Here is a 114807-nt window from a genome sequence, read left to right on the forward strand (position 1 = left end):
CCGTACGCCAGCGGATGGAGGACGCCCGCCTGCGTCACCACGACTGGATCCGCGCCCACGGCACCGACCTGCCCGAGATCGCCGACTGGGCCTGGGACGGCTGACCCCGCGCCCCTGCGGCCTCACCACCTGCCTCCTCCGGTCCGCGGCGCGCCGCCCCGTCGCCGCCTGCCCGCGCGCGGGGCTGCGGCGAGGCGGTCCCTTCACCGTCACCTGCCGTGATCCCGTACCGTCCCCCGCGTGCCCCGATACGGTGGCATGAGCGGGACGGTCGGCCCGCGGCACGGCAGGACGGACCAGGAGGAACGGCGTGGAGAGCTCCGTGGAGGGGCGGGAGGCTCGGGTGCGGCTTCCGCAGCTGCGCCTCGACGAATTGCTGGAGGAGCTGCAGGCACGTCTCGACGCGGCCCGCGGCACGCGCGACCGTGTGCACAGCCTGCTGGAGGCGGTGCTGTCGGTCGGCCGTGAGCTCGACCTCGAACAGGCGCTGTACAGCATCGTGCAGGCCGCGGCCGTCCTGGTCGACGCACAGTATGCCGCGCTCGGCGTCATCGGGCCGGACGGCAAGCGGCTGTCGGACTTCCTGACCGTCGGTCTCACCGAGGAGCAGATCAAGCGGATCGGCAACTATCCCGAAGGCCACGGCATCCTGGGCGAGCTGATCCGGCACCCCGAGCCCCTGCGGCTGGTGAAGCTCTCCGAGCACACGGCCTCGTACGGCTTCCCGCCCAACCACCCGCCGATGAACACCTTCCTCGGTGTTCCCATCCGCGTGCGCGATCAGATCTTCGGCAATCTGTACCTGACCGAGAAGCGGGGCGGGGCGAAGTTCGACGAGGACGACGAGTCGGTGCTCTCCACCCTCGCCGTCGCGGCGGGCGTCGCGATCGACAACGCCCGGCTGTACGAGGAGTCCCGGCGGCGCGAGCGCTGGCTGCAGGCGAGCGCGGAGATCACCCACGCGATCATGTCCGGCAGCGAGCGCGACGGTGTCCTCCGGCTGATCGCCGAGCGCGCCATGGAGATCACCGGCGCCGCCCTCGCGGTGGTGGCCGTGCCCATGGAGGGCACCGCCTCCCTCACGGTGGAACTGGCCCTCGGCGAGGAAGCCGAGGCCCACCGCGGCTTGGTGCTGCCGGTCGAGAAGACCCTCGTCGGGCAGGCCTTCTCGGAAGCCGCCACGGTCACCAGCCCCGACGTCTCGCAGGACGAGCGCGTGTCCTCGGGGCCACCGCGCTTCACGGGCCTCGGCCCCGCCGTGGCCGCTCCCATCGGCAGCGGCGACGGCGTGCGCGGTGTCGTACTGCTGGTGCGGCAGGCCGGCCAGACCGTGTTCTTCGAACGCGAGACGGAACCCCTCAAGGCCTTCGCCGCCCAGGCCGCGGTCGCCATGGAACTCGCCGAGCGCCGCCAAGCGGCCGAGCAGATCGCCCTCCTGGAGGACCGCGACCGCATCGCCCGCGACCTGCACGACCTGGCGATCCAGCGGCTCTTCGCGACCGGCATGACCCTGCAGAGCGCGGGCCGTTTCATCGAACACCCCGAGGCCTCCGAGCGGGTGGTGCGGGCGGTGGACGACCTGGACGAGACCATCAAGATCATCAGGTCGACGATCTTCGGCCTGCGATCGCGGGAGAGCGCCACCGGTACCGGGCTGCGGGCCCGGGCCGTGCGCGCCGTCGGCGAGGCCGCGCCCGTGCTGGGCTTCGCGCCCGGCCTGCGCATGGAAGGCCTGCTGGACACCCAGGTGCCGAAGGACACGGCCGACCACCTCATGGCGGTCCTCTCCGAAGCCCTGACCAACGTCGCCCGGCACGCTCGTGCCGGCCGCGCCGAGGTCGTCCTGGCGACCAACGGCCGCGAGGTGCGGCTGGAGGTCTCCGACAACGGCGTGGGCATCCCGGCCGAAGGGCGCCGCAGCGGTCTGGGCAACATGGCGGAACGCGCCCGGCAGTTGGGTGGCGAGCTGGAGTGGACCTGCCCGGAGGGCGGAGGCACGACACTGGTGTGGCGGGTCCCGGTGGGGAACCACTAGGCGTTTCGCGGACGATGCGGAGCCGGCCGGTGCGGTGCCGGCCGGTGCGGGGCGGTGCCGGGACCGTTGTCGTGCGGGCTGGGACCAGTGGCCCCTGCTCCCACGGCCCGGGGGAACGAAAACTTGACGTGTCCCGTCAAGGAGGTTCCCCATGTCCCGCACCGTCACCGTCGGAGTGGACGGCTCGTCGGAGAGTCTGGCCGCTGCCGAGTGGGCCGCCCGTGAAGCACTGCTGGGTGACCTGCCCCTGCGTCTGGCGCACGCCGGGGAGTGGGCCCTCATGGTCGCCTGCCGGCGCATCCCGCTGCCGCTGACGTGCCGGGCCCACCGCCCGGGCGCGGCGCGTGGACCGCTACGGGATCGGGATCTCCAACTGGGGCCGGTCCCACGCCACCGCCGGCGGGTTCGCGGGGACCGTCCCGGTGGGCAGCGCGCCCACGCCGCGGTAGAAACCCTCGGCCGGAGGGTGCGACACCACCCGGACGCTGTCCAGCCCCTGCGCGCGCGCCTCGGACTTCATGTGCTCGACGAGCAGGCGCCCGATGCCGCGCCCCTGCATCGCGTTGTCGACGAAGAGCAGGTCCAGCTCCGGCGGCACGAGCACCAGCGCGTAGAAGCCGAGCACCCGGCCCGCGGCGTCACCGCTGTCGACGGCCGCGAAGACACGATGGGCCTCGATGTAGTCGGGTCCCACGCGGTAGTCCGCGACCATCGCCGCGTACCGGCCCTCGTAGGCGCGCGAGCCGCGCACGAGTTGCGTGAGCCGCTTGGCGTCCCGGGCGACGGCCCTTCGGACGACGATTTCGCCGGCGGAGGGTGTAAGCCTTGATTGCATGAGGAGCATGTTACGCACCCCGGCGCGTCGCCGCCCGGTACTCGTGTGACGAGGCGATGCGCGCGAGTGAATCGCCGTCACCACCGACCCTTACCCTGCCCTCGCCGGGGAAGGGGCCCTGCATGCGAGCTCTGGTCATCAACTGCACTCTCAAACCGTCCCCGGAGACGTCCAACACCGAAGCCCTGGCCGACACCGTCATCACGGCGCTGCAAGGGCACGGCGTGCAGGTGGACGTCGTCCGCGCCGTCGACCTGAACCTCAAGCCCGGTGTGCAGAGCGACATGGGCGAGGGCGACGACTGGCCGGGGGTGCGCGAACGGCTGCTCGCGGCGCAGATCCTGGTGATCGCGTCCCCGACCTGGCTCGGCCGCCCCTCCTCGGTGGCCCAGCGCGTGCTGGAGCGGATGGACGCCATGCTCAGCGAAACGGACGACGAGCAGCGCCCGGTCGCCTACAACCGCGTCGCCGGCGTGGTGGTCACCGGCAACGAGGACGGCGCGCACCACGTCATCAGCGAGATCAGCGGCGCGCTCGTGGACATCGGCTTCACGATCCCGGGCCAGGCATGGACGTACTGGCACCTCGGCCCCGGCCCCGGGCCGGACTACCTCGACGACGACCGCGGCCACGACTGGTCGGCGTCGACCGGCCGGGCCATGGCCTCCAACCTCGTCCACGCGGCGCGGGCGCTGGCGCAGAACCCCGTGCCCGCCCCGCCCTCCTGAACCTCCGGCCGTGGGTGCGGGCCGTCCGTTCGGCGAGCGGTTCCAGACTGCCGGCGCCGGGGGCGTGGCAGGGCGGCCGGGCCCACCCGCCACTCGCCGCCACGTGACCGGCCGGCGGCTGGAGCGTCGAGTGGATCATGCACGCACGAGCTGCGTCCCCGCAGCGACGGCGACATGTGAGGGCGGGGCAGCCGAGCAAGCGGCATCGCCCGTGATGCCGGGAGCGAAAGTGACCGGTGATGCCCGCCGTCGGCGTCACGCACGGTGCGCCGCATGACAAGCTGTGTTCTCCACCGTCCGAGCCCAGGAGGTCACCATGGCCGCAGAGTCTCCATCGCCAGAAGGTTCGGAGCCGGCCGGCTCCGAACCGGCCGACACCGAGAGCACTGCTCTCACGCCCGACGCCGACGGTCAGTACGACCTCAAGCGCAAGTTCCGGGAGGCTCTGGACCGCAAGCGCGGTATGCAGGCCGAGGCTGCCGAACTGGCCGCCAACACCCACGTGTCCAAGGTCCGCGGCACGCACGGCCCGGCCGCGAGCCAGCGGTCGTTCCGGCGCAAGAGCGGCGGCTGAGACACCGACGGCCGCTGAGACGCGAACGGCGGCTGAGACAAAGAACAGCCGCTGAGACGCGAAACGGCGGCTGGGACAAGAGCAGTCGCTGAGACGCGAAACGGCGGCTGGGACAAGAGCAGTCGCTGAGACGCGAAACGGCGGCTGAGGCATGACCGGCCGACCGAGGTGACAGCGGTCGCTGCATGAGACCGGCGGGACACCGCCCAGCCCTTCGCTGTGACGGCTGGGCGGTGTCCCGCGAACTTCTTCCGGCCCGCCCTCCGTGCATGGGCATCCCGGGGGTAACCGGTCGGAATGACTGTTTACGGGCTACACGCCTCGCACGAACAGATCCCACCCGCAGACCTGCTCACCGCGGTGACACACGCCGAACGCGCGGGATTCACCGCCGCCATGTGCTCGGACCACTTCTCGCCGTGGAGCGTCCGCCAAGGGGAGTCAGGATTCGCCTGGTCGTGGCTGGGCGCGGCCCTCCAGGCCACCGAACGGCTGCCGTTCGGTGTGGTGAACGCCCCCGGCCAGCGCTACCACCCGGCGATCGTCGCCCAGGCGGTCGCCACCCTCGCCTCCATGTACCCGGGCCGGTTCTGGGTGGCGCTCGGCAGCGGTGAGGCGTCCAACGAACACATCACCGGGGCCCGCTGGCCCCGCAAGGACGTCCGCAACGCACGGCTGCGCGAGTGCGTCGACGTCATCCGCGCCCTGCTGCGCGGGGAGGAGGTCAGCCACGACGGACTCGTCACCGTCGACCGGGCCAGGCTGTGGACGCTGCCGCTCGCCGTACCGCCGTTGATCGGCGCCGCGTGCAGCACGGCCACCGCGGCCTGGTGCGCGCAGTGGGCGGACGGCCTCATCACGGTCAACGCCCCCCGGGAACGGCTGCGCGAGATCGTCGACGCCTACCGCGACGCGGGCGGGCGCGGTCCGCTGCACCTTCAGGTGCACCTGAGCTGGGCGCCCGACGACGCAAAGGCCCTCGCCGTGGCGCACGACCAGTGGCGCACCAACGTGCACGCCCCGCCCGCCAGTTGGGACCTGGACTCCGCCGAACTGTTCGACATCGTCAGTGAGCACGTGACGCCCGAGCAGGTGGCGGGCACCGTGAACGTCTCGTCCGACCTCGGCCGGCACACCGCCTGGCTCCACGAGTACGCCGAACTCGGCTTCGACGCGGTGATGCTGCACCACGTCGGCCGTGAACAGGGCGCCTTCATCGACGCGTTCGGCACCGAGGTACTGCCGCAGCTCGACGTCACCCGCCCGCTGCCCGCCACGGCCGAGGAGTACCGATGCGTCTGACCCGCACGTCCGACCTGTGGTGGAAGAACGCGGTGGTCTACTGCCTGGACGTCGAGACGTACCAGGACGGCAACGGCGACGGGATCGGCGACTTCGCGGGCCTCACGCAGCGCATCGACCACCTGGTGCGACTCGGCGTGACCTGCGTGTGGCTGATGCCCTTCTACCCGACGCGGGAACGCGACGACGGCTACGACATCACGGACTTCTACGGTGTCGACCCCCGCCTGGGCACGCTGGGCGACTTCACCGAGTTCGTCCGCACGGCCCGGGACCGCGGCATCCGTGTGATCGCCGACCTCGTCGTCAACCACACCTCCGAGGACCATCCCTGGTTCCAGGACGCCCGGTCCGGGCGCGACTCCGCCCACCGCGACTGGTACGTCTGGAAGGACGAGCCCCCCGAGGACGGGCCCGAGGGCGTGGTCTTCCCCGACGCGGAGGACAGCCTCTGGGAGTACGACGAGGGCAGCGGCCAGTACTACCTGCACCGCTTCTACAAGCAGCAGCCCGACCTCAACGTCGCCAACCCCGAGGTGCGTGACGAGATAGCCCGGGTCATGGGCTTCTGGACACAGCTCGGACTGTCCGGGTTCCGGGTGGACGCCGTGCCCTTCCTGCTGGAGACGGACGGGCAGGACGACGCCGGCGCGCTGCCCGACCCGCACGAGTACCTCGCCGACCTGCGCGCCTTCCTCGGCCGCCGCAACGGCGAGTCCGTACTGCTCGGCGAGGTCAACCTGCCGTACGACGGCCTGTGCCGGTTCTTCGGGGATCCCGACTCCGACCGCGGGGACGAGCTGACCATGTGTTTCGACTTCGTCGGGATGCAGCAGATGTACCTGTCGATGGCGCGCGAGGACGCCGGCCCGCTCGCCGCCGCCCTGCGGGAACGCCCCGCGGCGCCGCGCGACGCCCACTGGGCGACGTTCGTGCGCAACCACGACGAGCTGACCCTCGACAAGCTGAGCGACGACGAACGCGCCGAGGTCTTCGCCGCCTTCGGCCCCGACAAGGACATGCAACTCTACGACCGGGGTCTGCGCCGCAGGCTGCCCCCCATGGTCGACGGCGACCGCCGCCGTGTCGAACTCGCCTACAGCCTGCTGTTCACCCTCCCGGGCACCCCCGTGCTCTTCTACGGCGAGGAGATCGGCATGGGCGACAACCTCGCCGCCGAGGGCCGGCAGGCCGTCCGCACGCCCATGCAGTGGACCCCGGAACCCGGTGCCGGATTCTCCACCGGCGCGCCCGGCACCTTCCCCAACCCGCTGGCGGACGGCGCGTTCGCCCCGCAACAGGTCAACGTGTACGAGCAGAGCCGCGACCCCGGTTCCCTGCTGAGCCGCATGCGCCTGTTCGTCGAGCGCTACCGCGAGGCCCCCGAACTGGCCTGGGGCGAGTACCGCGTGGTCGAGAGCGGGGCGGACTCCGTCCTCGCCCACGTCAGTCACACCACCGACGGGAGTGTCCTGGCCCTGCACAACTTCGCCGGCCGGCCGGTCACCGCACGGCTACGGCTGCCCGAGGCCGGGGCCGGGGGGCGGCTGACGGACCTGCTCGACGAGGGGCACGCGGGATCCACCGTGCCCGACGACGGCCGGCTCACCGTCGAGCTGCCGCCCTACGGGTACCGGTGGCTGCGCGTCGGCACCCCGGGCGACGACCCCGACCGGGTCGCCACCGACTGACACGGCGGCCCGATCGCCTCCCGCCCGGACACCGGGCCGGACGAGGAAAGGACCAGGCAGACGTGTCAGTCCGCTGAAGTATCCTTCCGGCCACCGCACACCGACCGTGAGGATCAGAAGAGTTGACCGGCCTGTCTGCCTTCCCTTTGCCCTTTCACGCGTCCGGCTCCCTGTCGGTCGCGACGCCCCGCACCGTTCGGGAACTTCAGATCATGCGGTGCAGCGCGCACCTTCGGGCGAAGCCGGCGTGGTTCGAGAAGATGAAGGATCCCGAGATCGTCGCGCGGTGGACGCGGGAGGCGGTCGCCCAGGGCCTCACCGAAGCGCAGGTCCGCTACGTGCTCGCCGAACTCGTCCACTACGCCGCGCTGCGGGACGGGCGGACCGGCATCGAGGTGTCCGCCGTCGACGGGGTGTGGCAGTCGGACACACTGGTCGACGACGAGCTCAGGTCCCGGCTGCGTGAGGCGGTGCGTGTGCTGGAACAGGTCCCCGAGGAGGAACAGGACTGGCATCCCGGATCGGACGGCCAGGTCCTGGATCTGGTCCACCCCTCGCTGTTCTGCCTGGTCAGAGAGGTCAGTGGCGCGCCCGGGCGGGCATGGCAGAACCCGACGAACCACTACTCGAAGCACGAGTTCTCGGAGCGGTTCCAGTGGCTGCCGACGGACGTCGACGTGAGTGAGGACGGCGAGGTCTCCTTCCGCTCGTACATCAACAACGTCCACCCCGAGGAGCACCGCGAACTGGAGGCCGTCCTCCCCGAGTTGTTCGCGCGCATGCTCCCGCTGTGGGAGAACGTCCTGACGGATCTGCGCCATCCGCGACCGCTGCGGATCGAGGCCGATCCCTACGGTTGGTACGACTCGGAGCCGGAGTATCCGGACAAGGCCTCCTTCAGCGACGACGCGGCGTACGCGGAAGCCGTCCGCGCCTGGGAGCTGGCTCAGGACGACTGGTGGGAGAACCGGCGACCGGTCGTCCCGGACGCCCCGGCCTTTATACCGCCCGAGGTGCCGGAGGAATCCGCCCGTGTCGAGCTGCGCGGCCGCGCTCTCCAGGTCATCGTCAAGCTCGCCACGATTCAGCTCACCCCGGACAAGCTCGAGTACCCCGGCGGCTCCTGGCACGTCGAAGGCATGCTGAACGAGCGGATCGTCTCGACCGGCCTCTACTACTGGGACAGCCAGAACATCACCGAGAGCCGGCTGGGTTTCCGGACGGCACTCGACGACCCGGACTACGAACAGAACGACGACAACGGCCTGCGCGAGGTCTACGGCCTGGAGGACGAGGACGCCCTGAACCAGGTACTGGGATCGGCATCGACCCCGGAGGGCCGCTGCCTGGCGTTCCCGAACATCCTGCAACACCGCGTCGACGCGTTCCGCCTCGCGGACCCCACGCGCCCGGGGCATCGCAAGATCCTGGCGTTCTTCCTCGTCGACCCGTCGCAGAAGATCGTCTCGACCTCCGATGTGCCGCCGCAGCAACCATGGTCGGAGACATCGACCATGACGCTCGAACAGGCCAGGAAGTACCGGGAACAACTCATGCAGGAGCGCAAGTTCTTCCTCGACGAACACAACGAACAGCTCTACGAACGCGAGTTCTCCCTCTGCGAGCACTGACGCACGCCCTGGCCTCCCTGACTGCCATTGCGAAGCGTCGAGTTGACAGTCGTCGTGCACCGTGGTGAGCCCCGGCCCGGCCGCAGCGGTGCGAGATCTAAGGTGTGGGGCATGTCGTTGCAACTTGTTCAGGTGAACATCAAAGCCCGGGACGAATCGGCGCTCGGACGGTTCTGGGCGGAGGCGCTCGGCTGGGGGATGTCCAGCGAAGGGCCCGGGGTCACCAACCTGGAACCCGTGGGGTTCGACTGGCCGGATCCCTCCGCCGTCTGCGTCGACCTCGTCCGGGTGCCTGACCCGGAGAGCGTGCGGTACCGCGTGCACATCGAGCTCGCCTCCACGTCCGAGGACCACCAGGCCCAACTGGTCGCACGTCTGCAGGGACTCGGGGCGACACCGGTCGACCTGGGCCGGGGCGACGTGCCGTGGACGACGTTGGCCGACCCGGAAGGCAACAGGTTCAGCGTGCTCGAGCCCCGGGAGCTCTACCGGGACACCGGGCCGATCGCCGCCGTGGTCGTCGAGTGCGGCGACCCACGGGCCATGGTCGGGTTCTGGGGCGAGGCGATCGACTGGACGGTGCACGAGCTGACCGACGACCGCGCCCTGCTCCGTTCCGTCAAGGGCGTCGGACCGTACCTGGAGTTCCGCCGCACGCCGGAGGACGAGGTCGTGTGGAACCGCTTCCACCTCGACGTGATGTCCGACCCCGTGGAGGATCAGGCGAGGGAGGTCGCCCGGCTCGAAGGACTCGGCGCCACACGGGTCGACGTGGGCCAGGGCGACGTCTCGTGGGTCGTCCTGGCCGATCCGGAGGGCAACGAGTTCTGCGTCCTCGGCCGGGGACTCTCCGCCACCGCCTGACGGCGATACGCCAGCGGCGGCGTCGGCGATCGCGGCGGGTGACGGTGTGCGGGCGCGCGGTGCTCGGCATCGCGCGCCCGCACAGCCTTCCCCTGCCGGGCCGGGTGAACGACCGGCCGGGATCACTCCGGCTTCCGCGCCTCGCGGAGACCTTCCGGGCTCGGCCGACCCCGGAGGCGACCGGCCGGAGTCGGCGCGGCCCGAAGGCCGCCCCTCAGGCCGCCGTCAGCGCCGCCAGGGCGCGGTTCATCTCGGCGTTGAACTGCTCCGGAGCCAGCGGCAGCCGGGCCTTGACGTCCCGGCTCCACTGGTCGGCGAGGACCTCCGCTGCGCCCGCCGCGACACCGTCGAGCGCCGCGTCGGCCAGGTCCGACGGCGCGATCTTGGCCACGGGCCAGCCCGCGGCCATGTCGGTGTCGGCCAGACCGAGGTGCACCGCTGTCACGAGCGTGCCGTGCTCGGCGAGCTCCAGACGGACGCCGTTGGTCATGGCCCAGGCGGCGGCCTTGCTCAGGTGGTAGGCGTTGGCGCCCTTGCCTCCGAACCAAGACATGGCGGAAAGGACGTTGACGATCGCGCCCCCGCCGTTCCTGGCGAGTGCCGGCGCGAACCCCCGGATCATCTCCAGATGGCCGAACAGGTTGGTCTCCAGCTCCTGCCGTACCGCCTCCAGCGCACCGGTCACCAGATCGGTCCCCGTCTGGATCCCCGCGTTGTTGATGAGCAGCGAGACGTCCGGGGCGGCCTCGGCCGCGGCCCTCACGGATGCGGGATCGGAGATGTCGAGGGGCAGCACCTCCACCCCGGGCAGGTCCACGGTCTCCGGCCGGCGGGCCGTCGCGTAGACCTTGCGGGCGCCGCGTTCGAGCAGGCGCTGTGCGAAGGCGCGGCCGAGGCCGCGGTTGGCTCCGGTGACAAGGGCGACTGAGTTGTTGATGTCCATGCCCGGTACGCTAAAACCTGACGCTGACGTCAGAGGCAAGCGCTGATTCTCAGGGCCGGGGTGAGAGGAGTCACCATGACCGTCACAGAGGCCGCGACCGAGCGGCTGATCCGCATCGGCGAGGTGGCACGGGGCGCCGGCGTCTCGGTGCGCGCCGTGCGCTACTACGAGCAGCAGGGGCTGCTCACCGCGGAGCGCAGCCCGTCCGGGCAGCGCCTCTACCGGCAGCACGCCGTCCAGCTGGTCACCTTCTTCCAGCAGATGTTCGCCGCCGGCCTGACCAGCCGCAGGATCGCGGAACTCCTTCCGTGCTGGGACTCCGGGCACACCGACGCCGAGCAGCGCGCCATGCTGCGTGCCGAGCGCGATCGCATCCAGGCCAAGGTCGACGACCTGCAGGCCGCCCTGGACCGCCTCGACGAGGTCATCGCGATCACGGACGGGCACCCGTAGACGCGGTCGGCGCACCCGTCACCCGGTACAGCGCGTGGCCGGCCGGGGGGCTCGGGCCGCCGAACGCGGCGAGGCCGGCGGCGAAGACGTTGTGCAGCAGGCGGTGGCCACCACCCCGGGGCAGGCGGCGCCGACCCGCACTCGGCGTCGCTCCGGCCGGATGCCCCGCCTCCGCCCACGCAACTTCGGCCAGGAACGGACTGTTTGAGCCACCGGAAGATCCATAACCTGTGGTCGCTGACACTCCGTCCATCGCAAGGAGTTCCGTGTCCACTGCCCAGCAGGTGCCCGACATCCTCTCGCCCGAGTTCGCCGCGAACCCTTACCCCGCCTACGCGGTGATGCGGGAAAAAGAACCCCTGATCTGGCACGAGGCCACCCGGAGTTACATCATTTCCCGCTACACCGACGTCGAGCGCGTCTTCAAGGACAAGGAGTCGGAGTTCACCACCGACAACTACAACTGGCAGCTGGAGCCGGTCCACGGCAAGACGATCCTCCAGCTCAGCGGGCGCGAGCACGCGGTTCGGCGGGCCTTGGTGGCGCCCGCCTTCCGGGGCAGCGACCTGAGGGAGAAGTTCCTCCCGGTCATCGAGCGCAACTCGCGTGAACTGATCGACGCCTTCCGGCACTCCGGTTCCGCCGACATCGTCAAGGACTACGCGACCCGCTTCCCGGTCAACGTCATCGCGGACATGCTCGGCCTGAACAAGGCCGACCACGCCCGGTTCCACGGCTGGTACACGGCCGTCATCGCCTTCCTCGGCAACCTCTCCGGGGACCCGGAGGTGACCGCGGCGGGTGAACGCACCCGGGTGGAGTTCGCCGAGTACATGATCCCGATCATCCGCGAGCGGCGTGACAACCCGGGCGACGACCTGCTGTCGACGCTCTGCGCCGCCGAGGTCGACGGTGTGCGGATGAGCGACGAGGACATCAAGGCCTTCTGCAGTCTGCTGCTCGCCGCGGGCGGGGAGACCACGGACAAGGCGATCGCCGGCATCCTGGCCAACCTGCTGCAGCACCCCGAGCAGTTGGCGGCCGTCCAGGCGGACCGGAGCCTGATCCCCGCCGCGTTCGCCGAGACGCTGCGCTACACCCCACCCGTCCACATGATCATGCGGCAGTCGGCCACCGACGTGCAGGTCAGCGGCGGCACCATCCCGGCGGGAGCGACGGTCACCTGCCTCATCGGCGCCGCCAACCGAGACGAGCGCCGCTTCAGCGAGCCCGACCGGTTCGACATCTTCCGTGCCGACCTCAGCACCACGTCGGCGTTCTCGGCCGCCGCCGACCACCTCGCCTTCGCGCTCGGACGGCACTTCTGCGTCGGCGCGCTGCTGGCCAAGGCGGAGGTCGAGATCGGCATGAACCAGTTGCTCGACGCCATGCCGGACATCCGGCTCGCCGACGGCTTCGACCCGGTCGAGCAGGGCGTGTTCACCCGCGGTCCGCAGTCGCTGCCGGTGCGTTTCACCCCGGTCGCCGGCTGACCACCGCCCCGCAGCCTCCCCGGGCCCCTCGGCCGGCCCGGGGCGGCGTGCCCCCGCGACACGCGACGTATCCCCGGTCGCCCGCCCCGGAGCCGGCGGCGGGCGGCCGCCGGCCCCTGGAGCCCGGGGAGTCCGGGCGAGGACGTGCGCTAGCGCACCGAGGGTGTGAACCGCACCGGGAGGGAGGTCAGACCGCGCATCCAGATGGACGGGCGCCAGGTCAGCTCCGCCGTCTCCACGCCCAGGACGAGGTCGGGCAGGCGCTCCACGAGAGTCTCCACCGCCGTGCGTGCCATGACGTCGGCCAGGAGCGGCGCGGGGTACGGGCAGCGGTGCTCGCCGTTGCTGAAGGACAGGTGCGCGGAGTTCTCGGCGCCGACATGCGACTCGGGCCAGATCTGCGGGTCGGTGTTGGCCGCGGCCAGGCCCAGGATCAGGCAGTCGCCCTCCCTGATGAGCCGCCCGCCGAGCTGGGTGTCGCGCACCGCCCAGCGGCCGATGAAGTTCTGCGTCGGCGTGTCCAGCCACAGCACCTCGTTCAGCGCCTCGCCGACGCTGACCCGGCCGCCGGAGACGTTGACCGCGAAGCGCTCGTCGGTCAACAGCAGCCGCAGGGTGTTGCAGATCCAGTTGGCGGTGGGCTGCTGCGCCGCGGCGATCACCGAGATCAGGTCCTGCACCAGCTCCTCGTCGCTGAGGCCGGCCGGGTCGAGCAGCATCCGCGAGGTGACGTCGGGGCCGGGACGCTCCCGCTTCTCCTTCACCAGCCGCAGGATGCGCTCCCCGACCCGCCCGTACGCCGCCACCGGGTCGTCGCCCTCACCGGCGTCCAGGGAGATGCGCAGGTCGTCGACGAGCTGCTCGGTGTCCGCGCTGCCCTGCGGCATCCCGCACATCCACAGCACGGCCCGGGCCGGCAGGGCGTGCGCGTACATGCTCATCAGCTCGGCCTCGCCGCTGCCGGAGAACGAGGCGATCAACTGCTCGGCGATGAGCTGGCACTCGCGGGTCAGTTCGAACTGGTCGACGCCCTCCAGCGCCTGCGTGATCACCCCCGCGCGCCGCTGGTGCTCCAGCCCCTCGGTGAAGAGCACCGACGGCTGGTAGCCGACGAAGGGCAGCAGCGGCCAGTCCGGCGGGATGTTCGGCCACTGGTTCCAGCGCCGGGAGTCCCGCGCGAACAGCTCGTCGTGGCTGGTCACGTAGGAGACCTCGGGGTAGCCGAGCACCAGCCAGGCGGGGATGTCCCCGTCGAGCAGCACCGGCGCGACGGGCCCCTGCTCCCGGCGCATCGTCCGGTACAGCTGCGAGGGCGTCCGCTGGTACTCCAGTCCGCTCAGCCGTACCGCGCCGGGATGGGCCGGGCAGCCGGAGGCAGACGTGCCGGCGGACGGGGTGGAGTCGCTCACGGTGTCCTCTCCTGAATCAGTGCCAGCGCGTAGAGGTGTTCCACCAGAGCGATAAGAACCTCCTTGCCGGACGACCTGAGCCGTGCGTCGCAGTCGATCATGGGTACGTGCTCACCGAGGGCGAGGGCCTGCCGGATCTCCTCCAGGGAGAACCGGTTGTCGTCGTCGTCGAACCGGTTGACGGCCACCACGAACGGCGTCCTGTGATGCTCCAGCCGGTCGATCGCGTACCAGGAGTCCTCCATGCGGCGGGTGTCCACGAGGACGACCGCACCCAGCGTGCCGGAGAACAGCCGGTCCCACAGGAACCAGAAGCGTTCCTGGCCCGGGGCGCCGAACAGGTACAGCACCATGTGCTGGTTGAGGCTGATGCGCCCGAAGTCGAAGGCGACGGTGGTGGTCGTCTTGCGTTCCACACCGGCCGTCTCGTCGACGCCCTGCCCCGCCTGCGTCATCACCTCTTCGGTGTTCAGGGGCCGGATCTCGCTGACCGAGCGCACCAGGGTGGTCTTGCCGACGCCGAACCCGCCCACGACGACGATCTTCAGGCCGGTCTCGGCGGCATCGGCCAGCGGTGTGCGCTGGAAGGGCAGCTCAGAGGTTGCGGAGCCCATGGAGCACCTCCTGGAGCAGGGCGGTTTCGGGGAGGTCCGCGACGGATGCGGCCGCGCGGGGGTGACGGGCGCTCACCTTGCCCATGGCATGGAGGTCGCCGAGGAGGATCCGGACGACGGTGATGGGCAGCTTCAGCTCGGCGGCGATCTCGACCAGGGCCGTGGGGTGACGGCACAGTTCGAGGATCCGCACGTGCTCCGACTGCATCCCGGCGGCGGGCTCGCACTCACTGACGATCAGCGTCACCAGGTCGAACGTGTCGTCCGCTTCGCTGCGCCCGCCCGTGACGGTGTACAGCCGGTCGGGATCACCGACGTCCACGGGTTTGTGGATCACGCGGTGGCACCTCGGGTGGCGGTCGTGCGCGGCTCGGCCCGCAGGTGCTCGCCGATCTGCTCGACCATCTCCGTCATCTGGTGGCCCACGACGCCCGGGTCGGCGCTCTCCTCGGCGACGACCGCGAGGTGTGCGCCCTGTCCGGCCTCGACGATGAACAGCAGGCCGCCGTGGAACTCGGTCATGGAGTGGCGGACACCGCCCGACCCGTCGCCGAACTCCACGGACGCGCCCTGCGCGAGCGCCTGGATGCCCGAGCAGATCGCCGCCAGCTGGTCGGCCTGGTCGAGCGTCATGTGCTCGGTCCAGCACAGTTTCAGGCCGTCCCTGGACAGGACGAGGGCGTGCCGCGTGCCCGGCGTGCGCTCCAAGAGGTTCGTCAAGAGCCAGGTGAGGCTGTTGTCAGTGGTCTCCATGGTGGGTGGGCCGGGTGGCGACCCCGGAGGGTCACCCGGCCCGTTCCTCCAATCCAACGAGGTGCGGCGAATCGGTGCGGGGGTGGTGCGGCCGGTGGGGCCGCGAGGGGTGAGGAGCCCGGGGGCCTAGCTCTCGCTGTCGGCCCCGGCCTCGCTGCCGGTGCCGGTGTCGGCGCCGGCGGCGCCACCGGTCTGCCGGCCGCGGTGGAAGGCGCCGAAACGGCTTCCGGCGTCACGAGCCGGACCCGGCTCGTTCCCGGCCGCGCGGGACGGCTCGGCCGTCTGCTTCGGCCGGCTCCGCTCCGCTTCGGCCATGGTGCGGCCGGGTGCGCGGACGGGCAGTCCGTTGGGGGTGGCCGGGCCGCGCCTGCGGGGCATCGGGGCGGCGGGCGCCACGTCGTCGGCCGGAGTCGGCTGGGGGCGCACGGGGGAGGGGTACTCCTCGACCGCGGGGGCGTGGGTGGCCGGGACCTCCGCGGCGCGGCGCGGCTTCTCGGCGGGCACCGCCTCGCGCTGCTGGGCGATGAGCTCGGGGGGCAGGAGCACCACGACGCCGGTGCCGCCCCGGGAGGAGGGGCGGTAGTTGACGCTGATGCCGTACTTGACGGCGAGCCGCCCCACGACGCCCAGACCGAGGCGGGTGCCCTGCAGCGAGGCGAGGTCGGTGACCTTGCCCGACACGGACTCCTTGGCCCGGCGCAGGGCGGCGTCGGACATCTTCAGACCGCTGTCCTCGATGGTGACGACGAGACCGGCGCTGCCCTCCTCGACGTACACGTGGACCTCGTCGATCGGCGGCGAGAAGTTGGCCGCGTTGTCCATGAGTTCGGCGAGCAGGTGCATCACACCCTCGGCCGCGAAGCCCGCGATGGCGGCCCGGCTGGAGTTGTGCAGCCGCACCCGCCGGTACGCGGCGATCCGGCCGACGGCGCCGCGCAGGATGCTCTCCATCACGATCGGCTTGTTCCAGACCCGGCTGGAGCGGCCGCCCATCAGCAGCGCCAGCCGGTCGGTCATCAGACCCAGCTGGGAGGTGCTGTGGTCCAGGCGCAGCAGGTCGCCGAAGACCTCCTGGCCGTGACGTTCCTGCATGTCCCGCAGTTCGGCGAGCATGCTGACGGTCTTGGCCTGGACCCGGCTGAGCGCCTTGGCGGAGGCGGCCTGGGCCGCCGAGGAGCGGCGCTCGCTGTGGGCCAGGTCGCGGACGAACGACTCGGCCGTGGCGCGCAGCAGCGGGTCGCTCGGCCAGTCGAAGGCGGCGAGGACGGTGTCGGCGGAGCTGCCCTCCCGCAGCATGGCCACCGCAGCCGGCAGCGTGTGCTGCGTCAGCCGCTCCAGTTCCTCGCCCGCGGCGGCGAGTTCGCTCTTCGCCGTGTCGAGTTCGCGCTGTACGTCGCCGGCCCGCCGTACCGCCTCGCTCACCTCGGTGGCGAAGACGTGCAGCACCCGGCGCAGGTACGGGTCGGTGGGGGCGTGGACGCCGGACAGCGCCTCGTCCGCGCCGGCGCCGTTGCGCACCTGCGACACCAGGGCGGGCAGGACGGTGTTGACCAGCTGGGCCGCCTCGGCGCCCTGCTGCGCCCAGTTGTTCTTGGTCATCTCCAGTTCGTCGCCGCGTGCCGCCGCCTGCCGGCGCGCGCGGCGCAGCAGGACGGAGGCGCCGACGCTGACGGCGGCGAGGCAGATCCACCCGGCGGCCGCCGTACCGAGCACCCACGGACGGGCGTTTGCCGGAGCCAGGGCGGTCGCCGCACCGGCGCCGAGGGCCGTCAGGACCAGCACCACGGGGAACACGGCCGGGGAGGAGCGTGCCCCTTTGGAGGATCGGCGCTGACGGGTTGGGGCAGGCACTGGCATTCCGCGGTCCCTCGGTCCGTGAGAGCAGGAGGTGCGTGGACGACTGAAGCATCGCCGGAACCCGGAAGATGATGAGCAGCTTCCGGATCGAACACGTCGCTCATGCTAGCGACGGCGCCACCCTGGAATATGCCTGCGGGCGCGGGAGCGGGCACCGAAGTCCATTTCGTCGAGAAAAGTCAGTGTCGCATGTGCGGTGTGATAAGCGCACGATGGTCCGCCGGCTGGTTCAGGCCTGGGGCGCAGGGCGGTCGTAGGGCGTCTCGTCATGGTCCGGCGGATGCATTCAGTACCCGGAAACGTCACTTGAGGGTGTTCTTTCGGCCAAGTTGTGGCCGTGGGCCCTCGCCGGCCCGGTGACTCGTGGGAAGCGGTGGGACGGATCAGGACAGGCTTCCGGCCCCCGGTAAGGGGGCCGGAAGCTCCCGCCTCAGCGCTTCGGCCGCGCGGTGGACGTCCCGTCGGGTGTGCCGGTGATGGTGAACTGCGAACCCGGCTCGATCAGTACGCTCCCTTCGGCGGAGTTCGTGATCGTCACGCCGGTCAGCGTGGCGCTGCCGCGGGCCCCGCTCATCGCGAGGATCCCGGAGCCGTTGTTGGAACGGTCGATCCGGACATCGGTGATCCTCACACCCGGCATCGCGCCGCCACCCGTCTTGAACTGGATGCCGTCGTACGTCGAGTCGAGGATCTCGGTGTCGCGGATGGTCACGCCGGGGATGTCCTGTCCCTGCGCGAAGAGGGTGATGGCGCCGAACTCCTGGGCCTCGTTCCAGAACGCGCCCCCGGTGCGGTGCAGGGCGTTGCCCGAGATGAGGGTCTGCCCGGAGAACGGCAGCGGATCGTGGTCGGTGGCGAGCATGATGCCGGGGTAGTTCATCGTGTCGGCGACGACGTTGTTCTCGATGGTGTTGCCGTGACCGCCGTACACCGCGATGCCGTTGGCCCGCCACGGCAGTTGGATCGTGTTGTTCCGGAAGTGGTTGTCATGGCCGACGTCCACCGAGGTGTCCTTCACGTACTTGCTCGCCCAGACGGCGAGCGCGTCGTCACCGGTGTTGCGGAACGACGAGTTGTACACGGTGGAGTTGCGGGTGCCGTTGGCGAAGTTGATGCCGTCGGCATAGGTGTTGCGGATCCGGACTCCGGAGAACTCCAGCCCGTCGCCGGGGCCCCACAGTTCGGGGATGTTGGAGTAGTCGCGGCCGGCCCACACGCCGACGTTGGCGTGCTCGATCCACACATTGGTGATCTTCGTGCCCTTGCCGAAGCGGCCGTTGAGGCCCACACCGCCCTCGGCGTTGCCGTCGCCGCCGCGGATGGTGCCCGAGCCGAAGATGGCGAGGTCGGAGATCTGGGTGTTGTGGTCGATGTCGAAGCCGAAGTTGCCCTCGTGGGGATGGTTGATCCCGCCGGCCTGGTGCGGCGGAGTGAGCGTGTGGAGCTGGGAGTGCCACATGCCCGCGCCGCGGATGGTCACGTCCCGGATGCCGACCTGGTTGTACTGGCCGCGGTTCAGCGGGTCGTCGGTGAGGATCTTCTGCTCCTGGCGCCACTGCCCGGCGGGGATCCACACGCAGGAGATCCGGCCGTTCTGGTCGTCGGTGACCGCCCGCTGCAGGGCGTCGGTGTCGTCCAGTCCGTCGTTCGGGACGGCTCCGTAGTCGGTGATCGACGTGCAGTTCGCCGGTTTGTCGGCCGGGGGCGCGACCTGCTCCAGGTCCACGAGGTCGATGACGTGGAACGCGGCCGTGTCACCGGCGTCCCGCTGCAGACGGAACGTGGTGCCGGCGGGGTAGGTCCGCGTCAGCAGGGCGTGCGACTCGTCGAAGAGCCGCCGGGCGTCGCCGCCGGGGGTGTTGGTGAGACCTTCGGGGTCGTCGCTGGTCCCGTACAGCCAGCTGTGCTTGGAGGACAGGGTGAGCTTCCGCACGAAGGTGCCGTCGGCGTACAGGCTGATGGTGGCGTCCGCGCCGCCGCCGCGTGCCGCGTCCGGGACCGAGTTGCGCACCACGAGGGAGTTGGCCGGCGCGGTCGAGGTGACCTCGACGAACTGGCCGGTCGCGTCGAGCCGGACGGACTTGCGGCCCGAGGACTCGGTCGCGAAGTTGGTGTGCCCGAAGGTCCGTTTGGCGTCGGCGGTGAGCAGCGTTCCCTGGTAGCGGCCGTCCTCGGCCTCCAGTTCGGTGTACGGGACGGCGGCGCCCCGGCCGACCACCAGGGACTTGGTGAGCACGTTGTTGTTCTCGTTGGTCTCGTCGACGACTCCGGTGGCGTCGGCGGTCGCGGCGAGGGTGACACCACCGCTGGTCGCCTTCCACGACCCGCCGATCGCCACGTTCACGGTGGCGCCGGCGGCCACCTGACCGGTGGTGCCGTCGAGGGTCGTGGAGCTGGCCTGGAGCCGGGTGACGGAACCGGCGGCCGCGGCGGTGGTGCCCCGGTTGTGCACGGCCACCGTGAAGGAGACGGGTGAGCCGGTGGCCGGGTCGGCCGGGTTGGTGGTGATGCCCCTGACTTCGAGGTCGGGGCCCGGGGCGCGGCCGACGACCAGCCGGGTCGCCGCGGTGCGGCTGTTGTTGCTGTCGTCGAGCTCGGCGACCGTGCCGCGCGGATCGACCGCGGCGGACACGGAGTAGTCGCCGGCCGGGCGGGTGCCCGCGGCGACGGCCACGGTGGCCGACGCGCCCGGGTCGAGCGCGGGTACGTTCCCGCTGCCGGCGACGGCGCCTTCCAGGCTTGCCTCGACGGTGGTGGCGGCGGAGCGGGCCGTGCCCGCGTTGCGGACGGTGGCGGCGACGGTCACCGCGTCCCGCTCGGACGGGGCGCCGGGCGTCCAGTCCAGCCCGGTGACGGTCAGGTCCGGCGCGGGTGCGGAGGTCCCGACGACCTGGAACTCGGCGACCTGGCCGCCGGGAGCGCCGGTGTTGGAGAAGAAGCGCAGGCGTACGTCGGACGCGCGGCCGGTGACCGGGATGGTCACCGAGTTGTTGTCGCGGGACGGGCTGAAGGCGTAGTCGGCGCGGTCCTTCAGCGAGGTGAAGCCGCTCGCGGAGTGTGCACGGCCCAGTACCTGGATGCTCTGGGTCCGCGGGCCCCAGACCTGGTCCGGGTCGAGTTTCACCACCACCGCTTCGAGATCGGCGTCGGCTCCGAGTTTCACCGTGAGGTCGGAGGGGTGACCGGCCGCCTCCCAGTAGGTGGAGGTGGAGTCGTCGGTGGCGTTGGCGGCCACGAAACCGTGCACCGACGAGGTGGCCTCGGCCGGCTTGTTGCGGGCCAGGTTGGTGCCGGTGGGCGGAACGGTGGTGCCGCCGTCGTCGCCGTGCACCTCCAACTCGGAGAGCTGGGCGGCGTTCCAGCCGGTGTTGCCGGTGACGTGGACGCGGACGTAGCGCGTCTCGGCGGGGGAGGCGAGGTCGACCGGGACGGTGTTGGCCCGGGCGGGGTCGAACGTCCGGTCCGCGGAGGCCGACAGCGTGCGGAAGCCGGTGCCGTCGGTGCTGCCCTGCACCGACAGCGTCTGCCTGCGGCTCTCCCAGGCGGCGGGCAGCTTGAGCACCACGCGGTCGACCGTGCGGGTCGCGCCGAGGTCGACCTGGACCCACTGCGGGAACGAACCGGCCGGCCCCTCCCAGTAGGACGCCTGGACGCCGTCGGTGACGTTCACGGCGGTGTACGGGCCGTTCGAGCCGCCGGCCGTGGCCGGGCGTCCGAGCGCGAGGTTGGCGTCGGCCGCCGCCTCCGTCCGTCCGGTGTCGGCGGGGATCGCGGCATGGGCGTGCGACGAGAAGGCCGGTGGTATCAGCACGGTGGCCGCGAGCGCGGCGGTGACGGCGCCGGTCAGTGACCGGTGGCCGAGGGGTCTCCATCTCATGAGGTCCTCAGTTCCGTGGGGATGCGGAGCGCGACAGGCCCGGAGAGGTGCAGGGGGAGCCGATGTCCGTTGCGTATCGCGCAGGGCTTGTACGCAAATTCAGCTGATCGGTCGACTTTTTGCGGAAACCTCGCCAACAGATTTCTAGCGGGCCCCGGCTTTGTCAACGGTCCCGGGAGGAGCGCCAGTTCACATGCAAGCGGCTTGCGTCGCTTGCGTGTTCTTGCGTCGTACCCGACGGCCAAGGCGCGGAGACGGCCTCCTGCCCGACCGGCTCCCTATTCCATACGGGTCGACCTGTATGGTAAATCTGGCACATGACTTCTTCCCCTGCCGGGCGAGGGCGGCCCAGGGACGAGCGCTCCCACGCCGCCATCGTCCGGGCGACCGCCGAACTGCTCGTGGAGAGCGGCTACACGGCGACGTCCATCGGCGCGGTCGCCGCGCGAGCGGGTGTCGGCAAGGACACCATCTACCGCCGCTGGTCCGGCAAACCGGAGCTGGTCTACGAGGCGGTGTTCACCACGGCGGACACCGCTGACCTGCCGGACACCGGGACGCTGGAAGGGGACCTGACCGCGGTGGTGCAGTCGCTGGTCGACGAGTTCTCCGCCCCGGCGGCCGCTGCGGCCCTGCCCGGCCTGCTCGCCGACTTCGCCGCCACCCCGGAACTGCGCGCGACGATCCGCGCCAGGTTCCTCCAGCCGGCCAAGGATCGCCTGGTCGTGGTGTTCGACCGGGCGGAGCAGCGTGGTGAGACCGGCGCGGGCCTCCCGGTCGACCTGGTCCTGGACAGCCTGGCCGGGGCCGTCTTCTTCCACCTGGGCATCGTCGGGGAACGCCCCGGCGAGGAACTGGCCGGGCGCATCGCCGCGATGACGGCCAAGGGAATCGAGGCCCGGTGAACGGCTGGCTGCTCACCGCGGGGGTTGTCGCGGCGGCGACCACCCTCGTCCACCTCACCGCAGGCGGTCGGTCCGTCGTCCGCCCGCTCCTGGGCAGCGCGATGGCCGCCGAACCCAGGCGCACCCTGCACGTGGTGTGGCACATGGTCACGGCCGACCTGCTGCTCAGTTCCGTGGTCCTGCTGGTGTCCGCCTTCGCGGCGGCGCCCAGCACACCGCTGGTGCGGTTCATGGCGGCCCAGTACCTCGCGTACGCGGCGGTGTTCCTCGTCGTCGCGCTCGCCGCCGACTGGCCGCGGCCGCTCCTGCGGCTTCCGCAGTGGATGCTGCTGCTGCCGGTCGGAGTCCTCGCCCTCGTCGGCGCCGGGTGAACCGGCGCGCGGATCCGGCCGCCCACGGGCCGCCGGGTGGGCGCCCCGGACACGGGTGAGGGCCGGGGGGTGTCTCCCGGCCCTCACCGTCAGATGCGGCGTGTCATGCCGCGCGTGCCGGCGCCGACGTCAGGGCAGAGTCCACTTCTGGTTGGCGCCGGTGTGGCAGGTCCACAGGTGGACGGCGGTGCCGTCGTTCCAGGTGCCGCCGGAGGCGTCGAGGCACTTGCCGGACTGCGGGTTGCGGATCGTGCCGTCGGCCTGCGGGGTCCACTTCTGGGCGCCCGTGCCGTTGCAGGTCCACAGCTGGATCCTGGTGCCGTCCGCGGTGGCGCCGCCGGAGACGTCCAGGCACTTGCCGAGGGCCTTCAGCGTGCTGTCGCCGGGCAGCGTCCACTTCTGGGCGGTGCTGCCGTTGCAGGTCCACAGCTGGATCTTGGTGCCGTCGGCGGTCTGGGCGTTGTCGACGTCCAGGCACTTGCCGTTGACGCCCTTCACCTCTCCCGAGCGCGGGCCGGGCGAGGTGCCGCCGCCCTGCTTGATGCGGATGTTGCGGAACGACACCGAGTCGCCGTCTCCGTGGTTCTGCAGGCCGATGTGGCCCTGCTTGAGGCTGCGCGCGGGATCGGTGTTGGTGAAGTCGTTGATCTTGCGGCCGTTGAGGAAGATCTCCAACCGCTCCCCGGTGACCCGCAGTTCGTAGGTGTTCCACTCGCCCGGCGGGTTCAGGGCCGCGTCACGCGCGGGGAGGTCGGCGGACTTGAAGCCGTAGACCGCCCCGGTGGTGCGTGCCGCCTCGTCGGTGGCGTCGATCTGGATCTCGTAGCCGTTGTCCACCGCCGACCACGGGTCGTCCGACGCGGGGAAGCCGATGAAGACGCCGGAGTTGTCGTCGCCTTCCGCGCGCCAGTCGAGTTTCAGCGAGTAGTCACCGGTGAACTCCTTCGCCGAGTGCCACAGCATGCCCAGCCCGCCGTGCGAGGTGAGGGTGCCGTCGGCGAGGGTGAACCCGCCCGGCCCCGCCTGCTTCCAGCCCGCGGTGCCCGAGCCGTCGAACAGGGACGTGTAGCCGGTCTCGGGACGGCAGTCGGCTTCCGTCATTCCGGCTGCCCAGCGGACACCACCGAGCAGATGGCGGCGGAAGGCGGGTTCGCCGTACGACTCGTCGGTGTGGCCGCCGCCGGTGTAGAAGGCCCGGCCGCCCTGGTAGTCCTTGCACCAGGCGATCGGATGGTCGCCCGACATGGTGCCGCCGGAGTAGCTCGACTCGTCGAGTGCGGCCAGCACACGGGCCGTGGTCCGCGGGTTGGTGCGGTAGTTGTACCACTCGTCGGTGCGCTGCCAGGTGCCGCCCAGGTGCGCGGTGGCGTCGTGCGCACGGTCCTCGACCTCGACGGTGGCGGACTGGATGGCCGGGTGGGAGTGGAAGAGCGCGCCCGCCAGTCCCTCGTAGAAGGGCCAGTCGTACTCCGTGTCGGCCGCGGCGTGGATGCCGACGTACCCGCCACCGCCCTGGATGTACTGCTCGAACGCCGTCTGCTGGGTGCCGTTGAGCACGTCGCCCGTGGTCGACAGGAAGGCGACCGCCTTGTACTGGGCGAGGTTGCCGGTGGTGAAGGCCCCGGCGTCCTCGGTGGCGTCGACGGTGAAGTTGTTGGCCGCGCCGAGGTCCCGGAGCGCCGAGATGCCGTCGTCGATGGAGGAGTGGCGGAAGCCCGCCGTCCTGGAGAACACCAGGATCTTGTAGGCCGGGTCGGCGGCCGCCTCCGCCCGCGTGGTGACCTGGGGCCGGTCCACCGGGCCCGGCAGCGCGACGGACTGCGACGTCAGGCACAGCGCCGCGCCGGTGAGCAGGCCGAGGAACGCCTTGATGCGATTGCGCATGGGGATCGCCTCCTTTCTACGGAAGGGTCCAGAGCTGGTTGGGGCCGCCGTGACAGGTCCACAGGTGGACGGCGGTGCCGTCGTTCCAGGTGCCGCCGGAGGCGTCCAGGCACTTGCCGGACTGCGGGTTGCGCAGATCGCCGCCCGACTGGGCCGCCCACCGCTGGGCTTCGGTGCCGTTGCAGGTCCACAGCTGGATCCTGGTGCCGTCCGCGGTGGCGCCGCCGGAGATGTCCAGGCACTTGCCGAGGGCGCGCAGGGTGCCGTCGCCGGGCAGCGTCCACTTCTGGGCGGTGCTGCCGTTGCAGGTCCACAGCTGGACCTTGGTGCCGTCGGCACTCTGGGCGTTGTCGACGTCCAGGCACTTGGCGTTGACGCCCTTCACCTCGCCGGAGCGCTCGGAGCCCGCACCGGAGGTGGTGAAGGAGTACTCGTCCACGTCGAACAGCGAACCGCTGCCGCCCTTGAAGACCAGGTGGAGGGTGGTGGTCCCCGCGGGCTGGTTGCTCAGGGTGGTGCTCACGTCCTGGAAGGTCTCCCAGCCGCCGGTCACCGGCACGGTCACCGTGCCGAGCAGGGTGCCGGTCGGGGAGCCGGCCCGGACCTCGATGGTGCCGCCGGTGCCGCCGGAGGAGACCCGGGCGGTGAACCGTGTCGCGTTGGCGAGGGCGTAGGGCTTGAAGGAGATCCAGTCGCCGTTCTCGATGTGGCCGACCGTCCTGCCGCCGTGCGCCGGGGTGTGGCTGACCACCTGGACGCCGAGGGAGTCGCCGTAGTGCTCGGCCTGCCGGTGGCTGGGCTGGGTGACGTGCTGGTCGTGCGTGGTCAGCGCGGGCTGGCCGCCTGCGCCCTTGTCGGTGTACTCGGCGTCGATGACTCCGAAGATGTTGGCGTTGGGGTCGTGTTCACCGTCCGCGAGCGTCCGCAGGGTGCCGGAGCAGCCGGTGGCCGACGTCTGGGGATGTCCGTGGCTGTCGTGCCCGACGATGAACGTCACCTTGACCTTGGAGCAGTCGATCGCGCCGTCCTCGGGGTCGGTGACCGTCACCTTGAACGGGATCGCGGCACCGAAGTCGTAGATGCTTCCGTCGGCGGGCAGGTCGAGTCTCACCGTCGGAGCGGTGTTGCCCACGGTGATCTGCACGGACGCCGTGGCCGACTTCCCGGTCGTGTCCGTCACCTTCAGGGTGGCCGTGTACTGGCCGTTGGCCGTGTAGGTGTGCGAGGGGTTGGCCGCGGTGGAGGTGGCGCCGTCGCCGAAGGTCCAGGCGTGGCTCAGGGCGTCGCCGTCGGCGTCGGAGCTGCCGGCGGAGGAGAAGGACACCGTCAGCGGAGCCTTGCCCGACGTCACGTCGGCCTTGGCCTGGGCCACCGGGGCGTGGCCGTCCGTGACGTGCTCGATGCGGTACAGCGCCGAGTTCGCGTCACCGTTGAAGTACCCGGTGCCGTAGTCCAGGACGTACAGGGCGCCGTCCGGGCCGAAGGCCATGTCCATCACCTGGGTGCCGCTCCAGGGAAAGGCGTTGATGGACTGCACGGTCCCGTCGCCTGAGGCCTCGATGCGTTTGATCCAGCGGCGGCCGAACTCGCCGGCGAAGAAGTCCCCGTCGAACTCCTGGGGGAACTTCACCTGGGAGGTGGAGCCGGCGTCGTAGCGGTACACGGGGCCGCCCATGGGCGACTCGGAGCCGCCCCCGAACTCCGGTACGGAGCCGCCGTCGTAGGGGATCCAGGCGGGCTGCGCGGGCGGCAGGTCGGTGAGGCCGGTGTTGCGCGGCGAGGTGTTCTTCGGAGCGGCGCAGTCGAACTTGCCTCCCGAGGAGCCACCGGCGAAGTCGTAGTCGACATAGGCGTCGTTCTTGCCGGTGCAGTACGGCCAGCCGTAGTTGCCCGCCTTCGTGATGCGGTTGAACTCCACCTGACCGGCCGGGCCGCGGGTGGCGCTGGCCGTACCGGAGTCGGGCCCGTAGTCACCGAGGTGGACGACGCCGGTCGCCTTGTCGACGCTCATCCTGAAGGGGTTGCGGAACCCCATCGCGTAGATCTCGGGGCGCGTCCTGGCCGTGCCCGGCGGGAAGAGATTGCCCGACGGCACGGTGTACGACCCGTCGGCGGCGACCTTGATGCGCAGCACCTTGCCCCGCAGGTCGTTGGTGTTGCCCGACGAACGCTGGGCGTCGTAGGCGGGGTTGCGCGAGGCGCGCTCGTCGATGGGCGTGAACCCGTCGGAGGCGAAGGGGTTGGTGTCGTCGCCCGTCGACAGGTACAGGTTGCCCTGCGCGTCGAAGTCGATGTCCCCGCCGACATGGCAGCAGATGCCCCGTGACGCGGGCACGTCGAGGATCTTCTTCTCGCTCGCCGGGTCGAGGGTCCCGGCGCTGCTCAGCACGAACCGGGAGAGCCGGTTGACGCCGTCGAAGGGCGCGAAGTCCGCTGCCGTTCCGTCGGAGGGGGCGTCACCGGCCGGAGTGCTCAGTTTCGGGGCGTAGTACAGGTAGACGAACCGGTTGGACGAGAAGCCCGGGTCCACGGCGACGCCCTGCAGGCCCTCCTCGTCGTGGCTGTACACGTCGAGTCTGCCGGCCACCTTGGTGGTGCCGGCCGCGTCGGTGAGCCGTACGGTGCCGTCCCTGGAGGTGTGGAGCACCGAACGGTCCGGCAGGATGGCGAGCGTCATCGGCTCGCCCATCTCGGCCACGCCCTTGGCGAGCGTGACCTGCTGGAACTCGGCGGCGGCAGCACGGGGAGCCGCCTCGGGGCCCGCCGGAGCGGCCGCGGCTGTCCCGGGCACCAGGCAGCCGACGGCACACACCAGCGCCGTCACAAGCGAACGAACGAGTCTGGGTCTGACCACTTTTGTGCGCACAGAAGTCTCCCGGTGGGGTGGGGGACGGCGGGCCGGTGTCGGGTCCGCCGTGGGAGCTCAGGCGCGCGCCGTCGCGCCGTCGAGCCGGTTGCATGTGCATGACCGGTTCGATGCAAGGAAGTTAGCGGCCCTGTTTCGCGGGCGTAACCCCTTTCGCATCGGATCTCGATACTTTTTCCATGATCAGGACAAAGTGGAGACCGGGCCGGTCGCGGTCAGGGCAGGAGCCACTTCTGGTTCGGTCCGGTGTGGCAGGTCCACAGATGCACGGGCGTGCCGTCGTTCCAGGTGCTGCCGGAGGCGTCGAGGCACTTGCCGGACTGCGGGTTGCGGATCGTGCCGTCGGGCTGCGGGCTCCACGACTGGGCACCGGAACCGTTGCAGGTCCACAGCTGGATCCTGGTGCCGTCGGCGGTGCCGCCGCCGGAGACGTCCAGGCACTTGCCGAGGGCCTTCACGGTGCCGCCGGACACGGTCCACTTCTGCGCGTCGGTGCTGTTGCACGTCCAGATCTGCACCTGGGTGCCGTCGGCGGTCTGCGAGTCGGCCACGTCCAGGCACTTGTCGTTGACGCCCCTGACCTCGCCCGTCCCGGACGCCGTGCCGGGCAGCCTGTTGAGTGTGTACCAGGCCTCGGTGCTCCACAGGGACTCGCCGTCCGACGAGCTGAAGGGACGGGGTGAGCGGACGTGCACCACCCGGTCGGCCTTGAGACCCGGAACGGACAGCGTGACGGTCCTGCGGTCGTCGGAGAGCGCCGCCGACTGGACGGCCAGAGTCTCTTCGTCGACTTTGGGGCCGCCGTACTCGGCGGTCGGTACGTACCGCCACTGCTTGATCCGGTACCGCTCGGTCAACTCGGCCGCGGTCTGTGTGGACAGCGGCTTGGTGTACTCCAGCGCGAAGCCGCCGGGTACGGCGCGCATGGCCCGGATGTCGAAGGCGTTGCCGCCGTTGGGCGTCAGCTTCTGCAAGCCGTGGCTGAGCTTGCCCTCCTGGCCCCAGTTGCCGCCCGCACCCAGCCCGCCGGCGTACAGGGCGCCGTCCGGACCGACGCTGATCCGCGTGACACCCGCCTCCAGGCCCTGGGTGAGCCGGAAGACGGCCCCCTGGTACTCGCCGCCCACCTTCTCCAGGTGGGCGCGCTGGACGCCACCGTAGGTCACGTCACCGAAGAGCATCTGACCGGCGAACGGTCCTTCGGTCAACTGCAGCGGCGTACTGGGGGAGTTGGCGATCTCGTTCTGCGGCAGCCACAGCACCGGCTTGGTCACCGGCCGGGTGTCGAACGGCCCGTCCGGGTTGGTGTAGTGGTTGAAGAACCGGTCCTGCTTGATGTGCAGCAGCTTCGAGGACGGCAGCCAGCCGCCCTGGTTGTCGGTGACGAACAGGTCGCCCTCCGGGCCCCAGCCGATGCCGTTGGGGGTGCGCAGCCCTCCGGCGACGTAGGAGACCGCGCCGGTGCTCTTGTTCACCTTGATGGTGGTGCCGCGGTTCGGTGCCGGCTGCGGATCGGTCGTGGCGCCCCCGTAGTTGATGGAGACCGACAGGTTCAGGTAGAAGAACCCCTCCTTGTGGAGCAGGCCGAAGGCGAACTCGTGGAAGTTCCCGCCGAACGGCCAGGTCGCGACCCTGCGGTACTGGTCGGTGACGTCGTCGCCGTCGGTGTCGTTCAGTTCCGTCAGCTCGTGCTTCTGCGAGACGTATAGCTTGCCGTCGACGTGCTTGATGCCCATCGGCTCCTTGAGGCCCGAGGCCACCTTCTTCACCGTCACCTTGTCCGGGCCGGTGCTTCCCGTGACGTTGCCCAGCAGGTACACCTCGCCCGTGGTGGTGTTGCTGCCGCCCCAGGTGGCCACGGCCAGCCGGCCGTCCGGCAGCCAGTCCATGGCGGAGACCTGCGGCTCGAAGCCGCTCGGGCGCAGGTCGGTGAGGGTGTAGTTCGGGTGCACGCCGGTCAGCGGCAGCCCGTCCCCCGGCGAGTCGGCGCCTCCCTCGCACTCCTTGCGGCCCGGCGACGTCACCCGGACGACACCGGCGTCCGTGCTGAGTGCCGAGTTGGGCACGACGGTGAAACCGGCGGCGCCGGGCGGCTGCCAGGCCAGGGTGATCTGCTGGCCGCCGTCCCGCTCGAAGTGCTCGATCCGCAACGTGTGGTGACCGGCCGTCAGCTCGACCGTGCCGTCCTTCGGGTCCGCGCCGTGCAGGCCGTCGTGGTCGATGACCAGTTTGTCGTCGAGGTACAGCCGGGAACCGTCGTCGCTGGTGAGGCGGAAGGTGTAGGCGCCGGTCCGAGGGGCGTTGAGGTTGCCGACGACCTGGGTGACGAAGTTGCTCTCCAGGCCGAAGTCACCGGCCGAGGTCCAGTCGATGACCGGCATCAGCTTGTCGATGTTCGGCGTCTGCCCCGGCTTCAGGGTGCAGATTCCGCTGAGCGGAGTCTGCACGTCGAAGACGCGCAAGGTGACACCCGGTTCCTGCGGGGGGAGGTCGGCGGCGCCGTCCGAGGTGTCCGCGGGAGCCGGGGCCGAGGACAGGCCGACGGCCAGTAACGAAGCGATGAGTGCCCCGGCGAGGCGTCTGCCCGGCCGGCGGGGGTACAGCCGTGGATACACGTGACCTCCTGACGGTCCCTCGGCATCGAGGAACGCAGTCCGGTAAGCGGGAGATCCACCGCTGCCGGGACGCGCCGTCGTCCCGGGATACGGAGGTGTGCGAGGGGTGCGCCCTGGAGGCGCACGGGTCGCGTCGCACACAGTAGGGACTTCTTCCACAGCCGTCCATACTTTGTCATGGACGCGCACAAACAGGCCGGGAGTGGACGTCGACTGCCCGCCTGCGGTGGCTCGAAGCGATGCCAACAGGCCCGCCCCGCCTCAGGATCCGCGCCGAAGGCGATGATCGTCTAAGAGGTGGCCCGAGTGGCTGAACCCGATGCGTTGAGGCGTCCGTTCCTGCCCAGGGTGCCCCCAGCGCCACCCGGTTCACCCTTGGCTCACAGCACGTCTGCGTGCCGGAATGAATGGTGCCCCGCGACCCATCGACGGCGGGGCGGAGAGCAGGCGGGCAGCCGGCTGTCTCCAGGTCGACTCCCAGGAACGGACTGCCTGTGCACACCCAGCCTCGCGTCGAGGAACCCGGAGCGGTGCAGGACGAACCTGTCGCGATCATCGGAGCCGCCATCCGGTTCCCCGGAGAGGTGCGCTCCCTCACCTCCCTGTGGCGGCTGCTGATGGGGCCCGCTGCCCGGCTCGTTCGGCTGGATCTTCCCGCTCGCTGAGCATGGGCTTCCTCGCCGAGCTGCTCGAACAGGTCGGCCTGCCCGAGGGCGTGGTCAGTGTCGTGCCCGCGGACCGTGAGACCAGCGAGTACCTGGTGTCGCACAGGGACGTCGACAAGATCGCCTTCACCGGCTCGACCCGGGCGGGCCGCCGTATCGCCGCGATCGCCGGGGAGCAGCTCAAGCGGGTCAGCCTGGAACTGGGCGGCAAGTCGGCCGCGATCATCCTGCCCGACGCCCACATCGACAAGGCGGTCGCGAGCGTGAAGTTCGGCTCCCTGCTCAACAACGGCGAGTCCTGCATCGCGCAGACCCGGATCCTCGCACCGCGCAGCCGCTACGAGGAGGTCGTGGCCGGGCTCAAGGAACTGGTGGAGTCGCTCAAGGTCGGAGATCCCGAGGACCCCGACACCTTCATCGGCCCGATGATCCGCCCCGACCAGCAGGAGCGGGTACGTCACTACATCCGGCTCGGCATCGAGGAGGGCGCCCGCCTGGTCACCGGCGGTCCGCACATCCCCGAGGGCCTCGAGAAGGGCAACTACGTCACGCCCACCGTCTTCGCCGACGTCGACAACTCCATGCGGATCGCGCAGGAGGAGATCTTCGGCCCGGTGCTGGTCGTCATCGCCTACGACGACGAGGACGACGCCGTCCGCATCGCCAACGACTCCGAGTACGGCCTGTCCGGCGGCGTGTGGTCCAGCGACGAGGAGCACGCCCTCGCCGTCGCCCGCCGCATCCGCACCGGCACCGTCACGGTCAACGGTGCCTCGATCGCCTTCGACGGCCCGTTCGGCGGCTTCAAGGCCAGCGGTGTCGGCCGCGAGTACGGCGCCGTGGGCCTCGGCACCTACACCGAGTACCAGACCATCACCGTCTGACCGGGACCGCTCGCACCCGTGCACCGTCGTGGAGGGCTGCACCAAGTACGCTCGTCACCACCTTGACAGGTGACGCTGACGGCATGCACGCTGATGGTCGTCCAAGGCGCCGGCCGGACGCCGTCCACGATCGACGAAGCGGAGCACGCTCATGAACGAAGGGCTGACCAGAGAAATCGCCGAAGCGGCAGTGCGACAGGCGCGGTTCGGGAAGCTTCCCGAGCGCATCCGCTTCGAGGACATGAGCGAGGCGGTCGAAGGGGGTCCGTCCGGTACGAGGCAGGGAGCGTACGACCCGGCGGGTTCGTGGAAGTTCTACTCGTGCCTCGCCCTCGATCTGGGGCTGTAGGCGCAACGCGGGGGAGAGGTCCCCCGATTCTCCCGCACGGTCAGTGACCGGTGCCTGCACGGGTGAGGCGGTCACACACCTGGAAACCGTGCGGTTGCGGCGGGACGTCGAGCAGGCGGCGTTCGACAACATGGGACGGGCGTAGCACACGTGTGCGTGGTCCGGAGGAACGCCGCCGCAGGTGTCCCGCAGCGTCAGCCGGTGGCCGTCCCGTTTCGCTCGACCAGGGTGTACAGGACGGAACGCTGCTGCTTGTGGCGCCGGATACGGCCCTTGGCGACCAGGGACTCCAGCGTGTTGCGCACCACCTGCGGGGTGGGGTTGCGGTCGGGATGCTTCTCCAGGAGTTCCTCCCGGAGATCCTTCGCCAGGCGCGGCTCCTCGTACTGGCCGAGCAGCTCGGTCAGCAGGTCACCGAGCAGCGGTGGCCGGCGCGGCCTCCCCTTCGCCCCTGCCTTCGCGGGCGCGGGGCGGCGTGCGGCGGCTCCCGCCGGTGCCCGCTTCGCCTTCGTGACCTTCGGCTCGTCCTGCGACTGCTCGGGCAGCCGGGAAGGGTCGTCGGAACCCTCGTACCGCTCGGCGAGGTCGAGGATGTCCGAGAGGAGGGCCTCCTCCTGCTTCAGGACGGCGATCCTCTCCACCAGCTCCTGCTGTCGTCGGCGGTTCTCCGCCAGGTCCGATGCGGCTTGCGCTACGTACCGCGACCGGAGCGTGGCGGCCGGCTTGCTGGTCACAACCGTTCACTCCCTCGATATGAATGACGTTGCGCATGGTACCCACACCTGAGGGTCCCGTGCGGACAGGTGTCTACGCCGGGTGGTCCTACCGCAGTGCCCACTCCACGATGTGTGGTTTTCGCCCTGCCGCGGGGACATCGCGGACGGCACGGCGACGCGCGTGTGCCGACGCCCTCACACGTGTCTCTCCGTGGCTTCCCACCGAAGGTGTGCGTGACGTCAGCGGGCGGCCGCCGCGGGCGCGGACTTCTTGCGGGCGCGGTACGCGGCCGCCTTGATCTTGTTGCCGCAGGACTCCATGCCGCACCACTGGCGACGCATGCCCCGGGAGCGGTCGATGTAGACCCGGGTGCACTCGGGGTTGCCGCACTCCTTCATCAGCGGCACGTCCGGGCCGCTCAGCAGTTCCACCGCCTGCCGGGCGACCGTCGCCAGCGCCTGGCCGGGCGTCGCCTCGGTGTGGCGTCCGGTCGCGGTGAGCTGCGGCGTCACGGGCGGCCTGCGCGCGGCGTCGTTCACCACGGCGAGCGCCCCGGCGTCGAACTCCTCGCCGAGGCGGCGGTCGGTGACCAGCCGGTAGATGGCCTCGCGCACGGTCGTGGCCTCCCGGACGTCGTCCTCGCCGCCAGGGGTGATCGTGTCCACCAGCCCGGACTCCACGTACCAGGCGGTGAGCCGCTCCGGCGTCGCGAACATCTCGAACCGGGTCGAGCGCCGGGCTCGGAGCGTGGCCGCGAAGTCGAGAGCCGGGTGCCCGCAGACGAAGACATGGTCAAGATTCACATCACCATCTTGACGGGTGACTCGTGTCGAAGGCAAGGAACGTCACCTCCCTGCCGGTTCCCGCCGGGCCGGTGCGGCCGGGAGCGTACGGCGCGGGGGCGACGGTGCTGGTCAGGGCGCCGGGCGTGGGCGGGCCGGGAGCTCGCAGCCCAGGGCGGCCGGTTACGACGGGACCGGGGAGGAAGCCCCTGGTCCCGTAACCGGCGACGGCTCGATCAGGGTGCCAAGCGGCTCCGCACCGCCTCCTCCCGTGGACCGGATCGTCCTGTCAGACGCAGTTCGCGGCCCTGCCAGCGGCGACGCAGCCAGCGGTCGTGACTGGCGACCACGATCGCGCCGGGGCCCGGGCCCAAAGCGGCCTCCAACTCGTCGCACAGGCGGGGGGAGAGGTGGTTCGTGGGCTCGTCGAGGAGCAGGAGCTGGGGCGGGCGGGCGACCAGGAGGGCCAGGGCGAGCCGCCGGCGCTGCCCCACGGACAGGTGGCCGACCGGCTTGTCCAGGTCGCCCTCGGCCATCAGGCCGAGCGAGCCCAGCGGCACCTTCTCCGCGCGCAGGGCGCCCAGCGCCTGCTCGTACACCTCACGCACCGGACGGTCGGGTCGCTCGAACACGGTGTCCTGGGTCAGCAGGCCCACCGTCAGCCGGCGTCGCCGCCGCACCTCGCCCTCGGCGGGGAGGCGCCCGGCGAGTACCGCGAGGAGCGTCGACTTGCCGGCGCCGTTGCCGCCCGTGACCAGCAGCCGGTCGGTCGGTGCGATGTCCAGCTCGTCCAGCGTGAGCCGGCCCGGCACCCGCACGTCGGTCAGGGAGACCAGGGGAGTGGGGCCCTCCTCGCCGTGCGCGGCCAGGTCCGCGGCCGCGAACCGCAGCGGGCGCGGCGGTTCGGCGACCTGGGCGCGCTCCAGGTCCTCCAGCCGCCGGGTGGCGTTGCGGACCCGGCGGGAGATCTGGTTCTGCACCCGGCCGGCCCGGTGGCCGTAACCCATCTTCTCGTTGTCGGTGGGGCCCCGGTCCGGTGCGACCCGGTGCGCGGTCACCCGCGCCGCCCGGCGCAGCTCGGCGAGTTCCTGCTGTTCCTCGGCGTACCGCCGCTCCCAGCGTTCCCGCTCGGCGCGCTTCTGCGACAGGTAGGCGCTGTAGTTGCCGCCGTAGCGGACCGGGCCGTCGACCGCCGGGTCGAGGTCGATCAGGTCGGTGCAGACGGCGTCGAGGAACGCCCGGGCGTGGCTGGCGACGACCACGGTTCCGGGCAGGTTGCGGATCTGCTCCTCCAGGAAGGCGGCGGCACCGTCGTCGAGGTGGTTGGTCGGCTCGTCCAGCAGCAGTGCCGAGGGACGGCGGACGAGCAGGGCGGCCAGGGCCAGCCGGCCGCGTTCACCGCCCGAGAGCGAACCGAGGGCGCGCTCGTGCCCGAAGGCACCGAGGCCCAGTCCGTCCAGCACGCGGGCGGCGCGGCGGTCGGCGTCCCAGGCCTCGCGGTCCTGGGCCTGCTCCAGGCGCCTGGCGTAGGCGTCGAGGACGGCCCGGTGGCCGGGGTCGGTCTCGGGCAGGCGGGCGAGTTCGTCGCCGAGCCGGTCGAGTTCCGCGAGGTCTTCGCGGGCCTCGCGCAGCGCCTCGTCCAGCACGTCGGCGATGGTGGAGTCGGCGTCGTAGGGCGTCTCCTGCTGGAGGAAGCCCAGGTCCGCGGGGCGGGTGACGCTGCCCGCGTCGGGTTCGTCGACGCCCGCGAGGAGGCGCAGGAGGGTGGACTTGCCGACGCCGTTCTCCCCGACGAGCCCGATGCGGTGACCGGGGGAGGCGGTCAGGCAGACGCCGTCCAGGACGCGGCGTCCGCCCAGGGTGCGGACGAGGTCGGTGGCGAGCAGCGCGGGCTGCGGATGGGGCCGGGGCATGGGGAACCGTCCTACGTGATCGGTGGTCGGCCCGCCGGGCGCGGTGCCTCGGACGCGGGCCACGTCACACGCCGGCGATTCACACCGCGGGGGCTCCCGTCTCCCTGAGCTGTCCGTCGGCCAGGCGCAGCCAGCGGTTCACGCCGATCTCGGCGAGGAACCGCTCGTCGTGGCTGACCACCATGAAGGCGCCCTGGTAGGAGTTGAGCGCACTCTCCAGCTGACCTGCGCTGACCAGGTCGAGGTTGTTCGTCGGCTCGTCGAGCAGCAGCAGGTGGGGGGCCGGTTCGGCGCACAGTACGCAGGCCAGGGTGGCGCGCAGCCGTTCGCCCCCGGAGAGCACCCCGACCGGCAGGTGTGCCCCAGGGCCCCGGAAGAGGAAGCGGGCGAGCAGGTTCATCCGCTCGGCCTCGGGCCGCTCGGGGGCGAACGCGGCGAAGTTCTCCGCGACCGTGCGGTCCAGGTCCAGCAGGTCCAGGCGCTGGGAGAGGTATGCGATCCGGCCGTCGTTGCGCCTGACCTCACCGCCGTCGGGGGTGAGATCTCCGGTGATCAGCCGCATCAAGGTCGTCTTGCCCGCTCCGTTGGGCCCGGTCAGCGCGATGCGCTCAGGGCCGCGGACGGTGAGGTCGATCCCGTCGGGGGCGAACACCTCCCGGTCGCCGAGACGGACCTGCATGCCCTCGCCGAGGAAGAGGGTGCGTCCGGCGGGCACCTGGGTGTCGGGCAGTTCCAGGGTGAGGCGCTGCTCGTCACGCAGGGCGCGTCCGGCCTCGTCGAGCCGGGCCCTGGCCTCGCTGACCCGGGAGGCGTGCATCGTCCCCGACCTGCCCGCGGCCTCCTGGGCGCCGCGCTTCATGTTGCCGGCGAAGATCTTGGGCAGGCCCGCGTTCTTGAGGTTCTTGGAGGCGTTGCTCATCCGGCGTTCGGCGCGTTCGCGGGCCTGCTGCATCTCCCGCTTCTCCCGCTTGAGTTCCTGCTCGGCGTTGCGGACGTTCTTCTCGGCGACCTCCTGCTCGGCGCGGACGGCCTCCTCGTAGGCGGTGAAGTTGCCGCCGTACAGGCGCAGTTCGTCGCTGCCCAGTTCGGCGATGCGGTCCATGCGGTCGAGGAGCGCGCGGTCGTGGCTGACCAGCAGCAGGCAGCCGCCGAAGTCGGACAGCACGTCGTAGAGCTTGTGCCGGGCCCCCGCGTCGAGGTTGTTGGTCGGCTCGTCGAGCAGGAGGACGTCGGGGCGCCTGAGCAACTGGGCGGCCAGCCCGAGGGAGACGACCTGGCCGCCGCTGAGCGTGTTCAGCCTGCGGTCCAGGGCGAGGCCGGCCAGGCCCAGGCGGTCGAGCTGGGCGCGGGTGCGCTCCTCGATGTCCCAGTCGTCGCCGATGGTCGTGAAGTGCTCCTCGCCGACGTCGCCGGACTCCACGGCGTCCAGGGCACGGATCACGGCGGCGACGCCGAGCACCTCGGCGACCGTGAGCTCTCCGGTCAGCGGGAGCGTCTGAGGGAGGTGGCCGAGGGTGCCGGTGACGGACACCGCGCCGGTGGCGGGCGTGAGTTCGCCGGCGATCAGCTTGAGCAGCGTGCTCTTGCCGGAGCCGTTGGGGGCGACCAGGCCGGTACGGCCACCGGCCACGGTGAAGGACAGGTCGTGGAAGACGGGGGTGTCGTCGGGCCAGGCGAAGGAGAGGTTGGAGCAGACGATCGCGGCGTCGGACATGGAGGCGACCTCGAAGGAACTGAGGGCAGAGCGTGTACCTCTGCCCTGGGCAGACGTGGGAAAAGGGGTACGACGAAACGGACCACCTCGGCAGCGCTCCTGTGCGCCGGCCGGTGGCCGTCAGATCCGGATCTCACCCGGAGATGTCGTCTTCACCCACCACGTCTGTGACTCCTCGATCGACATGCGATGCCGAATCAGTCTAACCCGCACGGTGAGCCGGTGGGCGCACAGCAAGCCCACACGTGTGCATCCGCTCCGAGGTTCACAGCCCTGGCCCTCGTGCCGGAAGGAGACGGCGGCGAGCGCGACTCGGTCGAGGGGGTGCGGCGGACTCTCGCTGACCTCTCCCCTTCCGTCACCGCTTTAACCGGTGATACTGTCCGGCGCGGTCTTCGGCCCGCCGTGTGTGTCGTGCACACATGTGTCGCTGTGGCCGAGGCACACCTACTTCCTCGACGGGAAACCCATGAGACGCCTTCTGACTGCCCTCGCGGCCGGTGTGCCGCTGGCCGCGGTGGTGTACCTGCCGACCGCTTCGGCGGAACCCCGGGACACCCCCGCCGCCACCTCGTTCACCTGCTCGGTGCCCTCCGTGAAGGCCCCGGAGGTCAGCGCGGTGGAGTCCGTCACCGCGGTCCGCCGGGAGGGCGGCACCATCAACGGCACCGGCGTGCTGGCTGGTTCCGTCTCCGGGGTCCCGGCCTTCTGCGAGGTGACGGTCACCCTCACCCACCCCGGCCGCCGACGACCACGCCACGGTGCGCACCTGGCTGCCCGAGAGCGGCTGGAACGGCCGCTTCCAAGGGCTCGGCGGCGCCGCCTACCTGGCCGGGGACAACGGTTTCGGCTAGGTACGGCGGTCAAGAACGGCTACGCCGCCGTCTCCACCGACGCCGGTGTCGGCGACGCCCTGGCCACCGGCTGGGCCCTGAACAGTGAGGGCGCGGCAGGGCTACATGGAGGCCCAGCGCCACCCCGACGACTACGACGGCATCCTCGCCGCCGCCCCGGCCGTCCACTGGGACGAGTTCGAGATCGCCAGCCTGTGGCCGCAGGTGGTCATGAGCAACGAGAGGACCTACCCATCCGTCGCCGTCGCCGTCGCCGTCGCCGTCGCCGTCGCCGTCGCCGTCGCCGTCGCCGTCGCCCTCGGCATCGCCGGAGCGGGAGGCGCGGGGGCGGTGCTCCATGTGTTCGGCGTCTGGGCTGCCGTATCGGGGACCGCTCAGGTGATCGTCGGATTGCGGCGGCGCGGTCCCGAACTGGGCTGGCAGTGGCCGACCTTGCTCTCGGGCGGGCTGTCCTTCCTGGTCGGCATCACGTGCAACATCCAGGCCGTGGGCGCCCATCCGTCGCTCGACGTGCTGGCCGGGTATGCCACGGGTGGCGGGGTGTGGTTCGTGCTGCAGGCGCTGCTGCTCGGCCGGAAGCCCCGTCGGGTGCGCACCGAAGCCGTCTGACACCCTGACCACCACACGCATCGGCCCACGTGTGTGGTGTCAGGGTGGCGCCGAGGCCGCGTACCGGGGCACAAGCCGGCGCCGGGCCGACCACCATGGGTTTCGTCACCGGTCGAGGTGGTCGCGCGGGACGCAGGGCCTCATGGACGGATGGACAGCAGTGAACGCGTCCGCCGAGGTCAGGAGCGGAAAGCATGAGCGCACGGACCGGCGGTGCGCGGCGACCGTACCGGAACGACAGGAGGGCGGAAGCCGCTGCCGCCACCCGGGCCGCGATTCTCGACACCGCCCTCCGGCTCTTCGTCCGACACGGGTACGCGGAGGTCACCATCGGCGACATCGCCCGCGAGGCCGGGGCCCGGTGCCCACCGTCTACGCGAGTACCGGCGGCAAGTCGGCCATCCTCAGAGCCCTGATCGACCGAGGGGTGGACGAACCGGTGGTCGAACGGACGCTGGACGCCGTCCGCGGCGCGACCGACGCGAGTGCGGCGGTCGCGGTCATGGCTCACGGAGTGCTCCTGGACAACGAATGTCATCTGGACATCGTCCAGGTCATGCTCGCGGCTGCGGCCGTGGCGCGGAGCGTCGAGGAGGAACTCCAGCACGTGGTCACCGTGTACCGCCGCGCGCTGGGTGTGCTCGTGGAACGGCTGGCGGTGCTGGGCGCGCTCCGCCCCGGCCTGAACCGGGAGCGCGCCACGGACATGCTGTGGTTCCTGCTCGGGCTGCCGTCCTGGCGGGTGTTCGTCGCGGAGCACGGCTGGTCCTGGGACGAGACCGAACGCTGGCTCGCCGGGCAGGTGACTGCCGCGCTCGTGGCCAAGCCTGGGGCCAACTGACCAGCAGGCAGGCGTCAGTTGGTCACGTGAGCAGGCGGACCAACTCGTCGGCCACCTCACGTGGCGAGGGCATCGCCGCGATCTGCTCGGCGGCTTGGCGCGCGTTGTCCCGGTACTCCGCGGTGTCGAGGACCTGCGTCACCGCCTCCGCGACCGCCTCCGGCGTGGCGGGCGGCAGGACGGCGATGCCGGTGCGCGAGCCCGCGACGGCGCCCGCCTGGAGGAACTGGTCGGCGCCCTGCGGTACGACCATCATGGGCAGACCGCGTGAGAGGGTGCCCAGCGTGGTGCCCGCCCCGCCGTGGGTGACCACCAGGTCGACGCCGTCGAGCAGTTCGGCGAGCGGGGTGAACCCGACGAACTCGACATGGTCGAGCCCGTCACCGTAGTCGGCGGCCGTGGCGGTCAGACCGAGGGTCACCACCAGGTCGGCCTTGGCGGCGAGCGCGTCGATCACCGGACGCAGCACGTCGGGTGCGGCGAAGTGCGTGCCGAAGGAGAGCAGCACCTTGGGCCGGGAGCCGTTGCCGCCGGGCGCCGTGGCTGCGGTGTCGGGGGTGTGAGGGCCGCGGTGGGCCTCGGGGCGCAGCGGCAGACGGCCCTGCGGCGCCTGCCGGTCCGGGCCCTGGAGTGCCTCGGGGCACGGGTCCAGATACCAGGTGGGCTGCATCGTCCTCACGCAGCGGCTCCCTGCCCCCCGGCCGACCTTCCCCGGCCGATGCTCGGCTACCGCGTGGTCCCGGCCTGACGGCATGTCCGATGTCGCCTCCCGGCCGGTCGCATCGCCGTCGACCGGCCGGGGTGCGGAGCTCATCCGGGAAGGGTGCCGGGTGCGACCTCATCGCGTTCGGTTTCGTCCGCCGCTGGAGTGATGTTCCCGGGCCCGCGCAGTACGACGTAGGCGAAGAGCACACCCATGACGGCGACGCCTGCCCACATCGACTGCTGCCAGCCGTCGACGAAGGCCTGCCGCGCTGCGTGCAGCACGTTCGGTGCGTGCGGTCCGGTGCTCGGTGCCACCTCGACGGCGTTGGCGATGCCCTCGCGTGCGGTGTCCGCGGCGTCCCGGGGGACGGCGCCGAGTCGTTCGCCGACGGCGTCGCGGTAGCCGGCGGACACGAGCGCGCCGAGCAGGGCGACCCCGAGCGCGGTGCCGAACTCGCGGGTGACGTCGTTGAGCGCGGAGGCGACGCCCTGCTTCCGCCGCGGCAGGGAAGCGGTGATGGCCTCGGTGCTGGGAGTCATCGACAGGCCCATGCCGAGGCCGATGGCGAGCAGACCGGGCAGGAGGGACAGGTATCCGCCCTCGACGGAGACGAACAGGGCCATGAGCGCCAGGCCGAGGGTGGCCAGAGCGATGCCGGTGGCCATGGCCGCCCGCGTGCCGGTGCGCGCGGCGAGCGTCGGCGCGAGGCCGGAGGCCGCCATCATCATGACGGCCATGGGCATCATCGCGACCGTGGACAGCAGCCCGGACCAGCCCAGGACGGCCTGGAAGAAGGGGAAGAGGACCACGGCGACACCCGCCTGCACCCCGAAGACGACGAGCAGCGTGATCGATCCTCCGGCCAGGCCGCCGGCACGGAACAGTCGCACGTCCAGCAGAGCGGCGTCGCGCCGGTGCAACTGCCGGACGACGAACGCGGCGGAGGCGAGGAGGCCGACGGCGAGGCTCACCACCGTGGCGGGGGCGGTCCACCCGCGTTCGGGGCCTTCCTGGAGGACGAAGATGAGGCCGGCCACGGCGATCGCGGAGACCAGTGCGCCGCCGGTGTCGAAGCGGTGGGACGGCTCCTCCCGGGAGTCGGGAACCGACTTCAGCGTCATGGCCAGGGCCGCGATCACGAGGGCCACCGGCAGGGCGAACAGCCAGCGCCAGTCGGCGGCATCGACGAGGAGGGCCGAGAGGAACATGCCCAGGATGCCGCCGCCTCCGGCGACACCCGTCCACACCCCGATCGCCTTGCCGCGTCGCTCCTCGGGGAAGGTGGAGGTGATGACGGCCAGCGTGATCGGCATGATCACGGCCGCCCCGACACCGCTCGCCACACGTGTGGCGAGCATGATCTCCGTCGTCGGTGCCAGGCCGGCCAGAACGTTGGCGCCGCCGAAGACGCCGAGTCCGGCGATCAGCATCGGCTTGCGGCCCAGCCGGTCACCGATCGCGCCCAGCGGCAGCAGCAGCGCGGCCAGGGTCAGGGTGTAGACGTTGATGATCCACAGAACGGTGCCCTGCGAGGCGCCGAACTCGACGGCCATGTGGGTCTGGGCCACGCTCAGCCCGGACACCGACGCGATGACGGCCATCAGCGCGAGCGAGACGGCGGTCAGGATCGTGCGCAGCTGACGCGCATCCAGCGGTTTCGGCGGATTCAGTCCGTTCGGCGTATCCGAGGTGCGGTCGCTCTGAGGCGGATCGGCCGCCGCTGCGTCGGACTGGTGGTGCTTGGTCATCGTGTCCTCTCCGAAAAGGGCATGCGGGGTCGGCGGCGTACCGGTGGCGGTGCCGGTCGCCGAGAAAGTGGGGTGGGCCTGCGTGCGGAATCCCGGGGCTTCCGGGCCCGGCCACGACGCTAAGCCCGTGTTGCGGGCCGGGCATACACTCTTGCCCATGACGCAAGAAGCCGAGGAGCTGGACAGCCTCGTACGCAAACGCATCCGCGCTCTGCGGGTGGCGCAGGGCTGGTCGCTGGAGGAACTGGCCGGCCGGGCGAACCTGAGCCAGTCCTCACTCAGTCGCATCGAGAACGGCCGGCGCCGCCTCGCGCTGGATCAGCTCGTCACCCTCGCCCGCGCCTTGGACACCACACTCGACCAACTCGTCGAGACGGCCACGGACGATGTCGTCATCAGCCCGATGATCGACGCCGCTCACGGACGCATGCGCTGGCCCGTGAAGGGCGACCCCGGCATGAGTGTGGTGCGCCAGCGCCTGACCGACCCGCCACCCGAGAACCCCGCGCGGATGCGGGCCCATCCGGGACGTGAGTGGCTCGTCGTGCTGTCCGGCACCGCGGTCCTCATGCTCGGCCACCGCAGCTTCCGCATCGAGACCAACCAGGCGGCCGAGTTCCCGACGATGATGCCGCACGCCATCGGCGCCGCGGGTGGACCCTGCGAGATCCTGGGCATCTTCGACCGCGACGCCCGCCGCGGCCACCAGAACGAGGACCCTGACGGTGCCCCGGAGCAGACACCCGCCTGACAGCGCCACTCGCGGACGTCCGACAGGGATCGGCACCCGCGAGCGCTCGACCGGGGAACGGCACTCGCGAGCACCTGACCGGGAACGGTCACTCTTGCGCCTCGGGCAGCAGCCGGGGCCATCGTCTTGCGTAGATCGGGAGAGGTCGTGCCGCAGACGCATGGCCCTCGTAAGGTGAAGACATGACCTACACCCACTCCCACACCCCGCACCGGCACGCCCCGCACGGACACGACCAGCAGCACGGAACCGGTACCGGCGGCCAGGCCGACCTGCTCGACCTGGACGCCGAGGTCCTCGCCGAGCACACGGCCTCCATCACCGCATGGCTCCCGCTCACCACCGGCCCTCGCCGGATCGTGGACCTCGGCTGCGGCACCGGAGCGGGGACTTTCGCCCTCCTGGACCGCTTCCCCGAAGCACACGTCACCGCCGTCGACAGCTCGGCCGAGCACCTCCGGCGCCTGCGCGCCACCGCGTGCGCCCGGGGCGTGCAGGAGCGGGTCCGCACCGTGCAGGCCGACCTCGACGCCGACGGGTGGCCCGACCTCGGCTCACCGGACCTCGTGTGGGCGTCGGCCTCGATGCACCACATGGCCCGGCCCGACCAGGTCCTGCGCACCGTCCACGACCTGCTCGCCCCCGGTGGCCTGTTCGCCGTCGTGGAACTGTCCGGCTTCCCCCGCTTCCTGCCCCCGGGCGCCCCCGAGGACCGGCCCGGCCTGGAAGATCGCCTCCACGCCGTGACCGACCGCATGCAGGCCGAGCACATGCCCCACCGGGGCGCCGACTGGGCCCCGATGCTCACCGGCGCCGGGTTCACCGTGGAAGACCACCGCACCATCACCGTGAACATCGCGGGTTCCGCCGACACGGCCGTCCGCCGCTACGCCCTCAGCGGTCTGCAGCGCATGCGCAGTGCCGTCGCCGAGACGCTGCCCTCCGACGACCTCGCGGCGCTGGACCGGCTCCTGGACACGGACCACCCGCACTGCATCCTGCACCGCGACGACCTGACCCTGCGCACCGAGCGCACGGTCTGGGCGGCCCGCCGCACCTGACACCGGCGCCGGGGACGCGTGCCTCCTCGGCGGCACGCACCGGCGCGCTTCCGGGCATCCCGGCCCGGCTGCCGACCCCTGTGCCGACCCTCGCAAGACGTCGGAGATGGCGTTGTGTCACTCCAAGGACGCTTAAACCGGGTCCAACCCACTGTCACTGTTTCGAGGTAAGCACCTCGTCTCCCCGGTGGAAGCGACCATCACCGGCTGCTGGAACCCGCGCTACGGCCAGCCGTCGAAATGGGTGTCCCAGATCAACGCCCACTTCGAGTGCAACATCCACTCCCGTCGCGAGTACCTGCGTGCCATGGCCGACAACCGGCTGGTGCCGCAGACCGTCGTCGACTTCACGCCGGACACCCGCCCTACTGGGAGCTCCGGGCCACGTCCTCGCTGGTCACCGGGATCGAGAAGGCGTTCATCGAGTCGTACCGGGACGGCTCCTTCCAGTACGTCCTGATCGCGGCCGACCGGGTGTGAAACCTGCCCCGCGCGGGGGCGCCGGCCCAGGAGCGTCGGCATCCCCGCCGGTCAGGGGCGCTCGGGCGGGGTGCGGTGCATGGCCGCCAGGTAGGCGTCGAGGTCGGCCCGGCCGCCCGCGCCCAGCACCCCGGTCCGCACGGCGAGCCGGCTCGGGGGCTGCCGGCGCAGTTCCTGGCGGGCGAGGCGGGCGACCAGAGCGGGGAAGGCGGGCCGCAACGGCTGGCACCAGCGCAACCACGGGGGCGCGTAGATGTGGCGGGCCCGCCGCGTGATGCCGGAGGTCAGCCACTCGGAGACCTCGGACGTGCTGTGCACCTTCCGGGCGAAACGGGGCTGGTTGCGGCGCAGGGCCTGCAACACGGGGTGGTCGTCGATGCCGGTGATCATGTCGGTGCCGGTCCAGTGCAGGTAGGCGATGCCGACGCCGACCCCGTCCGGTTCCACCTCGCCGCGCAGGGCCAGGGCGAACGACTCCACCCCGGCCTTGGAGGCGCAGTAGGCGCTCATCAACGGCGACGATCCGAACGCCGCGGTCGAGGCGATCTGCAGGAAGTAGCCGCGGGTCTCCATGAGGTGGGGCAGGAAGGCGCGGGCGGTGTTGGCGGACCCGGTGAGGTTGACGTCGATGACCCGCTGCCACAGGTCGGCCGGTGTGTGGACGAAGGGCCCGCCCGTGGCGATCCCGGCGTTGGCGACGACGACGCTCGCCCGTCCCAGCCTCTCGCCGATCTCGCGGGCGGCGTGATCGAGCGCGTCCCGGTCGGTGACGTCGGTCTCGACACAGAGGGTCGGCCCGGGCAGGGCGTCGGCCGCCTGGCGGAGGGTGGCCTCCTCACGCCCTATCAGGGCGACCAGCATGCCGTCGTCCGACAGCCGCCGGGCGAGGGCCGCGCCCACGCCGCGGGCGGCACCGGTCACGACCGCGACCCGCCCCGCCAGCGGCGAGCCGCCCGCCCTGCGGGGCCGTCCCGACCCGGGGATCTCACTCATACGTCCTCGTTCCCGTCGCAGCGCCGTCCGGCCGACAACGCCCTGCACCTCCTTTCCGACATACCCGGCCGAACAGATGCGTTCGAGGCTCTTAGCCCATTCGGCGCCCGGGCGCGGAGGCCGACCGGCCGGGCTCAGCCGGGGTTCGGATGCGTCTGGTGGATCGAGAGGTTGCCCTGGCTGGCGTTCACCGTCCCGTGCCCGAAGGCCCGGTTGTCCTGACGGTAGGAGACGGCGGGCGCGGACCGGGGCGGGGGGAGTTCGGCGATCGCGGTCCGCAGCTCGTCCGCGACCTCGGGGTGTTCCTCCAGCAGGTCCTGCAGGCGCAGGCGCCAGGTGTGACGGGCTTCGGCCAGCCCGGCATCGTTGTCGGGCTCCTGGGCGACGCCCCGCAGGGCGTCCAGACGCCGGGCCGCCGTTTCGGTGCGGCCGGCGTCGCCCCGGCCGAAAAGCCGGCTGAAGCGGGTACGGGCGCTCTGCCAGGCATCGGTCGAGGCGGCGTTGACCAGGGCCGCCGAGCCGGTCGTCGCGAGCATCGTCAGCCAGTCAGGGGTCATGGGGACCGCCTTTCTCTCAGGGGTTCTCTCACGTGCCGGAGCGCCGTGCGGTCCAGGAGCCGGAGGTGCCGTGGCAGTCGGTCTCGAAGGTGCCGCGCATGGTGTCGCCCTCGACGTCTCCGGTGAACGAGATCTTCCGTTCGCTGTTCACCGAACCGAAGGTGATGCGGTCGCCCGCGAGCGTGCCGTCGAGGGACCCGTCGAGCGAGCAGGGCACTCCGTCGACGGTCAGGTCCCCGGTCAGGCGCTCACCGTCCTGGGCCAACGTCGCGGTGAAGCTGCCTGAGCCGAGTCCGGTGGACCAGCTGCCCGCCCAGTCGCCGGTCAGCGATGCGCGCTCGGCCGGTGTCGATGCGCCGCCGGACTGCGGGGCGGACGGAGTGACCCGCAGCCCGAACTCCCCGTAGCGGGCGGTGACGGGCAGCCGGCCGGCCGACGCTTCGATGCTCAGGCGCACGAGTCGGCCCTGTTCGTCGATGCGGGCTGTGAACGCGACGCCTGTGACGGCGGACGGTGGTGCGGAGGTGGCAGCGGCCGGCGCGACGGGTCCGGCGTCCGACCGCGCCGTGGTCGGCGCGACGGAACGGGTGTCCGTGCGCGCCGCGGCCGGCGCGGCGGATCCGGTGTCCGACCGTGCCGCGGCGGGCCGGGCGACGGGCGCCAGGGTCCCGCTGAAGGCGCAGCCGTCACGCCGCGCTCCGGCCACCGACCGCAGCTCCCGGGCCGGAGCGGCGGGGTCGATGGCGTCGACGAAGGCACCGTCGGCCCGCACCCACCGGGGATCCGCGCCGGGCGGGGTGCGCGCGCCGGCGGCCAGCGCCACCTCGCCCCCGTCGATCGTGCCGTCGGTGACCGCGCCGTCCGTCAGACCCTGCCGGAACCAGGCCGTGCGTGCCTGCGGGTCCGCCGCTCCCGTCACATGGTGGCGGCCCCGGGTGACGTCGTAGCGGAAGCTCGTCAGCTCCACGCGCCGGGCCGCCTCCGCCAGAACCGCTGCGGCCGAGCGGCCTTCCGCTGCGGTGCCGCACGAGGCCCGGTCCAGGACGAGGGGGACGAAGACGGTCACGGTGGTGATCACGACGACCAGGACGGTGCCGACGATCAGCACGGCGGGCACACCGACACCTGCCGCTCCCGCACCCCCGATGGTCACGGTCTTGGTGAGTGCGGCTGCGGCCTCGGCGAAGACGCTCGCTCCCTTGGCTCCCGCCGTGGCGCCCGGCGCCGCACCGGTGGTCTGTGCGGCCGTGGTGGACGCCTGGACCGGGTCGGCGAGCGGTGCCTGCGGCAGCTGTCCGGTGCCGGCCCGGTCCACGGCGCCGGTGGTGAGCCGGTCCGCCGCGTACAGGCCGCCACCGGCGGATGCCGCGCCGGCGGCGAGTGTGAAGCCGGCCGCCTTGCCCCGGCTGATCTTCCTGGGCCGCGGGGCCAGGCCGAGCACGACCTGGTAGTACAGGTTGCCGTTCTGGACGGCGTTCACGGTGCCGTGCCCGGTGGCCGTGGCGATCTGGGGTGTGCCGCCGTCCGGCTCGGGCAGGAGCGCTCGTACCGAGTCGGTGAACCGTCGGGCCTCTTCGGCGAGGCCGGGCTCGCGGGAGATGGCCGAGTCGATCCGCTGCAGCCACTTCGGCAGTGAGCCCGTCAGGTAGCGGGTGAGGTCCTCGCCCTCGAGACGGGCCGCCTCCGCCGCCCATGCCTCGATCCGCTCACCCACCAGCGGATCCTCGCCCGGTAACAGTTCGAGCATGCGGTCCCGGGCGTCCGTCCAGGCCGGTGTCCCGATCGCGGCGGCGAGGTGTTCCGCCGCGTCCAGTGCCGGATCCCCGGACCTGCCGTAAGCCGTGTCGTGGTGCTCGCCTTCGGCCATGATGCCCCCCGGATGCCGTGCGTTGGTGTGAAGCTAGCAGTGGCCGGGTGGCGCGAAACCGTCTTCGCGTGACGGCCTCGTCCTTCCCGTTGCGCACAGGCGCGCGGGGGCGCGCGCGGTGTGAACACGCGCCCCGTGCCCGGACGTGCGGACACCTGTCACCGGACGCCCCTCGCTGTCCGATCCGGGGCGGGCTCCCTCCCTCAGGGGTGACAGCCCCAGGCGTCAAGGGCGCTTCCGGGCCACGGAGTTGGTCGTGGCAACGCCTTGTGCCGCACCCGTTTACATCGATGTACATTCCGCTCTAGCCTGACGCGCATCTCCCCACCCGGAAGGACACACATGGTGATTCCGCGACTTCGGCATGCCCTCCGGCGGCATCGATTCCTGGCGCTCGCGCTGACCGGCGTACTGACCGTGCTGCCGGCCACCCCCGCCGCCACGTCCCCCCTGACCACCGGCGCCGCGGCTCCGGAGCCCACGTCGGCAACCGTTGGCGCGGCGCCCTCCGCACCCGCTCCCCAGGCACCCTCGGCGCTCGCTCCCGCGGCCGGTTCCGCGCTCGCTCCCGCGGCGACCGGAACGCCGCTGCGCGACGGAACGGGCCTGTATCCGCGGGTCGTCCGGCTCGCACACAACGGTGCCGCCAACGGCCGCGTCCTCGCGAGCGTCGTCACGTTCGACGGCGACAACGGCATCGGAGCCATCCACGAGAGCACCGACTCCGGGGCGACCTTCCGCGAGGTCGGCCGGGTCGCCGACCCCGAGTCCACGGCGGGCCAGGGCCTGTGCTGCACCACCCTGTTCGAACTGCCCCGCCAGGTGGGCACCCTGCGGGCCGGGACCCTGCTGTGGGCCTCGTCCGCCGGTCAGGACGAACCGGACCGCCGTATGGCGCTGCGGATCTGGCGGAGCGACGACGTGGGCCGCACCTGGTCCTACCTGTCGTCCTGCGCCGTCGCGAGCGGCACGGGCGGGCTGTGGGAACCGGAGTTCTCCGTGGCCGCCGACGGCGCCCTGGTCTGCCACTACTCCGACGAGACCGACGCCGCGCACAGCCAGAAACTCGTCGCGGCGCGCAGCTACGACGGGGTGCGCTGGCAGGGCCACCACGACACCGTGGCCGGCACCTGGGCGCCCGACCGGCCCGGGATGCCGGTGGTGCGACGGCTGCCCGACGGCACGTACTTCATGAGCTACGAGATCTGCAATCCCGGCGGCCAGTACCAGTGCGTCGTGCACTACCGGACCTCCGCAGACGGCTGGAACTGGGGCAACCCGGCCGACCTCGGCATCCGCCCCGAGACGGCCGACGGCAGGTACTTCCGCGCCACCCCCACCCTCGCGTGGGCGCCCACCCCGGGCGGCGGGGGCGACGGGCGGATCCTGCTGATCGGGCAGCGGCTGCTCAACCGGGACGGCACGGTCGCCGCGGGCAGCGGACGCACGATCCTGACCAACACCCGCAACGGCAGCGGACCCTGGACCGCGATCACCTCGCCGGTGACCGTGCCGAACCCCGAGGTGAACTACTGCCAGAACTACAGCTCTCCGCTGCTGCCGTCGGCGGACGGCAGGCGGGTGCTCCAGATCGCCACCGACTTCGAGGGCTCGGTGTGCCGGGCGTACTACGCGACGGGTGCCCTGCCGTAGCAGGGAAGGGCCCCTGGCCCCCGCCTCGAACAGGTCACCGTCGAGGCGGGGGCCAGAGGCTCACGGGTTTGTTGGACGGAGCCGACGGGACCGGCGGTCAGTCCGCCGCCGGTTCCTCGATCGCCGCCGGGCGTCGCTGCGCGGCCTGGACGCGGGCGATGTCGAGCTTGGTGCTGCGGTCGAAGCGGTAGATGCCGTTGCGTTCCTGGAAGACGTCGGTCAACTGGGTGTAGCAGTAGCCGAACATGTCCCGGTCGCCGAGGAGCACACCGGTGAGGCCGGCGAAGCGGGCGTGGAACTCCTCCTCGTCACGGACGCGTTCGCCGTAGCCCCAGGATTCGGTGCGGTCGTCGCCGGACTGGGCGGCGGCCGCCTCGGGGTCCCACCAGATGCCGCCGAACTCGCTGACGAAGTATGGCTGTCCGCGGTACGGCACCGACCAGGGGGCGCCGCTCTCATGGGCGTTGACGAACGGGGCGTCCTTCGCCAGGCCCGACATCAGCGCGCGGAACGCCTCGGGGTCCTGCTCGTAGTGGTGCGAGTCGTAGACGTCGGTCTCGGCGACGCGGTGGGAGTAGCCGGAGGCGTCGATCACCGGGCGGGTGGTGTCCAGCGCCTTCGTGGCCAGGAACATCGCCCGGGTCACCGAGTCGAGCTGGGTGAGGCGGTCGTGCAGCTTCTGGTAGGTCTCGTTGAGGGGGCACCAGCCGATGATCGAGGGGTGGGAGTAGTCGCGCTCGACGGCCTCCAGCCACTGGGCCACGTAACTGGCGTCGGGCTGCTGGTTGTCGCCCGAGGAGCCGCCGGCCTCGCAGCCCCAGTCGCCGAACTCGCCCCAGACGAGGTAGCCGAGCCGGTCCGCGTGGTGCAGGAAGCGCTCCTCGAACACCTTCTGGTGCAGCCTGGCCCCGTTGAAGCCGGCCGCCAGGGCCAGCTCGATGTCCCGGAGCAGGGCTTCGTCGGTCGGCGCGGTCATCAGCCCGTCCGGGTACCAGCCCTGGTCCAGGACCAGACGCTGGAAGACCGGACGGCCGTTGAGCAGGACGGCCTTTCCGCTCACCGAGACGGCGCGCAGGCCCGCGTAGCTCTCCACGCTGTCGACGACCCGGCCGTCGGCGTCGAGGAGTTCCAGTCGCAGGTCGTACAGGTGCGGGTCCTGAGGGCTCCACTCGCGGCGCCGTCCGTCGGGGACCGGCAGGTACAGGCGCGGGGCCAGGTCCAGGTCGGCACGGGCCTCGGCGCGGCTCACCTCACCGGCGGCGTCGCCGAGGACCGCGCGCACCCGGTGGCCGGGGCGGTTGCCGGACAGCGGCAGTTCCAGGTGGAAGGCGGACCCGGCCAGGTCGGGGGTGATGCGCGGGCGCCGCAGGTGCACCTCGGGGACGGGCTCCAGCCAGACGGTCTGCCAGATGCCGGTCACGCGCGTGTAGTTGCAGTCGTGGTTGGCGTACTGGATCGCCTGCTTGCCGCGCGCCTGCGGTCCGGACTTCGGGTCGCGGGCCCGGACGGTGATGACGACCTCCTCACCGCTGCCCGCGATGTCGCCGAGGTCGGCGGTGAAGGGGGTGAAGCCGCCGCGGTGCCGGGCGACCTCCTTGCCGTCGGCCCACACGGTGGTGTCGTAGTCGACGGCGCCGAAGTGCAGCAGCACACGGCGTCCGGCCCAGGCGGTGGGCAGGGTCAGGGTACGCCGGTACCAGACGGCCTCCAGGAAGTCGGTCTCGCCGATGCCGGACAGCTCGGACTCGGGAGGGAAGGGCACGAGGATCTCGTCGCGGAGCTCCCGGTCGAGCAGACCGCGTTCGAGGCCGCTGTCGCCCCGGTCGGTCTCGAACTGCCAGGTTCCGTTGAGGTTGAGCCAGTCGCGCCGCACGAACTGCGGTCGCGGATACTCCGGGCGAGGTACGGAGTGAGTGGGCACACATGCTCCAGTGGTCGGGGACCGGCGGGATGCCGCCGGCTGGGTGCGTACGGCGATGAGGTGAGGTCAGGAACCGCCGAGGCCGGTGGTGGCGACCGAGTCGACGATGCGGCGCTGGAAGAAGAGGAACACCACGATCAGAGGCAGCGCCGCCAGCAGCGCGGACGCCATGGACTGGGCGTACTGGATGCCGAAGGCGTCCTTGACGGTGGCCAGACCGACGGGGAGGGTCATCAGGTCCGGGTCGTTGGTGACGATGAACGGCCACAGGAAGTTGTTCCACGCCCCGATGAAGACGAAGATCGCCACGGCGGCGACGATGGGCCGGGACAGCGGCAGCACGACCGACAGGAAGACCCGCAGTTCGGAGGCCCCGTCCATCCGGGCCGCGTCCTCCAGCTCGCGGGGGATGCCGTCGAAGAAGCGCTTGAGGATGAAGACCATCATGGGCGCGACGACCTGCGGCAGGACGACCGCCGCGTAGGTGTCCACCAGGTCGAACAGCAGCATCTGCTCGAAGAGCGGAACGATGAGCAGTTGCGGCGGCACGAGGATCGCGGCGACGGTCAGCGCGAGCAGGGTCCGGCGACCGCGGAACGTGCCGCGCGAGAAGCCGTAGGCGGCGAGCGTCGAGACCACGACCGTGATCAGCGTGACGAGTCCGGCGATCAGGAAGCTGTTGAGGGCCCAGACGGTGATGTTCCCGCGTTCCAGGATCTGCTGGTACGCCTCCGCCGTGAAGGCGCCCTTGATCGGGGACAGACCGGGTGAGGCCGCGTCCTGCTCGCTCTGCAGCGAGGTGGCGACGGCCCACACGAACGGCAGCAGCCACACGGCGGCCAGGACGGCCAGCGCGGTGCCGGCCAGGACACGCGGCAGCCGGCCGTGTCCGAGCAGGAGGGAGGGTCCGGCGGCTGCCGGGGCGGGACGGCGCCGCGGGCGCAGGGGTGTTGCGGTGGCGGACACGGTCAGTCCTCCTGGCGGAAGAGACGCAGTTGCACGAGCGAGACGACGATGACGAACGCGAAGAAGAGGTAGGAGACGGCCGAGGCGTAGCCGAGCCGGTAGCCGGTGAAGCCGACGTCGTAGACGTATTCCAGGACCGGGCGGGTCGAGCCGTTGGGGCCGCCCTTGGTGAGGATGTAGATCTGGTCGAACACCTTGAGCGAGGCGAGGATCTGCAACATCGCCACCAGCGCGGTGGTGCGGCGCAGTTGCGGCAGGGTGATGGACCACAGGCGCCGCCAGGCTCCGGCGCCGTCCAGCGCGGCGGCCTCGTAGAAGGTCGAGGGCAGCGACTGGAGCGCGGCGAGGTAGAGCAGGAAGTTGAAACCGACCGTCCACCAGACGGTGAGGACGGCGATGGACCACATCGCGACGGACTCGTCGGAGAGCCAGCCGACGGGCCCCATGCCGAGGGTGTCGAGGAACTGGTTGGCCAGTCCGAGCTCCGGCTGGTACAGCCAGGTCCAGATCAGGGTCACGACCGTCACGGGCAGCAGGTAGGGGGCGAAGAAGGCCAGGCGCCACATCCACTGCCCGGCGATGCCGCTGTGCACCAGCAAGGCCATGGCCAGGGCGATGAGCACCAGCGGGACACTGGACAGGACGGTGAAGACGACCGTGTTGCCGAGGCTGCTCCAGACGTCCGGATCCCCGAACGCCTCGGCGTAGTTGCCGAAGCCGACGAAGGCCGTGTCGCGCAGGGCCAGTGAGCTGTCGGTGAAGCTCAGCCAGAACCCGTGCACGACCGGCCACACGAGGAACAGGGCGAAGACGAGCAGGAACGGCAGGACGAAGAGCGGGCCCGGGCCGTGGGCGGTGCGGACGGCGCGGCTGATGCCTCTGCGGCGGAGGCCGCCGGGGCGGTCGGCGGCCGCGCCGGTCGCGGCATCGGCCCCGGGGGGTGCGGTGGTGGTCACGTGGGTCACTTCCTCTGCTCGTCAGGCGACCGGGTTGGGCTGCCGGAGCAGCGCGTCCGCCTCGCGGACCATCTGGCGCACCGCCTTCTCGGCGGAGGTGTTGCCGAGCAGCGCCGACTGGAGCGGCTGGCACATCCGGTTCTGGAAGTTCGAACCGGCCCCGGCGAACCAGTTCGGCGGGTCGAGGACCGCGACCTCGGCCGCCTTCGCGTACGAGGACTGCGGGTCGAGGGCGGCGTACTCGGGTTCGGCGAGTACGGGCTGGTAGGCGGGGATGTGTCCGGCGCTCGCCCAGGTGAGACTCTGCTTGACCATCTCCGCGACGTACCGGTGGGCCTGGCGGCGCCGGGCCGGGTCGGGGTTCCGCTGGTGCGGGAGGACGAAGGCGTGGCTGTCCGTGTAGACGGCCGGTTCGCCGAAGACCTGCGGGAACGGCGCGGCGCCGAGGGGGATGCCGGACTTCTTCAGCGTCGGCAGTTCCCACTCGCCGAGCATCACCATGCCGCCGCGGCCGCCGAGGAATCCGGCCAAGGCGCCGTTGTAGTCCAGGTTGTTGGGGTTGGTGCGGCCGTCGAACAGCCGCTGCATGAAGGTGACCACGCGTACGGCGGCGTCGACGTCGATCCGCGGAGGGCCGCCGTCCGGCAGGGTGAAGGCGGCGCCGGTCTGGGCGTAGAGGGCGGCGAACTGCCGCCAGCTCTGGGACGGGTCGGTGACGTGGCCGAACAGGATGCCCTTCTGCCCGGTCGCCGCGGCGAGCGCCTTGCCGGCGTCGAGCAGGGCCTCCGGGGAGCCCAGGGGGGCCAGTTCACCCGAGGAGTCGAGCAGGCCCGCCTTGTCCGCGGCCTCCTTGTCGTAGAACACGATGAAGGGGTGGACGTCGAGCGGGATGGCGTAGACGGTCCTGTCGTGCTGCGTCCGTGCCCAGACGGCCGGTGCGAAGTCCTGCTGCCCGACGCCGAATTCGGCGAGCAGATCCAGGTCGAAGGGGTCGAGGAGCCCGCCGGGCGCGTAGCCGGCCAGCCGGGACAGGTGCAGGACCGCCACGTCCGAGGACCTGCCGCCGGCGGCCGACATGGCCAGCTTGGTGTAGTACGACGGTCCCCAGTCCAGGATGGTGCGCTGCACCTCGAATCCCTGGGGGCCTGCGGAGACGGCCTTGATCATGTCGTCCATGAGCATGCCGTCGCCGCCCTGGAACAGATCCCAGACGCTCAGCGCCGAGGCGTCGGCGGCGGCCGGTGAGGCGCAGCCGGACAGCGGCCCGGCGGCGAGCAGCGCACCCGCGGCGGCCGTGCCGTGACGCAGGAGCCGGCGGCGGGTGAGGGCGGCGCCCGCACCGGGTGCGGGCGCTGGGGGTGAGGCGGGGGAGTGGGTGAACATCGCGGACCTTCCGACGGCCGGACACGCATGCCGGACCGGCGGGAGACACCCCGGAGGGGTGCCGCACCGCACGGGTCAGGCAGGGGGCGCACCGGGCTCGCCGATGCGATGGCTCGTTTTTACATCGATGTACATTGGCTGTAAAGAGCCGGGGGAAAGGCCGGACGAAGAGCGCCGAGCGAGCCCGGCAGGCTCACCGGCGACCCGCGACCTGCCGGAACATATACTCGGCAGCCCGGTGGGGCAGGGAGGTTCCGGTGGCACGACCCAGGATCAAGGACGTCGCGCGTCTCGCAGGTGTGTCGGAGAAGACGGTGTCCAACGTCATCAACGACTACGCCCACGTCTCCGACCGGACCAGACGCGTCGTCCGCGACGCCATCGAGGAACTCGGCTACAAGGTCAACCTGGCCGGCCGCCACCTGCGTCAGGGCCGCACCGGCATCATCGCCCTCGTCATCCCCGAACTGGACGTCCCGTACTTCGCCGAACTCGCCCAGCACGTCATCCGCGAGGCGGAGCGGCGCTCCCTGACGGTGCTGATCCACCAGACCGCCGCGGACCGGGAGCACGAACTTGCGGCGCTCACCGGGTTCGGCTCCAGTTTCGTCGACGGAGTGATCCTCAGCCCTCTCGCGCTCACCGCCGACGACCTGCGCGAGCGTGCGGGTGCCCCGCCGACCGTGCTCATCGGCGAACTGCTGGAGGAGGGCGCCGACCACGTCGCCATCGACAACGAGAAAGCCGCACGCGAGGCGACCGAGCACCTGCTCCGCATGGGCCGCCGCTCCATCCTGGTCATCGGCGGACGCAACGACACCGGTCAGGGCACGGCCGAGGCCCGCACCCGCGGCTACCGTGCCGCCCTGGCGGAAGCGGGCATCCCCTACGACCCGGCCGCCCTGCTGCCCGTCACGTCCTTCCGGATGCCCGACGGCGCCGAGGCGGTGGCCCGGGCCCTGAGCGGGGGCGCCCGGCCCGACGCCCTGCTGTGCCTCAACGACCAACTGGCGCTGGGCGCCCTGCGCGTCCTGCACGAACGCGGCATCGGCGTCCCCGACGAGGTCGCCGTCATCGGCTTCGACGACGTCGAGGCCGGACGCTTCAGCGTCCCCACGCTGAGCACCGTCTCCCCGGACAAGGCCGCGGTCGCCCAGGTCGCCGTGGCGCTGTTGCAACGCCGGATGGACGAGAGCGCGGGATCCGCAGCGGTGGACGTCCCGTCGTCCGACGCGCGGTCGACCCAGGACCTCGTGGTGGCCCACCGGCTGGTCCTGCGCGAGAGCACGGAAGGCGTCGCCGGATCCCTGCTCGCGGAGTCCTGACCGTGCCGGACCAGCCGCAGCCCGGCACGTCCCACCGCGCCGCCGGCACCGACGACATCCTGGCCAGGATGGAAGCCAACCTCGCCGAGCACGCCTGCCATCTGCACCGGCATCTGGAGGGTGCCACGGTGGTCGACTCCGGGGACCTGCTCGTCGCCGACAGCGGACTGCAGGACGACACCTTCAACATCGTCGCAGCCGCACGCTTTCCCGCGGACCGGGCCGAACTCCGCATCGCCCGGACCCTGGAGACCCTCAAGGCCACCGGTCGCCCCTACTCCTGGTGGGTGGGCCCGGCCTCCACCCCGCCGGACCTCTCCCGGCGCCTGACGGCCGCCGGCCTGGAGGCGTCCGAGACCGAGACGGCCATGTGGCGGCACCTCGGTGAACTGCCCCCGCCGCCCGCGGTCGAGGGATTGCAGATCCGGCAGGTCACCACCCCTGAGCAGCTCGCCGACCACGCGGCCGTCCTGGCAGCGAACTGGGATCCGCCGGCCGTCACCGTCCGCCGCTTCTTCGAACGCGCCGCCGCCCGGGCCCTCGCCCCGGACTGCGCGGCCCGTTACCTGATCGGCTACCACCACGGCCGTCCGGTCTGCTCGGCCGAGGTCTTCTCGCACGCCGGAGTCGCCGGGATATACAACATCAGCACCCTGGCCACGCACCGCGGGCGCGGATTCGGGGGCGCCGTCACCCTCGCGACGCTCCACGAAGCCCGGGCCCGGGGGCATCTGACCGCGGTGCTGCAAGCGACGCCCCAGGGCCGGCCGGTCTACGAGCGGCTCGGCTTCACGGCCTGCGGCCACTTCACGGAGCACGCCGTGCGGTGAACGCGCCACAGCGGCACGCCGCTTGAGCGGGAGCAGGGCCTCCACCGGCGCCGGCCGCCGGGGTGCGCGTCCCCACCTGTCACGGACGTTGCCGGCTCACGCTCCGACCGGGCGAGGACGGTGTCCGGTCGAGGCCGAGACGGCGGCTGGTGGCGGCGCCGGGGGACAACACCACCGGTGTGCCGTCCGCGCGTCCCCACTCGGCCCACCCGAGCAGCCTTCCGTCGGGCAGTCGCTCTTCACCTGAGCGCGTGGGCGGGACGACCAGCATGGCGATCCTTCCCAGCGCCGGGGGCGCTGCCGCTGCTGTCGGTGCTGGTGATTATGGTGCACCGGTGAGCGACATGACTGGTGAGGACCGCCGTTTCCCGCCCGCGCTGGCCGACCTGGCCGACGTGGACATCGACCATGCCGACGGCCGGGGCATCGACTTCGAGCCCTGCTCCGCCTTCGACTCGGCCGAGGAGACCACCGACTGGCTGCGGAGCTGGACGGGCAACGGCGAAGTCGACGGGAGTCGGTACCGGGTGTTCGGCCAGGACGGCACGGGCGGGCTGGCCGCGCTGTGGTGCGTACGGCCCGGGCGACCGCTGACGGAACAGCCCGTGGTGTTCCTCGGCTCGGAGGGCGCTGCCGGTGTCGTGGCCCGTGATCTGTCCGACTTCCTGTGGCTGCTGGCGGACGGCGTCGGGCCGATGGAGGCCGTGGAGTTCGGCGCTGTCACCGGCCGTTCCGACCCGGCCCTCGTCTCGCTGGCCGAGCGGCATGCGAGCGGTCCGCGCCGGACGGCACGCGAGATCGTCGCTGCCGCCCGGGCGGAGTTCCCCTCGTACGCCGACGACATCGCGGCCCTCTGCCGCTGAGAGCCTGCCGGGCGCTGCCGGCCTGGTCAGCCGGTCGATGCTGCCGGTCGGCGGCTGTCAGCCCTTCACCGAACCGGACGTCAGCCCCTCGACGATGTGACGGCTGGCGAAGGCGAACAGCAGCATCGTGGGCACGATCGTCAGCACGGCCGCCGCCGACATCGAGCCCCAGTCGATGTTGAAGCTGGAGATGAAGCCGTTCAGGGCGGTGGGGACGGTCTTGTTGCTGTCGCTGTTCATCAGCGTCACCGACAGGAACAACTCGTTCCAGCAGTTGACGAAGTTGAAGATGAACGCGGCGATGATGCCCGGGCGCATCACCGGCAGCAGGACCCGGAACAGCGCCGCGAAGCGCGACAGGCCGTCGATCATGGCGGCCTCCTCCAGCGCGTCCGGGATGTTCTCGAAGAAACCGCGCAGCATCACCGTGCAGAAGGGGATGCACACCGCGATGTACACGAGGATCAGGCCAAGACGGTTGTCGACCAGCTTCAGGTCGGTCATCAGCAGGTAGAGCGGGCCGAGCGCGATGAACGACGGGATCATCTGGGTGACCAGCGCGGCCATCAGCAGTGCCGACTTCGTGCGGAACTCGAAGCGGGCCAGTACGTACGCCGAGAGCATCGAGATCGCCGTGGCCGTCACGCCGGCCACGGTCGAGACGATGAGGCTGTTGGTGAGGTAGGTGCCGAAGTCGGCGGTGCCGAACAGGCCGCGGTAGTTCTCCAGGGAGAAGCGCTCGGGCCAGTACGCGATGGGGAAGTGGAAGATGTCGCCGGGTGCCTTCAGCGAGGTGACGGCGATCCAGTAGAGCGGGAAGACGGTGAAGAGCAGCCACACTCCGAGGAAGGTGAACTTGACGGCCCGGCCGGCCGCGGACCCCTTGCCGGTCACGACCTCACCCCCTTCTTCTCGCGCGTGGCCATGAGGAAGAACACCGCGAACACCAGCAGCGCGGCCACCACGAGGAGGCCGAGCGCCGAGGCCCTGCCGTAGTCGCCCTGCTGAGTGATCTTGATCATCCAGGTGGTCACGATGTGCGTCTCGTTGTTCGGCCCGCCGCCGGTCATGCCGAAGATCAGGTCCGGGAAGTTGAATATCCAGATCACGCGCAGCAGCACGGTCAGGGCCAGTGTGGTGCGGATGTACGGGATGGTGATCTGGAAGAGCGTGCGGGCCTTGCCCGCGCCGTCCAGCGCCGCCGCCTCGTACAACTCGTCGGGGATCGACTGGAGCGCGGCCAGGATCATGATCGTGAAGAAGGTGACGCCGTACCAGATGTTGGCGACGATCACGGCCACCATCGCCGTGTCCGGATCCGCCAGCCAGGCGATCGGCTCGTCCATCAGACCGGCCTTCTGCAGCAGGTCGTTCACGACGCCGAACTCGCTGTTGAACAGCCAGCGGAAGAGGATGCCGATGAGGAAACCGGAGATCGCCCAGGGGAAGAAGATCAGCGCCTGGTACAGCCCGCGGAAGCGGAAACGCCGGCGCAGCCAGAGCGCGAGCGCGAAGCCGATGACCAGCTGCGGGACGATCGAGCCGACCACCCACAGGGCGGTGTTGCTCAGCACGGTCCCCCAGGCGGGGTCGGCGAAGACGTCGCCGAAGTTCTTCAGCCCGACCCACGAGGTGTCGGTCAGGTCGGTCAACTTCCAGTTGCGGAAGGCCATCTGGCCGCCCGCGATCACGGGGTAGTAGGTGAAGATCGCCACGAAGACCGCGGCCGGTGCCATGAAGGCGGCGATGCTGAGGCCGCGCCGGGTGGTGAACTCGCGCCTGCGCCCGCCCCCGCGGGGGAGGCCGCCCTTGCGGACGGCCGCCCCCGGGCCCGGCGCCTTCTTCGACGTCCTTGTGGAGGTGACGGACATGCCTACTGCTCCTGCCGCCACTTCTCGGTCCAGTACGCGTCCCAGCCCGCGAGCAGCTTCTTCGGCGTCGTCTTGCCGAGGATCAGCTTCTGCACGTCCGTGTCCGCCTTCTGCTGCCACTCGGCCCACCAGCTCACGCCGCGCGGCTGGGTGACGACCAGGTACTTGTCCGGCTGCTCGGTCATGGTGACGTAACTCGACCAGGGGCCGGTCTTGTAGAAGGGGTCGCTGATCGCGGACTTGAGGATGGGCACCAGGCTGTTCTTCTTCGTGAACGAGGTCGACGCCTCACCCTGGGACAGGAACTCGACCAGCTTCACGGCCTCGGCCTTGTGACCGCTGCCCTTGGCGACGCCCCAGCCGGCGGTGGCCAGCGGCTGCACGGTCTTGCCCTCGGGCCCGGCCACCAGCGGCGCGGTGGCCCACTGGTCCTTGGAGATCGACTTCGACTCCGAGACCGTGGCGATCACTTCGGGATCCTGCAGCAGGAACGCCGTGGAGCCGTTGGAGAACGCCTCGACCATCTCCGGGTAACCCCAGGAGACGGAGGACTTCGGGGACGCCTTCTTGAAGAGCTCGAGGTAGTTCTCGATCGCGTCCTCGGCCTCGGGAGCGGAGAAGATCGTACGGCCGTCCTTCAGCTTGAAGCCGTTGGCCGGGTCCACCTGGTCGGCGAGGTAGGCCTCGATGGCGGCGGTCGCGTTGCTGTTGGAGTTGGCGCCGCCGCGGAAGGCGTAGCCGTAACGGCGCTCGGCCGGGTCGTGGATGGCGGACGCCTGCTCCAGCAGTTCCTGCCAGGTGGCCGGCGGCTTGTCGAAGCCCGCCTTCTCGATCAGGTCGGTGCGGTAGAACAGGCTCAGGCCGTAGAAGCCGTACGGGACGAAGTAGGTCCGGCCCTTGGCGTCCTTCGAGGCGTTGACGGCGTTCTCCGTCATGGCCTGCCAGCCCTTCCAGCCCTCCAGGTCCTTCTTCATGTCGTGCAGCCAGCCGTTGTTCGACCAGGGCCCGACGGTGATGTCCCGGACCTCCAGGACGTCCACCCCGCTGCCGGACTGGAGCATCTGCTGGAGCTTCTGGTCGGCCTGCTCGGTGGGCGGGGAGACCAGGTTGACCTTGATCTTGGGGTTCTGCTGCTCGAAGTCGGCTATGAGGTCCTTGAGCAGGGCGGTGCGGGTCGGGTTCGTCAGGCTCTCGACCATGTTGAGGGTGACCGTTCCGCTCGCCTCGGGGCTCATGGTGGAACAGCCGGTGAGGAGGGTCGCGGCGGCGGTGCCGAGCGCGAGGGCTACCGTCCTTCTTCTCATGGTGCTGACCTCTTTCCTGTGTTCTGTCGTGCCCACGTGCTGAGGACGGGGACGCATTCCTCGGCGAAGTACTCGTAGTCGGCGGCGGTGTTGTAGACGTGCGCGGACAGGCGCATGTAGCCGATGCCGCCGAAGCTGGTGAAGGCCGCCTCCACGCCCAGCTCCCGGGCCACCCGGTCACGCAGGGCGTCCGCCTCGACCCGGTCGGCGGCGAGCCCGTCCGGCAGACGCACCAGACGCATGCCGGGGACGGGCATGCCGACGTCGACCGAGGTGTCCGCGCCGGCCGGTTCGGCGAGCGCCGCGCCGATGACGCGGGCGCCGTAGCCGACCAGGTCGTCCATGTAGCGGCGGGCGGTCGCCCACCCCCAGGTGCGCTCGACGAAGGAGAGGGACGTCGGCGCGGCCAGGTAGGCGGTGGCGTCGACGGTGCCCTGCTGGTCGAAGCGGTCGGGGAAGGGATCGGCCGCGGCCCAGGAGTCGATCAGCGGGTGGAGGCTCTCGCGCAGCGGCCCACGGGCGATCAGGGCCGCGGTCCCGCGCGGGGCGCAGCCCCACTTGTGCAGGTTGCCGGTCCAGAAGTCGTACGTGGCGCCGGCGAGGGGTGCTTCCAGCAGGCCAGGCGCGTGTGCGCCGTCGACGAGGACGGGGATGCCGCGCCGGCGGGCCTCCGCCCCGATGCGTTCCACCGGCAGCCGGCGTGCGGTCGCCGAGGTGATCTGGTCGACGACGACCAGTCCGGTCGCGTCGCCGAGCTCGGCGGTGACGGCCTCGTACGCCTGGTCCTCGTCCGCGTCCAGCGGCACCCGGGCGGTGCGGACCCGGCCACCGCAGCGGCGGGCCAGCCGCTCGGCGCCCATCGTCACGGCTCCGTAGCCGTGGTCGGTGACGAGGATCTCCGCGCGGGGCCGCAGGGCGAGGGCGGAGTAGACGACGCTCGCGCCCGCGCTGGCGTTCGGCACGAGGGCGAGATCGCCGGCGTCGGCCCGCAGGAAGGCGGCGAGCTCCACCCGCGTCGCGGCGAGGCGCTGGGGCAGCGCCGGGAACCACACGACGGGTGAGCGTTCCATCTCCGCGCGCAGCAGGGCCTGACGCTCCTGGGCCACCAACGGAACGGCACCGAAGGAGCCGTGGTTCAGGTGCTTGAGGGCAGGGTCGAGCGACCAGGCTCGGTCGGCGGGCCGGCCGTCCGCCAGTAGCAGGGGGCGCGGTGCGGTGGTCACCTCGGTCTCGCTCACAGGACTCCACATCTGGGCAGGGCCGTCCTGCGGAGGCTCACCCTCCGCCGGACACATCTGATGACTGGGCATCCTGCCCACCTTCTCGGGCGGAAACAAGGGTCGTACAGTGAAAGTCATCAGATGACTTTCAGGGGATACGGACCCGACACATCTGACGTCCCGCAGGGTCTCGCTACAGTTCTCCGAGGGACGCGGCCTGATCGCGGCTCGTCAGGGGAGGAAGAAGGGGACGGATGTCCGCAGTCGAGAAGGCCTTCCACGGCCTGCGGCACATGATCGGGACGGGGCGCCTCGGCCCGGGCGAGCGCATCCCGCCCGAAGGGGATCTCTGCGAGGAACTGGGCGTGTCACGGGGGTCGCTGCGCGAGGCGGTGCGGATGCTCGCCGCCCTGGGTGTCATCGAACCGCGGCACGGCTCGGGCACCTACGTCTCACAGCTGAGGCCGCAGGACGTGATCGGAAGCCTCTCCCTGACCCTCGAACTGCTGCCGCTGTCGGGCCTGTTGGAGGTCTACGAGATCCGGCGCGTCCTGGAGGCACACGTCGCGGCCCAGGCGGCGGCGCGCTGCACCCCGGAGACGGTCGACACGCTCTTCGCCCTCATCGAGGACATGGAGGCCACGAGCGACCCCACCAAGGCGTCGGAACTGGACCACCGCTTCCACGCGGAGATCGCCCGCGTGGGCGGGAACCCGACCCTCGCCACCCTCCTGGCGGTCTTCCGCTCCCGGTCCCGCAAGTACCAGGTCTTCACCCTGCCCGAAGGCCCCGAACTGCGCAGGAAGAGCGACGACGACCACCGCGTCCTGGCCACCGCCATCGCCGACCACGACCCGGTGGCGGCGGCCGGCGCGGCGCAGGCGCACGTCGCCCAGACGGAGCGCTGGCTGCGGGCGTTCATGCCGCCGGTCGAGGAGACCGGCGACGCTGGCTGAGGGGACCGGCGGGGGCGCGCCGGCGACCCGCGAGCCGGCCGGCTCGCGGGTCACACGGATCGTCGACCTCACCCTCCCCGCGCGCCGGCACCGCATGGGAACCGGCACCGACCCGCGCGGCGGCCGTGAGCCGGGTCAGTCGGAGGGGGCCATGAACTGGCGGGGGGACAGCGGGCGGGCGACGATCCGGGTGTCGCCCATCCAGCCGTAGAAACCCTGCCCGAACTTCTCGTCGAACTGGGTGGCGCCGAGGACGAACGGCTTGCCCAGGGTGGCGATGCCCGTCGAACGCTGCGCGGGATTGCGGGCGATCTTCGAGCCGTCGACGTAGACCACCGTGCGGCGGCCGTCGTTGACGACGGCGACGTGGGTCCACCGGCCGACCGGGAGGGCGTGGCTCCAGGAGGTGGGGTCGGCGTCCTGCCGCTCGGGATAGACCACGAACTGCAGGAAGCGCTCCGGGGAGAGGTTCAGGCTGCACGTGGGTTCCAGCGGGGACCAGCCGGTGGTCTTGCCGGCGTCGCCGTTGCGGCCCTGCCAGCTCAGGATGCCCATCCAGGCATGGTTGCCCTCGAACGGATCGGGCAGCCGGATGAACGTCTCGATGGTGTAGCCGTGCAGGAACTTCTCGCTGTTGAGCGGCGCGCGCGGTCCGGTGGTGAGGATGGCGCCGCGATCGGGGTCCTGCCCGCCGTCGAAGCGCAGGCTCGCGTGCGCGGGCTGGCCGGGGTGGTGGTCGGTGGAGAAGGTGAGCGCCCGCGGACCGCTGGAGTGCAGCCGGCCGACGGTGAGGTCGTTGCCGTTGCCGGACAGGTCGCGCACCACCGTGCCGTCCGGCACGGGCGCGTCCGCCGCGGGCATCGGGGCGCCGGAGGCGTCGAACCGCCAGTAGGCGACCGTGCCGCGCGGCATGACGGCCGAAGCCGGGCGCGGCTTGGGCGGGACGGCCGGGGCGAAGCCCTGGAAGCGCCGGTCGAAGTCGATGTCCATGCTGAACCGGTCGACGTCGCCCGTCAGTTCGACCGTCTCCGCCTCCAGCGGCGACCGGTCGGCGGCGTCCCGGGCCAGGAACCAGGGGGAGAACGTCTCCACGTCGACGACGTTGCGGACCAGGTCGAAGTGGTACAGGCGGATCATGGCCGCGCCGCCGTAGTAGCGGTCCTGGTAGTTGGTGATGTGCAGGTGGACATCGTTGTCGGCGTCGTTCTTGAGGACCGTGCGGCCCGGCGGCCAGTAGTGCCCGCCGAGTGCCAGGAAGATCTGGTCGTTGCGTCGGACGAAGGAGTCCCACATGCGTCGCCCGTTGTCCGACAGATGGGCGACGCCGTCCTCGTCGGCCCACACGAGGTCATGGGTGGTGAGCACGACGGGAAGCGTCGGGTGGGCGTCGAGCACGCCCTGCGCCCAGCGCAGGCCCGCGGCGGACGTACGCCAGTCCAGGGCCAGGACGAGCCACGTGCGGCCCGCCGCGCGCAGGAGGTGGTAGCTGTTGTAGCCGTCGGGGGAGGCGCCGCCGAAGCTGGGGGCGGAGGCGAAGCGCTGCGGGCCGAAGGCGTCCAGGTAAGGGCTGTCGCCGCGCTGGTCGTCGCCCGAGGCGATGTCGTGGTTGCCGGCCAGGACGCTGTAGGGGACGCGGCCGTCGATCAGCTCGAACGCGTCGGCGGCCAGGTCGATCTCGTCGCGGGTGCCGTGCTCGGTGATGTCGCCGAGGTGCGTCATGAAGGCGACGTTGGCCTTGGCGCGCTGGTTCACCAGGTAGCGGAACGTCGCCCGCAGCGGCTCCGGGTCGGCGCTGTCGGCGTCGAACAGGTACTGCGTGTCCGGCAGCACCGCCAGGGCGAAGCGCGGGGAGTCACGGTCGAATCGGCCGGACCGGGAAGCGGCCGCCGCGTGCGCGGGTGTCACGCCCGGGGCGAGGGCGGCGGCGCCCGCGGCGGGCAGGGCGACGGCTGCCCGGAGGAGGCGGCGTCTGCCAGGTTGTCCGGACTCGCCCGAGGCGGAGGGGCGGTGCTGCGAAGGGGTCATGGCCGTGGCTCCTGAGTCGCGCAGTGATCAAGTGGCTGCAGCGACTCTCGTGAAAGGCCATGACCGTGCCGGTACGGGAAGCTGAACACCGACGGAAAGCCGCCTGGCGGCCCTGCCTCGGCCCGGCGCGCGGCAGCGACCCGCCTTTCCTGCCGCAGTGCCGACCACTTTCTCGGTGTCCTGTCCGCGGGCCGCGCTCGTGACGAGCACGGCCTTGCCCCGGAGTCTTCCGGGAGTGCACCGGTCACGGCCGCTCCCGGGTCCGGCGGCGACCGGCCGGAAGGGGCAGGGGGTCCGCGCCGGGCGCGACGGTGGTGGTGACGTACGACGCGCCAGCGTGCGCCAACTCGGCATGCTCGGGCATCGAACCGCGGGTCGAGGTGTCCGTGGACGGCTTCCAGAGCCTTCCGCGGGCACGCGGCGCATCGCCCTGCTGCAGGCCCGCCTCGCCCGGCTCCTGGTGCCGCTGACCGCCGTACGCGTGCTGGAGCCGCCGTACGAGGCGGTGCCGCTGCGCGAGGCCCTGTGGTGGCATCCCGTGCACACGCACGACGCGGCACACATCTGGCTGCGGGAGACGGCCGCTCGCGTCGGACGGCGGATGCCGGGCGTGCCGGGTGATTCCTGACCTGTGCGAGGGCCGGGGGCCGGGGCCCGGGGGGAAAAGCCCTCATGACGCCGGTCGAAGGGCGGTCTTCACCCGACCAGGCGGATGTTGGTGCCCTGGCAGTCGTGCCGGCCGCGTGACGATGGAGCCTGAGCTCCGGGCGGCGCACCACGAGCGTCGCCCCGGCCGGCCCGTGCGCGAGTCGGTGCCGGGCGCCGCACGACCAAGGACGGGCGAACGTGCACGACGACCCCCAGGCGGCCGGCGACGGCCAGGACGCGACTCCGGCACCCTCGGGCCGCTGGGCCCGGTTCCGCGCGACACCGTGGTGGCCGGCGACCGTGCTGGTGTTCATCCTCGCCGCGGCGGCGGGGATGTTCGCCGGGTCGTACACGTACACCATGGCCGATCCGACGCCGCACCAGCTCCCGACGGCCGTCGTCGGGTCGTACGACGAGGCGCGGGGCCGGGCGTTCCTGGCCGGGCTGGGCAAGGCGCTCAACTCCTCGATGCGGACCAGCGTCTACGACTCGCGGGCGGCGGCGCTGCGGGCCGTCGATGAGCAGCGCGTCTTCGCGGTGTTCGAGTTGCGCGACGACGGGCGGCGCGTGCTGCTCGACGTGTCGTCCGCCTCCGGTGCCTCGGTCGCGGAGCTGCTGGAGCAGGCGGCACCGGCGGTGGGGCGGGCGACCGGGGTGCGGGTAACCGTCCGGGACGTCAATCCGCTCCAGGACGGCGACCCGCGCGGTCTGGCGATCTTCTACATCTCGCTCGCCGCGGTGATCATCGGTTTCGTCGGGGCGATCCAGCTGAGCGTGCACGCGCGGGCGCTCACGCCACCGGAGCGGATCGCCTTCACGGCCGCCTACGCGCTGCTCGGCGGCCTCGCCATCGCCGCGGCCGTGGACTGGCTGCTCGGCGCGCTCGATCTGCCGTTCGCGCAGTCGTGGCTGATCCTGGCGCTCACGATGTTCGCCAGCGGCATGACCTTCACCATGTTCAACACCCTGGTGGGCCGCTGGGCGATGCTCCCCACCTGGGGTGTGATGGTCCTGCTGGGCAACCCCTCCTCGGGCGGCGCGGTCTCCTGGCCGCTGCTGCCGTCGCCGCTGGGGGTCATCGGGCGGTGGCTGCCGCCGGGCGCCTCGGTCAACGCCCAGCACACGGCGGTGTACTTCGCCCGGCACCAGCACGCCTTCCCGTTCCTGGTGCTGGCCGGCTGGGCGCTGGTGTCCTGCGCGGTGTTCTGGACCTGGCGGCACCGCCACCCGGGCGGGCGGGAACGCCGGCCGGGCGACGATCCGGCACCCGACGGTGCCGGAGCCTGACGCGGGTGACGCCCTCTGGCCATGCGCCCTGGCCGTGCGCCCCTGGCCATCCGTGCCCTGGCATCCGCCCCCTGGCCCTTCGCCCCGGCACTCCGGTGTCCTCGTGGCCCGTGACGCCCTTCTCGACCTTCCCCGGGCCCCGGGCACCCGTCCCGCCGTTCTCGTGACCTGTGGCCCCGCCCCGGCGCGCCCCGGCCCTCCCGCCCGGCAGTGAGCACAGCCCCGCCGGTATCTCGGCCGCCGCCGTCGGTCCCTCCCCGCCCCACCATCGTCGGCCCCGCCCCGCCGCCGTCAGCCCAGCCGCACGGCCACCTCGCCGGTGCCGTCCGCGCTCGTTCCGCCGGCGACCTGGACGGTGAACGGCCGGTCCGTGCCCTCGGCCGTGACCCGCAGCTCGTCGCCGTCGCGGCGCACGCGGAAGGTCGCGGCCGGTTCACCGGTCAGGTCCGGCACGGTGACCTCGGTGGTGTACGTGGCCGAGGCCGGCGGGTGGACGAGCAGGGTCGGCCGGTCCAGCCAGTCCCCGTCGGGCCGTTGGTCGTCGGCGGCCAGCGGCAGCACCGCGCCCTCACGGACGTACAGCGGGAGACTGTCGTAGCCGTGCCGCTCGGTGCGCCAGCACGGGCCGGTGACGCGCTCGCCGGTGAGGAGGTGGGTCCAGGTGCCCGAGGGGAGATAGACCTCCACCTCGCCGTCCTCGGTGAGGACGGGCGCGACCAGCAGGTCGCCGCCGAGCATGTACTGGCGGTCCAGCAGACGGCAGGCCGGGTCGGCGGGGAACTCCAGGACCATCGGCCGCATCACGGGCACGCCGGTACGGTGGGCCTGCGCGGCGGCGCCGTACAGGTAGGGCATCAGCCGGTGCTTGAGCAGGGTGAAGCGGCGGGCGACGTCGACGGCCTCCTCGCCGAACTCCCACGGCACCCGGTAGGACGACGAGCCGTGCAGGCGGCTGTGGGAGGAGAGCAGGCCGAAGGCGAGCCAGCGCTTGAAGACGGACGGGTCGGGGGTGCCCTCGAAGCCGCCGATGTCGTGGCTCCAGAAGCCGAAGCCGCTCAGCGACAGGGACAGACCGCCCCGCAGCGACTCGGCCATGGCCTCGAAGGAGGACCAGCAGTCGCCGCCCCAGTGCACGGGGAACTGCTGGCCGCCCGCGGTCGCGGACCGGGCGAACAGGACGGCCTCGCCCTGGCCGCGTTCCTTCTCCAGGAGTTCGAAGACGGTGCGGTTGTACAGGTGGGTGTAGTAGTTGTGCATCCGCTGCGGGTCGGAGCCGTCGTGCCACACCACGTCGGTGGGGATCCGCTCGCCGAAGTCCGTCTTGAAGCAGTCCACGCCCTGGTCGAGCAGCGGCTTCAGTTTCGACTGGAACCAGGCGCGGGCCTCGGGGCTGGTGAAGTCGACCAGGCCCATGCCGGCCTGCCACAGGTCCCACTGCCAGATGTCGCCGTTCGGGCGGCGGACCAGGTGCCCGAGGTCCGCGGCCTCCTCGAACAGCGGGGACTTCTGGCCGATGTAGGGGTTGATCCAGACGCTGACCCTGAGCCCCTTCTCCTTCAGCCGGGCGAGCATGCCCTGCGGGTCGGGAAACACGTCCGGGTCCCACGCGAAGTCGCACCACTGGTACTCGCGCATCCAGAAGCAGTCGAAGTGGAAGACGGACAGCGGGATGCCGCGCCCGGCCATGCCGTCGACGAACGAGGTCACGGTCGCCTCGTCGTAGTCGGTGGTGAACGAGGTGCTCAGCCACAGGCCGAAGGACCAGGCGGGCGGCAGGGCGGGACGGCCGGTGAGGGCCGTGTAGCGGGCCAGGACGTCCTTGGGCGTGGGCCCGGCGACGACGTAGTACTCCAGCGTCTGGTCCTCGACGCTGAACTGCACCTGCCCCACCGACTCGGAGCCGACCTCGAAGGAGACCTTGCCGGGATGGTTGACGAACACGCCGTAGCCGCGTGAGGAGAGGTAGAAGGGGATGTTCTTGTACGCCTGCTCGCTGCTGGTGCCGCCGTCGGCCTGCCAGACGTCGACGACCTGGCCGTTCTTGACGAACGGGGTGAAGCGCTCACCGAGGCCGTAGATCTGCTCGCCGACGCCGAGGGAGAGCCGGGTGAGCATGTGGTGGGCGCCGTCGCCGGTGGTGGCGAAGGCGGTGCTCTTGGCGTTCGCCCGGGTCAGCTCCCGTCCGCCGGCGTCGTGGAAGGTGAGGCCCCAGGGGCCGGAACGGTCCAGGCGCACGGTGAGGGGGCCGCTGGTCAGCTCCGTGACGGTGTCCTCCTGGCGCACCTCGCCGGTGCCGTCGTCCGCGCCCGCGAGCGCGAAGTCGGGGCCGGGGTGCCGCCTGCCGCCGTGGTGGGTGACCCGGACGCCGATCACGCCCTCGGCGGGGGAGAAGCACTCGGCGGTCAGCAGGGGCGCGTTGAGGGTGTCGCCCCTGCGGGTCACCCGCTGCACGGAGGCATGGGCGGTGAAGCGCTTCGACTCGGCGCGCAGGTCACGCACCTCGGTGGCGTAGGAGAGCTGCACACCGTCGCGGACGAGCCAGAAGCCGTCGGTGAACTTCATGATCTTCCTTGGGTGAGGGCGAGGGCGGTCGGATGAGGGGGAGGGCGTCTCGGATGCCTTTTGATCGTACACAGAATCCGGGCGCCCGCCAGGGGTCCGACGGGCTCTATGTCGCGCTGACCTGTGGGTATGACCGATCGGTACGAGATCCTCACGTCACGCACTGCCGAGCCGGACGGTTCCGGGGGCTAGCGCGAGGGCCGGGCCGTGACGTATTAGTCATCCCAGCAAACAAAACCGACCGGCGAAGGAGCCGGCAGTGCCACAGCAAGAGCCGCATGTTGTCGAAGCGCTTCAACGACCGCGCCGCCGCCGGTCGCGCAGGACCCTCACCTCGCTCGCCGCGGTCACCACCCTGGTCGCCGGGGCGGCGCTCACGGGCTGCGCACAGCAACGCGACGCCGACGTGTACACCGTGATGAACTCCTCGACCGACGAGTCGTACCACCGCTGGGACGCGGAGGCGATGGCCCGTTGCGGGCAGCGGCTGGGGGTCACCATCGAGCAGCAGAGCGTCCCGGCGGCGCAGGTGATGACCAAGGCGCTGCGCATGGCGTCCTCCAAGTCGCTCCCGGACATCGTCCAGTTCGACGCCTCCGAGATGCCGACCTTCGCCGAGGCCGGCGGCCTGGTGGACCTGAAGTCCCTCGGACTGAGCACCGACGGCATCCCCGAGGGCATCGTCGACTTCGGCTCCTACGAGGGCACCTACTACGGCGCCGCCCGGTCCGTGAACACCCTCGCGCTCTTCTACAACAAGGACCTCCTGGACCAGGCGGGCGTCGAGGTGCCCACCACCTGGGAGGAGTTGCGGCGGACGGCGAAGAGGCTCACCCAGGGCAAGCGCTACGGACTCGCCCTCAGTGCGGGCGGCGCCGAGGACGGCGTCTTCCAGTTCACCCCCTTCATGTGGTCCAACGGCGGCGACGAGACGCGACTCGACGGCCCGCGGGTCGTCGAGGCCCTCGACTACTGGAAGGACCTGCTGGCCGACGGCTCCCTGTCCAGGTCGACGGTCAACTGGACGCAGGCGGACGTCAACGACCAGTTCATGGCCGGCAACGCGGCGATGATGATCAACGGGCCGTGGCAGGTGGAGACGCTCAACACCAAGAAGGCGCTGCACTGGGGCATCGCGCAGATCCCGGTGCCCGAGGCGGGCGCGGACTCGGTCGGCCCGCTCGGCGGGGCCGTGCTCACGGTGCCCCGAACCGGTGACAGGACCAGGGAGCGCACGGCCGGCCGGATCGTCGCCTGTCTGGCCGGTGAGAAGGAGCAGCTCACCTACGCGCTCAACAGCTGGATGGTGCCGGCCAACTCCAGGGCCGCGGCCGTGTGGCGCGAGCGGGTGCCGGAACTGGACGCGCTGGCCGACCAGGTGGCCGCCGCCCGGTCCAGGACCGCGAAGCTCGGCGCCGGCTGGTCGAGCGTCTCGCTCGCCCTGCAGAGCGCCTTCCAGTCCGCCCTGACCGGGCAGTCCAGCGAGGCCGCACTGCGGCGCGCCCAGCAGCGGGCGACGAGCGGGAACTGAGGTACGCGCACATGACCACGTCCACCGTCACCGCCCCCGGCGCCGACCGGGCGCCCGGGACGGCCGCCGCGCCGGACCCGGTCCGGCTGCACCGCCGGCGCCGGCTCACCCAGTGGGGATTCGTCGCCCCCGCGGTCGCCTTCATGCTGCTGTTCTTCGGCTACCCGCTGGTCCGCAACGTCGTGATGAGCTTCCAGCACTACACGCCGAAGACGTTCTTCACCGGCGAGGCGCCGTTCAACGGCACCGACAACTGGGCCGACGTCTTCCAGGACGCCCTGTTCGGCAAGGCGCTGTGGCACACCCTGGTGTTCACCGCCGGCTCGCTGCTCGGCCAGTTCTGCATCGGCCTGGCCCTCGCGGTGTTCTTCAGCCGCCGCTTCCCCCTCAACGGGGTGCTGCGGTCACTGATCCTGCTGCCCTGGCTGGTGCCCATGGTGGTGTCGGGCATCGTGTGGCGCCGCATCCTCGACCAGGACACCGGAGTGCTGAACTCGTTCCTGGAGACGCTGGGCGTGGGCGGCCACACGCCGTGGCTGACCGACCCGCAGACGGCCCTGCTGTCGGTCGTCCTGGTCAACATCTGGATCGGCATCCCGTTCAACATGGTCATCCTGTACGGCGGTCTCCAGGAGATCCCCAGGGAGCTGTACGAGGCGGCCTCCCTCGACGGCGCCTCCGCCTGGCGGACGTTCCGCTCCGTCACCCTGCCCATGCTCAAGCCCGTCATCACTGTCGTGCTGGTACTGGGCTTCATGTCGACGGTCAAGATCCTCGACCTGATCCTCGCCCTCACCGACGGCGGCCCGGCCGACGCCACGCAGACCCTGGGCACGCTCACCTACCAGAACTCCTTCGTCCAGCTGGACTTCGGAGCGGGCGCGGTCGTCGGCAACGTACTCATCCTGATCTCCGCGGTGTTCGCGGTGTTCTACCTGCGGGCCAACCGCACCGAGGGGAAGTGACGTCCATGGCCTCCCACCCGCCCACCGCCGGACGGCGCCGCTGGGGCTCCACCGTCGCCGGCGCGCTGATCCTGTGCGTCATGCTCTTCCCGCTGTACTGGATGCTCAACACCGCGCTCCAGCCCGAGTCGGGCCTGCTGGAGGTCGACCCGGTGCCGGGCGGCCTCGATCTGTCCGGCTTCTCCAAGGCCGTCAGCGACCAGGGCGGCAATCTGCTGACCTCCCTCGCGGTGTCGCTCGGGGCCGTCGTGATCTGCCTGGCGATCGCGGCGCCGGCGGCCTACGGGCTGGCGCGGTTCGGGCTGCGCGGCTCGAAGACCATCGTCTTCGGCACGCTGATCACGCAGATGGTGCCGGGCATCGTCATCGCCAACGCCCTGTACAACTCGTACGTCGACCTGGGCCTGGTCAACTCCTACTTCGGCCTGATGCTGGCGGACGCCTCACTCGGGATCCCCTTCTCCATCGTGCTGATGCGCTCCTTCATGGTGTCGATACCCGGCGAGGTCATCGAGGCCGCGCAGATGGACGGCGCCGGCCACGTGCGCACGTTCCTCACGGTGGTGCTGCCGATGAGCCGCAACTCACTCATCACCTCGGGCCTGTTCGCGTTCCTGTTCTCCTGGAGCGACTTCATGTTCGCGCTCACCCTCAACACCACCGACGACGTCAAGCCGGTCACCCTGGGCATCTACCAGTACATCGGCGCGCACGTCGGCGACTGGGGCTCGGTGATGGCCGCGTCCGTGCTGTCCGCGGTGCCGGCGGCGATCCTGCTCGTCCTCGCCCAGAAGTACATCGCCGCCGGCATCACCGGCGGATCCGTCAAGTGACCCGCACCGAGCAGGAGATGGACCACCCCGCATGACCGACTTCCCCTCCTTCCCGCCCGGCTTCGTCTTCGGCGCCGCGACCGCCTCGTACCAGATCGAGGGCGCGGCCCGCGAGGACGGCCGCGGCCCGTCGATCTGGGACACCTACAGTCACACCCCCGGCCGCACGGCCGGCGGCGACACCGGTGACGTGGCCTGCGACCACTACCACCGCTACCCGCAGGACGTGGCCCTGCTGCGGGACCTCGGCGTGGACTCGTACCGCTTCTCGATCGCCTGGCCGCGGATCGTGCCGGACGGCGGCGGCCCGGTGAACCCCAAGGGGCTGGACTTCTACGCGCGGCTGGTGGACGAACTGCTGCAGGCGGGTGTCGAGCCGGCCGCCACCCTCTACCACTGGGACCTGCCCCAGGCCCTGGAGGACCGGGGCGGCTGGCGGGTGCGGGAGACGGCGGAGCGGTTCGCCGAGTACACGGCCGTCGTCGCCGAGCATCTCGGGGACCGGGTGCCGCGCTGGATCACCCTCAACGAGCCGTGGTGCAGCGCGTTCCTCGGCTACTCCGTCGGCCGGCACGCGCCCGGCGCGCGCGAAGGGCGGGGTGCGCTGGCCGCCGCCCACCACCTGCTGGTCGGCCACGGCCTCGCCGTGCAGGCCCTGCGCGCCGCCGGAGTGCGCGAGGTCGGCATCACGCTCAACCTCGACCGCAACCTGCCCGCCACCGGCTCCGCGGCGGACCACGCGGCCGTGGTCCGCGCGGACACCCGGCACAACCTGGTGTGGACCGAGCCGATCCTCGCCGGCCGCTACCCGGCCACGGAGGAGGAGACCTGGGGCGAACTGATTGCCGGCCAGGACTTCCGGCGGGACGGCGACCTGGCGCTGATCTCCCGGCCGCTGGACTTCCTCGGCATCAACTACTACCGGCCGATCGTGGTCACCGACGCCCCCTACCGCGAGCCCGACCCGGAGCGCCGGGTGGCGACCGACAACCGCTACGCGGAGGTGGAGCTCCCCGGCGCGCGGCGCAATGCGATGGGGTGGCCGGTGGTGCCGGAGTCCTTCACGGACCTGCTGGTGCGGCTCAAGGAGCAGTACGGCGACGCCCTGCCGCCGATCCACATCACCGAGAACGGCTCGGCGGAGGACGACACGGTCGCCGCCGACGGGTCGGTGCACGACACCGACCGGGTGGCCTACCTGCGCGACCACCTCACCGCGCTGCAGGCGGCGATGGACGCGGGCGTGGACGTGCGCGGCTACTACGTGTGGTCCCTGCTGGACAACTTCGAGTGGGCCTTCGGCTACGACAAGCGCTTCGGGATCGTCCGGGTCGACTACGACACCCAGCGGCGCACCCCGAAGGACAGCTACCACTGGTACCGGCGGCTGATCGCCGCCCACCGGGGTGGCGCGACCGGGTCCGTCGGAGCGACGCCCTTGAACGGACCGGGCTGACCGCTCCGGCGTTCTCACGCGCGCAACGGCGGACTTCGCCGATGCGGCGGCCGTCCCGGGCGGCCATCAAGACGGGTGCGCACCGCGCGGCGGGTTCTCCAGGCAGTGGAGCCGGGCGCGGACCTCGCCGGCCTCGGGGCGGCCCAGCGCCTCCAGGGTGAGCGGAGCGTGCTGCCACGCGGTACGCGCCCCCCACGTACTGGGCCGTGCGCGGACTGCACGCGGTCGTCCTGGAACGGGGCGGCCTGGTGACGACGACGGAGCTCGTGCGCCGTCATCCGGAAAGCCGGTAGCCCGTCCGTGGCATGAGTGCGGTGTGATGCGGCCCATCCACGGGGCGACCGGTGGACAGGCGTGTATGACGTGGTGCGGGGGACACGAGGCGGTATGGCGAGACGGGTCGGAGACAGAGTGTCGGCGAAGACGCAGGGACAAGCGGGGCGACCGGAAGGACGGCAGGAAGGGACGGCGCTCAAACGTGCGCTGACCACTCCGCTGCTGTACTTCTTCATCCTCGGCGACGTGCTGGGCGCCGGCGTGTACGTACTGGTCGGCCAGGTCGCGGCCGACGCGGGGGGAGCGGTGTGGGTGCCGCTGGTCGTCGCGCTGCTGCTGGCCCTGCTGACCGCCGCCTCCTACGCCGAGCTGGCGACGAAGTACCCGCGTGCGGGCGGAGCCTCCCACTACGCCACACGCGCCTTCGGACCCTTCGCCGGCTTCGTCGCGGGCTTCTGCATGCTGGCCGCCGGGATCGTCTCCGTGGCGGCGCTCGCCCGCGGTTTCGGGGGCGACTACCTGTCGGTCTTCGTGACCCTGCCCGTGGGGCTCGTGGCCGTGTTGTTCCTGGCCCTGCTCGCGCTGGTCAACGCACGGGGCATCAAGGAATCCACCCGCGCCAACGTCGTCGCCACGGTCATCGAGGTGAGCGGGCTGGTCCTCATCGTCGCCCTCGGCGCGTGGCTGCTGCTGCGCGGCGACGGCGACCCGGGCCGCCTCACACAGCTCGGCACCCCGCAGAAGGGGGCGGCCGCGGCCGTGCTCAGCGGCTCGGTCCTGGCGTACTACTCCTTCGTCGGGTTCGAGACCTCGGTGAACGTCGCCGAGGAGACCCGCGACCCCCGGCGCTCCTACCCCCGCGCCCTGTTCGGGGCCCTCGCCACCGCCGGGGCCGTGTACGTCCTGGTGGGCCTGGCCGCCTCCGCCGCGGTGCCGACCGCCCGGCTCGCCGAGTCCAGCGGGCCGCTGCTGGAGGTCGTCGAGGGGGCGGGCGGCGTGCCGCCCCGCCTGTTCAGCGCCATCGCGCTCGTCGCCGTGGCCAACGGCGCGCTGCTCACCGGCATCATGTCCTCCCGCCTGGCCTACGGCATGGCCAGGGACGGCCTGCTGCCCGCCGCGCTGACCAAGGTGCTGCCGGGCCGCCGCACGCCCTGGGCCGCGATCGCGCTCACGACGCTGCTGGCGATGTTCCTCGCCCTCACCGGCAGCGTCGCCACCCTGGCGTCCACCCTGGTCCTGCTCCTGCTGATCGTCTTCCTCATGGTCAACACCGCGGTGCTGGTACTGCGCCGGGACCCGGGCGAGACCGACCACTTCCGCGCCCCGACCGCGCTGCCGGTGCTGGGCATCGCCTCCTGCGTCCTGCTCGCCACACAGATCGAGGCCGCGGTGTGGCTGCGCGGACTGGCGATCGTGGCGGTCGGCGCGGTGCTCGGCGCACTGGCCGCGGTGCGGCGACGGAGGCGCGCGGACCGGGAGACGCCACACCCGGGCTGAACGGGCCTCGCGGCCCGTGCGGGGCCGGGTCCTCGGGGGAGCGGCTGAGGAGTGGAGCCAGGATCGCCTGGCTCCACTCCTCGATGCTCGGTGCGTGCCTGTCACTGGAACTGTGCGAAGAACCTCCAGATCTCTGTCTTGGTCCAGGTGGCGGCGCCGCTCTCGCCGGACGAGCCGTCGACCGGGCCCGGGATGTGGCCGCCGTCGAACGCGGCCCACTGGACCGGGTATCCGGCGCGGCAGCCCGAGTAGGCGGTCGTGAGGTGCGTCCGGCTGCCCGGCGCCGGTTCGCGCGGGCTCTGGGCGGTGCAGCCGTTGTTGGCGACGAACTTGTCGCGCAGGGACCGTCCTTGCGCGATGTTGAGCACCGAGTCGCTGATGCCGTGGATCCCGAAGTAGGCGATGGGCTGGGTGCCCCCGCTGCATCCGCTGATCTGGGCGCCGGCGATGACCGCGACGGCCCTGAAGACGTTCGCCCGGCTGCAGGCGAGGGCGTAGCTCATCCCGCCGCCCCAGCTGAATCCGGTGGCGAAGCGCTGTGCCGGGTTGACGCAGAGGCCGGCCTCGATGCGCCGGATCATGTCGTCGACGAAGGTGACGTCCTCACCTCCCGAATTGGCCCAGCCGTTGCCCAGGCCCTGGGGGGCGACGAGGATGGCGCTGTTGTTCGACTGTTCCTGCTGGCCGTAGTAGGACCAGGCGCTTCCGCTCGTACCGCCCGAGGCGACGTCACCGGCGGTTCCGCCCCTCCAGTGGAACGCGAAGATCAGCCGGTAGGGGCGGCTGCTGTCGTAGCCGGCGGGAACCCTGAGGATGAAGCTGCGGCTCTTGCCGCCGCTCTGGATGGTGTGCGTACCGCTCGTGAGAGTCGGGGCGCTGCCGCATCCGCTCGCGCCGCCGGCCGACAGTTTGACCATCTGCCACTGCTGGTTGGCGCCACCCCAGTCGGTGTACTGGACGACGTTGCCGCCGTCGGCGGTGGAAGCACCCTGCACCTCCACCGCCTTGCCGCTGGCGCGGTTGACCAGCCGGACGTGGCCGCCGTCGGAGTCGGCCAGGCGGAACTGCTGGTTGGCCCCGTTGTGGTCGGCCCACTGCTGGATCGCGGCACCGTCCGCGCTCGAGGCGCCGGCCACGTCGAGGACCTTGCCCGAGTGCCGGGCCTTGAGACGGTAGAAGCCGTCGCCGGAGTCCACGAACTGCCACTGCTGGTTGGCTCCGTCGGTGCGCGCCCACTGGCTGAGCCGCGCGCCGTCGGCGGTGGACGTGCCGGCGACGTCCAGCGCCTTGCCGCTGTTGCGGTTGACCAGGACGTACCAGGCGTTGGTGTCCACCGTCGCAGCCCGGGCGGGCGCCGGATCGACCGCGGTGAGCATGCCGATCGCCAGGGCCGCCGCCACCACGGCGGCGACCCGTGACCACCAGCGGGGTGACGTCCGTTCAGGGGCGGGGGGAGCCGCACCGTGGGTCCTCATCGATGCTCCCTTTCGTCGGTGGCAGGCCCCGTCAGGTGCGGGTCCAGCGCTGGTTGCTGCCGTTCGAGCAGGAGTAGAGCTGGATCAGGGTGCCGTTGGCGGTGCCGCCGCCGACGGTGTCGAGGCAGAGGCCGGACTGGACGCCGACGATGGACCCGTCGGAGTTGAGGCGCCACTTCTGGTTGTCGCCGCCCCAGCAGCTGTAGATCTGGACCTTGGTGCCGCTGCCGGTTCCGGCGGCGTCCAGGCACTTGTTGCCGTACACCCTGAGCTCACCGGCGCTGGTGTACGTCCACTGCTGGTTGGTGCCGCTGTGGCAGTCCCACAGCTGGAGCTGGGTGCCGTCGGTGGTGCTGCTGCCGGGCACGTCCAGGCAGCGGCCCGACCCGGTGCCCTTGATCTGTCCGGAATCCGCCGGGGGCGTGGTGGTGCCGCCGTTGAGCGCGTTGAGGACGGCGGTGTAGGCCGGCTTCTTGCTTCCGTCGTTGTTGAAGAGCAGCGGCGTGTGCTCCGGCCGCCAGGAGTCGGAGTCACGCACGCCCCAGACGGTGATGCCGAGGCAGCGCGGGACGGCCAGGCAGTCGTTGACCACGCTGGCGTAGGTCGAGGACGAGGCGCCCTGGATGTCCAGCTCGGTGACGGCCACGTCGACGCCGAGCGCGGCGAAGTTCTGCAGGGTGGTGCGGAAGTTGCTGTTGTAGGGGCTGCCGCTGTTGAAGTGCGACTGGAAGCCGACGCAGTCGATCGGGACGCCGCGCTGCTTGAAGTCCCGGACCATGTTGTACATGGCCTGCGTCTTGGCCCAGGTCCAGTTCTCGACGTTGTAGTCGTTGTAGCAGAGCTTGGCGGCCGGGTCGGCGGCGCGCGCGGTCCGGAAGGCGACCTCGATCCAGTCGTTGCCGGTGCGCTGCAGGTTGGAGTCGCGGCGGGCCCCCGAGCTGCCGTCGGCGAACGCCTCGTTCACCACGTCCCACTGGGCGATCTTGCCCTTGTAGTGGGCCATCACGCCGTTGATGTGGTTGATCATCGCCTGGCGCAGGTCGTTGCCGCTGAGGTTCTGCATCCAGCCGGGCTGCTGGGAGTGCCAGGCCAGGGTGTGGCCGCGCACCTGCTTGCCGTTCTGCACGGCCCAGTTGTAGACACGGTCCGCGGCGGTGAAGTTGAACTGCCCCCGCTGCGGTTCGGTGGCGTCGATCTTCATCTCGTTCTCGGCCGTCACCGAGTTGAACTCACGGTTCGCGATCGTCGTGTACGTCGAGTCGCCCAGTCTGCCCGAGGCGATGGCGGTGCCGAAGTAGCGGCCGCTCTGCGCAGCGGCGGCGCCGAGCGTGCTCTCGGCGGCGTATGCGGGCGGCGGCGCGGCCAGCGCGGTGACCACGCCGAGGACGCCGGCGATCAGCGCCAGCATCAGGCCGCGGATCCACCGGTGGACGGCGGGTCCGGGGAGGGCGTACAAGCCCATGACGGTGCCTCCAGGGTTGGGGTCACGGAAAAGGCCGAGGCGCAGGCGAACGCGTCGTCCGTTGCCACACGGTCGTACGGTGCGTCCGATATATCGAACTGCGCTCGGTTTCTCAGACAGGGATGCTGAAGTGTTGACGGTGGATCGTCAACACCTTCCACAGCAGAAGTTTCGGTTCCTTATTCGAAACATTTCGTAATCTCGGATGTTGTGAAGCGGGCTCTCTGCTGCGGGAGCTGCCCCGGAAGGGTGCCGGAGGGCTTGCCGGCCGGGTGGAGTGAGGCGCCGTTTGTAGACAGTTCAGTTGTGGGCCTTGACCGCAGGCGTCCGCATTCCTAGCTTGTGCCGTCGTAACATCCGGAAAATCAATCGAAACATTCGAGACCGCCCCTTGCCTGCTCCGCAGGTCACCGGGCACACCGCACTCCGTCCCCGAGGAGGCTCCCCTGATGTGGTTCCGCCGCTCGTCCGCGATACGGCCCAGACGATTACTCGCCGTCCTCTCGCCCCTGTTGCTCGTGGCCACCTTCCTCGGCGCCCAGCCCGCCGCCGCGGCGACCGTGGACCCCAACGCCTCGTACGTGCTGGTCAACCGCAACAGCGGCAAAGCCCTCGACGTCTACAACCTGGCGACCGGCGACGGCGCCCGCATCACCCAGTGGACCAGGAACGATCAGAGCCAGCAGCAGTGGCAGTTCGTCGACTCCGGCGGCGGCTACTACCGCATCAAGTCCCGTCACTCGGGCAAGGTGCTCGATCTGCACAACTGGTCCACCGCGAACGGCGGATCGATCGTCCAGTGGACCGACCTGAACGCCACCAACCAGCAGTGGCGGCTGGCCGACAGCCCGGACGGCTACGTACGGCTCATTTCGCGCCACAGCAACAAGGCCCTCGAAGTGCAGGGCGCCTCCACCGCCGACAACGCCAACATCGTCCAGTACGACGACTGGGGCGGCACCAACCAGCAGTGGCAGCTCGTCAAGGTCGGCACCGACACCCCCGGCGCGTGCAACCTGCCCTCCACCTACCGCTGGTCGTCGACGGGCGCGCTGGCACAGCCCAGGTCGGGGTGGGTCTCGCTCAAGGACTTCACCGTCGCCCCCTACAACGGCAGGCAACTCGTCTACGCCACGACCCACGACACCGGGACGCGGTGGGGCTCGATGAACTTCGGCCCGTTCACCAACTGGTCGGAGATGGCCTCGGCCAGCCAGAACCCGATGTCGTCCTCCACCGTGGCGCCCACACTGTTCTACTTCGCGCCGAAGAACATCTGGGTGCTCGCCTACCAGTGGGGGCGGACAGCCTTCTCCTACCGGACGTCGAGCGACCCCACCAACCCGAACGGCTGGTCATCCGAGCAGGAGCTCTTCTCCGGAAGCATCTCCGGCTCCGGAACGGGCCCCATCGACCAGACGCTCATCGGTGACGGGACGAACATGTACCTGTTCTTCGCCGGCGACAACGGCAAGATCTACCGGGCCAGCATGCCGATCGGGAACTTCCCCGGTACCTTCGGCGCCAACTCGACCGTGGTCATGAGCGACACGACGAACAACCTGTTCGAAGCCCCGCAGGTCTACAAGCTGCAGGGCCAGAACCGCTACCTCATGATCGTCGAGGCGATCGGCTCGCAGGGCCGGTACTTCCGCTCGTTCACGGCCACCAGCCTCAACGGCTCGTGGACCCCTCAGGCCGCGACCGAGAGCAACCCCTTCGCCGGCAAGGCCAACAGCGGCGCCACCTGGACCAACGACATCAGCCATGGCGAACTGCTGCGCACCAGCGCGGACCAGACCATGACCGTCGATCCCTGCAATCTGCAGTTGCTCTACCAGGGGCGCAGCCCCAACTCGGGCGGCGACTACGGTCTCCTGCCCTACCGTCCGGGTCTGCTGACCCTGCAGCGCTGACGGTGTGACGGATTCGGCTCCGAGCCGGAGCCGAACGGGCGGGCCCGGCACAAGGCCGGGCCCGCCCGGTGTCACGTCACGACGCCGGCGTTTCCCGTGTCGCTCAGCTGTAGGGGATCACCACCACGGACTTGTCCGTGCCGGTCTGGAGCTTCGAGGTGCCGTTGCCGATGGCACTCCAGACCTCCAGACGGACAGTGCCGCCCCTGAGGTCGCCGAGGGTGCCCGTGGCGGCCTTGAGACCGCGCGCCTGCGTGTACTCCTCCCATCCGGCGACCGGGTCGGTGGCGAAGTAGTTGTACGTCTCGGTCCGGTCGAAGGTGCCGTCACCGGTGAGGTCGTAGCTGACCCGTGCCTGCTGGCCGAGGCCGACCGTGGTGCCGGCGTCCACCGGGAGCCGGAACGTCGTACCCGCGCCCGCGGTGAGCGTCCCGTTGACGCCGCGGACCTCGTAGACCAGAGGCTGGTACGGCGTGCCGTCGTGGTTGGTGCCGCCCCCGGAGGCGATCGTGTCGCTGCCCGAGGTCCCGCCGGTCGCCGTGGTCAGGGTGCCACCGCTGCGCAGCTGGAAGGTGTTCCCGGTCGGCGGGTCCGGGTCGGGGTCCGTCGAGCCCGATCCGGTGCCGCTCGCCGTGGAACGGGCCGGCACGGACAGGGTCTTGCCGTCCGAGAAGGTCACGGTACGTGCCGAGGAGCCGTGGTTGTGGGCGACGTACGTGCGGGTCGTCCCCTTGGTGAAGACGGCCGAGGTGGGCAGGTCACCGGTCACCGTGGCGTCCGGGGCGCCGATCGTGTCCAGGGTGTTGATCCAGTGGTAGGTGTGGGCCTTGGACTCGCCCTGCTCCGGTGTGTATCCGGCGTTGCCCGCGTCCCACTTCGACTTGGCCGCTGCCGGGTCGGCCAGGGACTGGAACTCCCACAGGATGTCGCGCCATTCGACGGCCGGGCCGCCGTTCTCGCGTTCCATCTCGGCGATGTTGCGCCGGATCGCGGCCTTCTCGCCGCCGAGGTGGAGCGAACCACCGGTGACCGGCAGGACGTTGATGCCGTGGATCTCTTCGGGGTTGGCGGTCCACCAGGTGGCGTAGGCCGCGCCGCTTCCCCACACCATGCCGGCCGTGTCGTGGCCGAACGAGGACGGGAAGACCTGCTCGTCGGCGTCGAACCAGTACTGCGCGATCGACTCGGACTCGGTGGTCAGCAGGTAGGCGCCGAGGTCGCGCAGCGAGGTGTCGCCGGTGGCGGCGCCCCACAGGACGAGGGCCGCGCTGAGGTTGGTGGACTCCGAGGAGGACTCCTGGTTGTTGCCGGCGGCGAAGCCCTGGTGCCCGGAGGCCCAGCTGTGGCCCGCGTAGACGTCGAAGCCGCGCAGGAAGGGGAAGGCGCTGTCGGTGCGGCTGGGGTTGGCGGTGTCCCGCACGAGGGTCTTGACCATGCCGCCCCACGCGGAGTCTGCGGCCCAGCCCTGGTCGTACTGGGCGACGATCGCGGCCGCGTAGACGTAGTAGCTGTAGTGGAAGTGGTGGTCGTTGAGCTCGGTGTCGCTGCCGTACGAGGCCGGGTAGCCCGTGAGGGTCTTCCAGTCCTTGTCGTAGCTGAACTCGTTCGCGCCGCCCGCCGTGAACCACTCCTGGAGCTTGCCCTTGATGAGGCCGAGCAGCCGGTCGCGGGTGCCGGTCTCACCGATCTGCTCGGCCACCGGCACGAGTTGGGCCAGGCGGCCGAGTGCCTTGCCGGTCCAGTAGGTGTCGGTGGCGCCGGAGAAGGGGTCGGAGGCGTTCACGACGTCGTTGAGGTAGCCGCGCAGCCGGGCCGCGTCCACACCGCCCGACTTGGGCAGCGCGGGCAGCACCGCGGCCGCCTTCTGGTTCGTGGTGAAGGAGGCCGACTCGCGGACCTTCATGGTGCCGCGCGGGGAGACATAGGTGTAGGAGGTCAGGGCGTCGGAGGTGTTCAGCCACTGGTGGCGGTAGAGCGCCTGGAGCGTGCCCCGCTCGGTGCCCTCCTTGGCCTCCGTTGTGAGCGTGTAGGTGGCCCTGACGTTGCCGCCGGTGTAGCTCCAGGCGACCTTGGAGTCGGTGACGAAGCTGTAGGCGTACTTCTTGTAGGTCGCCAGCGCGTCGGTGGACGGCAGCACGGCGACGGAGAAGTAGTCCTTGGAGCCCAGGCCCGCGGTGACGGTGGAGCCGGAGACGTTCCAGTCGCTGCCGGTCGGCGCGAAGAGGGCGTAGTGATGTCCGGCGACGGTGATGCCGAGGACGTTGCCCTGGTCGGCGAAGACACTGGGCGCGCCGGCCGTGGTGACCTGGGCGCTGCCGCCCGTGCCCTGGGCGTATACGAACGGGGAGCCGTGACCGATGGTGGTGCGCAGGGTGCGGGCACCGTCGGACCACAGGGGGGTGACCGTCCAGTCGGACCAGTTGTCGGCCTTGGCGTCGGGGGAGTTGAGGCCGCTCAGTCCGATGGTGAGGTCGCGCTTGTGGGCGTACTCGTACTGACGGCCGTCTCCGACGATCGAGGGGGAGGTCGGGTAGCCGACGTCGAGCCCGGAGGCCGTTGCCTGGTAGGTGAGGGGATGCCCGTACATGGGAGTCGACCACGGGTTGTCGCCGTAGCGCTGGAAGGCGAGGGAGGACCACCAGTCGTTGGTGGGCACGGGCCGGTTCCGGGCGGCGGCGGTCACCTTGGGCGTGACGGGTGTTCCCGTGTTGGTGGTGGGGCCCGACGTGCCCGACGGCCGGGTGTCGGAGTAACTGCCCGAGCCTACGGGCACGGTGGCCGCGGCCGCCGGTACGGCGGCCGGGCCCAGACCGAAGGCGGCGAGCGCTGAGGCCATCAGCAGTATCGCGGCCGGTCTGGTGCGTGAGGATGGCATTGCGGCACCTCAAGTCTTCACAGGAGGGGGAGTCTGAGAGCGCTCTCAGATGGCCGGAACGTAAATGCTGGGTAATGGACGTGTCAATGCGCTGAACGCAGCCGGTAGTTGATGAGTGATGAATTCCTTTTTGTCTTCGCAGCTTGACGATCACGGGTGGTGATCGCCCGGCGCGACCGGGCACCGGCCGGGCGCGCAGGTGGCGCGGCGCCCGGTGAAGGGCCGTTTCCAGGTCACGCTTCCCTGTCGGCGGGAGGGGAGTGCGGAGGGAGCGGTGCCCTCCCGGTACAGCACGAGGTGCTCGTGGTGGAGGACGCCGTCCCGCACGACGCCCGTCGCCGTGAAGCCTGCGTCGTCGACGTAGTCGATGTGGTTGCCGGTGACCGTGTAACTGCCGGTGTAGGCGCTCTCGCGGCTGCCGCGGGCCTCGTCGTAACGGCCGTTGGGCAGCAGCTCCTGGCGGATGTGGCCGTCGGCCGTCACCCATGTGCCGACGAAGGGGTGAGCCGCGCTCGGCTGCTTCGCCGCCGGGCCGGGGGAGCCGGCCGGTGTCGCGGTGGCCGGGCGGGTGCCCGGGGCGGGGGAGGCGTCGGGGAGGGCGGTCACGGCCAGTGCCGCGAGCACGGCGACGGCGGCCGCCCCTGCCGTCGCCCGCAATCTGCCGGTCGGTGTCATGGCTGTTCCTCGGTGCGCTGAAGGCCGGCGTCCGCGGGCCGGGGTTTCGTTCGTCAAAGGTGCTGGTCGGTCTCGGCTCTTGGCGCGGCCGCTGTGCGGGGTGCACGGCAGCGGGTGGCTGGGGCACCGCCCGAGTTCTCGGGCGTCAGGCGGCGCGGCAGGACGAGACGTCCGCTCAGGCGGCGGAGCGGGGTGACGCGCATGGTCACTGCGAGGCGTTCGGTGTGGTCCATGCCTCGATCATCGGCGTATCAGTGCAGGTCAACCAGGCTTCCCTGAACAGAGGAGTGCTGATCCTGGTGGCGCTGCTCCCAGGATGAGCGGCCGACTGTCTGCCGGGGTGCTCCCGGCCCGGGCGGCTGATCCGGGCATCGCCCGATGTAGGCGGCTTTCGCCGAGGTGAGGGCAAGGTCGAGTCTGCCACGCTCGCCCCTGAGCTGCTTCCGCTGCTGCTGAAGGCCCGAGGGCGCGTGCGCATGCCTCTTGCCGCCCACTTGTTGATACGTCAACGAAAGGTTAGTGTTGATGTGTCAACAAACTGATCGGTCCGGCAACCCGCCCGGCCCGCCGACCCCACCCCCGCCCCTCACCCCGGAGGGCCGGGATCACGGAGAAGGACGATCATGAAGGCACTGGTTGCCCGGTCCTACGGGCCCCTCGAAGACCTGGAATTCGCCGAACTGCCCACGCCTGTGCCCGGCCCCGGCCAGATCCTGGTCCGGATGGAAGCCGCGTCCCTGAATGCGGTCGACAAGGTCCTGGTCACCGGCTCGATGCGCGAGGCCATCCCGGCCCGCCACCCCTTCGTCCCGGGCGTCGACATCAGCGGCACGGTCGAGGCGGTCGGAGACGGCTCCACCCGCTTCTCCGTAGGCGACCCCGTCATCGCGTGGAACAGCATCCCCTCCGGCGCACTCGCCGAGTACGCCCTGATCAGCGACGCCCCCTCGGCCGCGCGACGCCCCGCGGAACTCACCCCGGCCCAGGGCGCGGCACTGCCGACGGGCGCCCTCACCGCAGCCGCCCTCCTCGACATCACACGGGTACCCGAGCGAGGCAGCGTACTGATCGTCGGTGCCGGCGGCGGTGTCGGTTCGTACGCCGTCCAGCTCGCCGAACAGGCCGGTCTGACCGTGCTGGCGAGCGGCCGCGCCGACGACGACGCGTTCCTGCGCCGCCTCGGCGCCGACCACACCCTCGACTACCGTGCGGTCGACCTGGCGCGCGAAGCGCACCGCCTGATCCCCGGCGGCGTCGACGCGGTCATCGATCTCGCCCACGCGGGCCCCGCGCTCGCCGACACCGCCGCGGCGGCCAAGCCCGGCGGCCAGCTGGTCTCCCCCCTCGGCGGCCCCCCGGCATTCGACCGTGATGTCACAGCCGCCTACGGCGGCACCAGGGCACCCGAAGGACGCCTGGACGCCCTTGCCGCGCAAGCCGCCCGGGGCGCGCTGCGCATCGAGATCGACTCCGACTACAGCTTCGGCCAGGCACGCCAGGCTCTCCTCGACCACGCCGCCCACCACATCCTCGGCAAGGTCACCGTCACCTTCTGATCCGAAGCCGTCCCGGCCGGGGCTCCGCACCTCCGCACCACGGAGCAGCCCGCCGGAACGGCGCCACCCCACCGCATTGACCCGCAATCGCACCGCACCTCTGGCCAGGAGATGGACGCCGTGACCGACAACCCCCTCGACTTCACCGGCAAGATCGTTCTCGTGACGGGCGGAGCCACCGGCATCGGCCGCGCGGCCTCCCTCGCCTTCGCCCGGCAGGGCGCGGTCGTCGTGATCGGCGACGTCGACGAACGCAGCAACGACACCGTCCAGCTCATCGAGAAGGAAGGCGGCCGGGGGCTGTTCGTCCCCACCGACGTCACCCTCGCGCGGGAGGTCGACCGCCTGGTGTCCGCCACCGTGGACACCTTCGGCGACCTGCACATCGCCTTCAACAACGCCGGTGTCTTCGTCCCGCCCGCACCGCTGGCCGAACAGTCCGAGGAGGACTGGGACAAGGCGATCGCGGTCGACCTCAAGGGCGTCTTCCTGTCCATGAAGTACGAGATCGCCCACATGCTCACCGCCGGTGGGGGCGCCATCATCAACACCGCCTCCATCGCCGGCCTCATCGGCGACCCGGACATGGCCCCCTACGTCGCCGCCAAGCACGGCGTCATCGGACTCACCAAGGCCGCCGCCGTCGACTACGCCAAGGCCGGCATCAGGGTCAACGCCCTCGCCCCCGGACTGACCCACACGGCGATGACACAGGCGTGGCTCGACGACCCGGTCAAGCGGGACATCGTCATGGCCGGTCCGCAGATGGGGCGGGCCGCCGACCCCGAGGAGATCGTCGGCATGGTGCTGCATCTCGCCTCACCGGCTGCCTCCTTCACCACCGGAGGTGTCTTCGTCGTCGACGGCGGCCAGACCGCTCACTGAGGGGGCGCGCGGGTGGCCGGCACCTGCCTGCGAAGCGCCCGCACGCTCGATCCCCGGCCTTCCCTGTCCCTGTCCCATGTCGCCTGGGATGTCGGACGGAAACCGGCGAACAGGCACCCATCATCCGAGGCCGACGCGGAGCCGACATGACGACAGCCGGGACTGGGCATCCCCCGCGGCCTTACCCGTCCGGCGAGGTCGCGCTGCTCATCGCGCGTCGCGTCGACTCAGGTTACGAAGTCCAGTTCGAGCAGTGGGCGCAGGGCGTCCTCGACGCGGCCGCGGCATTCCTCGGTCACCTGGGCTACGGACTGTTCCGCCCGACCGGACCCGGAGAGCCCTGGTACCTCGTCCACCGCTTCAGTGACGCCGAGGCCTACGCCCGCTGGCACCACTCGGCCGAACGCGCCGCCTGGTTCGCACGCGCCGACGGCCACCATCACGAGGTCGGACGGCGCCAACTCACCGGCCTTGAGGGATGGTTCCCGCCGAACGGCTCGGCACGGCTGCCCCCACGGTGGAAGATGACCATCACGGCGGTGCTCGGCATCTTCCCCCTGTCCCTCCTCACCGGGACCCTGCTGCAACCCGCACTGGCGCAGGCGCCCCTCCTCCTGCGCACGGCGCTCGTCGCCTGTCTCTTCAGCGCGCTCATGTCCTACGCCGTCATGCCCGTGCTCACCCGCGTTCTCCGCCGCTGGCTCACCGCCTGACCCGCGGACACGGTGCATCGGCCACGGCCCTCTCGGCGTGGCGTTCACCGGGCGAGGAACACACCGCGGGGCGGGGAAGAACAGTCGGTGCTGTTCTTCCCCGCCCCGCGGTGCGGTCCGGCTCAGACGGCCTGCGCGGTGGGGAGGATGGTGATCTCCGTGAGGTTCACGTGACGGGGCACGGCGGCCATGAAGGCCACGGTCTCCGCCACATCGGCGCCCTGCAGGACATCGATGTCGTGGATGAGGTCGGCCATCAGCTTGGAGGCGTCGGGGTCGGTCACATGGTCGGGCAGCTCGGTGTCGACCATGCCCGGCTCGATGGTCGCGACGCGGACCATCTTGCGGCCCAGTTCGACCCGCAGCAGCCGCGTGAGGTGGCTGATGTAGGCCTTGGTGCCCGAGTAGATCGAGAACTTCTCGAGGATCCGGGTGGCGGCGATCGACGAGGTGTTGATCAAATCGGCGGACCTGCCCTCGGCGGCGGCCTCGGTGAGGTGGGGAAGGAAGGCGGCGATCACGTTCATCAGACCGGTGATGTTCAGGTCGATCTGGCGCTGCCACTCGTCGACCTTCAGTTCCTCGATGCCCGAGATCAGTTGGACACCGGCGTTGTTGAACACCAGGTCGGCCTTGCCGAACCGGTCGGCGACCTGAGCCGCGGCCGCCTGGACGGCCTCCCGGTCGGTGACGTCGACGGCGATGGCGAGTGCAGTCCCGCCGGCCGCCTCGATGTTCTTGACGACACCGTCCAGGCGCTCCTTGCGTCGGGCCAGGACGACCACGGTGGCGCCGAGTTCGGCCAGGCGCTCGGCGGTGACGGCGCCCATGCCGCTGGAGGCGCCGGACACGACGGCGACACGGCCGGCCAGGGGGGTTCCGGTGAGCAGAGCAGACATCACGCAGACCTCATTCTTCGATCGGAGGGAAGGGGGGAAGTTGTCACAAATGGGGAGCGGAGGCCCCGTCAGGCGTCCTCGTGAGCGGTGGCCGCGGACTTCGCGCTCCACGGCTCGAGGTCGTCGCGCATCTGCCGGATCTTGACCTCGAGGCGCTCGATCGTGTCCCTGCCCAGGTAGAGGTGGGTGGGGAGCTTCTCGGTCCGGGTGACCTCGACGATCAGAGCGGCGCCCTTGACCGGGTCGCCGAGCTGGGCGTGGTTGGCCTGGTCGATCCAGTCCAGGGTGACGTGCGCGGGGGTGCCGTCGTACTCGGCGATGCGGTGCGCGGCGACCGACAGGGAGCTGGCGTCGAGGAAGTCGGTGCGGAACACGCCCGGTTCGACGACCATCGACTGGATACCGAACGGGGCCATCTCGACCGACAGGGCCTCGCTGATGCCGGCGACGGCGAACTTCGACGCCGAGTACAGGCTGACGCCGGGCTCGCCCTCGAAGCCGGAGCGGGATCCGATGTGCACCAGCTTGCCGGAACCCTGCTTGCGCATCACCGGAAGGACGGCGCGCGTGACGTTGATCAGGCCGAAGACGTTGAGGTCGAACAGTGAACGCGCCTCGGCGTCGGTGATCTCCTCGAGGGCGCCCAGCAGACCGCGGCCGGCGTTGTTGACCAGGACGTCGATGCCGCCGAACTTGTCGACAGCGGCTTCGACGGCCTTCGGGATGCTGTCGTTGTCCGTGACGTCCAGCGCGACGGCGAAGACATTCTCGGACTTCTTCAGGTCCTCCGGAATACGCTCCGGATTGCGGACGGCGACGACCACGTTGTTCTCCGCCGCCAGGGCCGACCGAGCGATTTCCGCGCCGATTCCGCGGGACGCGCCAGTGATGAACCAAGTAGCCATGAGAGGAAAACCTCTTTCGTCTGCTTCCCCGTCGCCGGGGGCTTGCTTGCTTACGGATTCGAGTCTGTCCCTCATCCGGAGCCCTATGAAGGCCGCGCCTTTCCTGGGAGTTCCACACCCAGGAAAGGCGCCGACCGGGACGGTGACATGCCGGCGAGCCGAGGATCCGGGATCAGCGGCTCTCGGTGGGGAGCTGGTCTATCGAAGGTCCCGGGACCTCGGAGCGGAGGGCGGAAGTGAGGCTTCGGCCGTCTCGCAGCGGGTGAAGCGGAATGGCCGGCTGCGGTGGTCGACCACATTCCGTCAGTTCTCGGAAGCGGGCTCCTGCTGATGATGGGGGAGCGTGGGCGCGGAGATCGAGCCCAGGAGAGCCAGAGCGTCGGCCGAGGGTGATTCCGGCTCGGCCTGGAGGATGATGAGCTGCTGGCCCGGCGAGCTGCGGATGTGGAGCGCTTCGTGACGCAACTCGAGCTCTCCCACCGCGGAGTGGTGCATCCGCTTGACCTCGTAAGGGGGAACTCGGGTGTATTCACGAGCCCACAGCGAACGGAACTCGCCGCTGCGCACCGACAGTTCCCCGACCAGCTCGAGAATGCGCGGATCGTCGGGTGTGTTCCCGGCGGTCTGCTGGAGATCGGCGACGGCACGTGTCCTGGCCCGCTCCGGGCTGCGGTAGAACCCGCGCGCCGCCGGATCGAGGAACAGCATGCGCAGGACGTTGTCGCTCTCGGTGAAGTCCGCGTACAACGCGTCCGCCAGGGGGTTGGTGGCGAGGATGTCCTGCGCGTGCCCGATGATGAAGGCAGGCGTCCTGGTCCAGCTCTCGATGAGTTGCCGCAGGTGGGGCTGGACCCGCTCGACCCGGGCCGGAGGCCTGGTCCGTCGGCTCGACGGCTGGGCGAGCCGGTACAGGCGACGGATGTCGTCGTCGCCGAGCTGCAGCACCCGCGCCACGGCGTCGAGGACGCGCCGGGAGGGGTTCTGCTCGCGGCCCTGCTCGAGGCGCATGTAGTAGCTCGAACTGACACCTGCCAGCGCGGCGACCTCGTCGCGTCGCAAGCCGGGTACCCTCCGACGGCGAGTGCCGGGCAGTCCGGCGTCCGCGGGGCTGAGACGTTCCCGGTGGGCGCGGAGGAACTGACCCAGCCCTTCGACTGTGTCAGGGGGCGTGTCGTTGTCCATGCCTTCGAGGCTAGGGCGAAAGGGCCCGAGAAGGATCGGCGGACGGTGGGTGCGTTACACCCAGGACCAGAGGTCCTGGGCTGCTCCGTACATCCCCGCGGCAGACCGCGTACCTGGAGTGGCTCTCCCGTCCGGCCGGACTCCCGCGAAAATCCCGAAGATCAAGACGGATGCTCACCCTATGTAAGGGTAATGCCACAAGTGGCCATATTACATGCTGGACATCTGGAAAAGGCTGGAAAGCGACTAGTCTGACCGCCATGAGCAATGGGACGCCGTTGGGTGATTTCCTCAGAGCCCGTCGCGAGGCTCTGAAGCCACATGACGTCGGTCTGCCCGAGCACGGACGCCGCCGAGTCCGTGGGCTGCGCCGCGAAGAGGTCGCACTGCTGGCAGGGGTGAGTTCGGACTACTACATCAGGCTGGAGCAGGGGCGGGAGTCCAGCCCCTCCCCGCAGGTCGTCGAGGCCGTGGCGCAGGCGCTGAAGCTGAACGAGGAGGCCACGGACCATCTCAATCGCCTGTGTCTGGCCGCCTCGCAGCGCCCGCGCGGCTGGGGCGGCCAGGAGCAGGTCAGCAGGCAACTGTTGGAGTTGATGGACGGCTGGGAGCACACACCGGCCTTCGTCCTCGGCCCCGCTCTCGACGTGCTGGCCGGCAACTCTCTGGCGACTGCCCTGCACGGAGGGTTCGAGCGCTTCGACAACCTCGCGCGCATGGTCTTCGCCGATCCGGCGGGACGCGACTTCTACCAGGAGTGGCAACGGGCCGCTCACTCCTGCGTCGCCGAGATCCGCGCCGCCTACGGCTACGATCCCGAGTCCGAGCGGATCGCCGAGGTCGTCGAGGAACTCTCCCGCCAGAGCGAGGAGTTCGCCGAGATCTGGCGGATGCACGAGGTGAAGAGCAAGTCCCAGGAGGGCAAGCACCTCCGGCACCCCCAGGTCGGTGACCTGTACATCAAGTTCGCCGCCTTCACCGTCAACGGCGCCCCGCACCAGCAGTTGGTCGTGTACCAGGCCGAGCCCGCCAGTCCGACCGCCGCCGCATTCGAGACCCTGCGGGCCATGGCGGTCGCCCCCCGGCAGGCAGCCGTCGCCGAACCGGTACCCGGCCTCACGGCCAACGAGCGCTGACCGTGCACCGCCGGACGGCCCCACCGACCGTGGCCGGGGCCGGCCGGACATCGCGTCCTGGTCCTGTCGCACCCAGGAAAAGCGCGACCTTCATCCGATGAGCCCGCCCGCGCACACTCGACGCACAGGCACGCGGTCCGCGACTTCGGCCGGACCGCTCGCATCGAGGCATCACGGAGCAGGCATGATCACCGTCAAGGATCTTCAGGCGCATCCGCTGGACCAGGTCCACCGTCTCATCGAGCCCGGTCCCGTCATCCTGATCACGACGAGGCACCGCGGCGTGGCCAATGTGATGACCAACGGCTTCAACATGATGGTCCGCCACGCCCCGCCGTTGATCGGGTGCACCGTCGGGCCGTGGGACCACTCCTACCAAGCCCTGGTGGAGACCGGGGAGTGCGTCGTCTCGGTCCCCACCGCGGAGATCGCGGAGACGGTGGTCGACATCGGCAACTGCTCGGGCGCCGACGTCGACAAGTTCCAGGAGTTCGACCTGACGGCGCTGGCCGGCGAGAACGTGCAGGCCCCGCTGGTGGGGGAGTGCTACGCCAACATCGAGTGCAAGGTGGCCGACGCCAGTCTGGTGGCCGCCTACCACCTGTTCCTCCTGGAACCGGTCCGGGCCTGGACCGACCCCTCCCGGCCGCGGCCGCGGCTGCTCCACCACCGGGGCGACGGCACCTTCTCGCTGGACGGGGAGGTCATCGACCTGAAGGCCCGCATGACCAAGTGGCAGTACCTCCTGTGACGGCGCTCCGTCGCACCCGGCGGCCGACCCCGCGCAGGGCAATTGTTGATGCGTCAACCATTGGTTAGGGTGGGGTGGGCCGCGTGACACCGCGGCGGCCCGCGACGAAGGAGACGGCCATGCCCAGAGCAGTGAGGTTCTCCCGCTACGGCGGACCGGAGGTGCTGCGGATCGCGCACGTTCCCCGACCGGTACCCGGAGCGGGTGAGGTCCTGGTGCGGGTGGCGGTGGCCCCCGTCAACCCGGGGGAGGCCGGCATCCGCCAGGGCGTGTTCGCCGACATCTGGCCGGCCGCGTTCCCCGAGGGGCAGGGCAACGACTTCGCCGGCTGGGTCGCCGAGACCGGCCCGGGCGTCGACGGCTTCGCCATCGGTGACGAGGTCATCGGCTACCTTCCTCGCGCCGCCCAGGCCGACTACGTCGTCTCGCCGGCCGCGCTGCTCACCCCGAAACCGGCCGGCATCAGCTTCGAGGAAGCCGCCCCCCTCTCCGCGGTCGGAGTGACGGCCTGGGCCGCGGTCAACGCGGTCGAGGTACGGGACACGGACACGGTCGTGGTCTCGGCGGCGGCCGGTGGAGTCGGCTCGCTGGCAGCGCAGCTGGCCCGCCTGCGCGGCGCCACCGTCATCGGCACGGCCGGCCCCGACAACGCCGACTTCCTGCGCTCACTCGGTGTCGTCCCCGTCCGGTACGGGCCCGGGCTCACCGACAGGCTGCGCGCCGCCGCGCCCGCCGGCATCGACGCCTTCATCGACACCTTCGGGCAGGGCAACGTCGACGCGGCCATCGAGCTGGGCGTCGCCCCGCACCGCATCAACACCATCGCCGACGGCCGCGCCGTCGCCCGCCACGGCGTACGCCGCGAAGCCCAGGAAGACGCCTTCACCCCGCAGGTCGTCGCCGAACTCGCGGCGCTCGTCGCCAGGGGCCTGCTCGTCGTGCCGATCAGCACGGTCTACCCGCTGGAGCAGGTCGGCGACGCCTACCGGCAGGTGCAGACACGCCACACCCGCGGCAAGATCGTGCTCAGCCTGGTCGCCGAGGAGGACCGCGCCGGTATGGCCCGGCGACTGCGCGCCGAAGCCCCGACCGGCACTCCGCCCCCGCACACCACCTGACGGCGGCCCGGCCGTCCCACCGTGGAGGACCCATGCCCATCCATCGCATCGGACTCGTCGTCCATCAAGGACGCCCCGCGGCCCGGGAGGCGGCGACGGCCGTCCACGCCTGGGCATCCGCCCACACGATCCGATGTACCGAGATCGACGTCTGGGGCGAGGACGGCCACCGCAAGGGCGGACGGGAGGAAGCGGAAGCCGCCGGCAACCCCGACCTGGTCGTCACGCTCGGCGGCGACGGCACCTTCCTGCGCGGCGCCCGCATCGCCGTGAAGAACCAGGCCAGTGTCCTGGGAGTCGACCTCGGCAAGGTCGGCTTCCTCACCGAAGTGCCTGCCGCGGACCTCACCGCCGCACTCGACGCGGTCCACACCGGACAGGCGGTCGTCGAGGAGCGCATGACCTTGACCATGCGCTCCTCGCGCCCCCTGGAGATCCCGGCGGAGATGGAGACGCTGCTGCGCTACGGCCGCGGCCCGGCCCTGCCGGCACCGCAGGTCCGACCGGAGACCACCGAGGGCGACGGCTGGGGAGTGGCCCTGGACGTCACGGCCCTCAACGACGTCGTACTGGAGAAGCTCGTCCGCGACCGGCAGGTCGGTGTCGGCGTCTATGTGGCCGGGCGCCTCCTCGCCTCCTACTCGGCCGACGCCCTGGCCGTGGCCACCCCGACCGGATCGACCGCCTACAGCTTCGCCGCCGGTGGTCCGGTGCTGTCACCCCACATGGACGCCGTCGTCTTCACGCCCATCGCCCCGCACATGACCTTCGACCGCAGCGTCGTGGCAGCCCCTGACGAGCCGGTCGCCCTGCGCGTCCTGCCCCACTCGGGACAGGCCGCCGTCAGCATCGACGGACAGCTCCGGGGCATTCTGGATCCCGGGGACTGGATCGGCGTCTTCCGCGCCCCGCACCGAGTGCGCCTGCTCCGCCTGCACCCCACCGACTTCTACGGCCGGCTGCGGGAACGGTTCCGGCTCACCGACGCGCCCGCCACGGCCTACGACGGACCCCCCGCGCCGTTCTTCCGGCCGGACACCCCGATCCCGCCCGACCTCGCCTCGATGCGGCTGCCTCCCCCCGCCGCGGCACGCTGAGCCGGCCCTCCATTCCGGCAGGAGCGCAAGAGGACCAGAGTGGGTGCGGAACTCCCAGGAAACCCTCGGCCTGGTTGTCTCCCGCGGCACAGGCGACCGTTGAGACATGAACACGAACACACCCCACCCCTTTGTCGGCATGTGGGTCACCGCAGACGGCCACATCCGGCAGGAACTCCTCCCCGACGGCCGCTACGACGAGGCCCGCGGAACCCGTCGGAGTGCCTACACCGGCAGCTACACCGTGACCGGAAACCACATCGACTACGTCGACGACACCGGCTTCACCGCCACCGGGGACGTCCGCGACGGCGTCCTCTACCACGAGCACCTCGTCCTCTACCGCGAGGACGGCTCCCGGCCGGCGACCGGCACGAAGTGATCCGGCAGGGTGCCTGCCGTCCCGCAGGCACCCACCGCACCCGGACCGCCACCGCTCCCACTGCGGGAGCGGCCTGTTCCCTCACGGCAGTGCCGCTGCACGCGACGCCAGCACGACCTCCTTGGCCCAGGCGGCCCCGGCCGAACCCTGCCCGGCCGCGCCCTGCCCGGACGCCGACTGGCCCAAGGTCGCCGTCCCGCACGGAAGGAACCCCGAACATGGAGAGCCTGGAACTGGTGGTCGTCATCGGCACCGCCATACTCCTGATGGGCTGGCTGGCACGGCGCACGCGCCTCAGCGAACCGCTCCTGCTGCTCATCGCCGGCGCGCTCATCGGACTGACACCCCCCTTCGACGCCATCTCCCTGGCGCCGGAAGTCGTCCTGCTGCTGTTCCTGCCGGCACTTCTGTACTGGGAGGCGCTGACCTCGTCGGTGCGCGAGATCCGCTACAACCTGCGCAGCATCGCCCTGCAGGCCACCGGCCTCGTCACCGCCACTGCGGCGACCGTTGCGCTCGCTGCCCACGCCTTCGGCTACAGCTGGCCCATCGCCTTCGTCCTCGGCGCGGTCCTCGCACCCACCGACGCAGCCGCCGTGGCCGCCGTCGCGACCGCGATGCCCCGCCGCATCCTCACCGTGCTGCGCACCGAGAGTCTCCTCAACGACGGCACCGCACTGGTCCTGCTGGCCGTCACCATCGAGGTCGCCACCGACGACCAGTCCTTCTCATGGGGGGCCACCGCCCTGGACTTCACGGCGTCGTACGGCGGCGGCATCCTCATCGGAGCGGCCGTCGCCGGTCTCCTCCTCGCCGTCCGGCGGCATCTGCCCGATGCCCTGCTGCACAGCGTCCTCAGCGTCGCCACGCCCTTTCTGGCCTTCCTGCCCGCCGAGCTGCTGCACGTCTCCGGCGTCCTCGCCGTCGTCACCTGCGGCCTGGTCACCATGCGGGTCGGCCCTCGCGTCATCAGCTCCCAGGCGCGTGTCCAGGCGGTCGCCTTCTGGCAGGTCGCCAGCCATCTGCTCAACAGCGCCCTGTTCGTCCTGGTCGGTCTCCAACTTCCCGCGGCCGTACGGTCCCTGACGTCGATCAGTCTGCTGCAGGCGCTGACGGCCGCGGCTGTGATCAGCGTCGCCGTCTTCGGCACACGTGTGGCGTGGTTCTACACCATGCCGTACCTCATCCGGCTGCTCGACCGTCGCCCCGCCCAGCGATCCCGCCGTATCACCGCGGCTCAGCGCCTGCCGCTTGCCTGGGCCGGCATGCGTGGTGCCATCTCGCTGGCGGCCGCTCTCACCATCCCGGCCGTCACCAGCGACGGCCGCACCGTGCAGGAGCGGGACGCCGTCGTCTTCGTCACGGCCGTCGTCATCGTGATCTCCCTGACGGTGATGGGGCCGACCCTGCCCGCCGTCGTGCGGCGCGCCCGCTACGCCGACGACGAGGATCCGGCCAGGGAACTGGCCCTGGCCCGCGACCACCTCGGCGAACGGGCTCTCGCGGCCCTGCCCGCCCTGGCCGCCAGGCAGGGCATCCCTGCGGACATGACCACGCAGCTCACCCGGCACTTGCACGACCAGCTTGGGCACCTGTCCGACCCCCGGGCCGCAGCGCACCTGCGCGCCCTCGAACGGTCCCTGCTCGACGTCAAACGCGAGGCGCTGACGGAGCTTCGGGACACGGGCCGCATCGACGACACCGTACTGCGCCAGGTCCAGGCCCTCCTCGACGCCGAGGAACTACGCCTGTCCCACAAGGCCGGTGCACTGGAGCGGCCGGTCGACCTGTGACGCCCGGGCGCGGCCGGACATGCAGCAGAACGCGCAACGGGCCGAACGACGGCAGGACCCTCACCGGCGCTCTCCTCCTCGCCTACGGCGCCTGATCCCCCATGGCCTGAACTAGATGTTGACGCATCAACAAAAAAGATTAAGGTTCAACTAGAAGGTTCAACTAGTACGGAGGTGGGAGCTCACCCCCCCCCGCAGACGACTGGAGGACGGTCATGAACAAGCAGTCCCTGCTGCCCCGCACCGCAGTGCTCCTCGCCACGCTGGGCATGATCGCCGCCGGAGGCGCGGCCCGAGCGACAGCCGCACAGCCCGCCATGGCGGCCACCGCCGCCACCGACACGGCCGCCACTGAGGGCGAGTTGTTCCCCGAGCTCAACGGACGCCGGATCAAGGCCCCCGACTCCGCGGACGTCTACCTCGTGCTCGACGGGAAGCGCCATCTCATCCCGAGCTCGGTGACCTACAACGCGCTGTTCACCGGCACGGACGGCATCCGGCTCGTCCTGACCACCGCCAACATCAGTGACGGGGGACCGCTCACCGCCTACGCCTACCTGGCCCGCACCACCGCCGACCCGAGCGTCCACCTCGTCTCCAACGGCTACAAGCGTGAGATCACGCCCGAGGCCATGGACGCCTACGGGTTCGCCTGGGCCAACGTCCGCACCACCCACCCCGAGGTGCTCGCCGTGCTGCCCGACGCCGCACCCCTGACCTGATCTGTCGGCGCCCACGCTCCCGGGCGTCCGTAGAGCACCAGGCAACGCGGCAGGCGCCCGGCGCCTGCCGCGCCGCCCTGTCCGCGGAGCTAGACGAGCAGAGACACGGTGGATTCCACACCTGCCGTGAGGCGTCCGAAGTCCTCGCGGGTGAGGAACGGGCTGAACTGCACGTGACGGCTTCCGGTCTCCATGTCCCGCCAGAACCGCTGCAGAGGGCTGGACTGCGAGAACCCCGCTGTCCCGTGCAGGTCGAGCAGCCGGCTCATGGCCGCCCGCGCGTCCTCGATCGCGGCCACCATGTCCATACGGAGCCCGGAGCGTTCGCGCAGCGCCAGCGGCTCGCCGCGCAGGGCGGCGTCGGCCGCCTCGGCGACCGCCAGAGTGTGCCGGACGGCCCGGTGGAGGAGCCGGTCGGCTTCGCCCAGCCACATCTGCGCCGACGGGGAGTCGGTGGTGTCCCGGTACACCGAGGCCATGATCGGGCGGCCCGAGGCGAGAGCCTCCCGCACCGTGTCCCGAGCCCCGAGAGCCGCCCCGATGACGGGTGCCAGCAGGTTCAGCGTGGAGCCCACCTTCAGAGCCGCCGGGAAGCCGCCACCCGACCCGGCCGCGGCGGCGACCGCCGCCGTGATGACACGGCGGTCGGGAACCAGCACCTCGTGCGCCACCAGGGACTGGCTGCCCGTCCCCTGCAGCCCGGCCACCTGCCAGGTGTCCTTCACCTGCAGGTCCTCGACCGGCACCAGGACGGTCGCGGCCGCCGGGGCACCGCCGGCCGCATCCGCCAGGGGGATGCCCAGCAGGGCCCAGCGAGCGTCCTCGCAACCGGAGGCGGCCGCCCAGGTACCGGAGAAGCGGACACCGGCCGCGACCCGGGCCGCGGTGCCGTCCACACTGGCCACCGAGCAGACGCGGACGTCGGGACCCTCACCGTAGAACTCGTTGCGGGCCGCCTCCGACAGCATCAGCGTCATCGGCTTCACGCCGTCGTAGATGCCGGCGACCCATGCGGTCGACGGACACGCTCGCCCCAGGGCCAGACCGATCTCGACCTGGTACGGATCGAAGCACCGAAACCGCCCCGGTCGCGGGGCGCGGTCAGCCGGAGAAGGCCGGCTCCTTGCAGGGCTCGGAAGTTCTCCGACGTCACTCGCCGATCCGCCTCGGTCCGTCGGGCGTTGGCGCGGAGAACGGCACCGAGTTCTGCCGCCCGAGCGACGAGATCGGTCTCAGAGGGCGCGGTGGCCGAATCGTGCGGGGTGACTGAAGGCCGTGGATCCGACCTGGACGTTCTCCTTGGAACTGCAGTGAAATGCGCGGAGTTAACAGCGGGGTTGCTGAGCGGGGTTGCTTCCTGACTGCCTCAGGACTGCCGCGTCCGACGGCGTACGAGCGGTGGGAGGTGAAGGGGCGCGAACTCACCTTGGGGAGACGGCTCGAAGGATCCGCTGTTGCATCTCCGGGTACAGATCAGATCGGGGTATCGGGAAGGGGCGCGTGGGCCGCGGTGCCGGGCCGCCCAGGTGAGCCGTCACGCCTTCGCACCCCAGCTGGCAGGCCACGCGCGGCCCGCCATCGGCGATCACCACCTACGCGACAGAGGGCTTCAGCGCGACGGCTATCCGGACCGCCTGCACGCGCGTCGGCCCGCCGCCGTACCGCGGCGGGCCGACGCGCCACCGAATCAGCGCAGCAGGTACGCGCGCTCGACGGTCTGTTTCACCGTGTTGCCCTGCGCGTCGACCAGGTGGATCCGCAGGGAGACGGAACCGGCGCCCCGCGGATGGTCGAGGACCAGACGTCCGTCGTCGTGATCCGCAACGGGCTGCCAGGTGGCGGTCCCGTCGTACGACACCTCCACCCGCAGCGCCCGGACACCGGTGGACACCGCCGCGCCCCGCACCGCGTACGGGACCTCGAAGCGGGTGCCCGCGGGCGCGGTGCCGTCCGCCGCGAGCCGCGGGGAGAACCGGACGACGGACAGCGGCAGCCGGGCCTCCTGGCCGTCGGGCACGTGCGCGGAGCGGAAGGTCCACTCCGCGGCCACCCGCGTACTGAGCGGGAACACGGCGACGGGCCGGGACACCTCAGTGCTCAGGCGGTAGGCGCGTTCGCCGGCCGGCAGGCCCGGGGCGTCGGAAGGGCCCAGCGGACGGTCGGAGGAGAAGACCTCCACCCCGTCCGCCGTCAGCGACGTCCGCGCCCTGCCGTAGGCGGACTCACCGGTGTTGCCGTCACCGTCGCCGAACATCGGCAGGGAGCCGTGCAGGGTGTCGCCCCGCCTGACCGCCCCCGCCCGCAGGTGTTCGGGCACATCCTCCGTACCGAGGACCGGCCCGAACACGCCGAAGTTCATCCGCAGCGCGTGGCGCTCACGGGTGAAGGCGGTCGGAGCGGTGAAGAGGGAGGCGTCCCAGGCCGGCTCGGAGCCGTCCGCTGCGGGGGAGTGCTGGTACAGGTCGTACTCCCACCGCACGTCGCTGCCGCGCAGCAGGTACTCCGTCCGCCTCGCCGGCAACGCGGTGCCGGGCGCGTCGAACCCGGTCCAGGTCGCGCCGTCGAGGGTCCACGGCCCGGCGATCAGCGTGCCGGTGCGACCCCGGGCGGGCGCGCCGAGCTCGACGGCGACCTCGGAGAGCTGGGCGCGCCGCACCCGCGCGATGAAGCCGCCGAAGGGCGACGCCGGGCGGTTCCAGGCCAGCCGGTACGTGGCGGAGGGACTGATGAGGTTCTGGGCGAACTGCACGTAGGCCTCGTCGGCCGGGAGCGCCGGCCCGGTCCCGCCGAAGCGGTAGGGCGCCGACCCCGGTGAGATCCGGTAGACGGTGCCGTAGCCGAAGGGCCCGGTCACCCCGTACGACACGTGCCGCTCCGTGCTCACAGCCCGCGTGTCCGGCACGGTGATGTCGACCGGCCCTGCATCGCGCGCGTCCATCACGATCGTCGCATCACCCGTGAGGTCGAAGCGGGGCCGGACCAGGACCGCGGTGCCCTCGGCCCCCGCGAAGACGGTGCCCTGCAAGGCGTAACGGCCGCGTGGCAGACGGATCGTGACCTCGCCGTCAACCTCCTCGACGGCCCGCCAGACGGAACGGGTGCTCTCCTGCGTCCCCTTGACCGTGGTGTAGGCGTCACCGGTGACGCCGCCCGCGCCGTCCAGGTGCCGGATCGTCAGGTCGTACGACTCGACCTCGCGTTCCGTGCCGAACGCGGTACGGGCGACGGGTTCGCCGCCCGAAGTGGCGAGCAGGGAGCCGCTGAACAGGCCGTCGGCGTCACCGGCCCGGGTGTCGGCGGTCAGCGTGGCGGTGGCGGTACCACCGGCGGGGACGACGAGCCGGGCGGGTGAGACCGCGAACATGCCCTCGGCGGCGGGCTTGCCGTCACCGCGGAAGGCCCGAGCGGACAGGTCTAGCGTGATCGGCTGCGCACCCGCGTTGCGATAGGTGACCTCCTTGCCCGTCACCGGGTCGTCGCCGTGCGGCCAGCGCCGCGTGCCGAAGTCGAGGGAGGCCGGGGAGGTGGTCACACGCTGGTCCAGTGCCGCCGCCACATCGATCCGGCCGCCGCCCTGGACATAGGCGGAAACCGCGGACGCGGGCCTGGCCGACGCCGTGAGCGCGGCCTTCAGCTCCCGCCCGCTCCAGTTGGGGTGCCGCTGGGCCAGAACGGCCGCGGCGCCCGCGACATGCGGGGTGGCCATCGAGGTGCCCGACATCGACACGTAGCCCTCGCCGGCCGGGTCGCCCTGCCGCCCTTCGGCCGCACGGGCCGCCACGATGGCCGTACCGGGTGCGGTCACGTCCGGCTTCAGTGCCCCGTCGGCCGTCGGGCCCTGGCTGGAGAAGCGAGCCGGGACGTCGGCGCGGTCCACGGCGCCCACGGTCAGTGCCGCCGGCGCGGTGCCCGGCGAGCCCAGCGTGCGTTCCCCCACCTCGCCGTCGTTGCCCGCCGCGACGACGAACAGCGCCCCGGTACGGGCCGACAGCGTCTGGACGGCCTCCTCCAGGGGGTCGGTGCCCTCGGTGTCCTCGCCGCCGAGACTGAGGTTGACCACCTCGGCGCCCTGGTCGACCGCCCACTGCATGCCGGCGATGATGCCCGAGTCGGAGCCGGAGCCGCTCTCGTCGAGGACCTTGCCGTTCAGCAGCCGCGCGCCGGGGGCGACACCCCGGTGCCTGCCCGCCGACGCGGCGCCGGAGCCGGCCACGGTGGAGGCGACGTGGGTGCCGTGGCCGTTGCGGTCCACCGCGTCCGGGTCGTCGGAGAAGTTCCGCTCGGCCGCGATCCGGTCCGCCAGGTCCGGGTGGGTGGCGTCCACCCCGGTGTCCAGCACGGCGACGGTGACCCCCGTGCCGTCGTACCCGGCCTGCCATGCCGCGGGCGCGCCGATCTGCGGCACGCTGCGGTCGAGTGCGGCCTGCCGCTTACCGTCCAGCCAGATGCGTTCCACGCCGGGCGCTGTGCTGCGCCCGGCGTCCGGCACCTGCCGGGCGCCGTCCGCCGCCGCGTCCGTGAGGGTCTCCCACAGGGCGGGGGCATCGGCCTTGCGCGCGGTGATGGCGGTGCCGTCCACGGCCGGCAGCCGGCGTTCGACCGTGGCCCGGGCACGGGCCGCGTCCTTCGCCGTGAGCGTCCTGCCCTTGTCGTGCGTCACGATCAGCGGCAGGTCGGCACGGCCTCGGTCGTCGTAGCCCATGTCGATCAGGGCCGTGATGTCGAACAGGCGGGCGTCGATCCGCCCGCGGGCGAGCAGGAGTTCGGCATCGGACGGGACGACGCGCACGTGGCCGTCGACGCGTTGCGTCGCGAAGACGACGTCCTCGCGGCCCTCGGCGGGCTCGACCGCCACCCGGCCGCGGGAGTCGACGGTGACCCGGTCACCGGTCAGCAGCGTGATGCTCCGCGGGGCACCGGCGCCGGTGCCGCCGGAGGAGCCGGGGGCGGCCTGCGCCGGGGTGTGCGGCCCGGCGAGCAGTGCCGCGGGCAGGCTCACCGCCAGTGCCGCCAGCAGGGCGGTCGTCGATCTTCTGCGCACGGGGCAACAGCCTCCTTGGTCGGGGGAGTCGGGCCGCAGCCGCGACTGTCGTGAAGACCTGTCCGCCCGTCGGCCTGCGTCCGTGTGATGCGCGTCACCGAAGCGGCCCTCTCGGACAGTCCGCATGAACGCCTGCGCTTCACGGGCCCGGAGGGGCCGCTCACGTCCTGCTGTTTCGGCTAGCCCGAAGGCGGAGGTGGGGGACAGGTACCGTGCTTCCGGGCGGGCGGATGGCGGCGATGCCGGTGCAGAAGTGGGACTGCGCACCGCGGGCGTGCTGACGACGGGGGTGTCATGGGAGTCGCGACGGCGACGGTCCGCGCGGTGAACGAGTTGACCGCGCGGTGGGCGGGTGTGCCGGAGGGCGGCACGGTGTTCTCGGCGGCGGGTGTGTGGCCGCTGCTGGCCCACCTGGCGGACGGGGCCGCGGGCGAGGCGCGGACAGAACTGGCGGAGGCTCTCGGGATCGACGCCGGGCAGGCAGCCGGCGCCGCACGCGAGTTGCTTGCCGCGATGGGCGCCATGCGAGGTCTGGACACGGCGCTGGGGCTGTGGACGAAGCGCACGCTGGAGCTGCGGGAGGAGTGGGAGGCGGGCCTGTCGGCCGACGTCCACGGGGTGCTCACCGGGGACCGCGCGGCCGACCATCGAGCGCTGGAGGCGTGGACGGCGAAGCGTACCGGTGGGCTGATCGACCGTATGCCGGTCACGCTGACCGAGGACACGGAGATGGTGCTGGCGAGTGCGCTGACCATGCGCACACAGTGGCTGAGCCCGTTCACCGAGGTGCCGTTGGAGACGGCGTACGAGCCCTGGGCCGCCGAACCGAGGCTGGGGCTGCAGCGCTCAAGTGCCGTACTGGACCGGATCGGGGTGGCGGACACACCCGGCGGACACGTCACCGAACTGAAGGTGCTGGGGAACAACGCCCTGGACGTGCACCTGCTGCTCGGCGAGGAGAACATGAAGCCGCGGCAGGTGCTGGAAGCCGGGGTTGGCATCCTCGCGGGCCGGTACCCGGTCGTGCCGGGACCGCTGTTGCCCTATGGGAACGTCGGCCCCGGCCTGCGGGTGGAGAAGCTGCGCAGCACCCGGCCCGAGCCGCCGTGGCTGGAGGTGACGACCGTTGCGTACGACATGAACACGCGCCACGATCTGCTGAAGCTGCACCGGTTGTTCGGTCTCACGACGGCTCGGGACCGTTCGCGCGGACACTTCCCCGGCATCAGCGGCTTCCCGCTCGCCATCGGGTCGGCCGAGCAGAACACACGGGCCAAGTTCGGCGCGTCGGGTTTTGAGGCTGCCGCGGTGACGGCGTTCAGCGCGGTCGCCGGGGGCCTACCCGACCTCCGCTACGTCACCACCCGGATCAGTGCCGTCTTCGACCGGCCCTTCGGCTTCCTCGCCCTGCATCGCCACACGCGCTTGGTGCTGACAGCGGGCTGGGTCACGGATTCCCTGCCGTGCCCCGAGTACGACTGGGAGGACGAGGGAGTGCTCTGAGGACCTTTCTGGACGAAGGGCGGATCAACATGCGCGGGAGCCCCTCTCAACAATTACTTGGCTAGCCACATAAACGGTGCTACGTTTATGTGGTCGGCCACAGAATGTGGTCGGTGTGGCATCTCACTCCGAGGAGAGCAGTCATGAAGGCCATCGTTTTCGACACGTTCGGCGGCATCGAGGTCCTGCACGAGGCGGAGATCGACGTTCCCCAGCCCGGCCCCGGCCAGGTCCGGGTGCGTGTGCGGGCCGTCGGCGTCAACCCGGTGGACGGCAAGATCCGGTCCGGCGGGATGGAGGCCATCTTCCCGACGACGCTGCCCGCCGTGCCCGGTGGGGAGATCGCCGGTGTGGTCGACGCCGTCGGCGAGGGCGTCGAGCGGCTGAAGGCGGGGGACGAGGTGCTGGGCTGGTCCGACACCGGCTCCTACGCGCAGTACGCCCTGGCGTCCGAGGCCGTCCTCGCACCCAAGCCGGCCGGTCTGGACTGGAAGCACGCCGCCGCCCTGCCCGTGGCGACCGACGGCGCCGAGCGGGTCCTGGACCTGCTCGGTGTCACCCCCGGCGAGACACTGCTGATCCACGGCGCGTCCGGCGCGCTCGGCACCGTCGCCGTCCAGCTGGCCGTCGCCCGCGGCGCCCGCGTCATCGGCACCGCCGGACCGGCCAACCAGGAGTACGTCACCTCGCTCGGCGCGACCGCGCTGGTCTACGGGGACAACCTGGTCGAGCGGGTCCGTGCCGTCGCCCCCGACGGGGTGGACGCCGTGTTCGACGCCGCAGGCAAGGGCGCGCTGGAGGACTCCATCACCCTGCGCGGCGGCACCGACCGGATCGTCACCACCGCCGACTTCCGCGCCGCCGAACTCGGCATCGTCTTCGCCGAGGGCCCCCAGCGCCGCTCCGCCGCCCGTCTCGCCGAACTCGCCCAGCTGGCCGCGGACGGCACACTGGTCACCACGATCAGCGCCGCCTACCCGCTCGCCGAGGCGGCCAAGGCCCAGCAGACCAGCGACGCGGGCCACAACCGAGGCAAGATCGTCCTCACCGTCGACTGATCCATCACACCACTCTCCGCGCGAACAGGGAGCAGCAATGTCGGACACCACCTCAGCGGAGCTGCCGGACGCGGCGGGCGAAGGGCCCTTGAGCTACGCCATCTTCCAGCTCGCCCGCGCCCACCGGGGCCATGCCGCCGGCATGCTGCGCGCCATGAACCTGCACCCGGGGCAGGAACTGCTGCTCATGCAGCTCTTCGACCACGACGGCCTGACCCAGGCGGAACTCCTGGAGCGGGTCGGCCTCGACCACTCCACCGTCTCCAAGTCCCTGCGGCGTATGCAGGAGGCAGGGCTGCTCACCCGGGAGCCGGCCCCGCACGACCGGCGGGTCATGGTGGTCCGCCTCACCGATGCCGGCCGCGCCCTGAAGGAACCCATCGCCGACATGTGGCGGTCCCTCGAGCAGATTTCCGTACGCGATCTGACTGCTGATCAGGTCGACATGTTCACCGCGTGTGCGTGGACGATCGAGAAGGCGATCAGGGACCGCAGCCGGCAGTCTCCGGCCGAGTAAGCACAGACGGAGACCCGTCCCGCTCGGCGGGCGGACAGCTTCTCGTGCTGTCCGGCTCCGCCCTGCCCCGCCTACCCCGTCCTGCCCTGCCCTGTGCGGAGCGAGGGTGCGGTTTGCCCTGCCCTCGTGCAGCCCTCCGTCGGCGCGCCGCAGCCGCCCGGCACCGCAGCCCCGCACCGCCGCCCATGACCGGCGCACCGGAACGACTCACTGGCCGGCCGGCAGCAGCCGGCTCTTCCTCTCCTCCATCCGTTCCGCGACATCAAGCCGCGACATCAAGGAGATTCCCATGACGAACGCTTTCGCCCCGATCGAGGTGGCCGGCCGGGCCATGGCCAACCGCATCGTGATGGCGCCGATGACCCGCAGCCGGGCCTACGGGCCGGGCGCCACCGCGACCGATCTGATGGCGACCTACTACAGCCAGCGAGCGAGCGCCGGCCTCATCGTCACCGAAGGGATCCAGCCCTCACCGGTCGGCCAGGGCTACCCCGACACGCCGGGCCTGCACACGCCGGAGCAGGTGGCGGCCTGGCGCAAGGTCACCGACGCCGTTCACGCCGAGGGTGGGGTGATCTTCGCGCAGCTGATGCACACCGGGCGCATCGGCCACCCCAGCCTGCTGCCTCCCGGGCTGCACCCGGTCGCGCCCTCGCCCGTCGCGGCGAAGGGCCAGGTGTACACCCACCAGGGGCCGGTGGACTTCGTCACCCCGCAGGAACTCGACGCCGACGGCATCACCCGTACCGTCGCCGACTTCGCCGACGCGGCACGCAACGCGGTCGCGGCCGGCTTCGACGGTGTGGAGATCCACGGCGCGAACGGCTACCTGATCCACCAGTTCCTCGCCCCCAACACCAACCGGCGCACCGACGGCTGGGGTGGCGACACCGCCGGCCGGGTCCGCTTCGCCCTGGAGGTGGCCACCGCTGTCGCCGAGGCGATCGGCGGCCACCGCACCGGGTTCCGCATCTCGCCCGCGAACCCCTACAACGACATCGCCGAGCAGGACGCGGTGGACGTGGAGAACACCTACACCACGCTGGTCACGAAGCTCGGCGAACTGGATCTCGCCTACCTGCACATGATCGAGGGAAGCGACCGGGAACTGACCACCCGCCTGCGCAAGACCTGGCCCTCCACGTTCATCCTCAACCCGTTCACCTACCCGGACCCGACCGGTCCGGACGCACTCGGCCTCGTCCAGGACGGCACCGCGGACATGGTCGCCTTCGGAGCACTGTTCCTCGCCAACCCCGACCTGCCCGCCCGCCTGGCAGCCCAGGGGCCCTTCAACACCCCGGACCCCGCCACCTTCTACGGCGGTGACCACCACGGCTACACCGACTATCCCTACCTGTAGGGCGACCTCACCTCGGATACCGACCGGAATGCCGGTCGGTCCGGCCCGGCCCTGTCGTCACGCCGTCCGCGCTCACTTCTCCAGGAACTCGCCCAACGCCGTCAGCAGCCGGTCGATGTCCTCCGGGTGGTTGTAGGGGGCGAGGCCGATGCGCAGGCCGCCGGTGTCGCCGAGGCCGAGATGGCGGGATGTCTCGATGGCGTAGAAGTGGCTGGAGGGCGCGTGGATGTCACGGGCGGCGAGGAAGCGGTAGGCGTCGGTGGTGTCGTGGTGCCCGAAGGTCAGCAGGAGGGTGGGGGTGCGGTCGGCGGCCCGGGAGTGGACGGTGACGCCCGGCAGCGCGGCCAGCTCCTTGTCGAGCCGGGTGCGCAGGGTGTGCTCGTGCGCCTCGAGCGCGGCGAAGGAGGCGGCCAGGCGTTCGCGCCGGGTGCCGGTGGCGTGCTGGTCGAGGCCGGCCAGGAAGTCGACGGCGGCGCGGGTCCCGGCAAGCAACTCGTAGGGAAGGGTGCCCAGTTCGAAGCGCTCGGGGACCGCGTCGCTGGAGGGCAGCAGCTTGTCGGGGTGCAGGGTCTCCAGCAGGGCGGGCCGGGCGGCCAGGGCGCCGAGGTGGGGGCCGAGGAACTTGTACGGGGAGCACACGAAGAAGTCCGCCCCCAGCACCGGCAGATCGACCAGCGTGTGCGCCGTGTAGTGGACGCCGTCGACATAGGTGAGCGCTCCGGCCTGGCGGACCAGGCGGCAGATCTCGGCGATCGGCGGGCGGGTGCCGATCAGGTTGGAGGCGGCGGTGACGGCGACCAGGCGGGTGCGGTCGGACAGGACGGCCCTGATGTCGTCGGCCGTCAGCTCTCCGGTGACGGGGTCGAACCCGGCCCAGCGCACGGTGGCGCCGACCCGCTCCGCGGCCTGCACCCAGGGGCGGATGTTGGCATCGTGGTCGAGCCGGGTGACGACGACCTCGTCACCGGGCGCCCACGAGGCGGCCAGCATGCGGGCGACGTCGTAGGTGAGCTGGGTGGCGCTGCGCCCGAAGACGATGCCGGCCGGTTCCGCGCCCAGCAGGTCGGCCACGGCCTCACGCGCCCCGGTGACGATGGCGTCGGCATTGCGCTCGCCCAGCGAGTACTGCCCCCGGTTGGACAGCGGCCGGGCCAGCACGTCGGCGATCGCGTCGATGACGGGCCGGGGCGTCTGCGTGCCGCCGGGCCCGTCGAAGTGGACGGTCCCGGCGCTCAGGGCGGGGAAGTGTGAGCGCAGGGCGGCAATGTCGTACGTCAACGTCGTAGCTCCTGTCGGGATCCGGGCCAGGGGCACGAGTCAACCATGGAGGCCATGGAAGCCGGCCTGCCGGCCGCCGGGCCGCTGCGCGGCGGCGTGGGCCACGACCTGCGCGACGGCGTCAACGGCATGTTGCTCGACACCGCCTCCGCCTCCGGCCTGACGCCCGGCCTGCACCGGCTGCTGTCCCTGCCCGAGAGCAGGCGCGCACAGCTCGCGCGCGCCGGACAGGAGACCGTGGCCGCCCGCTACTCCGTGACGCCCATGGCCCGGGCCCTGGCCGGTGTGTACGGCGACGCCCGACGCGCGTGAGGCCGGCGCGCAGGAGCCACGCGGTGCGGTGACGGGGTGCCCGGATACCCGGGTGACCAGGTGCCGGATCAGCCGGCGACCCACCGTCCGATCACCGCGAGCGTGACGAGGGCCAACAGCATCACGGCGGCAGGCCACGCCGTCATGGACGCGGCCTCGTGGGTCAGGGCGGCGGGCTCCGGCGGCCTGTCCGCCTGATCCGGCAGTCGCCGGTCGTCGTCGCCTGTTTCGAGCAGTTGCACGCACCAGGGGCAGTCGGCCGGTTCCTCGGCTTCGGGGGGCACTTCAACGGTCCACCCGGGTGCGGGCGCGCCGGTGTCCTCCTCCGCTTCCTCGACCGGCCCGCTGCGTAAGGGAGGTGTGGGACAGATGTTGTCGGCTCGCACACCGGTGGCATCGACGGTGAGATCGAAGCGCACCCGCCTGCCCGCGACCAGTTCCCGCTCCGCGATGCCGCGGAACGCCGAACGGTAGGCGACGGCATCGAAACCGTTTCCGTCCGGTGCGATGACTCCCAGGCCCCGAACCGGATCGAACCACTTCACCACGCCACTGGGCACAGACCACCCCCACGCTAGAGCGACTCAATGGGGGGTGCGTCAAGCATCCGGGCGCGCACCCCGGTCAGCAACCCGCGCGCGCCGGGCGCACGAAGCACACCGCCCGCGCCAGCCCCGTCGGCACAACCCGCGCCGGCCGACCGCGACGCGTCGCCCGACCGTCATCACGGTCCCGGTCGCCGCGCCTTCACAGAGCCGTTCCGCGGCACGCTGACGGCGTGGGGCCGGACACCGGGACGACGGTCGGGCGACGCGTCACAGCCGGCACCGAATCCGAATCCGAATCCGAATCCGGATCCGAATCCGGACCCGGACTCGGACTCCGCCCCGGGGCCTGTGCGGGGATCCGCTCCAGCACGCCGCCGGCGAAGACGTCGTACAGCGGCAACGTCTCCAGGTGCACATAGCCGATGTGGCAGTCGCAGACGGCCAGCGGGCAGGCGCGCGGGCGCAGGGCGGCGCGGTAGGAACCGTCGTAGAGGTTGCCCAGCGGCGTGCGGACGAAGTGGCAGCGGCGGACGGTGCCGTCGCCGTCGACGGAGATCACGGAGTCGCCGGTGCGGCACGGCAGACCGGCGCTGGTGTGCGGGTGACGGCTGTACGGGAAGAGCGGATCGAGGGCCGTCCACAGGTCGGCTTCGGTGTCCGTGTAGGAGTGGCCTTCGGCGGCGTTGATCCACAGGTAGACGTGCTCCGGCAGGTGGGCGCGCAGCCGGCGGGCCGCCTGAAGATGCTCGGGCAGTCCGACGACGCCGACGCTGAACCGGATGCCGCGCGCGGCCAGGTCGCGGCACTTGGTCAGGAAGCGGTCGTAGGGCGTCTGGCCCGGGTGGTAGGTGCACCACAGGGCGAGGGTCCCCGGATCGGCCTCGGCGAGCCAGTCGGTGCGGCAGCTCAGGTTGGTCTGGATCGCCACCCGCCGGATGTGCGGCAGACGGGAGAGGTCCGCGAGGGCGCGCCGGTACCAGGACCGCACCAGGCCCTCGCCCCAGGGGGTGAACAGCAGGGACAGCCGGTCCTCGGTCCGGTCGGCGGCCCAGGCGGCGAAGCGTTCCAGGGCGGCACGGTCGGCCCGCAGCTGGGCGCCGGTGTCGCGGCGCTTGGCGAACGGGCAGTAGGGACAGTCGTAGTCGCAGGAGGCGAGCGGGCCGCGGTACAGGAGGGTGAGGTCCATGACGGCCGGTCACTTCCTCTCGTAGGCGGCCATCGCGGCGCGTACGGCCGGGGAGAACAGGGCGGGGCCGACGGCGTCGGAGTGGGCGAGGCCTTCCGGGCTGAGCCGGAGGGTCTCGGAGTCGCCGTCGGCCAGCCAGCCGCGTTCGGCGAATGCGGCCAGTTCGGGGCCGAAGTCGTCGGCGGGGGCGACGCCGAAGCGGGCCCGGTAGTCGTCGAGGCGCAGTCCCTCGGCCTGGAGGAGTGACTGCAGCAGGTGACGGCGGCGCGCCTCGTGCGCGTCCATGGCGTAGCCGACCTCGGCGTGGGAGAAGTCGGTGGCTGCCACGTAGTCGTCGATGATCGCGCGGATCTCCTGCATGCCCACGGCGTAGTCGAAGGAGTAGTGCAGGCCGGCGGTGTACGAGCGGGCGCCGCACCCGAGGCCGATCATGCCGTCCGTCTGGCAGGCGTAGTCGTCGGCGCCCTGCGGCGGGGCGTCGGCGCGGCGGAACATGCGCATGGACTGCTGGGTGTAGCCGTGCGCGAGAAGGTGGTCCCGGCCGGCGCGGTACAGCCGGAGCCGCTGCTCGTCCCACGCGGGGTCGAGGCCGGAGCCGCGGCGGCCGAGGCCGGTGAGGGGGCGCACGTACAGCGGGTAGAGGTACAGCTCCTCGGGCCGCCAGGCCAGGGCCGCGTCCAGGGACCGGCGCCAGGTGTCCTCCGTCTGGCCGTCGATGCCGTAGATCAGGTCGATGTTGAGCACCGGGATGCGGGCGTCGCGGACGCGTCCGAGCGCCGACTCCACGTCGGCGCGGCGCTGCGGGCGAACGGCGGCGCGGGCCTCGGAGTCGACGAAGCTCTGCACGCCCAGGCTGAGGCGGGTGGCGCCCCGGCCGGCCAGCACGGCCAGCCGGTCGGCGGTGGCGGTGGCGGGCGAGGCCTCCACCGACAGGGGCACGGCGCGCAGGTCGGCACCCATGCGGTGCTCGGCGATGTCGCAGAGGCGTTCCAGCTCGGCGGCGGTCAGGAAGGTGGGGGTGCCGCCGCCGAAGGCCGCGGTGGCGAAGCGGACCTCGTCGCCGTCCCCGAGCGCCTCGCGTACGGCGTCCGCCTGACGTTCCAGGGCGTCCAGATAGGCGCCGGTCAGGCCGTCCGGGGCGCCGATGCGGGTGAAGAGGTTGCAGAAGCCGCAGCGGACCTCGCAGAAGGGGATGTGCAGGTAGAGGGAGAGGGCGTCCTTCGGCTCGGCGGCCCACAGGGAGGCGAGCGCGGGGCGGTGGGGGAGCGGGCGGTAGGCCGTCTTGTGGGGGTAGGCGTAGACGTAGCTCTGGTAAGGGCCGTCGGTGGGGGTGGCCGGGGCTCCGGTTGCGGCCGTCGGAGACGTGCCGAGGGGGGCCGGGGTGTGGGATGCGGTCGTCGGAGATGCGGTGGCGGTCATCGGGCGGCCTCGGTCGGGCGGGCGTCGGGGTGCGTCGCGGGTGCGGTCGTGGAAGGCGCGGGTTCGAGGAAGAAGTGGCCGTAGGGCACGGTCCAGACACAGTCGTGGCCGAGACGGTGGCCGGTGTAGCCGTCGTCTCCGTAGGCGGTGCCGTGGTCGGAGCAGACGATCGCGAAGCAGCGGCGTCTGCTGCTCGCGGCGGCGAACAGCCGCCCGATGTGCCGGTCGACGTACTCCAGCGCGGCGGCGTGCGTCTCGCGGGTGTCACCGTCCTCCCGGGTCGCGCCGGGCCGGTGGAACCAGTTCGGCTGGTGCAGTGCGGACACGTTGACGAAGAGGAACAGCCGCTGATCGGGCGGGAGTTCACTGATGACCTGTTCCGCGCGGGCCACCTGGTTCTCGAAGGACTCGGGTGAGGTGACGCCGAACTCCGGCTCCCAGTGCGACTCCTCGAAGAGCCCGGGCAGGACCGAACCGAGCGGCCCCTGCTTGTTGAAGAAGCCCACTCCTCCCACGCAGACGGTGTGGTAGCCCACCTTCGCCAGCCCGGAGACGAGGTCGGGGGTGTCGTAGACGAAGGTCTTCGAGGCGGTGGTCTCGCTGCCGGCGAAGCTCGCCGCGAACAGTCTCGGGTGCGGCCCAGGCGTGGCCGGGGTGGGCAGGAAGCCCGCGAAGATCGCCTGGTGCGAGGCGTAGGTGAAACTGCCCGGGGCGTGCCGCTTCTCCCATCGGCCGCCGGGCAGGTGGCGGGTCAGATGGGGTATGCGGCCGGCGGCGGCGAGTTCGGCGGCGACGTCGTAGCGCAGGGTGTCGAGGGTGACGAGGAGCAGGTCGTGGCTGCCGACGATCTCGTTCATGTCCGGCTCGCCCGCTGCCGGCGTGGGCGGGAGCGGCTCAGGGGTCGGTGCGGGCGAGGGCATGGGCGCTTGTTCCTGTTCTGTGGGCGTGCTGGTCGTGCTCGTTGCGGGGGACGTAGCGGAGGTCACTCGGCGGGTCGGCCGCCGTACGCGTGCAGGGCGGCAGCGACCTGGGCGGCGTACGTGTCGAGGCCTTCCGCTCCGCTGCCGGGCAGGCCGGTGAGCCGGGGCAGCAGATCGCCGAAGGCGTTGACCTCGCCGACGGCGGCTCTGCGCCACCCGACGGCCGGCAGCAGGTCGACGCCCACGCACAGGGTGCGCGGGAAGCAGGCCGCGGCCCGTTCGCACACCTCCAGCAGGTCGGCCCAGCGGGCGCCTGCCGCCTCGACGGCCTGCCGGGCCGTGTCGAGGTCGCCGCGGCTGCCGCCGAGGTGGAGGTTGGTCAGGGGCCAGCGGCTGGTGCGCACCACCGCGTGGGTGGCTCGGCCGGCCACCACGACGACTCTCAGGTCCGCGGCCCGGCCGTGCTGCGAGGCCTTCGGCAGCCAGCGTTCCAGGTGCAGGCCGTCGGGAGCGAGCGCGTCGACGATGGCCGCGATGTCTCCCTCGCGTTCGTAGCGGCGCACCTTGAGCGAGTTGAAAAGCCGCCCGTCCGCCGCGCGTTCCACCGAGGTGGTGGCCCGGATGCGGCCGGACCCCGCCGACTCCACGGCCAGCACGCCCGACGCGGACGAGCCGTGCGCGGGCTTGACGAACAACCGGTGCATCCGGTGCTCCCGCATCAGCGTCCGTACGTCGTCCCAGCCGCGGACCGGTGCTGCCCCCGGCCCCGACGTGGGCGAGGCGGGGACCGGTACGCCCGCCGCGTCGAGGACGGCGTGGCAGCGCCGTTTGTCGAAGAGCACGGCCAGGTCGTCGGGGTCGTCGAGCCGTGTGCCGCCGCGCAGGGAGCGCAGCGCGGCGGTGAACCCGGCGTACCAGCGGGCCGAGCCCTCCACCCGGGTGGGCTCCTCCACGCCGCGCAGCAGCCGGTCGACGTCGGTGTTCTCCCCGGGGGAGTCGACACGGACGATCTCTCCCGCGTCGAACTCGGCTCCGCCCGCCCGCAGCACGTCCGGCCAGGGGACGACACGCGGGGCCGGCAGTCCGGCCGCGCGCACCGCCTCGGCGAACAGCGTGACCCGGCGGTTCTCCGGATTGCCCACGACCGCGAAACGGCGGCCGGGGACAGGGCCGCCGGCACGTCCGGGGGCACGGCCGGAGCGCACGCCCGTGACGCTCATTCGCCCACGGCGACGTACCGCCACACCGTGCCGTCACCGTCCTGGTCCTCGTCGGCGTCGTCGCGGTCCAGGTCCACGGCCACGCCGGCGGGTTCGAGCGTCTGCCGCAGGCGCTCCAGGAGAGGCTCACTGATGTAGTGGTGGTGCAGGTCGAGTTCCTTGAGGTGGGTGAGCGGCTGCCCGGCCAGGAGGGCGGCGGCGCCGTCGTCGGTCAGGACTCCCATGGACAGGTCCAGCACCTCCAGACGGGCGACCACGGGGGCGGAGGCGACCGCCGCGGCGACGGCGTCCTGCATCTCGCTGTTGCGCAGGGCCAGGTGGCGTAGGCGCGGCAGCCGGGCACCGGACAGGATGGGCTCCAGGTCGGCGGCCTCACTGTCGCCGCCGTAGTCGGGCGTGCCCAGCCACAGGTCGAGCACCTCGAGGGCGGGCAGGTCGCTGTGGGCGACACCGCGGACGACCTCGGCGGGCAGCCCGCCGGACTCCATGGTCAGCTTGCGCAGGCCGGAGTGGCTCAGGGCGGGGAAACGCAGCCCGGTCCCGCCGCGGACGCCGAGCTCCTCCAGGTCGGGGAAGGCGTGGAGAAGCGGTGTGACGTCGGTCTGGTTGATCCAGGAGATCTCGCACTCCTCCATCACCATGTCGCCGACGAACAGCGCCCGCAGCGCGGGGAAGGCGTCCCGTGCGGCCACGAGCGCCTCGATGACGTCGGACGGGTCGGTGTCGTAGGCCTCCTGCCAGGCACCGACTATCAGCGCGCGCACGCGCGTGGTGTCGACGGCTGCGCGGAAACGGGCGAACGCCTTGGTCCAGGCCTCGTCGGAGTCGTAGACGTCGCTGGTGATGCGCCAGGCGACCGAGTCCGCCTCGGGCAGGTCGTCCGTCTGCTCGTCGGGGCCGGGGAAGGTGTGGGCGGGCAGCCGGTGGAACGCGTCGAGGTGGGCACCGATGGTCATGCGGCTGCTCCTGTGAAGAGTGTGAGAGGACGGGGTGTTCCGTCGTGACCGCAGTTCTACCAACAGGCACTGACAGTGCCCGTGACGGGGGCCACTGTTCGGGCCGTTGTCAGTGGCTGCCCCTACGGTCTGCGTCATGAGGCCGGTGCGTGGGCGCCGGTGGGAGGGAGGCTGCCGTGTACCGGCAGGGAGACGTACTGATCGTGCCCTTGGACGAGGAGGCGGTGCCGGGGCATGTCGCCGCTTCGCCCCGGGAGCCGCGCGATGCCCGGGGCCGGCTGGTGCTGGCGCTGGGCGAGGTCACCGGCCACGCGCACGCGGTCGTCGGCCCGGGTGAACTGGTGCGGGAGCCGGGGCCGTTCGGCCCTCTGCTGCTGCATCTGCCGCAGGGCGGGCGCGTGGTGCACGAGGAGCACGCGGCGATC

92 protein-coding genes and 6 pseudogenes (1 of these 98 only partly in view) are annotated in these 114807 nt (G+C 71.4%); 50 read left to right on the forward strand and 48 right to left on the reverse strand.

Features of this window, described 5'->3' with window-relative positions; genetic code table 11:
• Positions 1-310 precede the first annotated feature (310 nt).
• Positions 311-2035, forward strand: coding sequence for a GAF domain-containing protein (locus tag ACPXCS_RS22465; RefSeq protein ID WP_425948887.1), 1725 nt, complete (start codon positions 311-313; stop codon positions 2033-2035).
• 151 nt (positions 2036-2186) lie between these two features.
• Positions 2187-2306: pseudogene (locus tag ACPXCS_RS22470) on the forward strand (universal stress protein); the annotation flags it as partial.
• Positions 2307-2387: 81 nt separating this feature from the next.
• On the opposite strand, the gene ACPXCS_RS22475 reads toward ACPXCS_RS22470, so the two are convergent.
• On the reverse strand, positions 2388-2870 hold the full coding sequence (locus ACPXCS_RS22475; RefSeq protein WP_425948885.1) for a GNAT family N-acetyltransferase: 483 nt from the start codon (positions 2868-2870) through the stop codon (positions 2388-2390).
• 122 nt (positions 2871-2992) lie between these two features.
• Between ACPXCS_RS22475 and ACPXCS_RS22480 the strand changes: the two genes are divergently transcribed.
• The 6 genes from ACPXCS_RS22480 to ACPXCS_RS22505 all read left to right on the forward strand — a co-directional run bounded on the left by ACPXCS_RS22480 (position 2993) and on the right by ACPXCS_RS22505 (position 9660).
• Entirely contained in the window at positions 2993-3598 is a 606-nt protein-coding gene (locus ACPXCS_RS22480) for a flavodoxin family protein (protein ID WP_425948883.1), read from the forward strand.
• A gap of 316 nt (positions 3599-3914) precedes the next feature.
• Positions 3915-4172 carry a DUF5302 domain-containing protein gene (locus ACPXCS_RS22485; protein WP_425948882.1) on the forward strand — a complete coding sequence of 86 codons (258 nt, stop codon included), beginning with the start codon at positions 3915-3917 and terminating at the stop codon, positions 4170-4172.
• 297 nt (positions 4173-4469) lie between these two features.
• Positions 4470-5474 (forward strand): TIGR03885 family FMN-dependent LLM class oxidoreductase, encoded by a 1005-nt coding sequence (locus tag ACPXCS_RS22490; RefSeq protein ID WP_425948880.1) that lies wholly within the window; start codon positions 4470-4472, stop codon positions 5472-5474.
• Complete coding sequence (locus ACPXCS_RS22495) at positions 5465-7165, forward strand: alpha-amylase family protein (RefSeq protein ID WP_425948878.1); 1701 nt, start codon at positions 5465-5467, stop codon at positions 7163-7165. Before ACPXCS_RS22490 ends, ACPXCS_RS22495 begins: the two co-directional genes overlap by 10 nt.
• A 122-nt stretch (positions 7166-7287) precedes the next feature.
• On the forward strand, positions 7288-8796 hold the full coding sequence (locus ACPXCS_RS22500; protein WP_425948876.1) for a DUF4246 domain-containing protein: 1509 nt from the start codon (positions 7288-7290) through the stop codon (positions 8794-8796).
• A 111-nt stretch (positions 8797-8907) separates the two neighbouring features.
• Positions 8908-9660 (forward strand): VOC family protein, encoded by a 753-nt coding sequence (locus tag ACPXCS_RS22505; RefSeq protein WP_425948875.1) that lies wholly within the window; start codon positions 8908-8910, stop codon positions 9658-9660.
• A 214-nt stretch (positions 9661-9874) separates the two neighbouring features.
• Here the strand turns inward: ACPXCS_RS22505 and ACPXCS_RS22510 are convergent, their stop codons facing one another.
• Entirely contained in the window at positions 9875-10603 is a 729-nt protein-coding gene (locus ACPXCS_RS22510) for an SDR family oxidoreductase (protein ID WP_425948873.1), read from the reverse strand.
• A gap of 75 nt (positions 10604-10678) precedes the next feature.
• Between ACPXCS_RS22510 and ACPXCS_RS22515 the strand changes: the two genes are divergently transcribed.
• Both ACPXCS_RS22515 and ACPXCS_RS22520 read left to right on the forward strand, forming a co-directional pair.
• A complete protein-coding gene (locus tag ACPXCS_RS22515) occupies positions 10679-11056 on the forward strand; it encodes a MerR family transcriptional regulator (protein WP_425948872.1) in 378 nt (125 codons plus the stop codon).
• 266 nt (positions 11057-11322) lie between these two features.
• Positions 11323-12549, forward strand: coding sequence for a cytochrome P450 (locus ACPXCS_RS22520; protein ID WP_425948870.1), 1227 nt, complete (start codon positions 11323-11325; stop codon positions 12547-12549).
• Positions 12550-12698: 149 nt separating this feature from the next.
• Here the strand turns inward: ACPXCS_RS22520 and ACPXCS_RS22525 are convergent, their stop codons facing one another.
• From ACPXCS_RS22525 to ACPXCS_RS22550, 6 genes are all read right to left on the reverse strand, one after another.
• Entirely contained in the window at positions 12699-13958 is a 1260-nt protein-coding gene (locus ACPXCS_RS22525) for a cytochrome P450 (RefSeq protein WP_425948868.1), read from the reverse strand.
• Positions 13955-14572: a GTP-binding protein gene (locus ACPXCS_RS22530; protein ID WP_425948866.1), complete on the reverse strand. Its 618-nt coding sequence runs from the start codon at positions 14570-14572 to the stop codon at positions 13955-13957. Before ACPXCS_RS22530 ends, ACPXCS_RS22525 begins: the two co-directional genes overlap by 4 nt.
• Positions 14553-14909 carry a DUF742 domain-containing protein gene (locus ACPXCS_RS22535; RefSeq protein WP_425948864.1) on the reverse strand — a complete coding sequence of 119 codons (357 nt, stop codon included), beginning with the start codon at positions 14907-14909 and terminating at the stop codon, positions 14553-14555. The genes ACPXCS_RS22530 and ACPXCS_RS22535 overlap by 20 nt, the downstream gene beginning before the upstream one ends.
• Positions 14906-15325 carry a roadblock/LC7 domain-containing protein gene (locus ACPXCS_RS22540; protein ID WP_351357490.1) on the reverse strand — a complete coding sequence of 140 codons (420 nt, stop codon included), beginning with the start codon at positions 15323-15325 and terminating at the stop codon, positions 14906-14908. Before ACPXCS_RS22540 ends, ACPXCS_RS22535 begins: the two co-directional genes overlap by 4 nt.
• Positions 15326-15451: 126 nt before the next feature.
• Positions 15452-17182 carry an ATP-binding protein gene (locus ACPXCS_RS22545; protein WP_425948863.1) on the reverse strand — a complete coding sequence of 577 codons (1731 nt, stop codon included), beginning with the start codon at positions 17180-17182 and terminating at the stop codon, positions 15452-15454.
• Between the two features lie 430 nt (positions 17183-17612).
• Positions 17613-21059, reverse strand: coding sequence for a CARDB domain-containing protein (locus ACPXCS_RS22550; RefSeq protein WP_425948861.1), 3447 nt, complete (start codon positions 21057-21059; stop codon positions 17613-17615).
• A 317-nt stretch (positions 21060-21376) separates the two neighbouring features.
• Between ACPXCS_RS22550 and ACPXCS_RS22555 the strand changes: the two genes are divergently transcribed.
• Positions 21377-21964: a TetR/AcrR family transcriptional regulator gene (locus tag ACPXCS_RS22555; protein WP_425948859.1), complete on the forward strand. Its 588-nt coding sequence runs from the start codon at positions 21377-21379 to the stop codon at positions 21962-21964.
• Positions 21961-22335: a hypothetical protein gene (locus ACPXCS_RS22560; protein ID WP_425948858.1), complete on the forward strand. Its 375-nt coding sequence runs from the start codon at positions 21961-21963 to the stop codon at positions 22333-22335. The genes ACPXCS_RS22555 and ACPXCS_RS22560 overlap by 4 nt, the downstream gene beginning before the upstream one ends.
• A 129-nt stretch (positions 22336-22464) precedes the next feature.
• Here the strand turns inward: ACPXCS_RS22560 and ACPXCS_RS22565 are convergent, their stop codons facing one another.
• From ACPXCS_RS22565 to ACPXCS_RS22575, 3 genes are all read right to left on the reverse strand, one after another.
• A complete protein-coding gene (locus ACPXCS_RS22565) occupies positions 22465-24219 on the reverse strand; it encodes a ThuA domain-containing protein (protein ID WP_425948856.1) in 1755 nt (584 codons plus the stop codon).
• A 16-nt stretch (positions 24220-24235) separates the two neighbouring features.
• Positions 24236-27043: a lectin gene (locus ACPXCS_RS22570; RefSeq protein WP_425948854.1), complete on the reverse strand. Its 2808-nt coding sequence runs from the start codon at positions 27041-27043 to the stop codon at positions 24236-24238.
• A gap of 257 nt (positions 27044-27300) precedes the next feature.
• A complete protein-coding gene (locus tag ACPXCS_RS22575) occupies positions 27301-29700 on the reverse strand; it encodes a ricin-type beta-trefoil lectin domain protein (protein WP_425948852.1) in 2400 nt (799 codons plus the stop codon).
• Between the two features lie 530 nt (positions 29701-30230).
• On the opposite strand from ACPXCS_RS22575, the gene ACPXCS_RS22580 reads away from it, so the two are divergent.
• The 3 genes and pseudogenes from ACPXCS_RS22580 to ACPXCS_RS22590 all read left to right on the forward strand — a co-directional run bounded on the left by ACPXCS_RS22580 (position 30231) and on the right by ACPXCS_RS22590 (position 31598).
• Positions 30231-30365: a hypothetical protein gene (locus ACPXCS_RS22580; RefSeq protein ID WP_425948907.1), complete on the forward strand. Its 135-nt coding sequence runs from the start codon at positions 30231-30233 to the stop codon at positions 30363-30365.
• A pseudogene (locus tag ACPXCS_RS22585) lies at positions 30302-31249 on the forward strand (aldehyde dehydrogenase family protein); the annotation flags it as partial. The gene ACPXCS_RS22580 and the pseudogene ACPXCS_RS22585, both read left to right, overlap by 64 nt.
• Before the next feature lie 151 nt (positions 31250-31400).
• Positions 31401-31598: a hypothetical protein gene (locus ACPXCS_RS22590; protein WP_425948850.1), complete on the forward strand. Its 198-nt coding sequence runs from the start codon at positions 31401-31403 to the stop codon at positions 31596-31598.
• 194 nt (positions 31599-31792) lie between these two features.
• On the opposite strand, the gene ACPXCS_RS22595 is transcribed toward ACPXCS_RS22590, so the two are convergent.
• The 5 genes from ACPXCS_RS22595 to ACPXCS_RS22615 form a co-directional block, all read right to left on the reverse strand.
• Positions 31793-32332: a hypothetical protein gene (locus tag ACPXCS_RS22595; RefSeq protein WP_425948848.1), complete on the reverse strand. Its 540-nt coding sequence runs from the start codon at positions 32330-32332 to the stop codon at positions 31793-31795.
• 222 nt (positions 32333-32554) lie between these two features.
• Positions 32555-33118: a CGNR zinc finger domain-containing protein gene (locus ACPXCS_RS22600; RefSeq protein WP_425948847.1), complete on the reverse strand. Its 564-nt coding sequence runs from the start codon at positions 33116-33118 to the stop codon at positions 32555-32557.
• Positions 33119-33333: 215 nt separating this feature from the next.
• Positions 33334-35010, reverse strand: a complete 1677-nt coding sequence (locus ACPXCS_RS22605) for an ABC-F family ATP-binding cassette domain-containing protein (protein ID WP_425948845.1) — start codon at positions 35008-35010, stop codon at positions 33334-33336.
• Positions 35011-35089: 79 nt separating this feature from the next.
• Entirely contained in the window at positions 35090-36724 is a 1635-nt protein-coding gene (gene abc-f, locus ACPXCS_RS22610; protein WP_425948843.1) for a ribosomal protection-like ABC-F family protein, read from the reverse strand.
• A gap of 447 nt (positions 36725-37171) precedes the next feature.
• Positions 37172-37450: a hypothetical protein gene (locus tag ACPXCS_RS22615; protein ID WP_425948841.1), complete on the reverse strand. Its 279-nt coding sequence runs from the start codon at positions 37448-37450 to the stop codon at positions 37172-37174.
• A gap of 233 nt (positions 37451-37683) precedes the next feature.
• Here ACPXCS_RS22615 and ACPXCS_RS22620 point away from each other — a divergent pair, with 233 nt between their 5' ends.
• The 3 genes from ACPXCS_RS22620 (at position 37684) to ACPXCS_RS22630 (ending at position 39028) form a co-directional block, all read left to right on the forward strand.
• The gene (locus tag ACPXCS_RS22620) at positions 37684-38187 is read left to right on the forward strand and encodes a hypothetical protein (RefSeq protein WP_425948839.1); all 504 of its coding nucleotides are present in this window, start codon (positions 37684-37686) and stop codon (positions 38185-38187) included.
• Between the two features lie 194 nt (positions 38188-38381).
• On the forward strand, positions 38382-38603 hold the full coding sequence (locus ACPXCS_RS22625) for a helix-turn-helix domain-containing protein (RefSeq protein ID WP_425948837.1): 222 nt from the start codon (positions 38382-38384) through the stop codon (positions 38601-38603).
• Positions 38549-39028: a hypothetical protein gene (locus tag ACPXCS_RS22630; RefSeq protein ID WP_425948905.1), complete on the forward strand. Its 480-nt coding sequence runs from the start codon at positions 38549-38551 to the stop codon at positions 39026-39028. Before ACPXCS_RS22625 ends, ACPXCS_RS22630 begins: the two co-directional genes overlap by 55 nt.
• A 22-nt stretch (positions 39029-39050) precedes the next feature.
• On the opposite strand, the gene ACPXCS_RS22635 is transcribed toward ACPXCS_RS22630, so the two are convergent.
• Complete coding sequence (locus ACPXCS_RS22635) at positions 39051-39698, reverse strand: glycosyltransferase (protein WP_425948901.1); 648 nt, start codon at positions 39696-39698, stop codon at positions 39051-39053.
• Positions 39699-39838: 140 nt separating this feature from the next.
• Positions 39839-41482, reverse strand: a complete 1644-nt coding sequence (locus tag ACPXCS_RS22640) for an MFS transporter (RefSeq protein ID WP_425948835.1) — start codon at positions 41480-41482, stop codon at positions 39839-39841.
• 157 nt (positions 41483-41639) lie between these two features.
• On the opposite strand from ACPXCS_RS22640, the gene ACPXCS_RS22645 reads away from it, so the two are divergent.
• The 3 genes and pseudogenes from ACPXCS_RS22645 to ACPXCS_RS22655 all read left to right on the forward strand — a co-directional run.
• Entirely contained in the window at positions 41640-42233 is a 594-nt protein-coding gene (locus ACPXCS_RS22645) for a helix-turn-helix domain-containing protein (protein WP_425948833.1), read from the forward strand.
• Between the two features lie 182 nt (positions 42234-42415).
• Positions 42416-43294: a class I SAM-dependent methyltransferase gene (locus ACPXCS_RS22650; RefSeq protein WP_425948831.1), complete on the forward strand. Its 879-nt coding sequence runs from the start codon at positions 42416-42418 to the stop codon at positions 43292-43294.
• A gap of 196 nt (positions 43295-43490) precedes the next feature.
• Positions 43491-43774: pseudogene (locus tag ACPXCS_RS22655) on the forward strand (SAM-dependent methyltransferase); the annotation flags it as partial.
• A 51-nt stretch (positions 43775-43825) separates the two neighbouring features.
• Here the strand turns inward: ACPXCS_RS22655 and ACPXCS_RS22660 are convergent.
• From ACPXCS_RS22660 to ACPXCS_RS22670, 3 genes are all read right to left on the reverse strand, one after another.
• Positions 43826-44767, reverse strand: a complete 942-nt coding sequence (locus ACPXCS_RS22660; protein ID WP_425948829.1) for an SDR family oxidoreductase — start codon at positions 44765-44767, stop codon at positions 43826-43828.
• Positions 44768-44901: 134 nt separating this feature from the next.
• Positions 44902-45324 (reverse strand): hypothetical protein, encoded by a 423-nt coding sequence (locus tag ACPXCS_RS22665; protein WP_425948828.1) that lies wholly within the window; start codon positions 45322-45324, stop codon positions 44902-44904.
• A gap of 28 nt (positions 45325-45352) precedes the next feature.
• Positions 45353-47191, reverse strand: coding sequence for a hypothetical protein (locus ACPXCS_RS22670; RefSeq protein WP_425948826.1), 1839 nt, complete (start codon positions 47189-47191; stop codon positions 45353-45355).
• Between the two features lie 342 nt (positions 47192-47533).
• Here ACPXCS_RS22670 and ACPXCS_RS22675 point away from each other — a divergent pair, with 342 nt between their 5' ends.
• Positions 47534-48844 (forward strand): sialidase family protein, encoded by a 1311-nt coding sequence (locus tag ACPXCS_RS22675; protein ID WP_425948824.1) that lies wholly within the window; start codon positions 47534-47536, stop codon positions 48842-48844.
• 97 nt (positions 48845-48941) lie between these two features.
• Here ACPXCS_RS22675 and ACPXCS_RS22680 read toward each other — a convergent pair whose 3' ends face one another.
• From ACPXCS_RS22680 to ACPXCS_RS22695, 4 genes are all read right to left on the reverse strand, one after another.
• Positions 48942-50765 (reverse strand): glycoside hydrolase family 2 protein, encoded by a 1824-nt coding sequence (locus ACPXCS_RS22680; protein ID WP_425948823.1) that lies wholly within the window; start codon positions 50763-50765, stop codon positions 48942-48944.
• A gap of 66 nt (positions 50766-50831) precedes the next feature.
• Positions 50832-51731 (reverse strand): carbohydrate ABC transporter permease, encoded by a 900-nt coding sequence (locus ACPXCS_RS22685; protein WP_425948821.1) that lies wholly within the window; start codon positions 51729-51731, stop codon positions 50832-50834.
• A 2-nt stretch (positions 51732-51733) separates the two neighbouring features.
• Complete coding sequence (locus ACPXCS_RS22690; protein ID WP_425948820.1) at positions 51734-52687, reverse strand: carbohydrate ABC transporter permease; 954 nt, start codon at positions 52685-52687, stop codon at positions 51734-51736.
• A 21-nt stretch (positions 52688-52708) separates the two neighbouring features.
• Complete coding sequence (locus ACPXCS_RS22695) at positions 52709-54070, reverse strand: extracellular solute-binding protein (protein ID WP_425948818.1); 1362 nt, start codon at positions 54068-54070, stop codon at positions 52709-52711.
• Positions 54071-54327: 257 nt separating this feature from the next.
• Between ACPXCS_RS22695 and ACPXCS_RS22700 the strand changes: the two genes are divergently transcribed.
• Together ACPXCS_RS22700 and ACPXCS_RS22705 are read left to right on the forward strand one after the other, a co-directional pair.
• On the forward strand, positions 54328-55395 hold the full coding sequence (locus ACPXCS_RS22700; protein WP_425948817.1) for a LacI family DNA-binding transcriptional regulator: 1068 nt from the start codon (positions 54328-54330) through the stop codon (positions 55393-55395).
• Positions 55396-55463: 68 nt separating this feature from the next.
• The gene (locus tag ACPXCS_RS22705) at positions 55464-56225 is read left to right on the forward strand and encodes a GNAT family N-acetyltransferase (RefSeq protein ID WP_425948899.1); all 762 of its coding nucleotides are present in this window, start codon (positions 55464-55466) and stop codon (positions 56223-56225) included.
• Positions 56226-56355: 130 nt separating this feature from the next.
• Here ACPXCS_RS22705 and ACPXCS_RS22710 read toward each other — a convergent pair.
• Positions 56356-56496, reverse strand: a pseudogene (locus ACPXCS_RS22710) (alpha/beta fold hydrolase); the annotation flags it as partial.
• Positions 56497-56560: 64 nt separating this feature from the next.
• Here ACPXCS_RS22710 and ACPXCS_RS22715 point away from each other — a divergent pair.
• Positions 56561-57088 (forward strand): SMI1/KNR4 family protein, encoded by a 528-nt coding sequence (locus ACPXCS_RS22715; RefSeq protein WP_425948815.1) that lies wholly within the window; start codon positions 56561-56563, stop codon positions 57086-57088.
• A gap of 57 nt (positions 57089-57145) precedes the next feature.
• Here ACPXCS_RS22715 and ACPXCS_RS22720 read toward each other — a convergent pair whose 3' ends face one another.
• The 4 genes from ACPXCS_RS22720 to ACPXCS_RS22735 are packed head-to-tail and all read right to left on the reverse strand — an operon-like array spanning position 57146 to position 61501.
• Positions 57146-57982 carry a carbohydrate ABC transporter permease gene (locus tag ACPXCS_RS22720; protein ID WP_425948814.1) on the reverse strand — a complete coding sequence of 279 codons (837 nt, stop codon included), beginning with the start codon at positions 57980-57982 and terminating at the stop codon, positions 57146-57148.
• The gene (locus ACPXCS_RS22725) at positions 57979-58959 is read right to left on the reverse strand and encodes a carbohydrate ABC transporter permease (protein WP_425948813.1); all 981 of its coding nucleotides are present in this window, start codon (positions 58957-58959) and stop codon (positions 57979-57981) included. Before ACPXCS_RS22725 ends, ACPXCS_RS22720 begins: the two co-directional genes overlap by 4 nt.
• Before the next feature lie 2 nt (positions 58960-58961).
• A complete protein-coding gene (locus tag ACPXCS_RS22730; protein ID WP_425948812.1) occupies positions 58962-60263 on the reverse strand; it encodes an ABC transporter substrate-binding protein in 1302 nt (433 codons plus the stop codon).
• Entirely contained in the window at positions 60260-61501 is a 1242-nt protein-coding gene (locus ACPXCS_RS22735) for an aminotransferase class V-fold PLP-dependent enzyme (protein ID WP_425948811.1), read from the reverse strand. The genes ACPXCS_RS22730 and ACPXCS_RS22735 overlap by 4 nt, the downstream gene beginning before the upstream one ends.
• Before the next feature lie 236 nt (positions 61502-61737).
• Between ACPXCS_RS22735 and ACPXCS_RS22740 the strand changes: the two genes are divergently transcribed.
• A complete protein-coding gene (locus ACPXCS_RS22740) occupies positions 61738-62439 on the forward strand; it encodes a FadR/GntR family transcriptional regulator (RefSeq protein ID WP_425948810.1) in 702 nt (233 codons plus the stop codon).
• A 135-nt stretch (positions 62440-62574) separates the two neighbouring features.
• On the opposite strand, the gene ACPXCS_RS22745 is transcribed toward ACPXCS_RS22740, so the two are convergent.
• Entirely contained in the window at positions 62575-64464 is a 1890-nt protein-coding gene (locus ACPXCS_RS22745) for a LamG-like jellyroll fold domain-containing protein (RefSeq protein WP_425948808.1), read from the reverse strand.
• A gap of 314 nt (positions 64465-64778) precedes the next feature.
• Here ACPXCS_RS22745 and ACPXCS_RS22750 point away from each other — a divergent pair.
• Both ACPXCS_RS22750 and ACPXCS_RS22755 read left to right on the forward strand, forming a co-directional pair.
• Positions 64779-65092: pseudogene (locus ACPXCS_RS22750) on the forward strand (LysR family transcriptional regulator); the annotation flags it as partial.
• A gap of 218 nt (positions 65093-65310) precedes the next feature.
• Positions 65311-66399: an ABC transporter permease gene (locus ACPXCS_RS22755; protein WP_425948806.1), complete on the forward strand. Its 1089-nt coding sequence runs from the start codon at positions 65311-65313 to the stop codon at positions 66397-66399.
• A 291-nt stretch (positions 66400-66690) separates the two neighbouring features.
• On the opposite strand, the gene yicI is transcribed toward ACPXCS_RS22755, so the two are convergent.
• Complete coding sequence (gene yicI / locus ACPXCS_RS22760) at positions 66691-68961, reverse strand: alpha-xylosidase (RefSeq protein WP_425948805.1); 2271 nt, start codon at positions 68959-68961, stop codon at positions 66691-66693.
• 406 nt (positions 68962-69367) lie between these two features.
• Between yicI and ACPXCS_RS22765 the strand changes: the two genes are divergently transcribed.
• The 5 genes from ACPXCS_RS22765 to ACPXCS_RS22785 all read left to right on the forward strand — a co-directional run bounded on the left by ACPXCS_RS22765 (position 69368) and on the right by ACPXCS_RS22785 (position 75519).
• Positions 69368-70492 (forward strand): ABC transporter substrate-binding protein, encoded by a 1125-nt coding sequence (locus ACPXCS_RS22765; RefSeq protein WP_425948897.1) that lies wholly within the window; start codon positions 69368-69370, stop codon positions 70490-70492.
• An 11-nt stretch (positions 70493-70503) separates the two neighbouring features.
• Positions 70504-71457, forward strand: a complete 954-nt coding sequence (locus ACPXCS_RS22770) for a carbohydrate ABC transporter permease (RefSeq protein ID WP_425948803.1) — start codon at positions 70504-70506, stop codon at positions 71455-71457.
• 5 nt (positions 71458-71462) lie between these two features.
• The gene (locus tag ACPXCS_RS22775) at positions 71463-72290 is read left to right on the forward strand and encodes a carbohydrate ABC transporter permease (RefSeq protein WP_425948801.1); all 828 of its coding nucleotides are present in this window, start codon (positions 71463-71465) and stop codon (positions 72288-72290) included.
• Between the two features lie 31 nt (positions 72291-72321).
• A complete protein-coding gene (locus tag ACPXCS_RS22780) occupies positions 72322-73746 on the forward strand; it encodes a GH1 family beta-glucosidase (protein ID WP_425948800.1) in 1425 nt (474 codons plus the stop codon).
• A gap of 495 nt (positions 73747-74241) precedes the next feature.
• Entirely contained in the window at positions 74242-75519 is a 1278-nt protein-coding gene (locus ACPXCS_RS22785; protein ID WP_425948896.1) for an APC family permease, read from the forward strand.
• A gap of 101 nt (positions 75520-75620) precedes the next feature.
• Here the strand turns inward: ACPXCS_RS22785 and ACPXCS_RS22790 are convergent, their stop codons facing one another.
• Together ACPXCS_RS22790 and ACPXCS_RS22795 are read right to left on the reverse strand one after the other, a co-directional pair.
• Complete coding sequence (locus tag ACPXCS_RS22790) at positions 75621-76922, reverse strand: RICIN domain-containing protein (RefSeq protein ID WP_425948895.1); 1302 nt, start codon at positions 76920-76922, stop codon at positions 75621-75623.
• A 103-nt stretch (positions 76923-77025) separates the two neighbouring features.
• Positions 77026-78456: an endo-1,4-beta-xylanase gene (locus ACPXCS_RS22795; protein WP_425948798.1), complete on the reverse strand. Its 1431-nt coding sequence runs from the start codon at positions 78454-78456 to the stop codon at positions 77026-77028.
• A 449-nt stretch (positions 78457-78905) separates the two neighbouring features.
• Here ACPXCS_RS22795 and ACPXCS_RS22800 point away from each other — a divergent pair, with 449 nt between their 5' ends.
• The gene (locus tag ACPXCS_RS22800) at positions 78906-80372 is read left to right on the forward strand and encodes a non-reducing end alpha-L-arabinofuranosidase family hydrolase (protein WP_425948797.1); all 1467 of its coding nucleotides are present in this window, start codon (positions 78906-78908) and stop codon (positions 80370-80372) included.
• Between the two features lie 103 nt (positions 80373-80475).
• Here ACPXCS_RS22800 and ACPXCS_RS22805 read toward each other — a convergent pair whose 3' ends face one another.
• On the reverse strand, positions 80476-83247 hold the full coding sequence (locus ACPXCS_RS22805; protein WP_425948795.1) for a glycosyl hydrolase: 2772 nt from the start codon (positions 83245-83247) through the stop codon (positions 80476-80478).
• A gap of 276 nt (positions 83248-83523) precedes the next feature.
• Positions 83524-83742, reverse strand: a pseudogene (locus ACPXCS_RS22810) (Atu4866 domain-containing protein); the annotation flags it as partial.
• Positions 83743-84545: 803 nt separating this feature from the next.
• Here ACPXCS_RS22810 and ACPXCS_RS22815 point away from each other — a divergent pair.
• From ACPXCS_RS22815 to ACPXCS_RS22825, 3 genes are all read left to right on the forward strand, one after another.
• On the forward strand, positions 84546-85478 hold the full coding sequence (locus tag ACPXCS_RS22815; RefSeq protein WP_425948793.1) for an NADP-dependent oxidoreductase: 933 nt from the start codon (positions 84546-84548) through the stop codon (positions 85476-85478).
• A 120-nt stretch (positions 85479-85598) separates the two neighbouring features.
• Positions 85599-86363: an SDR family oxidoreductase gene (locus ACPXCS_RS22820; protein ID WP_425948792.1), complete on the forward strand. Its 765-nt coding sequence runs from the start codon at positions 85599-85601 to the stop codon at positions 86361-86363.
• Between the two features lie 146 nt (positions 86364-86509).
• Positions 86510-87076, forward strand: coding sequence for an antibiotic biosynthesis monooxygenase (locus tag ACPXCS_RS22825; protein WP_425948790.1), 567 nt, complete (start codon positions 86510-86512; stop codon positions 87074-87076).
• A 122-nt stretch (positions 87077-87198) separates the two neighbouring features.
• Here the strand turns inward: ACPXCS_RS22825 and ACPXCS_RS22830 are convergent, their stop codons facing one another.
• The 3 genes from ACPXCS_RS22830 to ACPXCS_RS22840 all read right to left on the reverse strand — a co-directional run bounded on the left by ACPXCS_RS22830 (position 87199) and on the right by ACPXCS_RS22840 (position 90062).
• A complete protein-coding gene (locus ACPXCS_RS22830; protein WP_425948788.1) occupies positions 87199-87975 on the reverse strand; it encodes an SDR family oxidoreductase in 777 nt (258 codons plus the stop codon).
• 68 nt (positions 87976-88043) lie between these two features.
• The gene (locus ACPXCS_RS22835) at positions 88044-88880 is read right to left on the reverse strand and encodes an SDR family NAD(P)-dependent oxidoreductase (protein WP_425948787.1); all 837 of its coding nucleotides are present in this window, start codon (positions 88878-88880) and stop codon (positions 88044-88046) included.
• 303 nt (positions 88881-89183) lie between these two features.
• The gene (locus ACPXCS_RS22840; protein WP_425948785.1) at positions 89184-90062 is read right to left on the reverse strand and encodes a helix-turn-helix transcriptional regulator; all 879 of its coding nucleotides are present in this window, start codon (positions 90060-90062) and stop codon (positions 89184-89186) included.
• Between the two features lie 260 nt (positions 90063-90322).
• Between ACPXCS_RS22840 and ACPXCS_RS22845 the strand changes: the two genes are divergently transcribed.
• From ACPXCS_RS22845 to ACPXCS_RS22875, 7 genes are all read left to right on the forward strand, one after another.
• Positions 90323-91198, forward strand: coding sequence for a helix-turn-helix transcriptional regulator (locus ACPXCS_RS22845; protein WP_425948783.1), 876 nt, complete (start codon positions 90323-90325; stop codon positions 91196-91198).
• Between the two features lie 184 nt (positions 91199-91382).
• The gene (locus ACPXCS_RS22850) at positions 91383-91949 is read left to right on the forward strand and encodes a flavin reductase family protein (protein ID WP_425948781.1); all 567 of its coding nucleotides are present in this window, start codon (positions 91383-91385) and stop codon (positions 91947-91949) included.
• Between the two features lie 119 nt (positions 91950-92068).
• Positions 92069-93067, forward strand: a complete 999-nt coding sequence (locus tag ACPXCS_RS22855; protein WP_425948779.1) for an NADP-dependent oxidoreductase — start codon at positions 92069-92071, stop codon at positions 93065-93067.
• 32 nt (positions 93068-93099) lie between these two features.
• Positions 93100-94164 carry an NAD(+)/NADH kinase gene (locus tag ACPXCS_RS22860; protein ID WP_425948778.1) on the forward strand — a complete coding sequence of 355 codons (1065 nt, stop codon included), beginning with the start codon at positions 93100-93102 and terminating at the stop codon, positions 94162-94164.
• A gap of 106 nt (positions 94165-94270) precedes the next feature.
• Positions 94271-94546, forward strand: coding sequence for an Atu4866 domain-containing protein (locus ACPXCS_RS22865; protein WP_425948777.1), 276 nt, complete (start codon positions 94271-94273; stop codon positions 94544-94546).
• Between the two features lie 218 nt (positions 94547-94764).
• A complete protein-coding gene (locus tag ACPXCS_RS22870; protein WP_425948775.1) occupies positions 94765-96339 on the forward strand; it encodes a Na+/H+ antiporter in 1575 nt (524 codons plus the stop codon).
• Positions 96340-96554: 215 nt separating this feature from the next.
• Positions 96555-97061: a hypothetical protein gene (locus tag ACPXCS_RS22875; protein ID WP_425948773.1), complete on the forward strand. Its 507-nt coding sequence runs from the start codon at positions 96555-96557 to the stop codon at positions 97059-97061.
• Positions 97062-97150: 89 nt separating this feature from the next.
• Here the strand turns inward: ACPXCS_RS22875 and ACPXCS_RS22880 are convergent, their stop codons facing one another.
• Positions 97151-98038, reverse strand: a complete 888-nt coding sequence (locus tag ACPXCS_RS22880) for a hypothetical protein (protein ID WP_425948893.1) — start codon at positions 98036-98038, stop codon at positions 97151-97153.
• 710 nt (positions 98039-98748) lie between these two features.
• The gene (locus tag ACPXCS_RS22885) at positions 98749-102102 is read right to left on the reverse strand and encodes a S8 family serine peptidase (protein ID WP_425948771.1); all 3354 of its coding nucleotides are present in this window, start codon (positions 102100-102102) and stop codon (positions 98749-98751) included.
• Between the two features lie 294 nt (positions 102103-102396).
• On the opposite strand from ACPXCS_RS22885, the gene ACPXCS_RS22890 reads away from it, so the two are divergent.
• The 4 genes from ACPXCS_RS22890 (at position 102397) to ACPXCS_RS22905 (ending at position 106543) form a co-directional block, all read left to right on the forward strand.
• The gene (locus tag ACPXCS_RS22890; protein WP_425948769.1) at positions 102397-103605 is read left to right on the forward strand and encodes a serpin family protein; all 1209 of its coding nucleotides are present in this window, start codon (positions 102397-102399) and stop codon (positions 103603-103605) included.
• Between the two features lie 143 nt (positions 103606-103748).
• Positions 103749-104663, forward strand: a complete 915-nt coding sequence (locus tag ACPXCS_RS22895; protein WP_425948768.1) for an NADP-dependent oxidoreductase — start codon at positions 103749-103751, stop codon at positions 104661-104663.
• Positions 104664-104700: 37 nt separating this feature from the next.
• Positions 104701-105180 (forward strand): MarR family winged helix-turn-helix transcriptional regulator, encoded by a 480-nt coding sequence (locus tag ACPXCS_RS22900; RefSeq protein WP_365740677.1) that lies wholly within the window; start codon positions 104701-104703, stop codon positions 105178-105180.
• Between the two features lie 289 nt (positions 105181-105469).
• Positions 105470-106543 (forward strand): alkene reductase, encoded by a 1074-nt coding sequence (locus tag ACPXCS_RS22905; protein WP_425948766.1) that lies wholly within the window; start codon positions 105470-105472, stop codon positions 106541-106543.
• 72 nt (positions 106544-106615) lie between these two features.
• Here the strand turns inward: ACPXCS_RS22905 and ACPXCS_RS22910 are convergent, their stop codons facing one another.
• Positions 106616-107821 (reverse strand): cysteine desulfurase-like protein, encoded by a 1206-nt coding sequence (locus ACPXCS_RS22910; protein ID WP_425948764.1) that lies wholly within the window; start codon positions 107819-107821, stop codon positions 106616-106618.
• 54 nt (positions 107822-107875) lie between these two features.
• Between ACPXCS_RS22910 and ACPXCS_RS22915 the strand changes: the two genes are divergently transcribed.
• On the forward strand, positions 107876-108133 hold the full coding sequence (locus tag ACPXCS_RS22915) for a glycosyltransferase (protein ID WP_425948762.1): 258 nt from the start codon (positions 107876-107878) through the stop codon (positions 108131-108133).
• 68 nt (positions 108134-108201) lie between these two features.
• Here the strand turns inward: ACPXCS_RS22915 and ACPXCS_RS22920 are convergent, their stop codons facing one another.
• The 6 genes from ACPXCS_RS22920 to ACPXCS_RS22945 all read right to left on the reverse strand — a co-directional run bounded on the left by ACPXCS_RS22920 (position 108202) and on the right by ACPXCS_RS22945 (position 114382).
• On the reverse strand, positions 108202-108678 hold the full coding sequence (locus ACPXCS_RS22920; RefSeq protein WP_425948760.1) for a hypothetical protein: 477 nt from the start codon (positions 108676-108678) through the stop codon (positions 108202-108204).
• 202 nt (positions 108679-108880) lie between these two features.
• A complete protein-coding gene (locus ACPXCS_RS22925) occupies positions 108881-109867 on the reverse strand; it encodes an STM4011 family radical SAM protein (protein WP_425971010.1) in 987 nt (328 codons plus the stop codon).
• A 9-nt stretch (positions 109868-109876) separates the two neighbouring features.
• Complete coding sequence (locus tag ACPXCS_RS22930; RefSeq protein WP_425948758.1) at positions 109877-111286, reverse strand: STM4012 family radical SAM protein; 1410 nt, start codon at positions 111284-111286, stop codon at positions 109877-109879.
• Positions 111283-112143: an STM4013/SEN3800 family hydrolase gene (locus ACPXCS_RS22935; protein WP_425948892.1), complete on the reverse strand. Its 861-nt coding sequence runs from the start codon at positions 112141-112143 to the stop codon at positions 111283-111285. Before ACPXCS_RS22935 ends, ACPXCS_RS22930 begins: the two co-directional genes overlap by 4 nt.
• 125 nt (positions 112144-112268) lie before the next feature.
• Positions 112269-113426, reverse strand: coding sequence for an STM4014 family protein (locus tag ACPXCS_RS22940; protein WP_425948756.1), 1158 nt, complete (start codon positions 113424-113426; stop codon positions 112269-112271).
• Positions 113423-114382, reverse strand: a complete 960-nt coding sequence (locus ACPXCS_RS22945; RefSeq protein WP_425948755.1) for an STM4015 family protein — start codon at positions 114380-114382, stop codon at positions 113423-113425. The genes ACPXCS_RS22940 and ACPXCS_RS22945 overlap by 4 nt, the downstream gene beginning before the upstream one ends.
• Positions 114383-114558: 176 nt before the next feature.
• Between ACPXCS_RS22945 and ACPXCS_RS22950 the strand changes: the two genes are divergently transcribed.
• Positions 114559-114807: the 5' portion of a hypothetical protein gene (locus tag ACPXCS_RS22950; RefSeq protein WP_425948754.1), read on the forward strand. Its footprint extends 78 nt past the window's final position; the window shows 249 of its 327 coding nt (coding positions 1-249); its start codon is at positions 114559-114561; its stop codon lies beyond the right edge, outside the window.

This window comes from Streptomyces sp. DT190, from assembly GCF_049846985.1.
Classification (GTDB): domain Bacteria; phylum Actinomycetota; class Actinomycetes; order Streptomycetales; family Streptomycetaceae; genus Streptomyces.

Bases quoted from the DNA above. Each gene is read 5' to 3' on its own strand.
- ACPXCS_RS22565 (WP_425948856.1), bottom strand. From the start codon at position 24,219: ATGCGCAATCGCATCAAGGCGTTCCTCGGCCTGCTCACCGGCGCGGCG.
- ACPXCS_RS22510 (WP_425948873.1), bottom strand. From the start codon at position 10,603: ATGGACATCAACAACTCAGTCGCCCTTGTCACCGGAGCCAACCGCGGC.
- ACPXCS_RS22670 (WP_425948826.1), bottom strand. From the start codon at position 47,191: ATGGCCGAAGGCGAGCACCACGACACGGCTTACGGCAGGTCCGGGGAT.
- ACPXCS_RS22900 (WP_365740677.1), top strand. From the start codon at position 104,701: ATGTCGGACACCACCTCAGCGGAGCTGCCGGACGCGGCGGGCGAAGGG.
- ACPXCS_RS22505 (WP_425948875.1), top strand. From the start codon at position 8,908: ATGTCGTTGCAACTTGTTCAGGTGAACATCAAAGCCCGGGACGAATCG.
- ACPXCS_RS22945 (WP_425948755.1), bottom strand. From the start codon at position 114,382: ATGACCATCGGTGCCCACCTCGACGCGTTCCACCGGCTGCCCGCCCAC.
- ACPXCS_RS22855 (WP_425948779.1), top strand. From the start codon at position 92,069: ATGCCCAGAGCAGTGAGGTTCTCCCGCTACGGCGGACCGGAGGTGCTG.
- ACPXCS_RS22870 (WP_425948775.1), top strand. From the start codon at position 94,765: ATGGAGAGCCTGGAACTGGTGGTCGTCATCGGCACCGCCATACTCCTG.
- ACPXCS_RS22915 (WP_425948762.1), top strand. From the start codon at position 107,876: ATGGAAGCCGGCCTGCCGGCCGCCGGGCCGCTGCGCGGCGGCGTGGGC.
- ACPXCS_RS22640 (WP_425948835.1), bottom strand. From the start codon at position 41,482: ATGACCAAGCACCACCAGTCCGACGCAGCGGCGGCCGATCCGCCTCAG.
- ACPXCS_RS22815 (WP_425948793.1), top strand. From the start codon at position 84,546: ATGAAGGCACTGGTTGCCCGGTCCTACGGGCCCCTCGAAGACCTGGAA.
- ACPXCS_RS22645 (WP_425948833.1), top strand. From the start codon at position 41,640: ATGACGCAAGAAGCCGAGGAGCTGGACAGCCTCGTACGCAAACGCATC.
- ACPXCS_RS22480 (WP_425948883.1), top strand. From the start codon at position 2,993: ATGCGAGCTCTGGTCATCAACTGCACTCTCAAACCGTCCCCGGAGACG.
- ACPXCS_RS22895 (WP_425948768.1), top strand. From the start codon at position 103,749: ATGAAGGCCATCGTTTTCGACACGTTCGGCGGCATCGAGGTCCTGCAC.
- ACPXCS_RS22935 (WP_425948892.1), bottom strand. From the start codon at position 112,143: ATGAACGAGATCGTCGGCAGCCACGACCTGCTCCTCGTCACCCTCGAC.
- ACPXCS_RS22555 (WP_425948859.1), top strand. From the start codon at position 21,377: ATGACTTCTTCCCCTGCCGGGCGAGGGCGGCCCAGGGACGAGCGCTCC.
- ACPXCS_RS22485 (WP_425948882.1), top strand. From the start codon at position 3,915: ATGGCCGCAGAGTCTCCATCGCCAGAAGGTTCGGAGCCGGCCGGCTCC.
- ACPXCS_RS22725 (WP_425948813.1), bottom strand. From the start codon at position 58,959: ATGTCCGTCACCTCCACAAGGACGTCGAAGAAGGCGCCGGGCCCGGGG.
- ACPXCS_RS22540 (WP_351357490.1), bottom strand. From the start codon at position 15,325: ATGGAGACCACTGACAACAGCCTCACCTGGCTCTTGACGAACCTCTTG.
- ACPXCS_RS22860 (WP_425948778.1), top strand. From the start codon at position 93,100: ATGCCCATCCATCGCATCGGACTCGTCGTCCATCAAGGACGCCCCGCG.
- ACPXCS_RS22545 (WP_425948863.1), bottom strand. From the start codon at position 17,182: ATGCCAGTGCCTGCCCCAACCCGTCAGCGCCGATCCTCCAAAGGGGCA.
- ACPXCS_RS22475 (WP_425948885.1), bottom strand. From the start codon at position 2,870: ATGCAATCAAGGCTTACACCCTCCGCCGGCGAAATCGTCGTCCGAAGG.
- ACPXCS_RS22890 (WP_425948769.1), top strand. From the start codon at position 102,397: ATGGGAGTCGCGACGGCGACGGTCCGCGCGGTGAACGAGTTGACCGCG.
- ACPXCS_RS22875 (WP_425948773.1), top strand. From the start codon at position 96,555: ATGAACAAGCAGTCCCTGCTGCCCCGCACCGCAGTGCTCCTCGCCACG.
- ACPXCS_RS22675 (WP_425948824.1), top strand. From the start codon at position 47,534: ATGGTGATTCCGCGACTTCGGCATGCCCTCCGGCGGCATCGATTCCTG.
- ACPXCS_RS22775 (WP_425948801.1), top strand. From the start codon at position 71,463: ATGGCCTCCCACCCGCCCACCGCCGGACGGCGCCGCTGGGGCTCCACC.
- ACPXCS_RS22830 (WP_425948788.1), bottom strand. From the start codon at position 87,975: ATGTCTGCTCTGCTCACCGGAACCCCCCTGGCCGGCCGTGTCGCCGTC.
- ACPXCS_RS22650 (WP_425948831.1), top strand. From the start codon at position 42,416: ATGACCTACACCCACTCCCACACCCCGCACCGGCACGCCCCGCACGGA.
- ACPXCS_RS22905 (WP_425948766.1), top strand. From the start codon at position 105,470: ATGACGAACGCTTTCGCCCCGATCGAGGTGGCCGGCCGGGCCATGGCC.
- ACPXCS_RS22805 (WP_425948795.1), bottom strand. From the start codon at position 83,247: ATGCCATCCTCACGCACCAGACCGGCCGCGATACTGCTGATGGCCTCA.
- ACPXCS_RS22930 (WP_425948758.1), bottom strand. From the start codon at position 111,286: ATGACCGCCACCGCATCTCCGACGACCGCATCCCACACCCCGGCCCCC.
- ACPXCS_RS22635 (WP_425948901.1), bottom strand. From the start codon at position 39,698: ATGCAGCCCACCTGGTATCTGGACCCGTGCCCCGAGGCACTCCAGGGC.
- ACPXCS_RS22825 (WP_425948790.1), top strand. From the start codon at position 86,510: ATGACGACAGCCGGGACTGGGCATCCCCCGCGGCCTTACCCGTCCGGC.
- ACPXCS_RS22515 (WP_425948872.1), top strand. From the start codon at position 10,679: ATGACCGTCACAGAGGCCGCGACCGAGCGGCTGATCCGCATCGGCGAG.
- ACPXCS_RS22620 (WP_425948839.1), top strand. From the start codon at position 37,684: ATGGAGGCCCAGCGCCACCCCGACGACTACGACGGCATCCTCGCCGCC.
- ACPXCS_RS22590 (WP_425948850.1), top strand. From the start codon at position 31,401: ATGAACGAAGGGCTGACCAGAGAAATCGCCGAAGCGGCAGTGCGACAG.
- ACPXCS_RS22880 (WP_425948893.1), bottom strand. From the start codon at position 98,038: ATGACGCTGATGCTGTCGGAGGCGGCCCGCAACGAGTTCTACGGTGAG.
- ACPXCS_RS22745 (WP_425948808.1), bottom strand. From the start codon at position 64,464: ATGACCCCTTCGCAGCACCGCCCCTCCGCCTCGGGCGAGTCCGGACAA.
- ACPXCS_RS22740 (WP_425948810.1), top strand. From the start codon at position 61,738: ATGTCCGCAGTCGAGAAGGCCTTCCACGGCCTGCGGCACATGATCGGG.
- ACPXCS_RS22730 (WP_425948812.1), bottom strand. From the start codon at position 60,263: ATGAGAAGAAGGACGGTAGCCCTCGCGCTCGGCACCGCCGCCGCGACC.
- ACPXCS_RS22695 (WP_425948818.1), bottom strand. From the start codon at position 54,070: ATGTTCACCCACTCCCCCGCCTCACCCCCAGCGCCCGCACCCGGTGCG.
- ACPXCS_RS22850 (WP_425948781.1), top strand. From the start codon at position 91,383: ATGATCACCGTCAAGGATCTTCAGGCGCATCCGCTGGACCAGGTCCAC.
- ACPXCS_RS22845 (WP_425948783.1), top strand. From the start codon at position 90,323: ATGAGCAATGGGACGCCGTTGGGTGATTTCCTCAGAGCCCGTCGCGAG.
- ACPXCS_RS22865 (WP_425948777.1), top strand. From the start codon at position 94,271: ATGAACACGAACACACCCCACCCCTTTGTCGGCATGTGGGTCACCGCA.
- ACPXCS_RS22625 (WP_425948837.1), top strand. From the start codon at position 38,382: ATGAGCGCACGGACCGGCGGTGCGCGGCGACCGTACCGGAACGACAGG.
- ACPXCS_RS22605 (WP_425948845.1), bottom strand. From the start codon at position 35,010: ATGCCCCGGCCCCATCCGCAGCCCGCGCTGCTCGCCACCGACCTCGTC.
- ACPXCS_RS22770 (WP_425948803.1), top strand. From the start codon at position 70,504: ATGACCACGTCCACCGTCACCGCCCCCGGCGCCGACCGGGCGCCCGGG.
- ACPXCS_RS22800 (WP_425948797.1), top strand. From the start codon at position 78,906: ATGTGGTTCCGCCGCTCGTCCGCGATACGGCCCAGACGATTACTCGCC.
- ACPXCS_RS22925 (WP_425971010.1), bottom strand. From the start codon at position 109,867: ATGGACCTCACCCTCCTGTACCGCGGCCCGCTCGCCTCCTGCGACTAC.
- ACPXCS_RS22780 (WP_425948800.1), top strand. From the start codon at position 72,322: ATGACCGACTTCCCCTCCTTCCCGCCCGGCTTCGTCTTCGGCGCCGCG.
- yicI (WP_425948805.1), bottom strand. From the start codon at position 68,961: ATGAAGTTCACCGACGGCTTCTGGCTCGTCCGCGACGGTGTGCAGCTC.
- ACPXCS_RS22840 (WP_425948785.1), bottom strand. From the start codon at position 90,062: ATGGACAACGACACGCCCCCTGACACAGTCGAAGGGCTGGGTCAGTTC.
- ACPXCS_RS22795 (WP_425948798.1), bottom strand. From the start codon at position 78,456: ATGGGCTTGTACGCCCTCCCCGGACCCGCCGTCCACCGGTGGATCCGC.
- abc-f (WP_425948843.1), bottom strand. From the start codon at position 36,724: ATGTCCGACGCCGCGATCGTCTGCTCCAACCTCTCCTTCGCCTGGCCC.
- ACPXCS_RS22550 (WP_425948861.1), bottom strand. From the start codon at position 21,059: ATGAGATGGAGACCCCTCGGCCACCGGTCACTGACCGGCGCCGTCACC.
- ACPXCS_RS22940 (WP_425948756.1), bottom strand. From the start codon at position 113,426: ATGAGCGTCACGGGCGTGCGCTCCGGCCGTGCCCCCGGACGTGCCGGC.
- ACPXCS_RS22835 (WP_425948787.1), bottom strand. From the start codon at position 88,880: ATGGCTACTTGGTTCATCACTGGCGCGTCCCGCGGAATCGGCGCGGAA.
- ACPXCS_RS22665 (WP_425948828.1), bottom strand. From the start codon at position 45,324: ATGACCCCTGACTGGCTGACGATGCTCGCGACGACCGGCTCGGCGGCC.
- ACPXCS_RS22495 (WP_425948878.1), top strand. From the start codon at position 5,465: ATGCGTCTGACCCGCACGTCCGACCTGTGGTGGAAGAACGCGGTGGTC.
- ACPXCS_RS22705 (WP_425948899.1), top strand. From the start codon at position 55,464: ATGGAAGCCAACCTCGCCGAGCACGCCTGCCATCTGCACCGGCATCTG.
- ACPXCS_RS22530 (WP_425948866.1), bottom strand. From the start codon at position 14,572: ATGGGCTCCGCAACCTCTGAGCTGCCCTTCCAGCGCACACCGCTGGCC.
- ACPXCS_RS22660 (WP_425948829.1), bottom strand. From the start codon at position 44,767: ATGAGTGAGATCCCCGGGTCGGGACGGCCCCGCAGGGCGGGCGGCTCG.
- ACPXCS_RS22490 (WP_425948880.1), top strand. From the start codon at position 4,470: ATGACTGTTTACGGGCTACACGCCTCGCACGAACAGATCCCACCCGCA.